General features: G+C 64.4%; 101 protein-coding genes, 2 tRNA genes, 2 pseudogenes and 1 riboswitch. Of the genes and pseudogenes, 34 read left to right on the top strand and 71 right to left on the bottom strand.

Going from position 1 to position 106,235, the window contains the following annotated elements:
* Positions 1-559: 559 nt before the first annotated feature.
* From truB to rimP, 6 genes and pseudogenes are all read right to left on the bottom strand, one after another.
* On the bottom strand, positions 560-1,498 hold the full coding sequence (gene truB / locus N5A92_RS26750) for a tRNA pseudouridine(55) synthase TruB (protein ID WP_260907635.1): 939 nt from the start codon (positions 1,496-1,498) through the stop codon (positions 560-562).
* 27 nt (positions 1,499-1,525) lie between these two features.
* Positions 1,526-1,933: pseudogene (gene rbfA / locus N5A92_RS26745) on the bottom strand (30S ribosome-binding factor RbfA); the annotation flags it as partial.
* Positions 1,934-2,147: 214 nt separating this feature from the next.
* Complete coding sequence (infB, locus tag N5A92_RS26740; protein WP_260907633.1) at positions 2,148-4,712, bottom strand: translation initiation factor IF-2; 2,565 nt, start codon at positions 4,710-4,712, stop codon at positions 2,148-2,150.
* Positions 4,709-5,344, bottom strand: coding sequence for an RNA-binding protein (locus N5A92_RS26735; protein ID WP_260907631.1), 636 nt, complete (start codon positions 5,342-5,344; stop codon positions 4,709-4,711). The genes infB and N5A92_RS26735 overlap by 4 nt, the downstream gene beginning before the upstream one ends.
* Positions 5,345-5,383: 39 nt before the next feature.
* Entirely contained in the window at positions 5,384-6,997 is a 1,614-nt protein-coding gene (gene nusA / locus N5A92_RS26730; protein ID WP_260907630.1) for a transcription termination factor NusA, read from the bottom strand.
* Between the two features lie 54 nt (positions 6,998-7,051).
* Positions 7,052-7,642, bottom strand: coding sequence for a ribosome maturation factor RimP (gene rimP, locus N5A92_RS26725; RefSeq protein WP_260907647.1), 591 nt, complete (start codon positions 7,640-7,642; stop codon positions 7,052-7,054).
* A gap of 336 nt (positions 7,643-7,978) precedes the next feature.
* On the opposite strand from rimP, the gene N5A92_RS26720 reads away from it, so the two are divergent.
* Positions 7,979-10,069: a sensor domain-containing protein gene (locus N5A92_RS26720; RefSeq protein WP_260907628.1), complete on the top strand. Its 2,091-nt coding sequence runs from the start codon at positions 7,979-7,981 to the stop codon at positions 10,067-10,069.
* Positions 10,070-10,222: 153 nt separating this feature from the next.
* Positions 10,223-10,384, top strand: coding sequence for a hypothetical protein (locus N5A92_RS26715; RefSeq protein WP_260907649.1), 162 nt, complete (start codon positions 10,223-10,225; stop codon positions 10,382-10,384).
* Here N5A92_RS26715 and trmB read toward each other — a convergent pair.
* The 5 genes from trmB to N5A92_RS26690 form a co-directional block, all read right to left on the bottom strand.
* Entirely contained in the window at positions 10,381-11,088 is a 708-nt protein-coding gene (trmB, locus tag N5A92_RS26710) for a tRNA (guanine(46)-N(7))-methyltransferase TrmB (protein ID WP_260907627.1), read from the bottom strand. The genes N5A92_RS26715 and trmB overlap by 4 nt on opposite strands.
* Positions 11,089-11,288: 200 nt before the next feature.
* Positions 11,289-12,566: a methionine adenosyltransferase gene (metK, locus tag N5A92_RS26705; RefSeq protein ID WP_260907625.1), complete on the bottom strand. Its 1,278-nt coding sequence runs from the start codon at positions 12,564-12,566 to the stop codon at positions 11,289-11,291.
* Between the two features lie 155 nt (positions 12,567-12,721).
* Complete coding sequence (locus tag N5A92_RS26700) at positions 12,722-13,141, bottom strand: helix-turn-helix domain-containing protein (protein ID WP_260907622.1); 420 nt, start codon at positions 13,139-13,141, stop codon at positions 12,722-12,724.
* Between the two features lie 121 nt (positions 13,142-13,262).
* Positions 13,263-14,810, bottom strand: coding sequence for an apolipoprotein N-acyltransferase (gene lnt / locus N5A92_RS26695; protein ID WP_260907620.1), 1,548 nt, complete (start codon positions 14,808-14,810; stop codon positions 13,263-13,265).
* A 285-nt stretch (positions 14,811-15,095) separates the two neighbouring features.
* On the bottom strand, positions 15,096-16,283 hold the full coding sequence (locus tag N5A92_RS26690) for an O-succinylhomoserine sulfhydrylase (RefSeq protein ID WP_260907619.1): 1,188 nt from the start codon (positions 16,281-16,283) through the stop codon (positions 15,096-15,098).
* Positions 16,284-16,321: 38 nt separating this feature from the next.
* Positions 16,322-16,399, bottom strand: a riboswitch (SAM riboswitch).
* A gap of 78 nt (positions 16,400-16,477) precedes the next feature.
* Between N5A92_RS26690 and N5A92_RS26685 the strand changes: the two genes are divergently transcribed.
* Positions 16,478-17,569 (top strand): 2'-deoxycytidine 5'-triphosphate deaminase, encoded by a 1,092-nt coding sequence (locus N5A92_RS26685; protein WP_260907617.1) that lies wholly within the window; start codon positions 16,478-16,480, stop codon positions 17,567-17,569.
* 3 nt (positions 17,570-17,572) lie between these two features.
* Here N5A92_RS26685 and N5A92_RS26680 read toward each other — a convergent pair whose 3' ends face one another.
* Positions 17,573-18,370 carry an ion transporter gene (locus N5A92_RS26680; RefSeq protein ID WP_425248655.1) on the bottom strand — a complete coding sequence of 266 codons (798 nt, stop codon included), beginning with the start codon at positions 18,368-18,370 and terminating at the stop codon, positions 17,573-17,575.
* A 126-nt stretch (positions 18,371-18,496) separates the two neighbouring features.
* Between N5A92_RS26680 and N5A92_RS26675 the strand changes: the two genes are divergently transcribed.
* The 5 genes from N5A92_RS26675 (at position 18,497) to N5A92_RS26655 (ending at position 24,810) form a co-directional block, all read left to right on the top strand.
* Positions 18,497-18,571 (top strand) — tRNA-Gly (locus tag N5A92_RS26675).
* A gap of 201 nt (positions 18,572-18,772) precedes the next feature.
* The gene (locus tag N5A92_RS26670; protein WP_260907615.1) at positions 18,773-19,912 is read left to right on the top strand and encodes an efflux RND transporter periplasmic adaptor subunit; all 1,140 of its coding nucleotides are present in this window, start codon (positions 18,773-18,775) and stop codon (positions 19,910-19,912) included.
* On the top strand, positions 19,909-22,995 hold the full coding sequence (locus tag N5A92_RS26665; protein ID WP_260907614.1) for an efflux RND transporter permease subunit: 3,087 nt from the start codon (positions 19,909-19,911) through the stop codon (positions 22,993-22,995). The genes N5A92_RS26670 and N5A92_RS26665 overlap by 4 nt, the downstream gene beginning before the upstream one ends.
* A gap of 67 nt (positions 22,996-23,062) precedes the next feature.
* Complete coding sequence (locus N5A92_RS26660; protein WP_260907612.1) at positions 23,063-23,362, top strand: DUF6460 domain-containing protein; 300 nt, start codon at positions 23,063-23,065, stop codon at positions 23,360-23,362.
* A 104-nt stretch (positions 23,363-23,466) separates the two neighbouring features.
* Complete coding sequence (locus tag N5A92_RS26655) at positions 23,467-24,810, top strand: MATE family efflux transporter (RefSeq protein ID WP_425248654.1); 1,344 nt, start codon at positions 23,467-23,469, stop codon at positions 24,808-24,810.
* Positions 24,811-24,816: 6 nt separating this feature from the next.
* Here N5A92_RS26655 and N5A92_RS26650 read toward each other — a convergent pair whose 3' ends face one another.
* Both N5A92_RS26650 and N5A92_RS26645 read right to left on the bottom strand, forming a co-directional pair.
* Positions 24,817-25,908 (bottom strand): quinone-dependent dihydroorotate dehydrogenase, encoded by a 1,092-nt coding sequence (locus tag N5A92_RS26650; protein ID WP_260907610.1) that lies wholly within the window; start codon positions 25,906-25,908, stop codon positions 24,817-24,819.
* Positions 25,905-26,252, bottom strand: coding sequence for a DUF952 domain-containing protein (locus tag N5A92_RS26645; protein ID WP_260907609.1), 348 nt, complete (start codon positions 26,250-26,252; stop codon positions 25,905-25,907). The genes N5A92_RS26650 and N5A92_RS26645 overlap by 4 nt, the downstream gene beginning before the upstream one ends.
* A gap of 134 nt (positions 26,253-26,386) precedes the next feature.
* On the opposite strand from N5A92_RS26645, the gene N5A92_RS26640 reads away from it, so the two are divergent.
* Entirely contained in the window at positions 26,387-26,827 is a 441-nt protein-coding gene (locus N5A92_RS26640) for a hypothetical protein (RefSeq protein ID WP_260907608.1), read from the top strand.
* A 16-nt stretch (positions 26,828-26,843) separates the two neighbouring features.
* On the opposite strand, the gene N5A92_RS26635 is transcribed toward N5A92_RS26640, so the two are convergent.
* Complete coding sequence (locus N5A92_RS26635) at positions 26,844-27,218, bottom strand: hypothetical protein (RefSeq protein ID WP_260907607.1); 375 nt, start codon at positions 27,216-27,218, stop codon at positions 26,844-26,846.
* A gap of 195 nt (positions 27,219-27,413) precedes the next feature.
* On the opposite strand from N5A92_RS26635, the gene N5A92_RS26630 reads away from it, so the two are divergent.
* Positions 27,414-28,070, top strand: coding sequence for a response regulator transcription factor (locus tag N5A92_RS26630; RefSeq protein ID WP_260907606.1), 657 nt, complete (start codon positions 27,414-27,416; stop codon positions 28,068-28,070).
* Positions 28,071-28,072: 2 nt separating this feature from the next.
* On the opposite strand, the gene N5A92_RS26625 is transcribed toward N5A92_RS26630, so the two are convergent.
* On the bottom strand, positions 28,073-31,561 hold the full coding sequence (locus N5A92_RS26625; protein WP_260907605.1) for a PAS domain-containing hybrid sensor histidine kinase/response regulator: 3,489 nt from the start codon (positions 31,559-31,561) through the stop codon (positions 28,073-28,075).
* Between the two features lie 205 nt (positions 31,562-31,766).
* Here N5A92_RS26625 and mscL point away from each other — a divergent pair, with 205 nt between their 5' ends.
* On the top strand, positions 31,767-32,186 hold the full coding sequence (gene mscL, locus N5A92_RS26620) for a large conductance mechanosensitive channel protein MscL (protein ID WP_260907604.1): 420 nt from the start codon (positions 31,767-31,769) through the stop codon (positions 32,184-32,186).
* A gap of 15 nt (positions 32,187-32,201) precedes the next feature.
* Complete coding sequence (locus tag N5A92_RS26615; protein WP_260907603.1) at positions 32,202-33,365, top strand: pyridoxal phosphate-dependent aminotransferase; 1,164 nt, start codon at positions 32,202-32,204, stop codon at positions 33,363-33,365.
* A gap of 2 nt (positions 33,366-33,367) precedes the next feature.
* On the opposite strand, the gene hemA is transcribed toward N5A92_RS26615, so the two are convergent.
* Together hemA and N5A92_RS26605 are read right to left on the bottom strand one after the other, a co-directional pair.
* A complete protein-coding gene (gene hemA / locus N5A92_RS26610) occupies positions 33,368-34,645 on the bottom strand; it encodes a 5-aminolevulinate synthase (RefSeq protein ID WP_260907602.1) in 1,278 nt (425 codons plus the stop codon).
* A 153-nt stretch (positions 34,646-34,798) separates the two neighbouring features.
* On the bottom strand, positions 34,799-35,791 hold the full coding sequence (locus tag N5A92_RS26605) for a hypothetical protein (RefSeq protein WP_260907601.1): 993 nt from the start codon (positions 35,789-35,791) through the stop codon (positions 34,799-34,801).
* Positions 35,792-35,992: 201 nt separating this feature from the next.
* Between N5A92_RS26605 and dgcN the strand changes: the two genes are divergently transcribed.
* Positions 35,993-36,985 carry an N-acetyltransferase DgcN gene (gene dgcN, locus N5A92_RS26600; RefSeq protein ID WP_260907600.1) on the top strand — a complete coding sequence of 331 codons (993 nt, stop codon included), beginning with the start codon at positions 35,993-35,995 and terminating at the stop codon, positions 36,983-36,985.
* Positions 36,986-36,998: 13 nt separating this feature from the next.
* Here the strand turns inward: dgcN and olsB are convergent, their stop codons facing one another.
* The 10 genes from olsB to sppA all read right to left on the bottom strand — a co-directional run bounded on the left by olsB (position 36,999) and on the right by sppA (position 46,525).
* Positions 36,999-37,799 (bottom strand): l-ornithine N(alpha)-acyltransferase, encoded by an 801-nt coding sequence (olsB, locus tag N5A92_RS26595; protein ID WP_260907643.1) that lies wholly within the window; start codon positions 37,797-37,799, stop codon positions 36,999-37,001.
* Positions 37,800-37,985: 186 nt separating this feature from the next.
* Complete coding sequence (locus N5A92_RS26590; protein WP_260907599.1) at positions 37,986-40,214, bottom strand: PAS domain-containing hybrid sensor histidine kinase/response regulator; 2,229 nt, start codon at positions 40,212-40,214, stop codon at positions 37,986-37,988.
* 96 nt (positions 40,215-40,310) lie between these two features.
* Complete coding sequence (gene acuI / locus N5A92_RS26585; protein ID WP_260907598.1) at positions 40,311-41,300, bottom strand: acrylyl-CoA reductase (NADPH); 990 nt, start codon at positions 41,298-41,300, stop codon at positions 40,311-40,313.
* A gap of 88 nt (positions 41,301-41,388) precedes the next feature.
* On the bottom strand, positions 41,389-41,871 hold the full coding sequence (gene lspA, locus N5A92_RS26580) for a signal peptidase II (RefSeq protein WP_260907597.1): 483 nt from the start codon (positions 41,869-41,871) through the stop codon (positions 41,389-41,391).
* Positions 41,868-42,722, bottom strand: a complete 855-nt coding sequence (locus N5A92_RS26575) for a TrmH family RNA methyltransferase (protein WP_260907596.1) — start codon at positions 42,720-42,722, stop codon at positions 41,868-41,870. Before N5A92_RS26575 ends, lspA begins: the two co-directional genes overlap by 4 nt.
* Positions 42,719-43,720 carry an RsmD family RNA methyltransferase gene (locus N5A92_RS26570; protein ID WP_260907595.1) on the bottom strand — a complete coding sequence of 334 codons (1,002 nt, stop codon included), beginning with the start codon at positions 43,718-43,720 and terminating at the stop codon, positions 42,719-42,721. Before N5A92_RS26570 ends, N5A92_RS26575 begins: the two co-directional genes overlap by 4 nt.
* A 162-nt stretch (positions 43,721-43,882) precedes the next feature.
* Complete coding sequence (lhpI, locus tag N5A92_RS26565) at positions 43,883-44,842, bottom strand: bifunctional Delta(1)-pyrroline-2-carboxylate/Delta(1)-piperideine-2-carboxylate reductase (RefSeq protein WP_260907593.1); 960 nt, start codon at positions 44,840-44,842, stop codon at positions 43,883-43,885.
* Positions 44,843-44,850: 8 nt separating this feature from the next.
* Positions 44,851-45,168 carry a LapA family protein gene (locus N5A92_RS26560; protein WP_260907591.1) on the bottom strand — a complete coding sequence of 106 codons (318 nt, stop codon included), beginning with the start codon at positions 45,166-45,168 and terminating at the stop codon, positions 44,851-44,853.
* A gap of 44 nt (positions 45,169-45,212) precedes the next feature.
* Positions 45,213-45,497 (bottom strand): integration host factor subunit beta, encoded by a 285-nt coding sequence (locus tag N5A92_RS26555; RefSeq protein ID WP_260907590.1) that lies wholly within the window; start codon positions 45,495-45,497, stop codon positions 45,213-45,215.
* Positions 45,498-45,553: 56 nt separating this feature from the next.
* Positions 45,554-46,525, bottom strand: coding sequence for a signal peptide peptidase SppA (gene sppA / locus N5A92_RS26550; protein ID WP_260907588.1), 972 nt, complete (start codon positions 46,523-46,525; stop codon positions 45,554-45,556).
* Between the two features lie 211 nt (positions 46,526-46,736).
* On the opposite strand from sppA, the gene lptC reads away from it, so the two are divergent.
* From lptC to rpoN, 4 genes are all read left to right on the top strand, one after another.
* Positions 46,737-47,567, top strand: coding sequence for an LPS export ABC transporter periplasmic protein LptC (gene lptC / locus N5A92_RS26545; protein ID WP_260907586.1), 831 nt, complete (start codon positions 46,737-46,739; stop codon positions 47,565-47,567).
* Complete coding sequence (locus N5A92_RS26540; RefSeq protein ID WP_260907583.1) at positions 47,560-48,114, top strand: LptA/OstA family protein; 555 nt, start codon at positions 47,560-47,562, stop codon at positions 48,112-48,114. Before lptC ends, N5A92_RS26540 begins: the two co-directional genes overlap by 8 nt.
* 76 nt (positions 48,115-48,190) lie before the next feature.
* Positions 48,191-48,925 carry an LPS export ABC transporter ATP-binding protein gene (lptB, locus tag N5A92_RS26535; RefSeq protein ID WP_260907642.1) on the top strand — a complete coding sequence of 245 codons (735 nt, stop codon included), beginning with the start codon at positions 48,191-48,193 and terminating at the stop codon, positions 48,923-48,925.
* A gap of 144 nt (positions 48,926-49,069) precedes the next feature.
* On the top strand, positions 49,070-50,542 hold the full coding sequence (gene rpoN / locus N5A92_RS26530; protein WP_260907581.1) for an RNA polymerase factor sigma-54: 1,473 nt from the start codon (positions 49,070-49,072) through the stop codon (positions 50,540-50,542).
* Positions 50,543-50,625: 83 nt separating this feature from the next.
* On the opposite strand, the gene N5A92_RS26525 is transcribed toward rpoN, so the two are convergent.
* Positions 50,626-51,852 (bottom strand): methyltransferase, encoded by a 1,227-nt coding sequence (locus N5A92_RS26525; protein WP_260907579.1) that lies wholly within the window; start codon positions 51,850-51,852, stop codon positions 50,626-50,628.
* Positions 51,853-52,244: 392 nt separating this feature from the next.
* Here N5A92_RS26525 and N5A92_RS26520 point away from each other — a divergent pair, with 392 nt between their 5' ends.
* From N5A92_RS26520 to ptsN, 3 genes are all read left to right on the top strand, one after another.
* Positions 52,245-52,916 (top strand): glutathione S-transferase family protein, encoded by a 672-nt coding sequence (locus tag N5A92_RS26520; RefSeq protein ID WP_260907577.1) that lies wholly within the window; start codon positions 52,245-52,247, stop codon positions 52,914-52,916.
* 227 nt (positions 52,917-53,143) lie between these two features.
* Complete coding sequence (gene hpf / locus N5A92_RS26515; protein ID WP_260907575.1) at positions 53,144-53,722, top strand: ribosome hibernation-promoting factor, HPF/YfiA family; 579 nt, start codon at positions 53,144-53,146, stop codon at positions 53,720-53,722.
* 54 nt (positions 53,723-53,776) lie between these two features.
* The gene (gene ptsN, locus N5A92_RS26510; RefSeq protein WP_260907573.1) at positions 53,777-54,241 is read left to right on the top strand and encodes a PTS IIA-like nitrogen regulatory protein PtsN; all 465 of its coding nucleotides are present in this window, start codon (positions 53,777-53,779) and stop codon (positions 54,239-54,241) included.
* A 21-nt stretch (positions 54,242-54,262) separates the two neighbouring features.
* Here the strand turns inward: ptsN and hemW are convergent, their stop codons facing one another.
* The 4 genes from hemW to rph are packed head-to-tail and all read right to left on the bottom strand — an operon-like array spanning position 54,263 to position 57,196.
* Positions 54,263-55,414, bottom strand: a complete 1,152-nt coding sequence (hemW, locus tag N5A92_RS26505; protein WP_260907571.1) for a radical SAM family heme chaperone HemW — start codon at positions 55,412-55,414, stop codon at positions 54,263-54,265.
* Positions 55,411-56,058 carry an RdgB/HAM1 family non-canonical purine NTP pyrophosphatase gene (gene rdgB, locus N5A92_RS26500; protein ID WP_260907569.1) on the bottom strand — a complete coding sequence of 216 codons (648 nt, stop codon included), beginning with the start codon at positions 56,056-56,058 and terminating at the stop codon, positions 55,411-55,413. The genes hemW and rdgB overlap by 4 nt, the downstream gene beginning before the upstream one ends.
* Positions 56,055-56,468 carry a VOC family protein gene (locus N5A92_RS26495; protein ID WP_260907567.1) on the bottom strand — a complete coding sequence of 138 codons (414 nt, stop codon included), beginning with the start codon at positions 56,466-56,468 and terminating at the stop codon, positions 56,055-56,057. The genes rdgB and N5A92_RS26495 overlap by 4 nt, the downstream gene beginning before the upstream one ends.
* 11 nt (positions 56,469-56,479) lie before the next feature.
* On the bottom strand, positions 56,480-57,196 hold the full coding sequence (rph, locus tag N5A92_RS26490; protein ID WP_260907566.1) for a ribonuclease PH: 717 nt from the start codon (positions 57,194-57,196) through the stop codon (positions 56,480-56,482).
* 156 nt (positions 57,197-57,352) lie between these two features.
* Here rph and hrcA point away from each other — a divergent pair, with 156 nt between their 5' ends.
* The 5 genes from hrcA (at position 57,353) to N5A92_RS26465 (ending at position 61,232) form a co-directional block, all read left to right on the top strand.
* Complete coding sequence (hrcA, locus tag N5A92_RS26485) at positions 57,353-58,423, top strand: heat-inducible transcriptional repressor HrcA (RefSeq protein ID WP_260907565.1); 1,071 nt, start codon at positions 57,353-57,355, stop codon at positions 58,421-58,423.
* Positions 58,424-58,442: 19 nt separating this feature from the next.
* Positions 58,443-58,739, top strand: a complete 297-nt coding sequence (locus tag N5A92_RS26480) for a putative quinol monooxygenase (RefSeq protein WP_260907563.1) — start codon at positions 58,443-58,445, stop codon at positions 58,737-58,739.
* A gap of 85 nt (positions 58,740-58,824) precedes the next feature.
* Positions 58,825-59,496, top strand: a complete 672-nt coding sequence (gene grpE / locus N5A92_RS26475; RefSeq protein ID WP_260907561.1) for a nucleotide exchange factor GrpE — start codon at positions 58,825-58,827, stop codon at positions 59,494-59,496.
* A 93-nt stretch (positions 59,497-59,589) separates the two neighbouring features.
* Positions 59,590-60,357 carry an SDR family NAD(P)-dependent oxidoreductase gene (locus N5A92_RS26470; RefSeq protein WP_260907560.1) on the top strand — a complete coding sequence of 256 codons (768 nt, stop codon included), beginning with the start codon at positions 59,590-59,592 and terminating at the stop codon, positions 60,355-60,357.
* Positions 60,354-61,232: an SMP-30/gluconolactonase/LRE family protein gene (locus tag N5A92_RS26465; protein WP_260907558.1), complete on the top strand. Its 879-nt coding sequence runs from the start codon at positions 60,354-60,356 to the stop codon at positions 61,230-61,232. The genes N5A92_RS26470 and N5A92_RS26465 overlap by 4 nt, the downstream gene beginning before the upstream one ends.
* Positions 61,233-61,235: 3 nt before the next feature.
* Here N5A92_RS26465 and N5A92_RS26460 read toward each other — a convergent pair whose 3' ends face one another.
* The 18 genes from N5A92_RS26460 to N5A92_RS26380 all read right to left on the bottom strand — a co-directional run bounded on the left by N5A92_RS26460 (position 61,236) and on the right by N5A92_RS26380 (position 78,896).
* Positions 61,236-61,595, bottom strand: coding sequence for a septal ring lytic transglycosylase RlpA family protein (locus N5A92_RS26460; RefSeq protein ID WP_260907557.1), 360 nt, complete (start codon positions 61,593-61,595; stop codon positions 61,236-61,238).
* A gap of 190 nt (positions 61,596-61,785) precedes the next feature.
* A complete protein-coding gene (locus tag N5A92_RS27365) occupies positions 61,786-61,974 on the bottom strand; it encodes a GIY-YIG nuclease family protein (RefSeq protein WP_341850075.1) in 189 nt (62 codons plus the stop codon).
* 110 nt (positions 61,975-62,084) lie between these two features.
* Positions 62,085-62,169: transfer RNA gene (locus N5A92_RS26455), tRNA-Leu, on the bottom strand.
* 83 nt (positions 62,170-62,252) lie between these two features.
* Positions 62,253-62,873 carry a 2,3-bisphosphoglycerate-dependent phosphoglycerate mutase gene (locus tag N5A92_RS26450; protein ID WP_260907555.1) on the bottom strand — a complete coding sequence of 207 codons (621 nt, stop codon included), beginning with the start codon at positions 62,871-62,873 and terminating at the stop codon, positions 62,253-62,255.
* A 40-nt stretch (positions 62,874-62,913) separates the two neighbouring features.
* Positions 62,914-63,726, bottom strand: a complete 813-nt coding sequence (dapB, locus tag N5A92_RS26445) for a 4-hydroxy-tetrahydrodipicolinate reductase (protein WP_260907553.1) — start codon at positions 63,724-63,726, stop codon at positions 62,914-62,916.
* On the bottom strand, positions 63,726-65,477 hold the full coding sequence (locus N5A92_RS26440) for an ABC transporter ATP-binding protein (protein ID WP_260907641.1): 1,752 nt from the start codon (positions 65,475-65,477) through the stop codon (positions 63,726-63,728). The genes dapB and N5A92_RS26440 overlap by 1 nt, the downstream gene beginning before the upstream one ends.
* A 223-nt stretch (positions 65,478-65,700) precedes the next feature.
* On the bottom strand, positions 65,701-66,726 hold the full coding sequence (locus tag N5A92_RS26435; RefSeq protein WP_260907552.1) for a glucokinase: 1,026 nt from the start codon (positions 66,724-66,726) through the stop codon (positions 65,701-65,703).
* Between the two features lie 12 nt (positions 66,727-66,738).
* A complete protein-coding gene (locus N5A92_RS26430; protein WP_260907550.1) occupies positions 66,739-67,137 on the bottom strand; it encodes a methylglyoxal synthase in 399 nt (132 codons plus the stop codon).
* A gap of 89 nt (positions 67,138-67,226) precedes the next feature.
* A complete protein-coding gene (gene mepA / locus N5A92_RS26425; protein WP_425248653.1) occupies positions 67,227-68,264 on the bottom strand; it encodes a penicillin-insensitive murein endopeptidase in 1,038 nt (345 codons plus the stop codon).
* Positions 68,265-68,299: 35 nt separating this feature from the next.
* A complete protein-coding gene (locus N5A92_RS26420; RefSeq protein ID WP_260907549.1) occupies positions 68,300-69,199 on the bottom strand; it encodes an SDR family oxidoreductase in 900 nt (299 codons plus the stop codon).
* A complete protein-coding gene (tsaE, locus tag N5A92_RS26415; protein ID WP_260907547.1) occupies positions 69,196-70,704 on the bottom strand; it encodes a tRNA (adenosine(37)-N6)-threonylcarbamoyltransferase complex ATPase subunit type 1 TsaE in 1,509 nt (502 codons plus the stop codon). Before tsaE ends, N5A92_RS26420 begins: the two co-directional genes overlap by 4 nt.
* Positions 70,705-70,713: 9 nt before the next feature.
* A complete protein-coding gene (locus N5A92_RS26410) occupies positions 70,714-73,245 on the bottom strand; it encodes an ATP-binding protein (RefSeq protein WP_425248652.1) in 2,532 nt (843 codons plus the stop codon).
* A gap of 193 nt (positions 73,246-73,438) precedes the next feature.
* Positions 73,439-74,836, bottom strand: a complete 1,398-nt coding sequence (ahcY, locus tag N5A92_RS26405; RefSeq protein ID WP_260907546.1) for an adenosylhomocysteinase — start codon at positions 74,834-74,836, stop codon at positions 73,439-73,441.
* A 142-nt stretch (positions 74,837-74,978) separates the two neighbouring features.
* Positions 74,979-75,281 (bottom strand): HPr family phosphocarrier protein, encoded by a 303-nt coding sequence (locus N5A92_RS26400; protein WP_260907545.1) that lies wholly within the window; start codon positions 75,279-75,281, stop codon positions 74,979-74,981.
* On the bottom strand, positions 75,278-75,679 hold the full coding sequence (locus N5A92_RS26395; RefSeq protein ID WP_260907543.1) for a PTS sugar transporter subunit IIA: 402 nt from the start codon (positions 75,677-75,679) through the stop codon (positions 75,278-75,280). The genes N5A92_RS26400 and N5A92_RS26395 overlap by 4 nt, the downstream gene beginning before the upstream one ends.
* Before the next feature lie 269 nt (positions 75,680-75,948).
* On the bottom strand, positions 75,949-76,395 hold the full coding sequence (locus N5A92_RS26390) for an HPr kinase/phosphorylase (protein WP_260907542.1): 447 nt from the start codon (positions 76,393-76,395) through the stop codon (positions 75,949-75,951).
* 3 nt (positions 76,396-76,398) lie between these two features.
* The gene (locus N5A92_RS26385) at positions 76,399-78,177 is read right to left on the bottom strand and encodes a stimulus-sensing domain-containing protein (RefSeq protein WP_425248651.1); all 1,779 of its coding nucleotides are present in this window, start codon (positions 78,175-78,177) and stop codon (positions 76,399-76,401) included.
* 17 nt (positions 78,178-78,194) lie between these two features.
* On the bottom strand, positions 78,195-78,896 hold the full coding sequence (locus tag N5A92_RS26380; RefSeq protein WP_260907540.1) for a response regulator transcription factor: 702 nt from the start codon (positions 78,894-78,896) through the stop codon (positions 78,195-78,197).
* Between the two features lie 351 nt (positions 78,897-79,247).
* On the opposite strand from N5A92_RS26380, the gene N5A92_RS26375 reads away from it, so the two are divergent.
* Positions 79,248-80,858, top strand: coding sequence for a phosphoenolpyruvate carboxykinase (locus N5A92_RS26375; protein WP_260907538.1), 1,611 nt, complete (start codon positions 79,248-79,250; stop codon positions 80,856-80,858).
* A 15-nt stretch (positions 80,859-80,873) separates the two neighbouring features.
* Here the strand turns inward: N5A92_RS26375 and N5A92_RS26370 are convergent, their stop codons facing one another.
* Positions 80,874-82,223, bottom strand: coding sequence for a putative bifunctional diguanylate cyclase/phosphodiesterase (locus tag N5A92_RS26370; RefSeq protein ID WP_260907537.1), 1,350 nt, complete (start codon positions 82,221-82,223; stop codon positions 80,874-80,876).
* A gap of 192 nt (positions 82,224-82,415) precedes the next feature.
* Here N5A92_RS26370 and gshB point away from each other — a divergent pair, with 192 nt between their 5' ends.
* Together gshB and N5A92_RS26360 are read left to right on the top strand one after the other, a co-directional pair.
* The gene (gene gshB, locus N5A92_RS26365) at positions 82,416-83,354 is read left to right on the top strand and encodes a glutathione synthase (RefSeq protein WP_260907536.1); all 939 of its coding nucleotides are present in this window, start codon (positions 82,416-82,418) and stop codon (positions 83,352-83,354) included.
* Positions 83,355-83,513: 159 nt separating this feature from the next.
* Complete coding sequence (locus N5A92_RS26360; protein ID WP_260907535.1) at positions 83,514-85,046, top strand: YifB family Mg chelatase-like AAA ATPase; 1,533 nt, start codon at positions 83,514-83,516, stop codon at positions 85,044-85,046.
* Positions 85,047-85,258: 212 nt separating this feature from the next.
* On the opposite strand, the gene N5A92_RS26355 is transcribed toward N5A92_RS26360, so the two are convergent.
* From N5A92_RS26355 to N5A92_RS26305, 11 genes are all read right to left on the bottom strand, one after another.
* A complete protein-coding gene (locus tag N5A92_RS26355) occupies positions 85,259-85,828 on the bottom strand; it encodes a transglutaminase-like cysteine peptidase (RefSeq protein ID WP_260907534.1) in 570 nt (189 codons plus the stop codon).
* A 185-nt stretch (positions 85,829-86,013) separates the two neighbouring features.
* Positions 86,014-87,279 carry a polyhydroxyalkanoate depolymerase gene (locus N5A92_RS26350; protein ID WP_260907533.1) on the bottom strand — a complete coding sequence of 422 codons (1,266 nt, stop codon included), beginning with the start codon at positions 87,277-87,279 and terminating at the stop codon, positions 86,014-86,016.
* A 174-nt stretch (positions 87,280-87,453) separates the two neighbouring features.
* Positions 87,454-87,993: a GNAT family N-acetyltransferase gene (locus N5A92_RS26345; protein WP_260907532.1), complete on the bottom strand. Its 540-nt coding sequence runs from the start codon at positions 87,991-87,993 to the stop codon at positions 87,454-87,456.
* A 12-nt stretch (positions 87,994-88,005) separates the two neighbouring features.
* On the bottom strand, positions 88,006-88,299 hold the full coding sequence (locus tag N5A92_RS26340) for a DUF1330 domain-containing protein (RefSeq protein WP_163264962.1): 294 nt from the start codon (positions 88,297-88,299) through the stop codon (positions 88,006-88,008).
* Between the two features lie 27 nt (positions 88,300-88,326).
* Positions 88,327-89,028, bottom strand: a complete 702-nt coding sequence (gene pyrF, locus N5A92_RS26335) for an orotidine-5'-phosphate decarboxylase (RefSeq protein WP_260907531.1) — start codon at positions 89,026-89,028, stop codon at positions 88,327-88,329.
* Entirely contained in the window at positions 89,018-89,611 is a 594-nt protein-coding gene (locus N5A92_RS26330; protein WP_260907530.1) for a histidine phosphatase family protein, read from the bottom strand. Before N5A92_RS26330 ends, pyrF begins: the two co-directional genes overlap by 11 nt.
* A complete protein-coding gene (locus N5A92_RS26325; RefSeq protein WP_260907529.1) occupies positions 89,608-90,201 on the bottom strand; it encodes an NADPH-dependent FMN reductase in 594 nt (197 codons plus the stop codon). Before N5A92_RS26325 ends, N5A92_RS26330 begins: the two co-directional genes overlap by 4 nt.
* A gap of 95 nt (positions 90,202-90,296) precedes the next feature.
* Complete coding sequence (gene pmtA / locus N5A92_RS26320) at positions 90,297-90,905, bottom strand: phospholipid N-methyltransferase PmtA (RefSeq protein ID WP_260907528.1); 609 nt, start codon at positions 90,903-90,905, stop codon at positions 90,297-90,299.
* Between the two features lie 162 nt (positions 90,906-91,067).
* The gene (dnaJ, locus tag N5A92_RS26315; protein ID WP_260907527.1) at positions 91,068-92,192 is read right to left on the bottom strand and encodes a molecular chaperone DnaJ; all 1,125 of its coding nucleotides are present in this window, start codon (positions 92,190-92,192) and stop codon (positions 91,068-91,070) included.
* Positions 92,193-92,382: 190 nt separating this feature from the next.
* On the bottom strand, positions 92,383-94,296 hold the full coding sequence (dnaK, locus tag N5A92_RS26310; protein WP_260907526.1) for a molecular chaperone DnaK: 1,914 nt from the start codon (positions 94,294-94,296) through the stop codon (positions 92,383-92,385).
* Positions 94,297-94,510: 214 nt separating this feature from the next.
* Complete coding sequence (locus N5A92_RS26305; protein ID WP_260907525.1) at positions 94,511-95,497, bottom strand: Gfo/Idh/MocA family protein; 987 nt, start codon at positions 95,495-95,497, stop codon at positions 94,511-94,513.
* A 224-nt stretch (positions 95,498-95,721) separates the two neighbouring features.
* Here N5A92_RS26305 and N5A92_RS26300 point away from each other — a divergent pair, with 224 nt between their 5' ends.
* Positions 95,722-95,904, top strand: a complete 183-nt coding sequence (locus N5A92_RS26300; protein ID WP_260907523.1) for a hypothetical protein — start codon at positions 95,722-95,724, stop codon at positions 95,902-95,904.
* Positions 95,905-95,992: 88 nt separating this feature from the next.
* On the opposite strand, the gene N5A92_RS26295 is transcribed toward N5A92_RS26300, so the two are convergent.
* The 8 genes from N5A92_RS26295 to infC all read right to left on the bottom strand — a co-directional run bounded on the left by N5A92_RS26295 (position 95,993) and on the right by infC (position 102,764).
* A complete protein-coding gene (locus N5A92_RS26295; protein WP_260907521.1) occupies positions 95,993-96,595 on the bottom strand; it encodes a nucleotidyltransferase family protein in 603 nt (200 codons plus the stop codon).
* A 23-nt stretch (positions 96,596-96,618) separates the two neighbouring features.
* Positions 96,619-99,024 (bottom strand): phenylalanine--tRNA ligase subunit beta, encoded by a 2,406-nt coding sequence (pheT, locus tag N5A92_RS26290; RefSeq protein ID WP_260907518.1) that lies wholly within the window; start codon positions 99,022-99,024, stop codon positions 96,619-96,621.
* A gap of 25 nt (positions 99,025-99,049) precedes the next feature.
* A complete protein-coding gene (locus N5A92_RS26285; protein WP_260907517.1) occupies positions 99,050-99,454 on the bottom strand; it encodes a GFA family protein in 405 nt (134 codons plus the stop codon).
* A complete protein-coding gene (gene pheS, locus N5A92_RS26280) occupies positions 99,451-100,536 on the bottom strand; it encodes a phenylalanine--tRNA ligase subunit alpha (RefSeq protein ID WP_260907515.1) in 1,086 nt (361 codons plus the stop codon). Before pheS ends, N5A92_RS26285 begins: the two co-directional genes overlap by 4 nt.
* 204 nt (positions 100,537-100,740) lie before the next feature.
* Positions 100,741-101,142 (bottom strand): 50S ribosomal protein L20, encoded by a 402-nt coding sequence (gene rplT / locus N5A92_RS26275; RefSeq protein ID WP_163264938.1) that lies wholly within the window; start codon positions 101,140-101,142, stop codon positions 100,741-100,743.
* A 27-nt stretch (positions 101,143-101,169) separates the two neighbouring features.
* Entirely contained in the window at positions 101,170-101,370 is a 201-nt protein-coding gene (gene rpmI, locus N5A92_RS26270; protein WP_260907513.1) for a 50S ribosomal protein L35, read from the bottom strand.
* Positions 101,371-101,532: 162 nt separating this feature from the next.
* Complete coding sequence (locus N5A92_RS26265) at positions 101,533-102,153, bottom strand: methyltransferase family protein (RefSeq protein WP_260907512.1); 621 nt, start codon at positions 102,151-102,153, stop codon at positions 101,533-101,535.
* A 74-nt stretch (positions 102,154-102,227) separates the two neighbouring features.
* Entirely contained in the window at positions 102,228-102,764 is a 537-nt protein-coding gene (gene infC, locus N5A92_RS26260; RefSeq protein WP_260907637.1) for a translation initiation factor IF-3, read from the bottom strand.
* Positions 102,765-102,965: 201 nt separating this feature from the next.
* Here infC and N5A92_RS26255 point away from each other — a divergent pair, with 201 nt between their 5' ends.
* The 5 genes and pseudogenes from N5A92_RS26255 to N5A92_RS26235 form a co-directional block, all read left to right on the top strand.
* Positions 102,966-103,739 (top strand): alpha/beta hydrolase, encoded by a 774-nt coding sequence (locus N5A92_RS26255; RefSeq protein ID WP_260907509.1) that lies wholly within the window; start codon positions 102,966-102,968, stop codon positions 103,737-103,739.
* 140 nt (positions 103,740-103,879) lie between these two features.
* Entirely contained in the window at positions 103,880-104,299 is a 420-nt protein-coding gene (locus N5A92_RS26250; protein WP_260907508.1) for a DUF2852 domain-containing protein, read from the top strand.
* Between the two features lie 125 nt (positions 104,300-104,424).
* Positions 104,425-105,186 carry a M48 family metallopeptidase gene (locus N5A92_RS26245; RefSeq protein WP_260907506.1) on the top strand — a complete coding sequence of 254 codons (762 nt, stop codon included), beginning with the start codon at positions 104,425-104,427 and terminating at the stop codon, positions 105,184-105,186.
* 123 nt (positions 105,187-105,309) lie between these two features.
* Positions 105,310-105,978 carry a phosphoribosylanthranilate isomerase gene (locus N5A92_RS26240; protein WP_260907505.1) on the top strand — a complete coding sequence of 223 codons (669 nt, stop codon included), beginning with the start codon at positions 105,310-105,312 and terminating at the stop codon, positions 105,976-105,978.
* A pseudogene (locus N5A92_RS26235) lies at positions 105,975-106,235 on the top strand (tryptophan synthase subunit beta); the annotation flags it as partial. The gene N5A92_RS26240 and the pseudogene N5A92_RS26235, both read left to right, overlap by 4 nt.

Genomic DNA, 106,235 nt, shown 5'->3' with positions numbered 1-106,235 from the left:
GCGGGCCCTCACATGCCTCCGGAACCGACCCGGAGGGGGAGGCTGCCGCCGCCCTCCCTGATCTCCGGTCCGGACCCGGTTCCCGCGAGAGCGATGGGGCTATGATAGGGGCGGCTTGGGCAGGGGGGCGAAAATTCCTGCGAGAAAAGTTTGCATGTTGTGGGGGATCAATGGGTTGGCGGGAGATCGGGTCGAAATTTATCCCCGCTTGAAGGTTTGGCCCCACTCCGCTTCGCTTCTCTCGGCACCTCTCCCCCGTCTTGGTGGGGGAGAGGTGGATCGGGCGAAGCCCGAGACGGAGTGGAGGAACGGCGCCCGCTTGGGTGACAGGCGCGGCGCCGGGAGGAAGGGATGTGCAGACCCTCCAAGCGCGTGTCATCCCGGCCAAGGGAGCGTAAGCTCCCGAAGAGCCGGATCCATTCCGTAACACCTCCGGAATGGATTCCGGACACACCTCCGGCTTTCCGGGATGGCGCGCGCGTTGGGGAGGCTCGGCCCTTCCGCGAGACTCGGGGGATACTGTCATGCTTGGCCGCCCCCCGTGTGGCGGCCCGTTGGCTTATTGGCCGAAGACGCGTTTGGGCTTGAACATGCCTGCTTCGACTGTGCCGATGGCGACCAGGCGGCCGCGGGCGCTGGCCCAGGCTTCGGGCGCTTCGACCGGGGCGTCGCGGCCGCGCACGATGACCGGGTTGCCGAGGCGGATGCGGGTGGCAGCGTCGTCGCTGAGCGGGACTTCCGGCAGGCCGTCGAGGGCGGCGGCGATGTCCATGAGATGCGGATCGAGGGCGGCGAAGCGTTCTTCCTCGCTCGCCGCATCCGCAGCTGTCTCCTCGAGCGCCTGCATGGTCACGAGTTGCGCCGGCTCGAAGGGAAAGACCTCCGTGCGGCGCAGATCGGCCACGTAGCCGAAACAGCCGAGGTCGCGACCCAAGTCGCGGGCTATGCTGCGCACGTAGGTGCCCTTGCCGCACTCGACTTCCAGAACGGCCTTGCCGGGTTCGGGGATCGAGACCAGGTCGAGCCGACCAACCTCCACTTCGCGGGCAGCGATCTCGACCGTCTCGCCCTCGCGCGCCAGGTCGTAGGCGCGCTCGCCGCCCACCTTGATGGCGGAGAACTGCGGCGGCGTCTGCATGATGAGGCCGGTATAGCGCGGCAGGAGGGCGCGGATTTCAGCTTCCGTCGGCCGATTGTCGGAGGATTTGACGACGGGGCCTTCCAGATCGTCGGTCGAGCGTTCCTCGCCCCAGGCGATGGTGAAACGATAGACCTTGGCGCCTTCCATCACGTAGGGCACGGTCTTCGTCGCCTCGCCCAACGCGATGGGCAGCATGCCCGAGGCCAGTGGGTCGAGCGTGCCGGCGTGTCCCGCCTTCTGCGCGCCGAACAGCCATTTCACCTTGGATACGGCGTCCGTGGATCCCATGCCCGCTGGCTTGTCGAGCACCAGCCAGCCAGAGAGAGGCCGGCCTTTCTTCTTTCCGCGGCGCGCCATCAGGCGATACCCCTCATGCGCCGATCGTCAGCGTTCATCATCTTCGTCTTCATTGTCCAGGTCCCGTGCCACCTCGGGCGATTTCAAAAGCTTGTCGATCTTCTCGAAATTGTCGAAGCTGGTGTCCAGGCGGAAGCGGAACTCCGGCATGTATTTCATCTGCCTGAGCGCCGGCGCGGCGCGGCCACGGATGAAGCGCGCGTTGCGATTGAGCGCTGCCACCACCTTCTCCTTGTCCTCCACGCCGAGCGGAGAGACGAAGGCGGTGGCGATCTTCAAATCCGGCGACATGCGCACCTCGGCGACCGAGATGACGGCGCCCTCGACCTCGGGGTCGCGCACCTCGCCGCGCTGCAGGATGTCCGAAAGCGCATGACGCGCCTGCTCGCCGACACGAAGCTGGCGTTGGGATGGGGCTGAAGAAGGCATGGTCGACGTCTCTTGAAACGTGGTTGTGCCGAGAAAGGGTTCGGCGGCTTTGGAGTATTTAGGTTAGGATGTGTCCGGCATCCCGCCCTCGTGGTTCGACAGGCTCACCATGAGGGCTGTGTTTGCGCCTACCGTCTACGCCAAAGCTTGCGGTGAAGTGGCCGTCGCCTTCATCCTCATGGTTCGACAGGTTCACCATGAGGATGAAGACATTGAAGGCTTACAGCGTCCGCGTCACCATCTCTACGCGATAGGCCTCGATGACGTCGCCAACGCGGATGTCCTCGTAGTTCTCGAAGGCCATGCCGCATTCCTGGCCGCCAGGCACCTCGGCCACCTCGTCCTTGAAGCGCTTCAGCGTCTTCAGCTTGCCCTCGTGGATAACCACGTTGTCGCGGATGAGGCGGACGCCCGCGCCGCGCTCGACCTTGCCTTCGGTGACACGGCAGCCGGCGACCTTGCCGACCTTGGTGATGTTGAAGACCTCGAGGATCTCGGCATTGCCGAGGAAGGTCTCGCGACGCTCGGGCGACAAGAGGCCGGACATGGCCGCTTTGATGTCATCCACGAGATCGTAGATGATGTTGTAGTAGCGGATCTCGATACCTGCCTGCTCGGCCGCGTCGCGCGCCTGCTTGTTGGCGCGCACGTTGAAGCCGATGATGGCGGCCTCGGAGGTCTCGGCCAGCGAGACGTCGCTCTCGGTGATGGCGCCGGCGCCCGAATGGACGATGTTGGCGCGCACCTCGTCGGTGCCCAGCTTGTCCAGCGCGTTGACGATGGCCTCGATGGAGCCCTGCACGTCGCCCTTGATGATAAGCGGGAACTCCTGGAGTCCGCTCGTCTGCAGCTGCGACATCATCTGCTCCAGCGAACCGCGCTGGCCGGCCTGGCGAGCCACGGACTTCTCGCGCGCCACGCGCTGGCGGTACTCGGAGATCTCGCGCGCCCGGCCTTCCGAATCGACGACGGCGATGCGGTCGCCGGCCTGCGGCGTGCCCTGGAGACCCAGAATCTCGACCGGCGTCGAAGGCGGAGCCTCCTTCACCTGCTCGCCGCGATCGTTGACCAGCGCACGCACGCGGCCCCACTCGTTGCCGGCGACGACGATGTCGCCGGGCTTAAGCGTGCCGGCCTGCACCAGTACCGTGGCCACGGAACCGCGGCCGCGGTCGAGCTTGGCCTCGATGACGACGCCCTCCGCCGTACGGTTGGGGTTGGCCTTGATCTCCAGGAGCTCGGCCTGCAGCAGGATGGCCTCGAGAAGCTTGTCCAGGTTGGTCTGCTTGACCGCCGACACCTCGACATCGAGCACTTCGCCGCCCATGGATTCCACGAACACCTCGTGCTGGAGGAGCTCCGTGCGTACCTTCTGCGCGTCGGCGTCCGGCTTGTCGATCTTGTTGATCGCCACGATGATCGGCACACCCGCCGCCTTGGCATGGTTGATGGACTCGATCGTCTGCGGCATCACGCTGTCGTCGGCCGCCACCACCAAGATGGCGATGTCGGTGGCCTGCGCGCCGCGGGCACGCATGGCGGTAAACGCCGCGTGGCCGGGCGTGTCGATGAAGGTGATCGTCTGACCGTCCTGCTCAACCTGGTAGGCGCCGATGTGCTGGGTGATGCCGCCGGCCTCGCCCGACACGACATTGGCCTTGCGGATGGCGTCGAGCAGCGACGTCTTGCCGTGGTCGACGTGGCCCATGATGGTGACCACCGGCGGCCGCGATACCAAGTCTTCCGGCTTGTCCTCGATGTTGAACAGTCCTTCCTCGACGTCGGATTCGGCGACGCGCTTGACCGTATGGCCAAATTCCTCGGCCACCAGCTCGGCGGTGTCGGCGTCGATCACATCGCCGGGCTTCATGATCTGGCCCTGCTTCATGAAATACTTGACCACGTCCACAGCGCGCTCGGCCATGCGGCCGGCGAGCTCCTGGATGGTGATGGTCTCGGGAAGCACCACTTCGCGGGCAATCTTCTCGCGCGGCTCCTGCTGCTGGGTGCGCTTGAACTTCTCCTGCCGGCGACGCATCGAGGAAAGCGAGCGCGCGCGCGTCTCCTCGTCCGAAAGCGCGGAGTTGAGTGTCAGCTTGCCGCGGCGGCGCTGTTCCTCAGCGCGCGGTTTGGTCGGGCGGGGGGCCGGCGTCTCGGGCTTGGGTGCGCCACGCTTGACGCCCGCACCAGGGCGAGCCCGCTCCTCTTCCTCGACGACCGGCTGCTGGGGCGCGGCTTCGGCCGGGGCGCGACGGCGCGCCTCTTCCTCGGCGCGCTTGCGCGCGTCGGCTTCCGCCTTCAGACGCTCTTCCTCTTCCGCCTGCCTGCGGGCGGATTCCTCACGCTCGATGCGCCGGCGCTCTTCTTCCTCGGCGCGGCGCTTGGCCTCCTCGACCGCGCGCGCGCGCTCTTCGGTCTCGCGTACCTTGGAATCCTGCAGGGCCCGGCGGCGGGCTTCCATCTCCTGGGTGGAGAGCTCGTTCAGGACGACGCCGGAGCGGCCACCCGAAGGCTGCGGACGCGGCGCTTCGCGGGCGGGCGGCGGGGTAGGCGCCGGAGCTGCGGGCTTCGCCTGAGCGGGCGCTGCCGGCGGCGGCGCCTGCTCGGGGCGCTCGTCCGGCCGCGCGAATTTCCGCTTCTTGGTTTCGACCACGACAGCTTTCGTGCGCCCATGCGAAAAGTTCTGGCGCACCGTGCCCTGCTCCACGCCCGGGCGTTTCAGCGTCAGCGTCTTCTTCGTATTGACGCTCAGCGTCTTGTCGTCACCGGTCTTCGTATCAGTCATTCCATATCCTCTGCGGCGTCTGCCGCACCCGACGCCGGGGCTTCCGGGGCAACACCCCGAAAAACGGCGAGCGTCTTCACGCGTTTCAGCGCTGCCACGCCCGGCCCTCGGTCGAGCACGGCAGCATGTATCACATTTGTCGCCCCCAATGCCAAACTCATTTCGGCTTCCGAAAAGAGCTTGAATGCCGGCGTTTGCCTGCCGCCAACATGGGCCACCGCCTTCCGTGCGGCCATAATCTTGCGGATGCCGTCTTCCGACGCCTCCGCCGCATGCAGCACCGCGGCAGCATCACCACCGCGCACCGCCATTTCAACTTTGGTCGCCCCCAATGCCACGGCTCCGGCCTTGCGCGCAAGACCGAGCGCGCCCAAAGCGGATGCCGCGAGCAGCGAATCGACCATTTCGGCCAAATCCGGAGGCACCGTCACCGGCGCTTTCAGGGCCCGGGAGAACAGGTTCTTCGCCGCTGCCTTCTCGACAAGGCCTTTCTCAGCGCCGACCCAGCAGCCGCGCCCTGGCAGATTGCGCTTCAGGTCGGGCACGACCGCACCGTCGGGACCCACGACGAACCGAAGGAGTTCCTCCGGCTGTCGCGCCTGGCGCGTCACGATACATGTGCGGTCGTTCATCGCGTTCCACAAGACCTATCTTCACGCAGCGGGGCATTTTCAGCCTTCCGCCCGCTCGCTGGCTTCTTCCTCCGGCTCCTCTTCGCCGGCGCGCAGATCCTCCTCGGTGATCCAGCCCGCCTTCAGCCGGGCGGCGACGACCATCTGCTCGGCCTCGGCGCGAGAGACGTCGAAGTTGGAGAAAACGCCGGGCATGAACTTGGTCTCGCCGTCCTTGCGCTCGCGCCAGCCGACGAGATCGTCAGCGGCGTAGCCGGCGAAATCCTCGATGGTCTTCACGCCATCCTCGCTCTCGCCCAGCGCCACCATCATCGAGGTGGTGATGCCGGGGATCTCGCGCAGCTCGTCGGCGACGCCCAACTCTTTGCGCCTGGCGTCATTCTCGGCCTCGATACGCTCCAGATATTCGCGCGCGCGCGTTTGGATCTCCGTCGCCGTATCCTCATCGAAGCCATCGATGGAGGCGATCTCGTCGGACTCGACGTAGGCCAGCTCCTCGACACTGGTGAAGCCTTCGGAGGCCAGCACCTGGCCGACCATCTCGTCGACGTTGAGGGCGTCCATGAAGAGCGTCGAGCGCTCCGTGAACTCCTTCTGGCGCCGGCTCGACTCCTCCTCTTCGGTGAGGATATCGATGTCCCAGCCGGTGAGCTGCGAGGCGAGGCGCACATTCTGGCCGCGGCGGCCGATGGCGAGCGAAAGCTGGTCGTCGGGGACGACCACCTCGATGCGCTCGGCATCTTCGTCGAGCACCACCTTGGCGACCTCGGCCGGCTGCAGAGCATTGACGATGAAGCTCGCCGCGTTGTCGTTCCAGGGGATGATGTCGATCTTCTCGCCCTGAAGCTCGCCGACGACGGCCTGCACGCGGGAGCCGCGCATGCCGACGCAGGCACCGACGGGGTCGATGGAGGAATCGTGGCTGATGACGGCGATCTTGGCGCGGGATCCCGGGTCACGGGCCACCGACTTGATCTCGATGATGCCGTCATAGATCTCCGGCACTTCCATCGTGAAGAGCTTGGCCATGAACTGCGGGTGCGTGCGCGACAGGAAGATCTGCGGGCCGCGCTGCTCACGCCTGACGTCGTACACATAGGCACGCACGCGGTCGCCATATTTGAAGATCTCGCGCGGGATCAGCTCGTCGCGGCGGATGATGGCCTCGCCGCGGCCGAGATCGACGATCACGTTGCCGTATTCGACGCGCTTCACAGTGCCGTTAACGATCTCGCCGATACGGTCCTTGTACTCGTCGTACTGACGGTCGCGCTCGGCCTCGCGCACCTTCTGCACGATCACCTGCTTTGCGGACTGGGCGGCGATGCGGCCGAAATCCATGGGCGGAAGCTGCTCGGCGATGAAATCGCCCACCTGGGCGTCGGGGTTGCGGCCGCGCGCCAGGGAGATGGGAATCTCGCGTGCCGGCTCCTCGACCTCCTCGACCACTTCCATCAGCCGCTGCAGCTTCATCTCGCCGGTCTGCGGGTTGATGTCGGCGCGGATGTTGGTCTCCTGGCCGTAGCGCGAGCGCGCCGCCTTCTGGATCGCATCGGCCATCGCCGCGATCACGATTTCCTTGTCGATGGATTTCTCGCGCGCCACAGCGTCGGCGATCTGCAAGAGCTCCAGCCTGTTTGCACTGACTGCCATTTTGGTCTCCCCTGGGGATGGGCCGCGCTCCGGCGCCGGCCGTATGATCTGCTTCTATTCCTCGGTTTCGGCGTCATCGCCGCGGCGACGCGCTTTCTTGCGCTCCCGCCGTTCTTCCTTGTCCTTCTTCAGCGCCTCGCGGACGAGCGCGTCCGTCAGCACCAGCTTTGCCTCGTCGATGGCCTCCAGCGGGATATCCACCAGCGGCTCCTCGCCTTCGGCCGTCTTGTCGCGCTCGATGGTCACCGCGCCGTCCGTGCAGGCGGCAATCCGGCCGCGAAAGCGCTTGCGCCCGCTGACCATCACCGAGGTCTCGATCTTCGCCAGATGGCCGACCGCGGCCTCGAAATCGGTGCGGCGCACCAGCGGGCGGTCGATACCGGGCGAGGATATCTCCAGGTGATAGGCGCTGTCGATCGGATCTTCGACATCGAGCGCCGGCGAGATGGCGCGGCTGGCCTCCTCGCAGTCCTCGACCGTCATCGAACCGTCCGGCCGCTCCGCCATGATCTGCAGCGTCAGCCCGTCCTGCGCCGAAAACTTGACGCGTACGAGCCGATAGCCCAGCGCACCGAGCACGGGCATGACGATACCGGCCACACGCGCCTCGGCGCCGTTCTCGCGGATGATGCGGTCGTCCTGCATCAGGTGTTTCACGCCTCCAACGCGGCCCCGCGGCTAACAAAAAAGAGCGGGACCGGTCGGACCCACTCTTCGCCTTAGAGACCAAGAATTTGCACCGCATATAGCCCACATGGGCGGCGGTTTCAAGCGCGGCGGCACAGGGTGGTGTCTCAGTTTGAATTTCGGGTTCCAGCCCGTTTCTGATACTCTGCTTTGCGCGAGATGGCGGATATAGACTAGGAAGCAGCCTCTCGCGCAAGAAATTCTTAGTTTCGTGAAAATAAAAACGGGATTATTAACGGAACCTTATACCGCGGCTACTAAGATAACCGATACGATAGATTACGGTACGCTGATATGGCAGTCTTGCGCTCCAGTATAGGCCGTAAAGGGCGGTCGGCCCCTGCCTCTTCAGAAGACCTGGAGAGACTGCAGGGGTTGCTTGATGCCATTCCTCTTCCTGTTTTCGTCAAAGATGCGCAATCCCATTTTCTTGTGCTTAATCAGAAGATGTGCGACTTCATGGGCGCGCCCCACGAGCAGCTTGTTGGCCGGACCGACTACGACTTCGTGCCAAAAGAGCAAGCAGATCTCTTTCAGCGCATCGACCGCCAGGTGCTTGAAACCGGCGAAATCAATGAAAACGAAGAGCCGTTGCAGCGCGACGGAGAAGTCCGAACTATTCTCACACGAAAGAAGCGCGCCTATCTGCCGGACGGCTCTCCCGCCATCGTTGCCTGCATCTCCGATATCACTGAATTGAAGCAACGGGAACTGTCGTGGAAGCTTCTCTTCGATCAAAACCCCGTCCCCATGTGGGTCTATGACAGGAGCACCCTGCGGTTCCTTGCGGTAAACCAAGCTGCAATCGATCTCTACGGCTATAGCCGCGAGCAGTTCCTGTCGATGACAGCTCTCGACATAAGGCCAAAGGAGGATACCGATGCCTTTCGCAAGGTTGCGAGGAGGACCGGTGGCTCCTCGTACCGGGCAAGCGGCGTTTGGCGCCATATAAAGGCTGACGGGACCCTGATCGAGGTTATCCCCTCCTCCCGGGCCTTCAAATACGACGGGCGCGCAGCTGAACTCGCGGCAATACATGACATTACAGACCTGAAACGCGCCGAGGCCCGCATTGCACATCTAGCAACCCATGACCCGCTGACCGATCTGCCGAACCGCGTCGGTTTCACCGAGCACATTGAAGCCTTGCTCCAGCAGGCAACGATGACCCAAAAGCCCTTCGCGGTGCTGTGCCTCGATCTCAACCGATTCAAGAACATCAACGATCTCTACGGGCACTCTGCAGGCGACGTGTTGCTCAAGGAAACAGGCCGCCGGCTCAGTGTCGCCGCAGAGGGCGCCTTTCTCGCGCGGGTCGGTGGTGACGAGTTCACGGTGCTTGTCAGCGACGGCGAACTGCCCGGAGCGGCGGTCAACACCGCCGATCGCTTGTTGGCGGCGATGGCAGAAGAAGTCGATGTTGGCGGCTACAAGCTCCGCGTCGAAATGAGCATCGGTATGGCGCTCTTTCCGAACGACGGAACCGACGCGGCCACGCTGCTCGCAAACGCCGACGCTGCTCTTCATCGCGCAAAGACAGGTGGCCGCGGGATGTTCCGCGCATTCGAACCGGAGATGGATAAACGCCTGAGGGAGCGCCGTGCTCTTGAACGCGACCTGAGTGCAGCCATCAGCCGAAACGAGTTGCAGCTATCGTATCAGCCGCAGGCGCTCGCCAGCGGTGAAATCACAGGTTTCGAAGCGCTGCTTCGGTGGCACAACCCCGAGCGTGGCCAAGTCTCGCCTGCTGTCTTCATCCCGGTTGCCGAGGAGAGTGGGCTGATCAACCCGATCGGGGAATGGGTACTGCGCCAGGCCTGTCGAGAAGCAGCGTCCTGGGCAAGGCCTCTGCAAATCGCCGTCAATCTCTCACCAATCCAGTTCCACGACGACCACCTTCCCGTCCTCGTGGCACAGGTGCTCCAGGAGACGGGACTTGCGCCAGAACGCCTTGAACTGGAAGTCACGGAAAGCGTGCTGTTTGATGATCTCGCGCGCACGACTTCGACGCTGCAGCGCCTGAAGGCGCTGGGTGTCAAGGTGGCAATGGACGACTTCGGGACCGGCTACTCCTCCCTTTCCTATCTCCAGGCGTTTCCCTTCGACAAAATCAAGATCGACAAGTCGTTCATTTCCCAGTTGGACGAGAACGTCAATTCCGCCGCGATCATACGCGCGGTCATCGGCCTTGGCGCGGGGCTTTCAATGGATGTCATAGCTGAGGGCGTGGAGACGGCCGATCAACTCGTTTTCCTTCGCAAGGAAGGTTGCCACAGCTTGCAAGGCTATCTCATTGGCAGACCGCAGCCGATCGAAGCGTATGCGGATCAGGTGGGCCGCTTCGAGAAACGAGTCAGGGGTGCGCGGGTGAAGACGCATCGTTGAACTCCGATTCCCGACTTCATGCCTGCTTCGTCGGTGTAGAGCTTCCTGCCGCATTGCACGGCGTAAATGCATGGCAGGAGTGCCGTATTAGCGCTACTTCCGGGGCAGCCGGGCACCTATCTTTGCTGCAATGCACAACCATTGGAGAGCAAGATGCGCGCGCGACGTTTCATGGTCGGAATTGGAGAGTTCTTCGACACCGTGGGCAGTGCGATGGCGGTTTCGGCTGCCGTGCGCGACCGCCGGCCGGCGCGCGCCGACGACCTCGCGCGCCTCGGCATCGACCCCGAGCAGTTTCGCCAGATCAGCCGCTAGTCCGCTTTCACCCGTATGAAGGTGAGGTAGGCAGGGGTCCGCCCCTCGCGCATGGCCTTTGCTTCATAGCGGGTGCTCGGCCAGCCCTCGTAGGGCTGGCGCCAGTCTTCGGCGCTTTCCGCCTCCCAGGCGAAGGCGGGATGGGCGCGGCAGTGCAGCAGCGTCCAGTTCACATAAGTGTCGATGTCGGAGGCGAAGCGGAAGACTGCGCCCGGCTTCATGACGCGGGCCAAGCGGTCGAGATTGGCGGGACCGACGAAGCGCCTCTTCCAGTGTTTTTTCTTCGGCCACGGGTCCGGGTAGAGCAGGTCGACACCCGACAGGGAAGCTGCCGGGAGCCAGTCTAGAAGCGCGGTGGCGTCGTCGTCGTATAGCCTCAGATTGACCGGCGCCGTTCCCTCGAGCGCCGAAAGCAGCTTGGCCATGCCGTTGACGAACGGCTCCACGCCGATGAAACCCCTATCCGGATATCGTTCCAGTTCGGCCAGCAGATGCTCGCCGCCGCCGAAGCCAATCTCCAGCCGCACGTCCGTGACGGGGTGAGCGAAGAGCGTGCGGATGTCTGTCGGCGCGGGAGAATCGAGGTCGAGCTTGAGGCGCGGTAAAAGCGCCTCAAGTGTTGCGCGCTGATGCGGGCGCAGCCGCTTGCCGCGGCGGCGGCCGAAGAAGGCTTCCGTCGATCGCTCGGGATGGTCGGCTGTCATCGGGTTCGTGTCGTTCTGTCGAGTTCAATGAGGACCGTAAGCAGTGCCCCTCGCTTGCGACTTCTAAGAGCTTAGCCTTCGGCTAAACCCAAGAAATCGCTTTCTCTCTCGCAAGGGAGAGAAAGGGCGCTGCACATCTGCCTCAGCCAATCACCAGCACCGCGGCGGTTGGCCGGGGGCCACCCGCTTCAGCCTTTATCCTAGGCAGCCGCCGCCAATGCCTGCTTCAGCGCCTTCACCAGGTCCATACGCTCCCAGGAGAAGGAGCCATCACGCCCGGGCTTGCGGCCGAAATGACCGTAGGCGGCGGTCTTGGCGTAGATCGGTCGGTTGAGATCGAGATGGCGGCGGATGCCGGAGGGCGACAGGTCCATGACCTCGCGGATCGCGAGTTCCACCTCCTCCTCGCTCACGCGGCCGGTGCCGTAGAGGTCCACATAGACCGAAAGCGGCTGAGCGACACCGATGGCATAGGAAAGCTGGATAGAGCAGCGGTCGGCTAGGCCTGCCGCCACCACGTTCTTTGCCAGATAGCGCGCGGCGTAGGCGGCCGAGCGGTCGACCTTGGTGGTGTCCTTGCCGGAGAAGGCGCCGCCGCCATGGGCAGCCGCGCCGCCATAGGTGTCGACGATGATCTTGCGGCCGGTGAGACCGGCGTCGCCGTCGGGCCCGCCGATGACGAACTTGCCGGTCGGGTTGATGTACCAGTTGCAGTCGTCGTCGATGGCCAGTCCGCCGGCGGAAAGCGCCTCGTGGATATAGGGCTCGACCACCTCGCGCACCTTTTTCGAGTCCCAGGTCGGGTCGAGATGCTGGGTGGAAAGCACGATCTCCGTGGCCGCTACCGGCTTGCCGTCGACGTAGCGTACGGTCACCTGGCTCTTGGCGTCGGGGCCGAGCTTGGCGGCATCTCCCTCGCCCGCCTTGCGGGCCTCGGCCAGGGCCTGGAGGATGCGGTGGGCGTAGTAGATCGGCGCCGGCATGAGGTCGGGCGTCTCGCGGCAGGCGTAGCCGAACATGATACCCTGGTCGCCAGCCCCTTCCTCGCCCTGCCGGTCGGCGGCGCTGTCGACGCCCTGGCCGATGTCCGGCGACTGGCCGTGGAGGAGCACGTCGATCTTCGCCGTCTTCCAGTGGAAACCGCCCTGCTCGTAGCCGATGGAGCGGATGGCGCGGCGCGCGGCGGAACGGAACTTCGAGGGGTTGATTGCGGGGTTGCCGCTCTTGTCCATCACGATTTCGCCGGCCTTGTCGCGTTTGAGCAGGCTCTCGGGCACACGGACTTCTCCGGCGATGATCACACGGTTGGTGGTCGCCAGCGTCTCACAGGCGACGCGGACCTTCCACAGGTCCATGCCTTCTTTCTTCGCCTCGCGGTAGACCAAGTCGACGATCTCGTCTGAGATGCGGTCGCAGACCTTGTCAGGATGGCCTTCGGAGACGGATTCACTTGTGAAGAGATAGTTTTTGCGCGCCACGGGTAACCCCTCTGAGAAAAAAACCGGCTCCACGCCGGCATTTGGCGGCACCTTGTTAGCCAATCGCCAGCGAACTGGTCAAGAAATTATGGATTCTGGCGCACCGCAAAGCAATAAACCGTTTGGTTATGCCCTACCGTGGAAGCCCAGTCGGCTCAGTCGTTGTGGGTAGATTCGGCTGCGAGAGCCTTAACCAGGTCGAGTACTTTGCGCCGCACTTTCGCGTCGGTGATCTTCACAAAGGCGCGGTTGAGCTGGATGCCTTCGGAGCTGTTGAGGAAGTCTGTGACGAAAGCGGTCCCTTCCTCGGCAAGGCCCGAGGCCGGTGTGCCGTCCTCGCCCGGAGCGCCTTCGAAGAAGAAGGAGACCGGCGCGCTCAAGATGGAGGCGATGGCTTGCAGGCGGCTGGCACCGACACGGTTGGTGCCCTTTTCGTATTTCTGGATCTGCTGGAATGTGATGCCTAGGCTTTCCCCCAGCTTTTCCTGGCTGATGCCCAACATGTTTCGGCGAAGTCTGATCCGGCTTCCGACATGGACGTCGATCGGGTTCGGCTTCTTTTTGTTGTTATTCATATATCCCTCGGCATCGGCTCAAAGACAGCCAACGAACTCGCGCCTCACCTGCGGGAATGCCCCCCGGTTGCAAACGCGTACAATGACTACCTGCGCATATGTGGAGCGCTCACACCCAATGTCAATTCGAGCGACCTCGTATGCTTAACAGTAATGAGAGAATGCCAAAAAACGTGACAAATGTCAGCCCGCGCGCCCGGATATGCCCAGTATTTAGGAATTTTGGTCTTGGCGCCGGCAGGCTCACGTCCAGTGCGCCGTGGGCTTGCGGGGCGAGGGCATCGATGATCCGACCACTGGAATCGATGGCCGCCGAAATGCCGCCGGCCGTCGCAGAAAGCAGCGGCAGACCAGCCTCGACGGCGCGGAGCTGGGCTTGGCGCAGGTGCTGATAGGGGGCGGGCGTGCCGGCGTAGCCGACATAGGCGGCTGGATTGACGATGATGCGGGCATCGCCCGCCTGGCGCGCCGCGATATCGGGAATGGCGGCCTCGCTGCCGATGAGGGGCAGCGCCCTTATCCCTTCGGCCACCGGTAGTAGCCGGCGCCTGGTGCCGGGTGCATATTCAGTTGCGTTAAAAGGCATTTCGATCCCGGCCAACAGGCGCGCGAAGGGTAGGTAGTCGGCAAACGGCAGGAGATGCAGCTTATCGGCGGCGTCGACGATCTCGCCGGTTCCATCGATGGCGATGATGGAGTCGTAGAGGCGCCGCGTGCCGGCGCTGGAGTCGGATTCGTCGCGCATGGCGCCAACGAGCAACACCTGCTCTTCATCGACGGCCTGCCCCAGCGCATCGAGCAGGTCCGGCCGCTCGGCCAGCACGAAGGGAACGGCCACCTGCGGCCACAGGATGAGCCGGGGGGTGGTAGCCGCGTCCGTGCCGGGGCCGCCGGAAAGCCTCAGATAGGAGTCGAAAGCCGCCTCGAACGGTCCTCTCGCCTGCCCGTCACCGATCTGGACGATGCGGACCTGCAGCAACGGGTCGGCCGGCGGCAGCGTGACGAGCCGTAGATAGCCGTAGCCGACGAATGCAGCTGCCAAAAGGGCGGCGAGGGCAAGCCCCGCGCGGGCGTGGCGCCCCGTCGCCAGAAGTGCGGGGGCGGAGAAGACGAATACGGCAAGCGCGCTAACGCCGAAGACGCCGATGACCTCGGCGGCCTGCATGAGAGGCGGCACCGGCATCGCCGCGTAGCCGACGGCGTTCCACGCAAAGCCCGATGTGAGGATAGAGCGAAGCCATTCGGCGACGCCGAAGCCGAAGGCGAGTGCAGCGATGCGGCCAAGCCCGTCACTCCACAAGAGGCGGGCGAGGAGTGTGGCGAAGCCGTAGAAGAGTGCCAGCAACGCCGGCAGGCCGAGAACAGCGAAGGGAATCGCCCAGGCGAGGCCGCCACCGGCAAAGCCGGCGCCAACCCACCACATGCCGGCCAGGAAATAGCCGAAGCCGAACCACCACCCGGTGGTGAAGGCCGGCAGAAACTGCCGCAGGCGGCCGCCCGTACCGACGGCGCCATCCAACAACCAGACGAGGATGGGAAAGGCGATAAAGCAGGCGGCCTGAAAGTCGACCGGCGCCAGCGCTAGCGATGCCACGGCGCCGGCGAGGAGAGCGACGAGCCGGCGTCGCCACCCCCACGACAGAATCACTCCTCCGGCAAGGCGCTTCATCGAGGTATCCGCCAACACGAATCGGGAAGATAGACTTACCAGCAGGCGGGGCGGCTTCCAATCGTGGGTGCTTTTGCTGCCGGCCTCGGGCTCAGGTTAGCGAAAGGGGGTCGACCCCCACTCCGCCTCGCTTCGCTCGGCACCTCTCCCCCGCTCGACGGGGGAGAGGAAGCGCCGGCCGTCCACTTTTGCGCCCTTCCTCTCCCCCATTTGGTGGGGAGAGGTGGATCGGCCAAAAGCCGAGACGGAGTGGGGGTAGGCAACGGTCGAAAGAGCAAACGACCGCTATGCCCGCTGCAGCGCCTGGTCGAGATCCTTGATCAGGTCTTCGGCGTCCTCCAGGCCCAGCGAGAGGCGCAAGGTTCCCGGGCCGATGCCGGCTTGCGCGCGGGCGTCGTCGTCGAGGTTCTTGTGCGTGGTCGTCGCGGGGTGGGTGACGAGGCTCTTGGCATCGCCGAGGTTGTTGGAGATGCCGATGATCTTGAGCGCGTTCTCGAAGGCGAAGGCGGCTTCCTTGCCGTCCTTGAGGTCGAAGCAGACCAGAGTCGAGCCACCCTTCATCTGGCGTGCCACGATCTCGGCCTGCGGATGGTCCTTGCGGCCGGGATAGACGACGCGGGAAACTTTCGGGTGTTCGGCCAGATAATCGGCGGCGCGCGCGGCGTTTTCCATCTGCTGGCGCACGCGCAGGGGCAGCGTCTCCAGGCCCTTCAGGAGCGTCCAGGCGTTGAAGGGCGAGAGGCTGGGGCCGGTGTGGCGGAAATAGTCGTGCAGGTGCTCGTCGATCCATTCCTTGTCAGAGAGGATGACGCCGCCGAGGCAGCGGCCCTGGCCGTCGATATGCTTTGTGGCCGAATAGACGACCACATGCGCACCGAGTTCCAGCGGCTTCTGCAGGAGCGGCGTGGCGAAGACGTTGTCGACGACGAGGCGCGCGCCGATGCCGTTGGTAAGCCTTGCGATGGCGGCGATGTCGCAGACTTCGAGTGTCGGGTTGGTGGGGCTTTCCAGGAAGAAGAGCTTCGTATTGGGACGCACCGCACCTTCCCATGCCTCGAGCGAGGCACCGTCGACCAGCGTCGTCTCGATGCCGTAGCGCGGCATCAGGGTCTCCACCACCCAGCGGCACGAGCCGAAGAGGGCGCGGGCGGCGACCACGTGGTCACCCGCCTTGAGCGAACACAAAAGTGCTGCCGAGACGGCGGCCATGCCGGAGGCGGTGGCGCGGGCATCCTCCGCGCCTTCGAGCGCGCAAACGCGCTTTTCGAACATGTCGACGGTGGGGTTGGCGTAGCGCGAATAGATGAAGCCGGGCTCTTCGCCCTTGAAGCGGGCCTCGGCGGCTTGCGCGCTTTCGTAGAGAAAGCCTTGGGTGAGGTAGATCGCCTCGGAGGTCTCGCCGAATTGCGAACGCAGCGTGCCCCCATGCACAAGGGCGGTCTGCGGCTTCCAGTCGTCGGAGTTATCTGTCATCGTCCCTGCTCACAAAAAAACCGGCCGCGAAAGCCGGTCGAGCAACGAGCGCGGCCTTTTAGCGACTTGTTTAACGTGGCTGCAAGCCGACCGGCCAAATCACCACGGGATAAATTCTCTTTAGACGCGGGAACGCCTTGCGTCAATCGCCGGGGGCGGTAAACGTCCCGGATCAGCCTTCCGACGGAGGATCGATGGCCATTGCGGGCATTTTGCCGGACACCGAGATCGCCACGCTGTTCGATAACGGCGCGCTTGCCGCGCCGCGCCCGCTCGACGCCGACCAGATCCAGCCGGCAAGCCTCGACCTCAGGCTTGGCGAGATCGCCTACCGCGTGCGCGCCAGCTTCCTGCCCGGCCCCGGTCATTCGGTGGCGGAGAAGCTGGGGCGGCTGAAGCTGCACGAATTCCGCCTCGACGAAGGGGCCGTGCTGGAGGTGGGGTGCGTCTATATCGTGCCCCTGATGGAGGGCCTCGCCCTGCCGAAGGACGTCTCGGCTTCCGCCAATCCGAAAAGCTCCACCGGCCGCCTCGACATCTTCACACGCGTGCTCACCGATAATGGCCACGAGTTCGACAAGATCGCCGCCGGCTATGCGGGTCCGCTCTATCTGGAGGTGAGCCCGCGCACCTTTCCGATTGTCGTGCGCCCCGGCTCGCGGCTCTCGCAGATCCGCTTCCGCCGCGGCAATGCGCTGCTCACCGAAGCCGATCTTGCCACGCTGCACGAGCGCGAGACGCTGGTGGCATCCGAGAAGCCCAATATCTCTGGCGGCGGCATTGCGCTTTCCATCGATCTCGGCGGCGGACGTGGCGACCTTATCGGGTACCGCGCCAAGCACCACACGGGGCTGGTCGACGTTGACCGCAAAGCCGCCTACGACGTGCCGGAATTCTGGGAGCCGCTCTACCACCACGGCTCCGCGGACCTCGTGCTCGACCCGGATGAGTTCTACATCCTCGTCTCGCGCGAGGCGGTGCACGTGCCGCCGGCCTATGCCGCCGAGATGACGCCCTTCGATCCGCTGGTGGGCGAGTTCCGCGTACATTATGCCGGCTTCTTCGACCCCGGTTTCGGCCACTCCGCCGCCGGTGGCACGGGCAGCCGCGCTGTGCTGGAAGTGCGCAGCCACGAGGTGCCGTTCATCCTCGAGCACGGGCAGATCGTCGGCCGCCTCGTCTACGAGAAGATGAGCGCGCTACCGAAGACACTCTACGGAACGGACCTGAAGTCGCACTATCAGGGGCAGGCGCTCAAGCTGTCGAAGCATTTTCGGCCCGCCTGATTCCTAAGGCTGCTTCGCCCCGCGCAGCGCCCTCACCTCTTCCCTGAGCGCCTTGATCTCGGCCAGAATCGCCTCTTGCTCGTGCTGCAGCGCGCTGCGCTCGGCAGTGGCTTCCGCATCGTGCTCGGCCTGCATAGCCGAGACGATGATGCCGATGAACAGGTTGAGCACGGTAAAGGTGGTGCAGACGATGAAGGGGATGAAGAACAGCCACGCCCAGGGAAATACCTCCATGACCGGCCGCACGATGCCCATGGACCAGCTTTCAAGCGTCATGATCTGGAACAGCGAATAGGCCGAGGCTCCGATAGTGCCGAACCAATCGGGGAAGGCGGCGCCGAAGAGCTTCGTCGCCATCACGGAGAACACGTAGTAAACGAGCGACAGGAGCAGCATGATCGAGCCCATGCCTGGAAGCGCGGCGACAAGCCCGCCGACCACCCGCTTGAGCGACGGCACGACGCTGACCAGCCTGAGCACCCGCAGGATGCGCAGCGCCCTGAGCACCGACAGATTGCCCGTCGCCGGCACCAGCGCGATGCCCACCACGGCAAGGTCGAAGATGCGCCAGGGATCGCGGAAGAAATGGACTCGGTAGATGGCGAGCTTTGCCAGCAGCTCGACGACGAAGACACCGAGGATAAAGCGGTCCATTGCCAGCAGGAGCGGGCCTGCCGCCTCGACCGCACGCTGCGAGGTCTCCAGACCCAACGTGATTGCGTTGACGATGATGAGGACGGTGATGGCCGTCTCGAAACGGCGGGATTCGATGAATTGCTTGAGCGCGTACACGGGCGGCATCGTCGGTTGATGAAGAATTGCGCAGAAGTGGTACTAAGGCGGCCTCGCGTCAAGCCGGGGCGACCGCCCATTCGCGAAAAGCCGCTTGACAGCTCGCACCGGCATGGCGATTTAATGGGCGCGCACGCGGGTGTAGTTCAGTGGTAGAACGCAAGCTTCCCAAGCTTGATGTCGTGGGTTCGATCCCCATCGCCCGCTCCACGATCTCAATTGTTTAGGCACCAACACCTTCGCTCCGCTCGCTTCGGCGGCGGCTTGGCTGCCGGCGTTGCTGCTTCTCTTGATGGTTATGCGATTATTATGCGGATTGATTATTCAGACTAGAGCGTATAGTTCCCTCTTCTGCTGCTGCATGGGGGGCGCCGGAGCTTGGCGGGCAGTGTCCAGCAAGGGGCCTTCCGCATGTTCAAGCGCTTTCTCATCGCATTCATACTTCTTGTTATCGTTGTTGGTGGCCTGGTCGGCTACAACCTTTTTCGCGACAGGATGATCCAGGACTTCTTCGCCAACATGCCGGTGCAGCCGGTCGCGGTGTCGACTGTCAAGCTGGAACCCACTGACTGGACCCCTTCCATCGAGGCGATCGGCACGATGAGCGCCATCAACGGCGTCGACCTCACGGTCGAGGTGGCGGGGATCGTTGACGAGATCCACTTTCAGGCCAACGATCGCGTCGAGAAGGGCGACGTCCTGGTGCAGCTCGACGATGCCACACAGCGTGCCGATCTTGCCGCCGCGCAGGCCCAGGCCGATCTGGACAAGACCAACCTGCAGCGTGCGCTCGAACTGCAGCGCCGACAGGTGGGAACGGAAGTGAACGTCGAATCGGCGCGTGCGGCGGCGGATGCGTCGGCCGCCGAGGTCGAGAAGGCGCAGGCTTCCCTCGACCAGAAGCAGCTCAAGGCACCCTTCGCCGGCGTTGCCGGTATCCCGCGGGTAGTACTCGGCCAGTACATCACGCCGGGAACGACCGTCGCCACCCTGCAGGACGTCGACACGATGCGTGTGGACTTCACGGTGCCGGAACAGGAATTCGGGCTGTTGAAGATCGGGCAGCCCGTGCGACTCGGCTCCGACGAGCAGAACCTGTCCTATACCGGCGCCATTCGCGGCATCGACCCAAAGATCGACCCGAGTTCCCGCCTGGCCAATGTACGGGCCGAGGTCGCCAATCCCGACGGCAGGCTGGTGCCGGGCCAGTTTGTAGAGGTGGAGGTCGTCCAGCCGGAGGAAAGCGACGTGCTGGCGCTGCCGCAGACGGCCGTGGTGACGAGCCTTTACGGCGACTACGCCTATGTGGTGCGGCCGGCCGAAAACGGCGAGGACGGGGCCGAACAGCCTTCGCTGGTCGTTAAGCAGGTGTTCGTGAAGACGGGCCGCCGCAGCGGCGCTGAGGTCGAGATCGTGGAGGGCCTTTCGGCCGGCGACCAGGTGGTGACGGCGGGGCAAAACAGGCTGAGCAACGGAGCGTCAGTTACTGTCGCCGATGGCGAGGGGAGAGGCGCCAAGACGCAGGAAAGTGCGAAGGTGACGAGAAAATGAGTTTCTCCGATATCTTCATCCGGCGCCCGGTTCTGTCCACGGTCCTGGGGGCGCTGATCCTCCTTCTTGGCCTCCAGAGCCTCGTCAATCTGCAGGTACGGCAGTATCCGGAGGTCGAGGAGACGGTGGTGACGATCACCACGACCTATCCGGGCGCCAGCGCGGACCTGATCCAGGGCTTCATCAGTGCGCCGATCGCCCGCGCCGTCTCGACCACCGAGAACATCGACTACGTCACCTCCCAGAGCCGGCCATCGGTCAGCGCCGTGACGGTGCAGATGCAGCTCGGCTCCAATCCCGATGTCGCGCTCACCGAGGTGATGTCTAAGGTCCAGGGAGTGCGCGGCGAACTGCCGGAGGACGCCGAGGACCCGGTCATCGTCAAGGGCACGGGCGAGCAGTTCGCGATCATGTATCTGGCGCTGCAGAACCCGAACATGACGCCCGAGCAGCTCACCGAATATATCGAGCGTGTCATCCGGCCGCGTGTCTCTACGATCCAGGGCGTGGCCGAGGTGCAGATACTGGGCGCTGCCGAATATTCGATGCGCGTGTGGATCGACCCGGTGAAGCTTGCCGCGCGCGGCATGACGGCGAGCGAGGTGCTCGATGCCATCAACGCCTCCAACTTCCTCTCCTCGCCGGGAAAGACCGAAAACACGGACGTCGCCTATTCCATCACCGTCCAGTCGACGCTGCAGTCTGCGGACGCATTCGGCGCCCTGCCCTTGAAGTCGGACGACAACGGCGGGGTGGTGAGATTGCGCGACGTGGCGCGTGTCGAGCTTGCCGCAGAGAGCACCGACACCATAGTCAACTTCAACGGCGAGCCCGGCACCTTCATCGGCATCTTCCCGACGCCGGCGGCGAACCCGCTCGACACGGCAGGTGCGGTCATCGAAGAATTACCGGCCATTCAGGCGAGCCTGCCGGAAGGCATGACCATCACCATGGTCTACGATGCGACGGAGCAGATCGGCGCCTCCATCGAGGAGGTGTTCAAAACCATCGCCGAAGCGGTGGCGATCGTCATCCTGGTTATCCTGCTCTTCCTCGGTTCGTTCCGCTCGGTGCTGATGCCGATCGTCACCATTCCGCTGTCGCTGATCGGCGTGTGCTTCGTCCTTTTCGCCTTCGGCTACTCGATCAACCTCCTGTCGCTGCTTGCCATGGTGCTGGCGATCGGCCTGGTGGTCGACGACGCCATTGTCGTGGTGGAGAACATCCACCGCCACATGGAGGAGGAGGGGATGTCGGCGATCCAGGCGGCCTTCAACGGCATGCGCGAGATCTCCTCCGCCGTCATCGCGATGACGATCACGCTTGCCGCCGTCTTTGCGCCGCTCGCCTTTACCGGAGGCCTGACAGGCGCGCTCTTCCGCGAATTCGCGGTGACGCTCGCCGGCTCCGTCATCATCTCCGGTATTGTGGCGCTTACCATCACGCCGATGATGGCGGCGCGCATCCTGAGGTCGGGCCAGCAAAGCCGCTTCCAGGCCTTCGTCGACCGGACCTTCGAGCGTGTCGAAAACCGCTACGAGCGGCTGGTCGCGGGCTCGCTGAAGTACCGGCCGGTGACGCTGATGATCGTCGTAGCGCTGGTGGCGGTGACGGGCTTCATGTTCCTCAATACCTCCAGCGAGCTTGCGCCGGAAGAGGACCAGGGCGCGCTTTTCTCGCTGGTGACCGCGCCGCGCTACGCGACGTCCGAATACACCTCCCAATACGTCGACAAGATGATGGATGCGACCGCGGACCTGCCGGAACTGAGGGCCAGCTTCTCGGCTGTCGCCTTCGGCGGCGGCACCAACCAGGCCTTCGCCGTCTGGGCCTTTAAGGACTGGGCCGACCGCGACCGCTCGCAGGCTGAAATCCAGCAGGATATCCAGGCCCGCATCTCCAAGATCACCGGCGTCGAGGCGCTGGTCTTCGCGCCGCCGACGCTGCCGGGCACCGGCGGCGGGCTGCCGATATCGCTGGTGATCCAGGCCATCGGCGACCCGAGCCAGGTCTATGAAGTGGCCGAGACCATCAAGCAGGAAGCCGAAGCTTCCGGCCGCTTCATCGTCGTGCAGAACTCGCTTTCATTCGATGCGCCGCAGGTGACGGTCTCCATCGACCGCGACCGCGCAGCGGCCTTGAACCTGCCGATCCGCGACATCGCCAGCACCCTGAGCCTGCTCGTCGGCGGCGGCTCCATCGCGCAGTTCGACCGCGACTCGCAAAGCTACGACATTATCATGCAGGTGCCGCAGGAATATCGGAACAATCCGGAGCGGCTGGGCAACCTTTTCGTGCGCAGCGTGACGGGCGAGATGGTGCCGCTTTCGGCGGTGGTGAACATCTCCACCAATGCCTCGCCCGCCTCCATCGAGCAGTTCAACCAGCTGAATGCGGCGACGATCTCCGCCCTTCCGCGCCCCGGCGTGACCACCGGCACGGGCTTGCAGACGATCGAGGACATCGCCAGGCGGAACCTGCCGGCCGGGTTCTTCATCGACTATTCGGGGCAGTCGCGGCTCGAGAGGGAGCAGGGCAACACGATCCTGATCGCCTTCGCGCTGGCCGTCGTGGTGATCTATCTCGTGCTTGCCGCGCAGTTCGAAAGTTTCCGCGATCCGCTCATCATCCTGATGTCGGTGCCGCTGTCGATCTTTGGCGCGATCATCCCGCTGAACCTGGGCCTGGGCACGCTGAACATCTATACGCAGGTGGGGCTGATCACGCTGATCGGGCTGATCACCAAGCACGGCATCCTGCTCGTCGAGTTCGCCAATCAGCAGCGCGAGCTGCATGGGATGCGGCGGCGCGATGCGATCGTCGCTTCGGCACGAGTGCGGCTTCGGCCGATTCTGATGACGACGGGTGCCATGTCCCTGGGCGTGGTGCCGCTGATCATCGCCTCGGGCGCGGGCGCGGCGGCGCGGTTCTCCATAGGTCTCGTGATCTTCACCGGCATCCTGGTCGGAACGATGTTCACCCTCTTCGTCGTGCCGATGTTCTACACCTTCCTTTCGGGCAAGGACTTGCCGGAACACGCGGAGAAGCCGGATCCCAAGCTGATGCCGGCGTTGCCGGATTGAGGCGCCCAGCGGGCTCCGCTGCATTTTGCCGCCATGCTTGCGCCGGCCATGCACAAGCAATATGTGCATGGCCGGCATTCAACGTCTTGAACAGGGTGAAGCCGTGTCGGCATTGACGAGATTCCTGGGCGACAGCCCGTTGCGCGTGATCGTGAAACTGCTGGTGATCTCCCTGATCGTCGGCTTTGTCATGAGCGCGTTCCATTGGTCGCCGTGGGATATCTTCGATGCGCTGCGCGACACGGTGGTGCACATCTGGGACATGGGCTTTGCCGCGCTCGGCAATTTCTTCCGCTATATCGTGCTCGGGGCGGTGATCGTTGTGCCTGTGTTCTTCATCCTGCGGCTTCTGAGCTATCGGCGATAGAGCGCCGGCTGGTCCAGCACAAATCTGCCGGAGAGCCTTGCGCCTCGACGCCCGGAAAGGGCATCGATGCGGCAATGCTTCCGCAAAACCATCCGGAGCTGCCCGTGGATCAAATCCCGTCCGAAACCCGCAGCACGCTTGCCTTCGAGGTGACGAACCGGCGCGTCCTGACGATCGCCGTGCCGATGACGCTTGCCTATCTCACGACGCCGCTGCTTGGCATCATTGATACGGCGGTAGTGGGGCAGTTGGGCAATGCGGCGCTGCTGGGCGGGCTGGCGGCGGGCGCCATCGTCTTCGACGTCGTCTTCAACACATTCAACTCCCTACGCTCGAGCACCACCGGGCTGGTGGCGCAGGCGCATGGGCGGGACGATGCGCAGGAGGAGCGGTCAATCCTCATACGCTCGCTGGCGGTTTCGGCGGGCGTGGGTGGGGTGCTTATCCTGCTTGCCGCAGGCATTGCAGCGCTGGGCGTGTGGTTCATCAATCCGGAGCCTGCCGTGGCCGAGGCCATGCGGGTTTACATTGGCATCCGCATGCTGGCAGCGCCACTGACGCTGATGAATTTCTCCATCCTCGGCTATGTGCTGGGGCGCGGGGAAGGCAGGCTTGGGCTCTGCCTCCAGGTGGTCTTGAACGGTTCCAATATTGCCTTGTCCATCCTGCTTGGCCTGGTGCTCGGATGGGGGCTGGAAGGCGTGGCGTGGGGCACGGTGGGCGGTGAGCTTGTCGGGATCCTTGCCGGCGGCGCCATCCTGGCCCGACGCTTTGGCAAGACGCCACGGCCCGCCCTCTCCCGCATATTCGACATGGCGGCCATGCTACGCATGCTGGCGCTAAACCGCGATATCATGGTGCGCTCCTTCGCCCTTCTGGCGGCCTTCGCGCTCTTTACGCGGCAGGGGGCGCAACTCGGCACGCTGACGCTCGCCGCCAATGCGGTGCTTCTGAACTTCTTGCTAGTGGCCGGCTATTTCCTCGATGGCTTCGCCACAGCGGCCGAGCAGCTCGCCGGGCGGGCGATCGGCGCGCGCTACGCCCCGGCCTTCCGTAAAGCAGTATGGCTCACCGCTCTTTGGGGCTTTGCGCTTGCTGCCGGCGCTACGGCCATCTTCCTCGTTTTCGGGGAGACCTTCGTCGCGTTCGTCACCACCGCGCCCGGCGTGCGCGAGGTGGCATCCGCCTATCTGCCTTGGGCCGCCTTCATCGCCATCAGCGGGGTGCTTGCCTTCGAGATGGACGGCATCTTCATCGGCGCAACTTGGTCGCGCGACATGCGCAACATGATGCTTCTGTCCTTCGCCGCCTATATCGCATGTCTCTTCTGGCTCGGCGCCGCCTTCGGCAATCACGGCTTGTGGGCGGCGTTGCATATCTTCCTCATCGTGCGGGGCCTGAGCCTTGCCGCCATCCTGCCGAAACGGGCGCGGGCGGCATTCGCCTGACAACGCTCAGTCGAGGGGCCGTGCTGCCCAGTCGTCGGCATGGCTGTCGCGTATTTCGGCGATGGAAGCGAGGCCTTGGGCTTCCAGATAGGCGTCCATGTCCCGGACAATTCGTGCGGCAAGGCTAGGGCCTTCGAAGATCATGCCGGTGTAGAGCTGCACGAGGTCGGCGCCGGCGCGGATCTTCTCCAGTGCCGTCTCCGCCGAATGAACGCCGCCGACACCGATAATCGGCAGCCACGGCCCGATGAGCCGACGCATCTTGGCCAGCACGGTGGTCGAGCGCGGGAAAAGCGGTGCGCCGGAAAGGCCGCCGGTCTCGTTGGCGGCGATATCCGTTACGCCGTTGCGCGAAAGCGTCGTGTTGGAGACGATGAGCCCGTCCACCCGCTTGTCCAGCACTTCCGCCGCGATATCGGCCAGCGCTTCCTCGGAAAGGTCCGGCGCGATCTTCAGGAATACCGGCGTGCTCGACCCCAGCCCGGTGTTCCGGCTGTCGCGCGCGGCCATGACGCGGGCCAGCAGCTCGGAAAGCTGCTCCCTGCCCTGCAGTGCGCGCAGGCCGGCGGTGTTGGGCGAGGAGATGTTGACCGTCAGATAGGAGGCCACCCCGGCGAAGAGGCGCACACCCTCCTCGTAGTCCGCCACGCGATCGGGACTGTCGCGGTTGGCGCCGATATTGACGCCGACAATGCCGCCGCGGGGCGCACGGGCGACGAGCCGGGCAAGGACGCTTTGATGGCCTTCGTTGTTGAAGCCGAGCCGGTTGATGACCGCGCGATCCTCGATGAGCCGGAATAAGCGCGGCTTCGGATTGCCCTCCTGGGCGCGCGGTGTGATGGTGCCGCATTCGGTGAAGCCGAAGCCGAGCCTGAGGAGCGCATCCGGCACCTCGGCATTCTTGTCGTAGCCGGCGGCCATGCCGAGCGGATTGGGGAAGGAGAGCCCCGCCAGCGTAAGGGAAAGCCTGTCGGAAAGGGGCGGTGGACTGCACAGGGGAACACCGCTCTTCAACGCGGCAATGGAAAGCCCGTGCGCCCGCTCCGGATCGAGCGCGAAGAGCAGCGGCCGGCTGGCGAGGTCGAGCAGGCGCTTCATGCGGCGAGCGGCGGGAACTGGTGCCGGCCGTCATCCCCGAGCGGCATCGGCCTGACCCAGCGCACGTCTGAAAGCGCCAACGACGCGTAAAGATGCGGGAAGGGCTGTCCGCCGCGCGAAATCTCGTATCTAAGCGCTTCGCCGAGCGCTGTCTCATCCACCGCGATGAGGACGAGATCGTCTTGCCCGGTGAAGTGCTTTTCGGCGGTCTCGCGCAGTTGGCTGTCGGTGGAGAAGTGGATGAAGCCGTCGGCGTGGTCGATCGGCGCGCCGGTAAAAACGCCGTCCCGCTCGGCCTGGCGCCACAGCGCTGCGGGACAGATCTTGTAGATCAGCTTTGCCATGAGGGCGCTATAATGCCTATGAAGGTGGAGCGAAAGTGACAGGCGGTCGCGGAAAGCGCTTTTGCACGAACCTATTTGCGGCGCATTCGCCGCCTATGCGAAAAAGAAGCAATCGAGCTTCTGGGAGTAAAACAATGCGAGTTCCGGTCGCCGCCGCAACAGCGCTTCTTCTGCTGGCCCCCGCCGGCTTTGGCGCACAGGCATACGCGCAAGGAGCGGAGCGTTTCCGCCTGGAAAAGACGGAAAGCGGTTATATGCGCATGGACACCCAAACCGGCGCCATGTCGCTCTGCCGCGAACGCTCTGGCCAGCTTGTCTGCAATGTCGCCGCCGACGAGCGCGAGGCGTATGAAACGGAGATCGAGGCCCTACGCGAGAGGGTTTCCGCGCTCGAAGCCCGTGTCGAGGCCCTTGAGGAGCGTGCCGGGGAGGTGACGTCCACGCTGCCGAGCGAAGAGGAGTTCGAGCAGACGCTCGGCCTGATGGAGCGTTTCTTCCGCCGCTTCATGGATATCGTGAAGGGACTTGAAGAAGACAGGGGCCAGGAACAGGGCGCCACGCCCAACCGCACCTGATTGCGGCTTTCAGGCGTCAGACGGCGCCGCGGGCGATACGCACGAAGAGCGAGGCGGCGAAAAACGAGCAGGCAATGGCGTAGCTGTTGCGGGCGAAGAACACATAGACGTCGCGCAGCACCGCCGTGAAAACCGCCTTGCCCTCGGCGCCCGCCGGGCGGGCAGCCTTGTCCAGGCAGGTCCACACCTCGGTGCGCTTGGGGTTCTGCCGGGGTGCGATCTGCGCCTTGATGATGAGAATCTCGGCCATGGCCAAGGTCAGGGCCGCACCTGCGAAAAGGGCAAGCTCCAGATCGAACGACAGGCTCACCATGATAAGGACGATGGCCAGTGCGCCAAACATGACGGCGCGGCCGATGCAGACAATCGCGGTATTGCGTATCTTTTCCATCGTTAAATGCATTGCCTTTGCGTGCCGATCTCTTTGCCGGTGCAATGTGGCGTCCGCCATTTTGTTCCACGCAATTGGGCGGGACAATGGGCGATCGCGCAAGCCGCTTGAAAACTGCAGCCATCCTCGCATAATCAGCCGCTATCCCGCTGCGTGAAAAAAACGATAACTTGGCGGGAAAACGGGGAGGGTTTCTTGCCGGGTTACCGTTTCGTGGTCGCCGACGACCATCCGCTTTTCAGGGGAGCGTTACAGCAGGCGCTCGCCGGCTTCGGCGCCGATTGCGCCATTTTGGAAGCCGGCGATTTCGACAGCGTCAAGGAGCTGATCGCCGAGGACGCGGAGATAGACCTGGTGCTTCTGGACCTGGCGATGCCCGGCGCCAGCGGGCTTTCCGGACTGATTGCCCTGCGTGGATTCAGCCCGGCCATGCCCATCGTCGTTGTCTCGGCCTATGACGATCCGCAGACAATACGCCGCGCGCTGGAACTCGGCGCCTCAGGCTTCATTTCCAAATCCGCGCGCATGGAGGAGATGCGTCGCGCCGTCCAAACGGTGCTCGATGGCGGCATTTACACACCCGAGGAGATCGAGCTCGGCGAGGAGGGCGATCCTGAAATCTCCGACCTCATCAGACGCCTGCATACGCTTACGCCGCAGCAGACGCGGGTGCTCGCCATGCTTGCCGAGGGGCTGTTGAACAAGCAGATCGCCTATGAGCTTTCCGTCTCCGAGGCCACCATCAAGGCACATGTCTCCGCCATCCTGCAAAAGCTGGGCGTCGACAGCCGCACCCAGGCGGTGATCCTGCTCTCGCGCATCGGCACCGATCCGCTTTCGGAGGGGGTGTAGCCTTACTCCGCCGCCTGCACCTGGCGGTAGCGCGTCAGCAATGCGCGGAGGGCGGCTGGCTTCACGGGTTTGTTCAGAACGGCGATGTCCATCGCCTCGGCCGCTGTGCGCACCTCGCTCGTGCGGTCGGCGGTGACGAGCACGGCCTGGATATCCGCGCCCCACACACGGCGCAGGCGGCGGACGGCCGAAAGCCCGTCTTCGCCGTCGAGATGATAGTCGGCCAGAATGATGTCCGGCCGCATCTCCAGCGGACGGCGCGCGTCCAGTTCGGGCGTCCCGGTGACTGTCCTGACGCGGCAGCCCCACCCTTCCAGGAGAAGCCGCATGCCGTCCAGGATGCGGTCGTCATTGTCGATGCATAGAACGTCGAGCCCCGCCAGGATCACGTTCGGGCGGATTTGCGGCACGGCGGGCTCCAACTGCGCATCGGCCAATGCTGCGCTTGCCGGCAGGATGACAGAGAAGCGGGTGCCTTTTCCGCGCTCGGACTGGAGCTGTATCTCCAGCCTGAGGACGCGGGCGATGCGATCGACGATGGACAGGCCGAGGCCCAGCCCCCGCGCCTCGCGCATGCCCTCGTCGAGCCGCGTGAACTCACGGAAGACGGCGTTGAGCTCACCGTCGGCGATGCCGATGCCGGTGTCGAAGACCTGCAGCTCGACCAGTTCCCCACGCCGCCGCGCGCCCACCAGGACGCGGCCTTTGCGCGTGTATTTGACGGCATTGGAGACCAGGTTCTGCACCAGTCGGCGGAAGAGGTTGCGGTCCGTCTTCACGGCAAGTGACGAGGGCACGATGGTGAGTTGCAGGCCTTTCTCTGCGGCGAGCGGCTGGAAGTCAGTGGCGATCTGGCGCAACAGCCCGTCCAGCTGGAAGACCGTCTCGGCGGGCTTGAGCGCGCCAGTGTCGAGACGCGATATATCGAGCACCGCGCCCAGGATGGCCTCGACCGAATCGAGCGACGAATCGATATTGTCGACCACGGAGCGCAGGTCTTCCCTGTCCAGCTTCTCCCTGAGAGGTGCGCAGTAAAGACGCGCGGCGTTCAGCGGCTGCAGGATGTCGTGGCCGGCGCCGGCCAGGAAGCGTGTCTTCGACAGATTGGCTTCCTCCGCCAGCATCTGCGCCTGCGCCAGCTCCTCGTTGACGCGCACCAGTTCGGCCGTGCGGCTTGCAACACGCTGCTCCAACGTCTCGTTGGCGCGCTTCAGAGCCATGTCGGCCTCGACGCGCGCGGTGATGTCGGTATAGGTGGCGACGATACCGCCGCCGGGCATGAGGTTGGAGCGGATCTCCATGATGCGGCCGCTGTTCTGCAGCCTGAGTTCCCAGGGTAAGCCGAAGGCGGTCAGCCGGTCGAGGACCGTCTTTTCTGCATCGTGGGCAAGGTCTCCGCGGGCGATCAGGTGGTTGACGATCCGGCTCAAGGACACACCCACCTGCCCCATGGCGTCGGGCAGGTCGAGCAGCGTGCGGAACTGGCGGTTCCAGCAGGTGAGCCGGAAGTCCTGATCGAAGACGGTGATCCCCTCCTCCATCTGGTCTAGCGCAGTCTGCAAGAGGTCGCGGTTGTGCTGCAGGGCCATTGATGCGTCGTCGAGCAGCCGCATGGCGTCTCGCGGCGAGCTGTCGTTGCGCTGGAACAGGAGTGACAGGATAAGCCTGGCAGAGGAGGAGCCGACGGCGCTGGCGAGCAATTGCTCAGAAAAGCGGATGACGGCCATGCTGGCCTGCTCGTGGCCGTTGAGCGGCGTCCCCTGCTCGGCCTCGAAGGTGAGGAAGGAGCGCTCCGTGCGCTCCACGCCCAGATAGCGCGAGATGGTGTCCTTCAGGTCATTGATGGTGACAGCCGTGCGGAAGCGGCGCAGGCTGGGCATCGGTGTGGCGTCGCGCGGCACGAAGATCGCCGCCTGGATGCGCTCCTGCGGCTTGGCGGCGCGCGACAGCGAGCCAAGGATGAAGAACAGCATGTTGACCGACAGGCTCCACAGCACGCCGTGATTCAGCGGCTCGCCGACCGTGCCGAAGAGCGCCTGCGGGCGCAGCGCCTCGATGCCGAAGGGGCCGTGGGTGATGATCTCGGTTCCCGCCGGCGCCAGAGAGGGGAAGAGCAGCGTGTAGGCCCAGACGGCAAAGCCGGCGCCCATACCGAGAAGCGCGCCGCGGCTGTTGGCCCCGCGCCAGATGAGACCGCCGAAGAAGGCGGGGGCGAACTGGGCGATGGCGGCGAAGGAGATCAGGCCGATGGCCGCCAGGCGGATGTTGGTGGTGATCTCGCGATAATAGAGGAAGGCGGTGAACAGGATGATGAAGATCGCCGCGCGGCGGATGTTGAGGATGACGGCGGACCAGTCCTCCTTCTCCCGGCTTTCGGACCTCAAAAGCCGCCGCACGAAAAGCGGGATGACGAGATCGTTGGAGATCATGATCGACAGCGCCACGCTGGCGACGATCACCATGGCGGTCGCCGCCGACAGGCCGCCGATGAAGGCGAACATCGCCAGGAAGTCGTGCCCGGACAGGAGCGGCAGGGCGAGGACGTAAAGGTCGGCGTTGGTGCGCGCGCCCACGACATGCAGGCCGGCGAAGGCGATGGGGATCACGAACAGGTTGATGAGCACGAGATAGAGCGGGAAGAGCCAGACGGCGGTCTTCAACTCGTCCTGGCTCTTGTTCTCGACGATGGTGACGTAGAACTGGCGTGGCAGCATGACGATGGCGCAGGCCGACAGCGTGGTCATGACAATCCAGGTGGCGAGCGAGGTGGGGTGGGCGAAGGCGCTGGCCACCTGCGGCTCTGACGCCACGCGGCTCGCCAGTTCCGCCGGACCGTCGAACAGCACGAAGGTCACCGCCACGCCGACGGCGAGGAAGGCCGCGAGCTTGACGATCGATTCCACCGCCACGGCGAGCACCAGCCCGTTCTGGTGCTCGGTGGCGTCGGCATGACGGGTGCCGAACAGGACGGCGAACAGTGCCAGGAGCATTGCCACGATCAGCGAGATGTCACCGATGACGAGGTCGATGTTGGGCGGCGCGCCGGTGTAGTGCTCCACCATCAAGTTCACGGAATCGGAGATCGCCTTCAGCTGCAGTGCGATATAGGGGATGGTGCCCGAGGTGGCGATGAGGGTGGCGACCAGGGCGACGGCGAAGCTCTTACCGTAGCGCGCGGCCAGGAAATCGGCGATGGAAGTGATCTTCTCGCTCTTGGCCAGCCGTATGATGCGGGCGATGAGGCGGTTGGCGAAGAGGAAGACGAGCACCGGGCCGATGTAGATGGCCAGGAACTCGAAGGCGCGCTCCGAGGCGAGCCCGACCGAGCCGAAGAAGGTCCACGAGGTACAGTAGATGGCAAGGCTGAGCGCATAGATGAACGGCCGCGACCCGGCGTTGCGGATCGCTGCCCGTCTGTCGCCATGGCTCGCTATCACGAAAAGCAGCGTGACATAGGCGATGGCGATGATGCCGATGACCCACCCCTGCACGGCGGACCCTTATCCTCCCAAGATGACGGAGCCAAGCACAGCCGGGCCGGGCTGCGCAATGCTTCTTTCGCTGGGGCTGCAGGTGCAAGTGTATAAAGCGCAGAGCGGACGCTTACCAAGCTCCGCGCTTTTGCTATTCTCGCGGCGCATATGCGGCGGAGCATGTTGTTGTCCGGCTGTTTCACGGAACGTGAGGGAAACGGAAATGTTCAACGAGTTCAAGGAATTCATTGCCCGGGGCAACGTGATGGACCTTGCCGTGGGCGTCATCATCGGCGGCGCCTTCGCCCTTATCGTCAGCTCGCTGACCGAGGACATCATCATGCCGATCGTCGGGGCCATCTTTGGCGGCATCGATTTCTCGAACTATTTCATTCCGCTCACCTCCGGCATCACGGCGGACACGCTGGAGGCGGCGCGCGAGCAGGGGGCGGTCTTTGCCTACGGCAATTTCATCACCGTCCTCATCAATTTCCTCATCCTCGCCTGGATCATCTTTCTGATGGTGAGGAGCGTGAACAACCTGCGTCGCAAGCAGGCCGAGGCGCCGGCGGCACCGGCAGCGCCCCCGCAAGACATTCAGCTGTTGACGGAAATCCGCGATCTGCTGGCAACCAAGAAGTAACAAAAGGAACAGGGCATGAGCCTGAAGGAGATGCTGCGCGGCGAGGCGCGTGCAGCGCCAGCGAGCGGCATTGTGTCCGTGGTCGACCATGCGCGCGGGCGCGAGGGGCTTATTCCCCTGTGGGTGGGCGAAGGCGACCTGCCAACGCCGGATTTCATCCGCGACGCGGCGATGGGAAGCCTTGCCGCAGGCCACACCTTCTACACCTGGCAAGGGGGCGTCCCGGAGCTTCGTGCAGCGCTTGCGCGCTATCACAGCCGCGTCTTCGGGCGAGGCTTTGCGCCGGACGAGTTCGTCGTCACCGGCGGCGGCATGCAGGCGATCCAGCTTGCGCTGCAGGCTGTGGCCGGCGCCGGTGACGAGGTGATCTACTTCAGCCCGGCATGGCCCAACTTTCCCGCCGCACTCGGCATCGCCGGCGGCAAGCCGGTGCCGGTGTTGCTCGATTTTTCGGAGAACGGCTGGAGCCTCGACATCAACCGTGTCGAAGCGGCGATCACGCCGCGCACGCGCGCGCTCTTCGTCAACACCCCGTCGAACCCAACGGGCTGGACGGCCGACCGTGCAACGCTGGAGGCGCTGCTCGATCTGGCGCGGCGGCACGGGCTGTGGATCATCGCCGACGAGATCTACACGAAGTTCTTCTATTCGGGTCGGCACGCGCCGTCCCTGATCGACATCGCATCCGACGACGACCGCATTCTCTTCGTCAACTCGTTTTCGAAGAACTGGGCCATGACCGGCTGGCGCATCGGATGGGTGCGGGCGCACGCGTCACTCGGCCAGGTGTTCGAGAACCTGGTGCAGTATTCCACTTCGGGCGTCGCAGAGTTTATGCAGCGCGGGGCGGTGGCTGCGCTCGATGAGGGCGATTCCTTCATCGACGAGCAGGTCGAGCGGGCGCGCCACAATCGCGACCGGCTGTGCGCGGCCTTGCGGGCAACGGGGCGGGTGCAACTGGCGGTGCCCGACGGCGCCTTTTATCTCTTCTTCGCCATTGATGGCCTGGAGGATACGCGCAGCGCGGCCATCCGGATCGTCGACGAGACAGGCGTTGGACTGGCGCCGGGAACGGCTTTCGGCGCCGGCGGGGAACGTTTCTTCCGCCTCTGCTTCAACCGCAGCACGGATCAGATCGAAGAAGCAGCCGAGAAGCTGGCGAGGTGGGCGGCGGAGTAGGTTTACCCGCCGGCTTTCGACACCACGAGCGGGATAACGCGATCCGAGCGCGCGGCGGGCGCCTGCCCGGTCTCCTGGAAGGGGATGCCGAGTGCCTCCCACGTCTCCATGAGCGCACCCTTCAGCGCATCGATGAGGTCGTCCGAATGGAAGGGCGACGGTGTGATCCGCAGGCGCTCCGTGCCGCGTGGCACGGTGGGATAGTTGATCGGCTGGATGTAGATGCCATGCTTTTCCAGAAGCCGGTCGCTGGCCATCTTGCACAGCTCCGGATCGGCGACCAGCAGCGGCACGATATGCGTTTCCGACGGCATCACCGGCAGGCCGGCGGTGTTGAGCACGTCCTTGGTGCGCTGCGCCTGGCGCTGGTGCGCCGCGCGCTCGGCGGTCGAGTTCTTCAGATGCCGGATGGAGGCCGTGGCGGCATTGGCGATGGCTGGCGGAAGGGCCGTTGTAAAGATGAAGCCGGGTGCGTAGGAGCGCACCGCATCGATGATCGCCGCCGAGCCGGCGATATAGCCCCCGATGACGCCGAAGGCCTTGGCCAGCGTGCCCTCGATGACGTCCATGCGGTGGGCGAGGCCGTCACGCTCGGTGATACCGCCGCCGCGGGCGCCATACATGCCGACCGCGTGCACCTCGTCGATATAGGTCATCGCGTTATATTTTTCGGCGAGGTCGGCGATCTCGGCGATGGGCGCGATGTCGCCGTCCATGGAATAGACCGATTCGAAGACGATCAGTTTCGCCCGCTCGCGGCCCGTGGCGGCGAGCAGGCTTTCCAGATGTGCCAGATCGTTGTGGCGGAAGATCTTCTTTTCGGCGCCCGAACGGCGCACGCCCTCGATCATCGAGGCATGGTTCAACTCGTCTGAGAGCACCAGGCAGTCGGGCAAAAGCCGGGCGATGGTGGAGATCGAGGCTTCGTTGGAGACGAAGCCGGAGGTGAAGACGAGGGCCGCATCCTTGCCGTGCAGATCGGCAAGTTCCGCTTCCAGCTCGACCAGCGGGTGATTCGTGCCGGAGATGTTGCGCGTGCCGCCGGCGCCCGAGCCCATACGGCTGGCCGCCTCGTGCATGGCGGCGATCACATCCGGGTGCTGGCCCATGCCCAGATAGTCGTTTGAGCACCAGACGGTGATTTCCCGGGCCTTGCCGTCAGCACGGCAGATGGCCCGCGGAAAGGCGCCTGCAATACGCTCCAGATCCGCGAATACGCGGTAGCGCCGCTCGGCATGCAACTGGTCGATTGCCTCGGAAAAAAACCGTGCGTAATCCATACTGCTATTCCCAGGTTACATGGGGATCATAATCGCCCACCCCCGCCGCGTCCATTACCCCCGTCAGGGCAAAATGCCACGCCGCAGCGGCAATTCTTTGCGCTGGATCAATTAGGCTATGACAGGGGCTCAGCACGCAATCGGACGAAAGAACTAGTTGGCGGTCGCCACACGCACGGAGAAGATATCGAGCGTCCGGCCCTCGCCTTCGACATCGGGTACAATGGAGATCGTGCCGCCGGCGCCCGGCTCGCCAGCGGACAGCTCCGTCTCCAGCAGATATTCGGTGGGCGACGGGCTAACAAGGTAACGCGAGCGACCGCAACCGCCCAGCGCCCCGAAATCGCATGACACGGAGATCTGCGTTTCTTGCCCTTCCTGAGCACTGGCGGTGATATTGAAGATGACGCGCTGGCCGGCCAGCCGTTCCAGAACGCCCTGGCCGACATCGAAGGAAACGGCTGCCCCCGATGCGCCGGTGATCCGCAGGAAATCCTCCTCCTCGTCCATCACCTCAGCGCTTGCGCCGCCCTGTGTCTGTATGGTGGTGGGATCATCTGGGGAGAAGATGGTGATCCAGTCGCCTCCCACCTGGATGGCACTGGCCGCCGGCCGGGGTGCGCCGTTGCCGGGGTCGAAATCCTCCTCCTCGGCAAGCGGCGGAGCGGGTAGGCCGGCGCCGCGCTCTTCGGCCGGCTGCAGGATGCCGCTTTGCAGCGTCCACCATGCGCCGATGCCGACGGCGGCGATCAGCGTGGCGAACACGAAAAGCATAGCGAAGGGCCGGCGCCGCCCCTCCGTTTCGTCCTCTGGTGGGAGGGGGCCGATATCTTCCGCCGGCTCTTCGGCGGCCGACAGCCGGTCCCGGCGCTCGACGCGCGGCACGAAATCCGCCTCGGGCCCCGGCTCCGCGAATCCAGGTGAAGGAGTGGGAGCGGGACCAGATGTGGGGGTGGGAGCGGGGGCTACGGCCGGCTGGAACTCGTTCTCGATCTCGACTATGACAGCTTTCACGCTATCGCGACGCTGGCGCACGTCTTCGATGGAGAGTTCGGGCCGCGACTGCAAGGAACGCTCCAGCGCAGCAAAGGCTTGCCGGTAGACCTTTTCCCGAAAGGCCCTGTCCTGCGCGTCCCCCTTTTCCAACGCGCTCCTAATCGCCCGCTTGACCGCCTCCAACCGTGCTCCCCTTTTCGTTCCCCAACCATCGTTACCTGTGCAAGCGGGCGCAATCAACGCCCTTCGCATATGTGATCACGAAAAGCTTCACCGGCCTCACCGGCTTCCTTGACAGCCGCACGCCCTGCCGTCAGCTATCTGCTGTCCATTTTTTCGGGGAGCGAAGCCATGCTGAAGACGCCCTATCTGCTTTTTCTCGGCGATGCGCCGGACCAACTGGCGGCCAAGGTGGCGCAGGGCATCAAGGACTGGCGCCCGCAATTCTGCCTCGGGCAGTTGCGGCTCGAAGGCTGCAAAGCCGATCTCGGCCTACCCGATATGAGCCTGGAGGAGGCTCGGGCGGCAGGTGCGCAAACACTCGTGGTCGGCGCGGCCAACCGTGGCGGCATCATCGCGCCCAGTTGGATCGAAACGCTGGTCGCTGCCACCCGTGCCGGCATGGATATCGCCTCCGGGCTGCACAACCGGCTGAGCGACCTGCCCGAACTGGTGGAAGCGGCACGGCAGGCAGGCACGGAGCTTTTCGACGTGCGCGTGCCGCAGCAGGCCTATCCTATTGCCGACGGCAAGCCGCGTACGGGCAAGCGCTGCCTCGCCGTCGGCACGGACTGCTCCATCGGCAAGATGTACACCGCGCTCGCCATGGAGCGCGAGATGCTGGCGCGCGGCATGCAGGCGACGTTCCGCGCCACGGGACAGACCGGCATCCTGATCACCGGCTCGGGCGTGCCGCTGGACGCGGTGGTGGCGGATTTCATGGCTGGCGCGGTGGAATGGCTGACGCCTGACAACGATCCCAACCATTGGGACCTGATCGAGGGCCAGGGAGGTCTCTTCCATCCGTCGTTTTCGGGCGTGACGCTGGCGCTCATCCACGGTGGACAGCCGGATGCGCTGGTGCTGTGCCACGAGCCGACGCGCACGCATTTGCGTGGGCTGCCGCACTACGCCCTGCCCTCGCTGGAGGCGTTGCGCGACCTGGCGCTCGGCGTGGCGCGCATCGTCAATCCGGCGGTTGAGGTGATCGGCGTTTCGGTCAACACGGCGGCACTTTCGGCTGAGGAAGCGCGGAAGTGTTTGGAGGACATCGAGGTGCGCATGGGCCTGCCCACGGTCGACCCGTTCCGCGATGGCGCAGGGCGGCTGGTGGACGCGCTGTAGCGGGGTGTGCCGCCTATACTGCGAAACGCTCGGCTTCGGCGCCGTAGTAAGCGATATAGCGCTCCGAGATCGCCTCGATGGGCAGGACAACCAGCACATCTGTCGTTGAAAAGTCATGGTCGATGACGCAGCCGTCGCCGAATTTGGCGCCGAGGCGGAGATAGCCTTTGATGAGGGGCGGCATGGCGGCAAGAGCAGCCTTGGCATTCACCGCCTCGCGCGGCATCAGGTCCATGGCAGCATAGCGGCCGGCGCGGGCACGCACATGCCAGGGCGCTTCAGCGCGGCAGAAATGGGCGAGGAAAGAGAGTGGCTCGGCATGGGCGGCTGGAATCGTGCCGGGGAAGGAGGCACAGCCGGTCATCACGTCGATGCGCCTCTGCCGGCAATAGGCCCAGATGCCCTGCCACAGGAGCTCGATGGTGCGCTTGGAACGATAAGCCGGCAAAACGCAAGAGCGGCCAAGCTCCAGAAAACGACGTTTCGGATGGCGGGCGACGAGGGTCTTCAGATCGAACTCGCTCTCTGAATAGAAGCCGCCGGCGGCAATCGCGTTTTCCTGGGTGAGGAGCCGGTAGGTGCCGACGATGCGGTCGCATCCCGCGCCGGGAAGGGAGGTATCGACCACCAGCAGGTGATCGCAGATGGCGTCGAAGCGGTCGGCGTCGCGCTCTTCCAGCGAACCCGGCTTTGCGCCCATTTCTTGGTAGAAGACGCGGAAACGAATGGATTGGGCGGCGGCGATCTCGTCAGGGTCCTGCGCCAACCGCACTTCGAGCGGGCCGATCCGGCCGAGAACGGCGTCCGCGGCCATTCGGGCGGCGAGATCTTCGAGAAGCGCCAGCTTTTCGGCACCTTCGGGAGAGGCGGTCGGTTTCAGTATCAAGCCCCGCACCACTGATTCTCCTCCACGTCTCGTTGAAGCGGACATAGAAGCAAGCTGCGACAGGACGATGACAGGAAAGTGGCCGGCTTACAATCGCCCGGGTGGACGGGCAGATCACGCTGCCGCATGCGTCTCCAGCTCCGCGAGCAGCTTGTCGGGGTCGAGAGGTTTCGTGACGAAACCGCTGGCGCCATGGGCCAGAACACGATGGCGCGTCTTTTCCTGGCTGTCGGCTGAAAGCACGAGGATGGGTATCGGGGGAAGGCCCGTTTCTTCTTCGTAGCGGCGGATGTCGGAGATGGCGTCGAGACCGCCCAGAACTGGCATATGCAGGTCCATGAGCACGATGTCGTACTCTCGGGCGGGATGGGTGAGGGCGTCGACCGCGGCGCGGCCGTTTGAAACGAGCGTGACGCTGTGGCCGGCGCGGGTGAGCGTGGCACGCGCAAGCATGGCGTTGATCTCGTTATCCTCGGCCACCAGAACTTGGAGCGCCGCACCAGTGCGCGGCGGTGGGCCACGGCCGGGGGCGTCGGGTTCCGCCGCGGAGTTTTCCGCAGTGCTCGGGCGGCCGTTCAAGAGCAGTCGAAGGACGGTACGTCCGCGCACTGGGCGGGCGAGGAAAACACCGTAGCCATTGGCGCGGAAGGCGGAGAGCCGGCCACGATCAGTGGGCGCGATGAGCGTCAGGGCCTGCTCGGCGTGGAGGCCCCGACGGCGCAGCCTGGCGAGCAGATCGACATTTCGGCTCTCCAGCGAGGCGTCGACGAGAACCGCGTCGAAGCTGGCCTGACGCCGGCGCAGGAGCGCCGCAGCGCTCTTTTCGCCGTCGAAGACGCGTACCTTGCCGCCATAGGCGCGCACGGTCATCGCAAGTGCCTCGCCCTCCACCGCGTGCGGCGTGATGATGGCGATGTTCCAGCTCTTGAGGGCGAGGGTGGCGCCGGCAGGCTCGTCAGCATCCTCGAGGAGGGGCAGGGCGACGGTGAAGGCCGCCCCCTCGCCTGGCGCGCTCTCGACGGCGATGCTGCCATCCATCACCTCGACCAGACGGCTGGTGATGGCAAGGCCCAGCCCGGCGCCGCCGTGGCGACGGGTCGGACCGCTGTCGGCTTGCTCAAACTCGTGAAAGATGCGCTCGATGGCCGCTTCGTCGAGGCCCGGCCCGGTATCATCTACCTTGAAGGTGAGCACCGGCTTCTCGTCGTGCGTGGCGGTTGTCACGGTGACGAGCACACCGCCCTCTTCGGTGAATTTGACGGCGTTGCCCAGCAAGTTGAGCAGGATCTGACGCAGGCGGCCGGGATCGGCAGTGATGGTCTCCGGCACCTCCGGGGCGATGTGGCAGCCAAGGCCGATGTTCTTTTCGAAGGCGCGCGAAGCCATGAGCTCGACGATATTCTCCACCAGCTCGCGCACGTTCACGCGCTGCGGCTCCAGCTCCAGCCGGCCGGCCTCGATCTTGGAATAGTCGAGCAGGTCCTCGATGAGCGCCAGGAGCGCGCTGGCGGAGGTGGAGATGGCGCTGAGATAGGTGCGCTGCTCGGGCGAAAGGCGCGTATCGGTAAGCAGGGTGGCCATGCCCATTATGCCGTTCATCGGCGTTCGGATCTCATGGCTGACGGTGGCCAGAAAGCGCGACTTGGCAACGCTTGCCTGCTCGGCGCGCTCGCGGGCGTTGACCAGCGCGCCCTCGGTGCGCTTGCGGGCGGTTATGTCGCGGGCGATCGCCCAGTGGGAGATGGTGTCGCTGTCCCGGTCGCGCAGCGAAAGCTCGGTCCACGAGAACCAGCGCAGGCCGCCCTTGGCGTGAATGGGAACGTCGGTCGAGCTCAGGCTTTCACCGTCGGAGAAAGCGGCATCGGGCACCAGGCCGATATCGACGCCGAGTTCGGGCAGCGTCTTGCCTCTCAGCGCCGACGGCTCAGCCTCCATGAGCTCGGCGAATACGTGGTTGGCATAGAGAATGCGGCCATTGCGGTCGCGGTGCACGACGAGGTCGCCCAGCGCTTCGAGAAGACCATGGAGACGCTGCTCGCTTTCCTGCATCTCCCACATGCGGTCGGCGAGCGCCTCCATCTCCGCTGCGCTGTCCGTCTTCTGCGCATCCGCCTGCGGATCGGCTGCGGGCTCGGTGGGAGGCTGCAGCGCCAGCGCACACCCCGCCAGCCCAAGAAGGGCGAGCGCAAGGACCACAAGGGCGGCAGCGCCGGTGAGATAAGCCAGGAAGCAGACGAGCAGCGCCGCCAGGCCGAACCACAAAAGAGCGCCGCTGTCGGCGCGACGCGTGCTGCCGCCGCGCCACAATCGTGCAAATATCCGCCGGATGCCCGCCATCATCATGGGACCGACCATACATAGCGGGACTTACGGAAGATTTTGGCCGGCCGCTCAAGTCTTAGTGATTACCGCAGGGCTTTGTTTACATCTCCAGGACGTTTACATCTCCACCACCAGCCGGCCGCGCACTCGGCCGGCGACGATATTTTCGGCCGCATCCAAGACGTCGCGGAAAACGATCGTGCTGGAGAGCGCGGCAAGCTTGGCGTGGTCGAGCTCCCCGGCGATGCGGCGCCAGGCCTCCAGCCGCAACGCCTTCGGCGCCATGACCGAATCGATGCCGAGGAGGGACACGCCGCGCAGGATGAAAGGAGCCACGCTTGCCGGCAGGTCCATGCCCTGCGCCAGACCGCAGGCAGCGACCGCGCCGCCGTAGCAGGTCATGGACAAGACGTTGGCCAGTGTGTGGCTGCCGACGGCGTCGATGCCGCCAGCCCAGCGCTCTTTGCCGACAGGACGGGCGGGGCCGGAAAGCTCCTCACGGGGGATGATCTCACTGGCGCCGAGATCCTTCAGATAGGCTTCCTCCGACGGGCGGCCGGTGGAGGCGGCAACCTCGTATCCGAGACCGGCAAGCAGCGCGATGGCGACCGAGCCGACGCCGCCGGCAGCGCCTGTAACGATCACCGAGCCGCGGTCGGGGGTGATGCCGTGACGTTCCAGCGCCATGACGCAGAGCATGGCGGTGTAGCCGGCCGTGCCGACGGCCATGGCCTGGAGGGGGCTCATGCCCTCGGGCAGCGGCACCAGCCAGTCACCGCTGACGCGGGCCTTGGCGGCGTAGGCGCCGTAGTGGGTCTCGCCGACACCCCAGCCATTGAGGATGACCTTGTCGCCTTCCTTCCAATCAGCATGGGTGGAGCGGGTGACTGTGCCCGCGAAATCGATGCCGGGGATCATGGGGAAGCGGCGCACGACGGGGGCTTTGCCGGTGATGGCGAGGCCGTCCTTGTAGTTCACCGTGGTGGCCTCGACGGCAACGGTGACATCGCCTTCCATCAGCTCGTCCTCGGTCATCTCGACGAAGGCCGCCGATTGGTTCTTCTCCTCGTCACGGGTGATGAGAACGGCCTCGAAACGGTCGGTCATGGGGCTCCTCCGGGCGTGCTGATTGAACTGTGCGGCGGGACGGACGGGAGGTCAACGGCGAACTCCGCTCCCCCGTCGCGGTAGGAAATCAGCCAGCCTTCCTGCCGCGGCGCCAAGCGAGCACCTCTTCGAGGATGACGAGGCCGGCACCGATGGTGATGAAGGCGTCCGCCAGGTTGAAGATGGCGAAGGACCAGACGGGAGTGTGGAAATAGACGTAGTCGACGACATAGCCGCGCACCGCCCGGTCGATGAGGTTTCCCACGGCGCCGCCGATGATGAGAGCGAAGCCGAGGCGGGCAAACATCTGTGTCGCCTCGGTGCGAACGGCCAGCACGACGATGAAGACGATGACGCCAAGCACGGCCAAGCTGAGCCAGAGGCTGTCGACACTGGAGAACATGGAGAAGGCGACACCCGTGTTGCGCGAATGCAGAAAGGCCAGGAAGGGCAGGACATCCAGCCTTTCGTGCAGCTGCAGGCGCGCCTCGACCAGTATCTTGATCGCCTGGTCCAGCACGATGGCGACGAGCAGGATGGCGCCGTAGAGAGCGATCTGGCGCTGCTTCATGGGGCGGCCTCCGGCGTGGCCGGGAGGGCGGCGCGGCGGATCTCGTAGAGCATGACGCCGGTGGCAACGGCGAGATTGAGCGAGTCGGCGCGGCCGGCCTGGGGGATGCGCACGAGCCGGTCGCAGGTCTCCGCCAGCCGGCCCGGCAGGCCCTGCTGCTCGTTGCCCATGAGAAGCAGAACCGGGCCGGTGGTGTAATCGAGGGTGCGGTAGTCGACGGAGCCCTTGAGATGGGTGCCGATTGCGAGACCGGGGAAGGACTTGCGCCAGACGAGGAAGGCATCCTCATCGGCACGGGAAAGCGGCACGGAGAAGAGCGAGCCCATGGTGGCACGGACGGTCTCGAGCGAGAAGGGGTCGGTGCATTCGCCGACGAGGATGACGCCCGCCGCACCCACGGCGTCGACGGTGCGGACGATGGTGCCGAGATTGCCCGGGTCGCGCACACGGTCGAGCGCTACCCAGACGTCGCCCTCGGCCGGGCGGATGTCGGCGAGCGGGCGGTAGCGCTGCTGAAAGACGCCGACAACCATCTGCGGGTTGTCGCGGCGGGTGATGGCGGCAAGCACCTTTTCCGAGACCTCCAGCACAAGGCCGCCGGCGGCCACGGTGCGGGCGGCCGCCTTTTCCACGGCGGCGTTGCCGCGGCCAGCCTTGGCGTAGACGAGGGTGCGGATGGTCCATCCGGCGTCGAGCGCGTCGAGGACAAGCTTCAGGCCTTCGGCCATGAAGGCATGCTCGCGGTCGCGGTACTTCTTCATGGCCAGCGCCTTGATGTCCTTGACCAGCGGATTTGAGAGGCTCGTGACCTCCTTTACCTGGCCCGGAGCGCGGCTCTGCCTGTCGGTCATCGGGCCACCCAGCGCGAGAAGAGCGAGGTGGAGAGCGCGCGGCCGGCCGATTTCTCGCGGATGACCAGTTCGCCCGATTCGACACGGCCGCCCATGCCGGCGAAGGAATCGCGCATCAATGTGTGGATGGCGAAGAAGGAGGCGCGGATGGAATAGGCCGTGAGCACCACGGCAAGCGGCTTTTGCGAAAGGATCGCACGGCAGGTCTCCACCAGGCCCGGCAGATGCTCGAAAAGCTGCCAGACCTCCCCCTTGGGACCACGGCCATAGGCGGGTGGGTCGAGAAGTACTATGTCGTACGCATTTCCGCGGCGTGCCTCGCGCTCGGCGAACTTCATCGCGTCCTCGCAGATCCAGCGGATCGGGCGATCGGAAAGCCCCGCCATCTCCTGGTTCTCGCGCGCCCAGCCGATGGCCTTCTTTGAGGCATCGACATGGGTGACTTGGGCGCCGGCGCGGGCGGCGACCAGCGAGGCAAGGCCGGTGTAGCCGAAGAGGTTGAGCACCTTGACCGGGCGGCGCGCCTCCTCGATGAGCCCTGCCATGTGTGACCAGTGAGAGGCCTGCTCCGGGAACACGCCGACATGGCGGAAGGAGGTGAAGCGGCCGAGATAGGCGATGCCGTCATGGCGCATGGGCCAGGTTTCGCCGAGTGGCGTTTTCGGAAAGCGCCAGCGGCCTATGCCCTCTTCGTCCACATCGCCGGTGAAGACGGCATCGGCCTTTTCCCACTCTGCCTCATCCCAGGCCGGCTGCCAGAACGCCTGCCCCTCGGGGCGGACGATGCGGTAGGGCCCATATTGCTCCAGCTTACGGCCGGCGCCTGAATCGAGGAGCGTGTAGTTCTCGTCGGGCGTCACCTCCAGGATGAGCGGAAGGCGCTCGTCGGGGAGCGGGCCGGCGCGGCGACCGGGCGTGCGCGCGACGGCAGAGGGCTGCCTGTCGCGGCTTTCGGTGCGCTGGCGGTGGTGACGGTTCTTGTCCCGCGACGGCTTCAACAAGGGCTCCGGAGCTTGAGGGATTAAGCCTGCGCCGCTTCTGCCATAGCGGTTCGGGGGGCGCAATAAGCGGGTGGTCGGCAGACGTGGCATTGCCACGACGACCCCACCCGCCATTCGCCTGGGAGCGGCCGTCCACCCTCCCTTCGAGGAGGAGGGGCGTCAGCTCTTGAAGGCGCGGTAGACGGCGATGCCGGCGGCGAAGTCCTCGATGGCGGCGCCGACGGACTTGAAGAGAGTGATTTCGTCGTCGCTTTGTCGGCCGGGTTTTTCACCGCGCGTCAGCTCGAAGAGGTCGGCTTTGATGTCGGCGGGCGCCAGCGCGCCGGACTTGATGCCCTGGACGATGTCGCCGGCTTCCTTGGTAGCGCCGGCGTGCGTGTCAACATAAACGGAGGCGCGGTAAAGCGCCTCGTCGTCGCTTTCGCGCATAGTGGGCGAGAAGGCGCCGACGAGATCAACATGTGTGCCGGGCGAAAGCACGGCACCGCGAACCAGCGGCACGGTGGAGAGCGTGGCGCAGGTGACGATGTGCGCCCAGCCGACGGCCACGTCGAGGTCATCGACAACGTTTGCGTCCATTCCCTCGGCGCGCAGCGTCTCGGCCACCTTCTCGGCGTTTGCGGGGGTGCGGTTCCAGATCCTCACCTCGCGGATGGACCGCTGGCTTGCATGGGCGCGGGCGAGGTGTGAGGCGAGCGCGCCGGCGCCGACAACGAGAAGGCGCTCGGCATCGGGGCGGGCGAGATAGGAGGTGGCGAGGGCGGAGGCGCAGGCGGTGCGCCACAGAGTGAGGCGCTGGCCGTCTATAAGGGCCTGCGGCTCGCCCGTCTTCCCGTCCATCAGCAGATAGACGCCCATGACGGCGGGTTTGCCGATGGCGTTGTTGTCCGGCGAGACGGCGGCGATCTTAACGCCGATATGGCCGTCGCCTTCCTCGGCAGCGAAATCGCTCCAGGCGGGCATGAGGAGCAGCGTGCTGTCGCTGCCTCGGGGGCGCTCGATGGTATGATGGTGGCGAACCGGCTGCACGGCGCCGGCGCGGAAGGCTTCGCGTAGCGTTTCCACGAGACCTTCATAGGTGAGGCTTTTATCGACGTCGGCGGCGGAGATTGTGAGCATGAAAGGTATCAGACGTCCGTGGGGGCAAGGGCGGAGCTTTTCTGGTGCTCGGCCGTGCGCAACTGCTCGACCTCTTGCGTCCGCTCTCGGGCTATGCGGCGATAGCGGCCCTGGCGGAACCATGTGGCAATGCTGCCGATGAACATGCCGAGAAGGAGCGCGGCAAAGAGATAGACGAACAGCGGCATTTCCACCGTCAGGCCAGGATTGCCGGGGTTGAAGGGATCGACCGTGAAGGCGGTGCTTGCGCGGTTGGCCACGGCGAGAGCGATGAGGATGATCGCCAGCGGCACAAATACCAGCACGATCACGATACGATTGAACATACGGACTCCCGCCTTTTCATGGAAATGGGCACCAGGGAAAGGAGCTACTCTTCCGCGTTCAGCCGCTCGCGCAGTTCCTTGCCCGTCTTGAAGAAGGGAACCCACTTCTCCTCGACATAGACCGATTCGCCGGTGCGCGGGTTGCGGCCCGTGCGCGCAGGGCGGTTTTTCACCGAGAAGGCGCCAAAACCGCGCAGTTCGACACGGTTGCCCTCCGCTAGGGCGTCGGTGATCTCCTCAAAGATCGCATTCACGATGTTTTCCACGTCGCGCAGAAACAGATGCGGGTTGCGGTTGGCGATGGTCTGCACGAGCTCAGACTTGATCATGATTTCGTTTCCGCCGCTTTGATTGCCTGGGGATTGTTGCAATTTTTGCTGTAATATCAATCCGGCAAGTGGGTCATTTCAGGTTGCCAGACCGACAGCAGACCGTCAAGAAAGATGCGTTCAGCACCCAGGAAGGACAAGATGCCACGCTCGTGCGGAAGGCCGAGCACCCGGGCCAGCCACGCGGCGGTAACCTCGGGCAGGAACAGCGATCCGCCGGAAGAGTCCGCCTTCCACTCAACGATGCTCAGATTCTCGTCGACACCCCTTTCGACAAGCCATTCCCTGGCCTCGCGCACGCCGCCGAGCGCATCGACCAGCTTGCGCTCGAGTGCCTGGCGCCCAGTGAACACCGAGCCGTCGGCAAGCGCTTTCACCTCGCTGCGCGAGAGCGGCCGACGATCCGTGACGAGCCCGATGAACCAGTCGTAGCTGTCGAGCACCATGGCACGCAGCATCGCGCGCTCCTCCTCCGTCGTCTGGTTGAAGGGCGAGGGCTCGGCCTTGAGCGGCGACGACTTCACCTCTTCCACCGTGACGCCGACATTGTCCATCAGCCCGGTAACATTGGGGATCTGCACGATGACGCCGATGGAGCCGACGATGGAGGACTGGCGTACGACGATATGATCCGCCGCGCTGGCGATCATGTATCCTGCGGAAGCGGCCAGGGTGCCCACCTGCGCGACCACCGGCTTCTCCTCGGCCAGGCGGCGAATCTCTTCGAAGATAGCCTCGCCGCCGGCGGTCGTGCCGCCGGGCGAATCGATGGTGAGGATGACCCCCTTCGCGGTTGTGGACTCGCGGATGCGGTCGAGCCGATCGAGAAGCTCGTCGTCCTCGGTGATGGTGCCCTCGATGCGCACCTGAGCGATGTGGGCGGTCGCCGTGCCGATATGCTCGCCGAACATCCATTGTACGGAGGCGGCAAGCGCCAGGGCGATGATCAGAAAGGCGATCACGCGCCAGAAGGTGAGCTTGCGCCGGAGGCGGCGGCGGTCGATCAGATCGTCGGCTCGGGTGGACATAGGGGCCTCGCTGGATGGGTGAGAGGGTCTCTGGGCTTGCCTTTTAGACGAAGCCGCGCTTATGAGCTACATAGTTTCACCGTCCCGCGATCAAGGTTAAGCTTGCATAGCAGCGGGTTAAGTACCTGACGTTAACCCAAGAATAGCCATATTGCGGTGTAACGCCGTAGTGGGCGAGCGGGCAAGGGACCCTATGTGGAGACTGCAGCGCGTGACGAAGGACGGTGCCGTGGCACGGCCGGTCACGCAGCGCGCGGCCGAGATGAGGGTGCCTCCCCTTTCTCCCGTCAGGAGCGATCAGATGGACAACGCCCGCAAGGCGGGGGCCAATACGGACAGCGCGCGCGCCGGCCTGCATACGCGGGATTCGGATGTCGTGGCGCGCGCGGAGCGCGGGGCGGACGTCTTCGCCAGTGCCGCGCGCCACTCGCGCCGTGTGCGGGTGCTGAAGTTCGCACTTCCGGTCGTTGCGGTGTTGGTGTCGGTGCTGTTCCTGGGCTATTCTTTCTTCCCCTCGGTCGGCGGAAGCACGATCGGCCTCGGCTCCACGGCGATCGAAGACGGCAATCTCGTGATCGAAAACCCGACGCTCGACGGCTTTACCAGCGACCGCCGCCCCTACACGGTGACGGCTGCGAAGGCGCTGCAGGCGATCGGAACCTCTGACGCTCCTATCAAGATGGAAGAGATCAAGGCCACGCTGCCGATCGACGCCGACGACGAGGCGACGATCAGCGCGGCGCGTGGCACGTTCGACCGCGCGAACGACCGCCTGACGCTCGATACAGAGATTACGTTCAGGACGACCTCCGGGTTCGTTGCACGGCTGCAGTCGGCAGAAATAGATATCGCCTCCAACGATCTCACCACGGACAAGCCGGTGGAGATCGAGATGGACGGGATGCGCATCAACGCCGATTCGCTGCACGCTTCGAACGGCGGCAAGAAGCTGGTATTCGAGAATCGCGTGCGCGTGGAGATTGATCCGGAGACGATGCGGCCGGCACAGGAACGGGACGGAGAGGGCAGCGGCAATGAATAGGATTTCCAATTTGCTTGTGGCCGGGAGCCTGGCGCTCGCGGCGGCGAACACGGCCCTGGCGCAGGACAACAGGCAGGGCCAGCTTACCGGGCTGAAGCTCTCCGGCGACGAGCCGATCCAGATCGAAAGCGACCGCTTCGAAGTGGACGAGAGCGAGAGCAAGGGAGTCTTTATCGGCAACGTCTCAGTCGTGCAGGGGCCCACGCTCCTCAAGTCGGCTCGGATGACGGTCTATTACGACCGCCAGGGCGGCTCGGCGACCACCGGCAGCGCGCAGATCGATCGGTTGGAGGTGGAAGGCGGGGTCTACGTCAAATCCGAGAACCAGGTGGCGACGGGCGAACGCGGCACCTTCGACATGAAGACCGAGGTGCTGGTGCTTTCGGGCAAGGAGGTGGTGCTGTCGGAGGGAGAGAACGTCATCGTCGGCTGCAAGCTGACGGTGCAGATGGCAACGGGGCAGGCGACGTTGGAAAGCTGCAAGGAAGAAGGCTCGACCGGACGCGTGCGGATGCTGCTCACTCCCGACTCGCAGAACCGGCAATAGGTATTTCGTGGCTGCCTCCTCACTTTCCAAGCGCCAAAGCGCCAAGCTTTCCCTTGAACCGCAGCAGGATAGCGGCCTGGAGCGCTACAAAGGCACACTGATCGCGCGCGGCCTGACCAAGGCCTATAAGAACCGGCAGGTGGTCAGCGGCGTATCGCTGGGCGTGCGCGCAGGCGAGGCCGTAGGCCTTCTGGGGCCGAACGGTGCCGGCAAGACCACCTGCTTCTACATGGTGACGGGGCTGGTGCCGGTCGACCAGGGCACCATCCACATCGACGGTTACGACGTGACCTCCATGCCCATGTACCGGCGGGCAAGGCTGGGCATCGGCTATCTGCCGCAGGAGGCTTCGATCTTCCGCGGACTGACGGTGGAGAAGAACATCCGTGCCATCCTGGAAGTGGTGGAGAAAAGCCGCAAGGAACGCGAGAGGACGCTGGACGCGCTTCTCGAGGAGTTCCGCATCAGCCACCTGCGCAAGGCGCCCTCCGTCTCCCTTTCGGGCGGCGAGCGGCGGCGGCTGGAAATCGCCCGGGCGCTGGCCAGCAAGCCGAACTTCATGCTGCTTGACGAACCCTTCGCCGGCATCGACCCCATCGCCGTGACCGACATCCAGGAGTTGGTGCGGCACCTGACGGGACGCGGCATCGGCGTGCTTATCACCGACCATAACGTGCGCGAGACTCTGGGGCTCATCGACCGCGCCTATATCATCCACGCCGGCCAGGTGCTCACCCACGGGCGGCCGCAGGATATTGTCGGCAATGCCGATGTGCGGCGGCTCTATCTCGGTGAGAGCTTTACCTTTTGAATCCTGCTAAATGGGGCGCCGCGGGCGCATTTACCGCATCGCGCGCCACCGTCTTTTCTTGACAAGCAAATCCCGGGCCAGTTTTATCGCATTCAGCTGCGGGAAGGGCCCGCGATTGTCGGAAGACCGGGCAGGTAGAGTAAAATGGCCCTTTCGCCCAGTTTGAATCTACGGCAGAGCCAGTCGCTGGTGATGACACCGCAACTGCTGCAGTCGATCCGGCTGCTGCAGTTGACGCATGTCGAGCTGGAGCAATTCATCGCCGGTGAGATCGAGCGCAATCCTCTGCTCGCGCGCGAGGATGGAGAGGGGTCGGAGACGCCGGCGCGGGAGGACGCGGCCGCGCCGAACACGGCCGAAGCCATGGCCGAGCGGCTGGACAGCTCGCTGGAGAACGTGTTTCCCGACGATCCCGGCACGCGCGAAACAATCGGCCCAGACCTTTCAGCCCAGTGGCGCTCTGCCAGCGGCAACGGGCTCGCCAGCGGTGGTGACTGGAACCTGGAGGCGGTGGCGGCCGCACCGGTGACGTTGCGCGAGCACGTGCGCGAGCAAATCGCCTTTTCCTTTGAAGCGCCGGCGGAGCTGCTCCTCGCGCTGGAACTGGCCGAGGGGTTGGACGAGGCGGGCTACCTGACGGCGGACATGGGCGAGATTGCCACCCGCACCGGTGCGGACCTTGAGCTTCTGGAGCGTGTTCTGCTGACCTGCCAGACCTTCGATCCCGCGGGTCTTTTCGCCCGCAGCCTTGCCGAGTGCCTGGCGCTGCAGCTCAAGGCGCGCAATCGGCTGGATCCGGCGATGGAAGTCCTGGTCGCCAATCTGGATCTGCTTGCCAAGCGCGACTTCCATGCGCTGAAGCAGCTGTGCGGCGTGGATGAGGAGGACCTCATCGAGATGCTCGGAGAAATCCGTGCGCTCGACCCGAAGCCAGGTACCGCATTCACGACAGAGCCGGCGGACCCGGTGGTGCCGGACGTGACCGTGCGACCGGCGGCCGACGGCGGCTGGGCGGTGGAGCTGAACCAGGATGCGCTGCCGCGGGTGCTGGTCGACCAGACCTATTTCGCCACTGTCTCGGCGCGCGCCGGGAAGGAGGACAAGGCCTTCCTCACCGATTGCCTGCAAAGCGCCAACTGGCTGGCGCGAAGTCTCGACCAGCGAGCTAAGACCATCCTGAAGGTGGCAAGCGAGATCGTGCGCCAACAGGATGCCTTCCTGTTGCACGGGGTGCGGCATCTGCGGCCCCTGAAACTGCGTACGGTGGCCGAGGCCATCGGCATGCACGAATCGACGGTGAGCCGCGTGGCCGCCAACAAATACATGATGACGCCGCGCGGCCTGTTCGAACTGCGCTATTTCTTTACCGCCGCGCTTGCTGCCGCCGATGGGGGCGAGGCGCACTCGGCCGAAGCGGTGCGCGAGCGCATCCGCCGGCTGATAGAGGCGGAGGACGCCGGGAACGTGCTTTCCGACGATGCCATCATGGACATTCTGCACGAGGACGGCATCGACGTGGCCCGCAGGACGGTGGCGAAGTATCGGGAGGGGATGAATATTCCTTCATCGGTGCAGCGGCGGCGGGAGAAGAAGGCGCTGGCGGGGATCGGGGCGTGATGAGCCAAACCGGCCCTTGCGGGTCGATTGGGCAGCTCGCAAGCGGACAGCCGCAGGACTAACCACTGTATTGCTTTTGCTCGCTACGGCATGAAATCCGCCTGTGTAGACTGGTTTTGGCTTGGTCGTCGGAAGGTCGGCGCAAATGGCTCGCCTCCACGTGCTTCTTCAAGGAAGGCTTTGAAGAGACCGCCTGCCTGCGGCCACCTTTCCTCGTCGACCCGTTCAATGGCGGTCGCTGGCAAGGCGACGGATGGGCCTGCTGTTAGCGCTTCCGAATCCATGGCCCATCGTATGAAGTATTCGCCGAATTCCGGCCCCATCACAGGAGCCCATTCATTGTATCGCGTTGCAAAGTCCCGGAAGCCCGGCCGGTTGTTGCGTTGCAGAAAAAGTTGGCCTCGTTTTATTGCGAGCAACTTTCCGCGATTTCCGTTGAAGACAAAGGGCGAAAGGAGCCGCCGGACCTGGAACTTCAGGCCACGTTCCACGCGCCAAAGCTCAAGAAACAGACCTTGATATTCGTCGGCATTCTCTCCCAACCAAAGCCGCAAGTTCGTGAAGAAACTCGCCCTGCTCCAGTCCTTCACGCAAAGGTTCATCTGTACGACGCCGTCGGGACTCAGATGGGCGCTGAGCTCGTGAAAGAACCGCAACAGGATCTGTTCGCCGGATTCGAGGGCGTTCCGCGGGAGCAACTCCATGCCGACCGGCGCATTGAAAACGACTCGATCAAAGACGGCGTTCGGCACGGCCGAGAACAGATCCGATTCGAGAACCTCGACATTCTCGACGCCGTTCAGAGCGACGTTGAAACGCGCAAGCATAAGAGCACGGGGATTGATATCGAGGGCTGTTACGCGCCGGCAGTAGGAGGACATGGCGAGCGCTATGATGCCGCACCCGCAACCCATGTCGAGACCGTCGCCGGCCTCGCCGCGGATGAGGAGGTTGGACATGACCGGTCCCTCCCACATCGGGTCGACATAGGTGTTTTGGTCTTGCGAGGCGCGGACAACGCGCATGGACTGGCGCAGGTCCGAGAAGACCAGATGCGGGCCGATCATCCTCCCCTGGAATCGTGGCGCTAACTGGTCTCCCTCGTGCTCGATCAGCTTGAACAATTTCATCGTTTCGATGACGGCGGCAGGCAGTGCTGGCTCGACTTGGCCGCGCGGTACGATATTGCCTTCGATCATCGTCGCAACCGGCGACTGCGGCTGCTTGAGCAAGGCTGATTTGATGGCCTCGCCAAGCTCGGCCGTCTGTCGGCTCTCCGCGGCGGACCATCGGAGCATAGGCAGCGGCATTGGGACTCCCTCCGGCGCATTGTTCTCGTCGCGACAAAACGCGGTGAAACCGGAGGTGCGGGGCTATGGCGATCCCGATGCCGCGCCACAAGCCCAACGCCAGCGTTTCATGGCTCTATTTCACGAAAACCTCAGCGGAAGTACACGCATCCCTTCGTCGCCAACGCCTAGCTCAAGATGAGATGCGCAGTTCCCCGAAAGCGGTAGCAACCCGATGCAGCCACCGCCGCAATGGAGATGCGCATCGAATGTAGGCAAATGGTGCGCTGCCGGCATCAAAGGGACCGGCGGTAGCATCCGAAGTGGGGCGGCAGCTTTATCTACAAAAACGCGTTGCCTCGCATCAGATGTTCCCATAATGTTCTCTCCTAGAACCATTCCGGGAGAAACGCATGCGGCTTTATTCGGGGCCTCTCAGCCTCTTTTCGCGCAAGGTCGAAATTGCGCTTTATGAGAAGGGTGTCGAGTTCGAGCGTGTGGAGGTGGCGTTTACGCAGACGGAGGGCTATCGGCCGAAGCGTCCGGAGGTCCTCGCCGCGAACCCCAAGGGGCAGGTGCCGGTGCTCGTCGACGGGGATCTGACAATCTTCGATTCGACCGTCATTCTCGAATATCTCGAGGATGCGTACCCCGAGCCGCCGCTTTATCCCGCAGAGCCGAAGGAAAAGGCGCGCTGCCGGCTGATCGAACTGGATGCCGACGAAATCCTGTTTGCCGACGTGCGGCGGCTGCTTTACCGGACGGAACCCCCGTTGGCCGACGCGGAACACCAGAAGGCGCGACAGGAGGAGGGGCAGCGGGGCGAGAAGGGCATTCTCGGTCACTATAGGCGGCTGGCGGAGCAGCTTGGGGGCCGAAACTATTTCTGCGGCGCCTTTACCGCGGCGGATATCGGCATCTTCACGACCGTGCATTATGCGGTCCGGACCAACGGGCCGCGTCTCGATGGTTTTCCCGCGCTTGCGGACTGGTATCGGCGTGTTGGCCAGCGACCGAGTGTCGCGCGGGTTGTCGCAGAGATTGCGGAAGCCGACGGCAGGTTGTCCTGGCCGCTGAGCGCCTGAGATGCCCAGGCATCCCCATCAATTGACAAGGTCCGGCGAAGTCACTAGAAGCCCGCCCGCATGAGATAGCGGGGCGATGGAAGCGAGTTCCTCCCCTCTGGCGGCTGAAAAACGACGGGGCGCGGTCGCGTGGGTTACACTTTACCGTCGCGAAACCTTGTATGCGCAGGCCACAGGTATAAACTCTCGATCGTTGGAATTCTGACCAGGGGAAGGTCCCTTCTCACATGAGCCTCCGTATTTCCGGCAAAAACATGGACATCGGCGACGCCTTTCACAGCCGTATCGACGAGCGGATTGGCGAGGCGGTGGATAAATATTTCGACGGCGGTTTCTCGGGCCGCGTGACCATCGAGAAATCGGGTGCTGGCTTCTCGGCCGACTGCACCATCCATCTCGACACCGGCACTGTGCTGCAGGCCACGGGCGAGGCGAAGGATCCGCAACTTGCGTTTGACGGCGCGGCCGAGCGCATCGAAAAGAGGCTGCGCCGCTATAAGCGCAAGTTAAAATCCCACAGCACAGCCCAGAGCGGCAACGGCGCAGCCGACATGGCCTACCGCGTGGTAGCGGCGGTCGGCGAGGACGAGGACGAACTGCCCGAGGACTATGCGCCCACAGTGGTGGCCGAATCGCGGCTGCCACTTAAATCCATGACCGTCGCTTCGGCCGTTGTCGAGCTCGATATGAAGGACAGCCCCGTCTTCGTTTTCCGCAATGCGGGAAGCAACGAAGTGAATATCGTCTATCGCCGGGCGGACGGCAATATCGGCTGGATCGACCCTTCGGCGGTCTCGAGCGCTTAGCCATTCCGACGGCCATCGGCCGAAGGCGCGTGAGCGAAGCAGAGGATGCAAAAAATGGATCTCAGCGATCTGATCGAGGTTTCGGCGGTTATGCCGGCCTTGAAGGCGAATTCCAAGAAGCAGGTCTTGCAGCTCCTCGCCGAAAAGGCGGCCGCGGTGACCGGTCTTGCGGAGCGCGAGATCTTCGACACCATTTTGCAGCGCGAGCGGCTAGGCTCCACCGGCGTGGGCAACGGCATCGCCATCCCGCACGGCAAGCTGCCGGGCATCAAGGAAATCACCGGCGTGTTCGCCAGGCTGGAGAGCCCGGTGGATTTCGACGCGCTGGACGACCTGCCGGTCGATCTGGTGTTCCTGCTTCTGGCGCCGGAAGGGGCCGGCGCCGACCACCTGAAGGCGCTGTCGCGGATTGCACGCGTCCTGCGCGACGTGGAGACGACCGCAAAAATCCGTGGCACCAAGGACGCCGCGGCTATTCACACGTTCCTCGCAGAGGCGCCGGCTTCGAACGCGGCTTAAGGGCGGGAAAATCTACTGTAGCTACCGGGCCAGATCGGCCACCAGTGCGTCGAGCACCACCATGCCGGCCGGCGTGGCGCGCAGGCGGGAATTGCCGAGCGGCGTCACCAAGCCTTCCTCGCGCAGGATCGTCACCCTCTCCGGCGCCAATGCACGGCCCGAAAGCTCTTCATAGCGCTGGAGATCGATGCCTTCTGCGAGCCGCAACCCCATCAGGAGGAACTCGTCTGCTTCTTCCTCGCGCGTCAGCGTCTCACCGCCGCAGACGCCCGTCCCCTTCGCCTCTGCAAGTTTTAGCCAGGCCTCCGGCACCCTCTCCGTGAAGGTGACGACACGCCGTCTCCCCTCAATGAAGCGTCCATGGGCGCCCGGCCCCACGCCGACATACTCGCCGTAACGCCAGTAGATGAGGTTGTGCCGGCTTTCCGCACCCGGCTTTGCGTGATTGGATATCTCGTAGGCCGGCAAGCCCCGCGCCGCCGTCACCTCCTGTGTCGCCTCGTAAAGGTCGGCCGCTCTGTCCGCGTCAGGGACGGGAAGCTTGCCTGCCTTGTGCAGGGAGAAGAAGGGCGTGCCTTCCTCGATGGTCAACTGGTAGAGTGACAGGTGGTCTGCGGCGTGGCCGATTGCCTCTTCCAGCTCCGCCGTCCAGGCCTCCACCGTCTGCCCCGGCCGGGCGTAGATCAGGTCGAAGGAAAGGCGCGGGAAGGTCTCGCGGGCGAGCCGGATTGCATGAAGGGCATCGTCGGCTGTGTGCAGCCGCCCGAGAAAGCGCAAGTCCCTGTCGTTCAGCGCCTGCACGCCGAGCGAAACGCGGTTGACGCCCGCCTCGCGGTAGCCGCGGAAGCGCTCCGCCTCCACGGAAGAGGGGTTGGCTTCAAGTGTGATCTCGACATCGGGCGCGACGGTCCATTCGGCGGCGATCCTGTCGAGAATGGTGCCGACAGTCTTGGGCTCCATCAGCGACGGGGTACCGCCGCCCAGGAAAATACTGGAGACCGCACGCTGGCCGGTGCGCTGGCGCATCGTCGCTAGCTCGCGCGCGAAGGCGTCGGCGAAGCGCGCCTGGTCCACCGGCTGATGGCGCACATGGCTGTTGAAGTCGCAATAGGGGCATTTGGCCGCGCAGAAGGGCCAATGCACATAGACCCCAAAGCCTGGACCTTCGTTCATGAGACACCCAGACGCGCTTGCGCGAACTTCTGAAAGGCACGCGCCCGGTGCGATAGCGCATGCGCGTCGCCGGGCTTCCAGCCGTGCTTCTCCTCCGCCGTCATCTCGCCGAAGGTGGTCTCAAAACCGTCCGGCTGGAAGACGGGATCGTAGCCGAAGCCGAGCTCTCCGCGCGGCGGCCACACCAGATGGCCTTCCACCTCGCCGCGATAATATTCCGCCTCGCCATCGGGAAAACACAGGCACAGCACGGCGACGAAGCGCGCGCGCCGCTGATCCGGCGTGACGGCGCCCTTCTCACGCAGGAGCTTCTCGACCTTGTCCATGGCGATGCGAAAGTCGCGGCCACCATCCGGCAGGGTCGCCCAGTCGGCGGTGTAGACGCCGGGAACCCCGTCGAGCGCGTCGGCGCACATGCCCGAATCGTCGGAAAGGGCGGGCAGGCCGGTCGCCCTGGCCGCCGCATAGGCCTTGATATAGGCGTTCTCCTCGAAGGCCGTTCCCGTCTCCTCCGGCTCCGGCAGGCCGAGCTCGGCGGCCGAGCGCACACGATATCCAAACGGCTCCAGAAGGCCTGCGAACTCGTTCAATTTTCCCTTGTTATGGCTGGCGAGGACGAATTGCCTGTCTTCGATGTTCCTCAAGAAAACCCCCAAATGCGCGGTTCGGCGAACTCCAGCGAATTACCGAACGGGTCACGAAAATAGATCGACCGCCCCCCGTTCGGCCACTCGAAATCCGCCTCGATGGCGATGCCCGCGGCATCGAGATGTGTTTTCCACGCCTCGATCTCCTCGGCGCTGGCGGCGAAGCAGAGGTGCCCCTCGCCGCGGGCGCCGTGCGGCGGCACCGGCAGCCGCGCATCGGGCGCCGGTGGCACCTCGGTGGCGTCGGGATTGAACAGAAGCACCACGGCGTTGCCGCAACGGAAAAAGACGTGCCGCCCTTCGGCCTTGGCGATGCGCCCCAGGCCCAGCACCTCTCCATAGAAGCGCTCGGCCTCCTTGAGGTCGCTCACATAGAGTGCTGCTTCGAGTATGGCCGCTGGTTGCATGGCAAATGCCCTCAGGAAACTGCCATCTTCTGCAACTCCACCAGCCGCGCTATGCCCGTCTTGGCGAGCGCCAGCAGCGCCTGGAATTGCTCTTCGGAAAAAGGTTCGCCTTCCGCCGTGCCCTGAACCTCGACGATGCCGCACTTGCCCGTCATGACGAAATTGGCGTCCGTCGCGGCCGCCGAATCCTCGGCATAGTCTAGATCGAGCACCGGCGTGTCCTCGTAGATGCCGCAGGAGATGGCGGCCACGTGGTCCTTCAGCACCCGCTCGACGGAAATCATGTGCCGCGCCTGCATCCAGGAAAGGCAGTCATGCAGCGCCACGAAGCCGCCGGTGATCGCCGCCGTGCGCGTGCCGCCGTCGGCCTGCAGCACGTCGCAGTCCACGGTAATCTGCATCTCGCCCAGCGCCTTCAGGTCGACCACCGAGCGCAGGCTGCGGCCGATGAGGCGCTGGATCTCCAGCGTGCGCCCGCCTTGCTTGCCCGAGGACGCCTCGCGGCGCATGCGGTCGCCCGTGGAACGCGGCAGCATACCGTATTCGGCGGTCACCCAGCCCTTGCCGGAGTTGCGCAGCCAGGACGGCACCTTCTCCTCCAGACTCGCCGTGCACAGAACCTGCGTATCGCCGAACTTGACGAGGCAGGAGCCTTCGGCGTGCTTGGAGATGCCGCGCTCGAAGCTGACGGCGCGCATTTCTTCCGGTTGCCGTTTCGATGGTCGCATGGTGTCCCGTCTCTGGCTGTTTTCTGGGTTCAGATCGTGCGCGGCTTGTAGCTTTTGAGGCCGGCGGACGCAAAGGAAAACCGTGTCGAGGCTCCTTCAAGAAGCATTGTGTTCCCCTCCCGTCCCCTTATATTCCGGCAAGGAGGCAGACGACGCATGACCAAGCCTGTCGTGGACCAAACACTGCAAACGCTCGATGCGCGCTCGCGCGACATCTTCCGCCTTATCGTCGAATCCTATCTGCGCGAGGGCGAGCCCCTGGGCTCGCGCAATCTTTCGCGCCTTTTGCCCAGTCAGCTCTCCCCGGCCACCGTGCGCAACGTGATGAGCGACCTGGAGCATCTCGGCCTCATCTACGCCCCGCACGTCTCCGCCGGGCGGCTGCCCACCCAGCAAGGCCTGCGTTTCTTCGTCGACGCTTTCATGGAGATCGGCGACCTTTCGGAAGATGAGCGAAAGGTCATCGAGGCGCAGGTAAGGACAGCGGGCAAGAGCCAGTCGCTGGAGCATATGCTGACCGAGGCGAGCCAGATGCTCTCCGGCCTGTCGCGCGGCGCCGGGCTGGTGCTGGCGGCCAAGGCCGAGACGCCGCTGAAGCATATCGAGTTCATCCAGCTCGAACCGCGCAAGGCGCTTGCCGTGCTCGTCTCGCAGAACGGCGACGTGGAAAACCGCGTCATCGACCTGCCGCCGGGCGTGACCGCCTCGCAACTCACCGAGGCCTCCAACTTCCTGAACGCCCACATCCGTGGCCGGACGCTGGCCGAGGCGCGGGCCGAGATGGAGCGGCTGAAGGAGGAGACACGCGCCGCGCTCGATACGCTGTCCCAGTCGCTGGTCGAGCAGGGGCTGGCCGTGTGGGCCGGGCAGGACAGCGACGTGCCGGCCAGGCTCATCGTGCGCGGCCGCGCGAACCTTCTGGAAAACGTGACGGCCCAGGCCGACATCGAGCTTCTGCGCCACCTCTTCCAGGACCTGGAGACCAAGGAAGGGCTGATTCAGCTTCTGGAGCTCGCCGAGGAAGGCCCGGGCGTGCGTATTTTCATCGGCTCCGAGAACAAGCTTTTCTCGCTCTCCGGCTCTTCGCTGGTGGTGGCGCCTTACCATGACCAGGAGTCGCGCATAATCGGCGCGCTCGGCATCATCGGCCCGACACGACTCAACTATGCCCGCATCGTGCCGATGGTGGACTATACGGCGCAGCTCGTCGGGCGGATGCTGCGGTAGAGATAGTACGGGAGGGATGATGTTCGGTCTGATCGGCAAAATGCGCTCGCAGCCCGGAAAGCGGGACGCGCTTATCGACATCCTTCTGGCCTCGAGTGCCGAAATACCCGGTTGTCTCAGCTATGTGATCGCCCGGGACGAGACCGACGAGGATGCGATCTGGATCACGGAAGTCTGGGACGGCGAAGAAAGCCACCAGGCGTCGCTCTTGCTGCCTGAAGTGCAGGAGGCGATCGGCAAGGCACGCCCGCTGATCGCCGGTTTCGATTCGCATGTCCGGACGCTTCCTGTCGGCGGCACCGGCCTTCCTGGCTGAACGGAAACCGTTCCCCCTTGATTTTGCGGCTCCAAAGCTCGATATCCGGCCCGATTTCCGAGAAAGAGACGGACAGGCAATGAATATGCATCCAAAAGACGACAACAACGCACCGGAAAACGCCAAGCCCAGGGACCAGGCAAGCGAGGCCGAAACAGCCCGTGAAGAGCCAGCCGAAGGCGAGAACAACGATGCGGGAGTGTCCGAAGCGGATGTGCTGGTGCGCCTGGCCGAGGAGAACGAGGAATTGAAGGAACGCGCGCTGCGGCTGGCCGCCGAGATGGACAATCTGCGCAAGCGCACCCAGCGCGACGTGGCCGAGGCACGCAGCTTCGGCATCGCCAATTTCGCGCGCGACATGCTCACCGTGTCGGACAATCTCCAGCGAGCGCTGGAAGCCGTGCCGGCGGAGGCGCGCGAAAAGGCCGAGCCCGGCCTCAAGGCGCTGGTCGAAGGCGTCGAGATGACCGAGCGCGCCATGCTCTCGGCGCTGGAGCGCCACGGGGTCAAGCGCATCGAGCCCAACGGCGAGAAGTTCGATCCGCATTTCCACCAGGCTATGTTCGAGGTGCAGAATCCGGAGGTGCCGGCCAATACGGTCGTCCAGGTGGTGCAGACGGGCTACGTCATCGGCGAGCGCGTGCTGAGGCCGGCCATGGTCGGCGTCGCCAAAGGGGGACCCAAGGGCAGCGAGACGACCGCAGACGCGAAGGAAGCCAGCGAGGCCGGCACTGGTCCGCAGGATTCCGCGTCCTGAGGCGGAGGCCATTCGGTATAAGAATGGCCGTTGGAGTTGGCCGGGGCGTACTGTGCGGCTAAGCTGGCGCTAACCAAAGGGGCCGCTTCATCCATGATGCCGACAGAACGATTTCCCGATCTCGAAAACGCCTCGGTGCTGATCACCGGCGGCGGCTCGGGCATCGGCGCCGCACTCACGGAAGGCTTCCTGCGCCAGGGTGCGCGGGTGGCGTTCATCGATATCGCCGAGAAGGACAGCCGCGCGCTTTGCGACCGGCTGGACAAGGACCTGGGACGCAGACCGCTTTTCCTCCACGCCGACCTGCGCGACATCGAAGCGCTGCGCAAGGCGGTCGCCGAGGCGGCCGACGCGCATGGGCCGGTCACGGTCCTCGTCAACAATGCTGCCTGGGACGACCGTCACGAGGTGGAAGAGGTCACGCCCGATTACTGGGACAACAACCAGGCGATCAACCTGCGCCCGCAATTCTTCGCCGTGCAGGCGGTGGTGCCGGGCATGAAGGCGGCCGGCGGCGGCGCCATCGTCAACTTCACCTCTATCTCCTATATGATCAACCAGGGTGAGATGCCGGCTTATTCGGCCGCCAAGGGCGGCATCGTCGGCCTCACCAAGGGACTTGCCGGCGCGCTCGGCCCGCATGGCATCCGCGTCAATGCGATTGCGCCTGGCTGGGTTATCACGGGGCGGCAAAAGGAGTTGTGGGTGACGGAGGAAGGACTTCAGCGCCACATCGCGCGGCAATGCCTGAAGGATACCCTGCAGCCGGAGGACATGGTGGGACCATGCCTCTTCCTCTCTTCAGGACTTTCGCGCGCCGTCACCGCGCAGACCCTTATCGTCGATGGAGGAGTGCTATGAGCGACGCCGCGGTTTCGGTTCTTTCGGACACTGCCTGCCGACTCGGGGAGGGGCCGGCCTATGACGCCCATACCGACACGCTCTTCTGGTTCGACATCCTCGAACGCAAGCTTCTCGAACTGCCGCTCTCGGGCGGGAAAGAACAGGTGCACGACCTGCCGGTGATGGCGAGCGCGCTGGCACGCGTCGACGAGGCGCGCCAGCTTCTGGTGACGGAGACTGGCCTGCAGCTTCGCGACAGGGCATCCGGGGCGCTGGAGATGCTGGCCGAGGTGGAGGCGGACCGTCCGGACACGCGCTCCAACGATGCCCGTCCGCACCCTGCCGGCGCGCTGTGGTTCGGCACCATGGGCAAGAGCGGGCAGGAACAGACCGGCGCTATATACTGGTTCTTCAAGGGCGAGGTGCGGCGGCTTTTCTCGCATATCACGATCCCCAATTCGATCTGCTTCTCCCCCGACGGCGCCATCGGCTATTTCGCCGATACCCGCGAGAACCGGCTCTACCGCGTCGCCTGCGACCCAGAGACCGGCCTACCCGTGGACGACCCGGTGCTGACGGTGGAAGGCAACGAGATGCCGGGCGGCATCGACGGCTCGGTGATGGATGCCGACGGCACGTTGTGGAACGCGCGCTGGGGCGCCGGGCGGCTCGACGCCTGGACGGCACGCGGCGAGCTTATCCGCTCGATCCAGCTGCCGGCGCGGCAGGTCACATGCCCGGTCTTCATCGGCCGCAATGCCGACCGCCTCGCCGTCACCTCGGCTTTCGAGGACATGGACGAGGCAGCGCGCAAGGCCGATCCGCAAGCCGGCAAGACCTTCGTGCTCGACCTGGCGGTCAACGGCCGGCTCGACCCGCCGGTGCTTTTGTAAACCTTACTTCGCCGCCTCCAGGCAGACCTGCGTGTGCCCGGCGCTGATGAAGCCGAGTTTGCCGGCGGCGGCCTTCGACAGATCCAGGATGCGCCCACCCACGAACGGCCCGCGGTCGTTGATGCGTACAGTGACGGCCTTGCCGTTGTTCTGATTCACCACCTTGACCTTCGTGCCGAAAGGCAACTTGCGGTGGGCGGCGGTCATAGCTGCCGGATTCATGCGCTCGCCGGAAGCGGTCTTCGACGTCAGCGCGTACCAGGACGCACTGCCGCATTGCGCATGAGCCGCGGCCGGGAGCAAGGCGAAAGGTGCCGCGGCGGCAAGCGCAAGCGCGCCGTCTCGGCCGGGAAAGCTTCTCATTGATGTCCCCAATGCTGTGCTGCTACCGGACCGGACTAGGGACGGAATCGGGCAAGGAAGCGACTGGGGAAGCATTCGGCGCGCGTGCGCCGGTCACGTTTTGTCTCGCCGTGACTCGGGAGGTGTATAATGCGGCAGTGAGAAGGAGAGGAAAGTTATATTGGCAGGCTCGAGATGGTGGTGATCAGGTTTATTCCTTTATCAGCCTTTTGTTGGCAAATGCCCGACCTGAATGCGACTTGAGATCTTTTCCAAGTTCAAGCGCCACAACTTTGTCAGAGAAAGCGCAATACCATAAACGCTGCTTCAGATTAGCAGTTGCGCCGGTATATTCTTGTTCTGGCGAGGTTACGCTGCGGACTATGTAGACGCACCACATGTGCGTGTTCGGTCCGTCTTCGCTTCCGCTTTGCTCCAGCTACGCCGGACACTGCTTCGCTCTAACGGCCGACGCATGGCTGCGCCACGCGTAGCCCGAAGGGCGAAGCGTGGTGCCCAGGAGAGGACTCGAACCTCCACGCCTCGCGGCACACGGACCTGAACCGTGCGCGTCTACCAATTCCGCCACCTGGGCTAGGTGCGCTGCCGATGTAAGCGGCGGCGCTTTGTGTGTCAACGCGGATTCTGTGATTTTCTCCGACTGTCGGCCGCCTGTGCTCAATCTTCCAGAATTTCCTTTGAGGCGACGGTGGAATCGGCGTTGAGGCGGTAGACGATGGGAACGCCGGTGGCGATCTCCATCTTGACGACCTCCTCGCCGGTCAGCCCGTCGAGTGCCATGACGAGCGCGCGCAGTGAGTTGCCGTGGGCGCTCACCAGGACTGTTTCGCCGCGCAGAACATGAGGCTGAATGTCGTGCAGATAGTAAGGCCACACACGGGCGCCGGTGTCCCTCAGGCTTTCGCCGCCGGGCGGCTGCACGTCGTAGGAGCGGCGCCAGATATGCACCTGCTCCTCGCCCCATCTATTGCGCGCGTCGTCCTTGTTGAGGCCGGAGAGGTCGCCGTAGTCGCGCTCGTTCAGCGCCTGGTCGCAGATGGTCTCAAGCCCCTCCTGGCCGAGCTCGGCGAGGATGTGGTCGTTCGTCACCTGTGCCCGCGACAGCACCGAGGTGAAGGCGATATCGGGCTTGAGCCCGTGCGCCTTGATCCTGCGGCCGGCATCCTTCGCTTCCTCGTGGCCTTTCTCCGAAAGGCCGGGATCGCGCCAGCCGGTGAACAGGTTTTTCAGGTTCCATTCGCTCTGGCCGTGTCGGACGAGGACGAGGATTCCGGACATTGTAGCTCCCTTGCAGTGCGTGGAAGGATAAAGGCGTGGATCAGGCGAGACCCAGGACATCGAGCATGGAGTAAAGCCCCGGCTTCTTCTCGCGCGCCCACAGGGCCGCTTTCACGGCGCCACGTGCGAAGATAGTGCGATCCTCGGCGTGATGGGAGAGCACGATGCGCTCCCCAGTGCCGGCGAGGATGACGGAGTGCTCGCCCACCACAGAGCCGCCGCGCAGCGTTGCGAAGCCGATCGTGCCGGCCTCGCGCGCGCCGGTGTGGCCGTCGCGCACGCGGATGCTCTTCTCGGCGAGGTTTTCGTCCCGGCCTTCGGCTGCCGCCGCTCCCAGAAGTAGTGCCGTGCCCGATGGCGCGTCCACCTTGTGGCGGTGGTGCATCTCCAGAATCTCAATATCGAAATCGGCGGCGTCCAAGGCCTTTGCCGCCTGACGCACCAGCACCGAGAGCAGGTTGACGCCGAGGCTCATATTGCCGGACTTGACGATGGTGGCGTGGCGGGCTGCCGCTGCGACCGCCGCTTCGTCCTCGTCCGAAAGCCCGGTGGTGCCGACGACGTGGACGATGCGCGCCTGCGCCGCATAGCCGGCAAACTCCACCGTCGCCCGCGGCGTCGTGAAGTCGAGCACGCCGTCGGCCTTGGCGAAGGCGGCCAGCGGATCGTCGCCGATCTCGACATTGACGATGCCGATGCCGGCAAGCTCGCCGGCGTCCTTGCCGAGATGCGGAGAGCCGGGGCGCTCGACAGCACCCACGAGGCGGGCGCCCTCCATCGTGTGCACGGCGCGGATTAGCGTTTGGCCCATGCGGCCACCGGCACCCACCACCACCAGACCCATGTCACCCATCAGCGTCGCTCCTCCGTCTCCTTCGTTCGAGGTGCCCTTTTCGCCCCACCGCTGTCAACCGGCGCCGCTTCGAGAAGGTCATCGGTCTTTTCGGTCTGCATGCGGTAGAAGCGGGCATAGATGCCGTGCGGCTTTCGGACCAGGGTGCGGTGCGTACCCTGCTCCACCAGCCGCCCCTCTTCCAGAACAATGATCTGGTCGGCGTTGATGACCGTGGAGAGCCGGTGCGCGATCACCAGCGTGGTGCGCGTCTTCATCACCCGGTCGAGCGCCTGCTGCACCTTGGCCTCCGATTCGTTGTCGAGCGCCGAGGTGGCCTCGTCGAGGAGCAGGATAGGCGCGTTGCGGACGATGGCGCGGGCGATCGACAGGCGCTGCCGCTGGCCGCCCGAAAGGGTGGCGCCGCTTTCCCCCACCAAGGTCTCGTAGCCCTGGGGTTGCCGCAGGATGAATTCTTCCGCGTTGGCGAGCCTTGCCGCTTCGTCGATCTCGGCGTCGGTGGCGTCGGGCCGGCCGTAGCGGATGTTGTCGCGGATCGTCCCCTCGAAGAGATAGGGGTGCTGCGAGACGTAGGCGATGGCGGAGCGCAGCGAGTGCTTCGTGACCAGCGAAATGTCCTGCACGTCGATAGTGATCTTTCCGTCGTCGAGGTCGTGGAAGCGCTGCAGGAGCGCGAAGAGCGTCGACTTGCCGGCACCGGAGGGGCCGACGATGGCGGTCGTCCTGCCGGCCTTCGCCTCTAAGGTCACACCGTGGAGCACGGGCATGTGCTCGGCGTAGGCGAAGCTCACCCGGTCAAAGAGGACGTTGCCCTCCTTGACCTGAAGCGCTTCCGCGACCGGCGCGTCGCCCTGCTGCGGCTCGGCATCGAGGATGTCATATATCATGCGGGCATTGACGAGCGCCCGCTCCAAATCCACCGGCACGCGCGCAAGCTTGCGCACCGGCTCATAAGCGAAGAGCATCGCCCCGATGAAGGCGATGACGGAACCGGGCGGAACTCCCTGAGTTGACGCGCGCCAGCCTGCATAGACGAGAACGGCCGCGACGGAAACGCCGACGAGAATCTCGGTTATCGGCGTCATCCGCTCCGACACGCGGGCTATCTTGTTAGAGCGGTTCTCGGCACGGCCGATGAGCCCCGACATTTTGCCGGATAGCGCATCCTCCATCGTGAAGGCTTTGACGATGGCTATTCCCTGAATGGATTCCTGCATAGCGCCGAGGTACCGCGAATTGATCTCCACTGCCTCGCGCGCAAGTCCGCGCACACGTCTGGTCAGATAATTGATCGCGTAGATCATCGGCGGGCCGATGATGAAAACGGCAAGCGACAGCACCGGGTCCATGAACACCATCATCCCGCCCAGGCCTACGAGCGTGGGAATCTGGCGGGCGGTGGCAGCAACCGTCGTGTTGAGCAGATTGCGAATGCCTGTGACGTTCTGAGCTATCTGCGCTGTAAGCTGGCCCGACCGGCTCGCGGTGAAATAGCCGATGTCGAGTCGCATCAGATGATCGAAAAGGCGGCGCTGATAGCGGGCGACAACATTATTGCCGATCTTGGCGAGCAACACCGTTTGCCCGTACATCGCAAAACCGCGGATGATGTAGACGGCGACAAGGATCGCGCAGTACCAGTAGAGCGTCGACCACTCCCCCTCAACAAACCCGTCATCGACAATGGGTTTCAACAGGTAGGCGCTAAAAGTAGTGGTGGCGGAGATCACCAACATGCACGCTATGGCCATGCCATAGGTCGGGACATACTCTCGGCCATTCTCGCGGAAAACACGGCGGATGATCGCGATCAAATCGCTCGGTTCACGCGCTTTCCATTGTTGCTTGCCGAACAAGGGGGCCTCCGTTGCTCATTTCGCAGCCGCGTTGCGGCCCCTCCGGTTGTTGCAGCCTATGCCTCATCGGAGCCGCACATGCAATTGCAATAGGGCGGAAAATGGACGTGATAGCTCGTCACGCTTTCCAGCGCCGCCCCGCCGTTTCCACCCCGAAGCGTGCCGGCGTGCGCGCGTAGGCCGCAAGGCCCGTGAGTGCGGCCATTGGGTGGGTGATGACATAGACCGGCATGGCGGCCAGGAGCTGGCTGTGCGGCGCCTTGTCCTCGAAGGCGGTGCGGAATGTGCCGTTCTTCAGCGCCGGCACGATCTTTTGGGCGATGCCTCCGGTCAGAAAGACGCCGCCGCGGCTCATGAAGATAAGGCCGAGGTCGCCGGCGAGACGGCCAAGATAGGTGACGAAAAGATCGAGCGCCTCGACCGCCAGGTTATCGCTGTGGTCGAGTGCAGCGCTGGTGATCTCGGCCGGCGTTGAGAAGCGCGCCTCCCTGCTGTCCGCGGCGGCGATGGCGCGGTAGAGATTGACCAGCCCGCGCCCGCACAAAATCTGCTCTGCGGATATGCGCCCCTTGATGGCCTCCAGATGCGGGAAGATTTCGTGGTCTCGGGCCGTGCGCGGGCCAAGGTCGACGTGCCCGCCCTCGCCGGGAACGGGTATCCAGGTGCGGTGCCCGTGCACGAGCCCAGCCACGCCAAGGCCTGTGCCCGGCCCCAGCACGACACGGCTGCCGGCCGTCTCGGCCTCGCCGCCGCCGATCTTTTCCAGATGCTCTTCGCCAAGCGCCACAACAGCCAGCGCCTGCGCCTCGAAATCGTTGAGCACGACGACATCGCCGAAGCCCATGGTCTCCATCATCTGGCGCGGCCGCACCACCCAATCGCAATTCGTGAGGTCGATCTCGTCGCCGTCCACCGGGCCGGCCACGGCCAGCACGGCCGAGCGCGGCAGGAGATGGGTCTGGTCGAGAATGGCGCTCTGGATCGCCTCGTCCAACGTGGCATAATCGGCCGTCTGCACGACGGGGAATTCCTTCGGTTCGGCATAGGAGTCGACGACGATGGCGAAACGGGCATTGGTTCCGCCGATGTCGCCGATGAGAATGGGGAAGTCGAGCACCCTGTCGGAATCGCTTGAATAAGGCATCGTTTCTACTGGCTATCTTCCTGGTGCGGGCGTGCCCGCGCCTTCCTGTTCCAAAATGGCCTCCGCGGTGGCGCGATTGAGCGCCATGGGAATATCATACACGATCGCCAGCCGCGTGAGCGCCTTGACGTCGACATCGTGCGGCATCGGTGTCAGCGGGTCGACGAAGAATATTACCAGGTCGACGCCGCGCTCGGCGATCAATGCGCCGATCTGCTGGTCGCCACCCAGCGGCCCGCTCTTCAGGCGCCTGATCTTCAGATCCGGACAGGCCTTGGCGACGCGCCCGCCGGTGGTGCCAGTGGCGACGAGTTCGCAGGCGGCCAGATAGGCCCGATGATCGCGGGCGAATGCCACCATGTCGTCTTTCTTCTGGTCGTGCGCAATGAGCGCGACGCGTCGCCGGTTCAAGTCTCTCACCAAGCCGGGAATCTAATCGGTTGAAGCTCTATAAGCGAGCGAGGCGGCCATGAAAAGCCGCCTTCCGGCATTTAGGGAGATCAGCGGTAAGGCCGCGGCGAAGGCAGGGGGATGTCGGCCGGCTGCAGCGAAAGGAGCAGCGAGGCCGGGTCGGCGGCGCCGGCAAGGGCCGGAGCGCTCCGTGTGGCTTGCGCCGGCAGTCCCTCCGGTCCGGCCAGCGTCACCGCCGCCTCGGACGGCGGCGCCGGCGCTTCGAGCACCGCGCGGCAGGCGTTGGGCAAGGCTGCCATGGTCATGACGTCGCGAGCCTTCGGCTTCTCAGGTCCTTCGGACGGCCGCCATGGCTCCTCGGTGAACCACCAGGCGAGGCTGTCGTCGCAGCCCTCGCTTCTGGGCGTGGGGTCCTGCGGTTTGCAACCCGTAGAGCCCTTGGGGCAGGCGATGCGCACGTGGAAATGATAGTGATGGCCCCAGAAGGGGCGGATCTTGTGCAGCCACGAACGGTCGCCCCGAACCGTGTCACACAGCTTTTTCTTGATGCCCGGATGCACGAGAATGCGCTCGACCTCCGGATATTTCGCCGCCCTTCTCAGCACTGCCTCGTGCGCCCGCGTCCATTTGCGGTCGTCGACGTAGAGCGTGTTGCCCTTGAGCATGGAGACTGCGCTGACCTGCTCGCGCTCGGCAACGCTCATGCGCTTGTTCGGCATGGGCGTGAACCAGATGTCGGCATCGAGGCCGATCTGGTGCGAAGCGTGGCCGGAGAGCATCGGCCCGCCGCGCGGCTGCGAGATGTCGCCCACCAGGAGCCCCGGCCAGCCGTCCTGCGCGGCCTCGCGCGACAGGCGCTCGATCAGGCGGATGAGGTCAGGATGGCCCCAGCGCCGGTTGCGGGAAAGGCGCATGGCCTGCCAGTGGGCACCGTCGGGGGCAATGGCGATGCCGCCGGCAAGACAGCCCTTTGAGTAGAAGCCGTAAGCGGCCGGCGCGGCGGCCGCCGGCAGCTTCCTGGCGCCGAAAAGCTCCTTCGCCAACGGTTCGGCCTTGGCCGGAACCATCGTCGTCATCGCCAGCGCCAGACAAGCACCGGCGAGCCGGATAAGGTAAGATTGCCGCATCAATCCCCTCCTGATGCAATCAGGTTGGCCACGAATCATAGCATATTTGCGGCAGATTCGCCCTTCCAGGCTTTCGCCCGCCACATCGCTTCCAGCGCCTTGCGGTAGTTCGGGTAGCGCAGACGGTAGCCTTTTTCCTTCAGTTTCCGGTTCGAGGCTCGCTTGCACTCCCCGTAAAAAGAGCGGGCCATCGGGCTCATATCCGCGTCCTCGAAGGCGATTTCCGGCGGCGGCTCGACGCCCATCAGCCGCGCAGCGTAGGCAACGACGTCCTGCGGCGGGGCGGGCAAGTCGTCGGTGACGTTGTAGATGCCGTCGGCGCGCTCGTGCATCAGGTGGCGCAGGGCCCCGGCGATGTCAGCCACATGGACGCGGTTGAACACCTGGCCGGGCTTGACGATGCGCCGGGCGGTGCCGGCGGCGAAGTTGACGAAAGCGTTGCGGCCGGGGCCGTGGATGCCGGAAAGCCGCAGGATGGCGACCGGTGTCTTTGTCTCCTGCGAGAAAGCTGCCCATGCCCTTTCTGCATCGAGACGCCACTTGGACCGCCGCGAGGTTGGCCGGCATTGGCTTTCCTCATCCACCCAGGCGCCATCGTGATCGCCGTAGACGCCGACGGTGGAGAGGTAGGCTGCCCACTGAAGCGTCGGCATGACCTTGCTGCCTGCTGCCTGCAGGTCGGTGAGAACCGGGTCACCACTTGCGCCCGGAGCGATGGAGACGAGGAGGTGGGTCGTCGCGCGCAAGGCTTCGAGAATGTCTTCGCTCAGACCGTCACCAGTATAGACGAAGGGCTGGATGCCCTTTCCGATAAGTGTGCCGGCTTTCTCCTCGCTGCGCGTGGTCCCGCCGATGAAACCCACCTCACCGGCGATTTCCCCCGCGAAGGCTTGTGCCGAATAGCCGGCGCCGAAGATGAAGACGCGTGCACTCATCCCGCCTCGTCCTCCAGAAAACCGTGCTCGCCGTAGAAGGCCCGCAGCTCTTCCAGCGCGGGATGGGCGAGTACCCTTCTTAGATAGGCGCGAATGCGCGGCAGGTGGTGCAGATAGCCGGGCTTGCCGTCGCGCCGGGCAAGCCGCACGAAGATGCCGAGCAGCTTTGTGTTCCGCTGCGCGGCGGTGATGGCGTAGGCCTCCTCGAAGGCGGTGCGGTCGAAGCTTGGGGCGCGGCGGGCGTCGCAATAAGCATCCACCACCGCGCGCTCCAGTGCCTCGGGGATGTCCGCCCGCGCATCGAGCGCGAGCGAGGCGAGGTCATAGGCGCCGGGGCCGAAGACGGCGTCTTGCACGTCGACGAGGCCGAGACGCGCCAAGCCCCTCTCCTCCTCACGCCAGATGATGTTGGGCGAGTGAAAGTCACGCAGCACCAGGCTTTGCTCGCTCGCCTCGAGACGCGCAAACAGCGCCGCCCATAGACGGCCGAAGACCTGCCGCTCCGCCTGGTTCGCCGCACGCCCCTTCACATGAGGCAGATACCAGTCGAGCAGAAGCTCGGTCTCGATGCCGAGCGCGGCGCGGTCGTAGGGCGGCGGAGAGTAGTCGATACCCTCGGCCACCGGGAAATGGTCGGGCCACGTGCGCTCGTGCAGCGCCGCAAGCAGACGGGCGGCCGCCAGATACCGCTCGGGGATCGGCGCGCCGCCGGTGGCGACGAAATGTTCTTCGCCCAGATGCTCGATCAGGAGCAGGCCTCGATCGAGGTCCAGCGCGTGGATGTGCGGCGCGGCGAAGCCGGCGGCGCGCAGGCCCTTCGCTACACCGACAAAGGCCGCCACCGACTGGGCGAGACGGGCGATGCGGCTATAGGGCAGGCCGTCGTGGACGATCGGCTCGTCGTGCCGCTCAGGCGCATCCATGAGGATGAGCCGCTCTCCGTGCGTGGTGGTGATCGTCTCGTAGGCGCGCACGGAGGCGTCGCCAAGCAGGAAGGTCCGCTTCGCGCCGGCATGGCCGGAGGCATCGAGGAATTCCCGTATTGCCAAGGAGCGGGCGATGCGCGCGTGGGCTTCGTCGGGCGCGGCGATCTCGACCTCACGCCCCTCGCCGCGCTCGCGCAGCGTGACACGGATGGCGGTCTTGAAGGCGTCGAGCGCGCGCTCGGGCCATTCCACAAATGCTATGCCCTCTACGATGGCCTCGGCTAGCCCCAATTCCTCCAGCTCCTCTGCGCCGGAGAGGCGGTAGAGGTCGAAATGATGGGCGGGGATGCGCAGGGCATAGGTTTGCGCGAGTGTGAAAGTGGGGCTCGGCACGTCGAGGGTGGGATCGTCGGCAAGCGCGCGGATGATGGCGCGGGCGAGCGTTGTCTTGCCCGTGCCGAGGTCGCCGTGAAGGGCCACCACATCGCCGGGCCTGAGAGCGATCGCCAGATCTTCGCCCAGACGGTTTGTCGCCTGCTCGTCCGGCAGAAAACGTGCGAGGGGCTTGGGCGCCGTCATAAAGGCCGTTTATTCCGCCGCGGCGCGCACGCCTGAAGGCGCCCGGGGAAAACGGCAGATGACCGCCGTGCCGCGGCCCTTGCCGGTATCGATCTCTACCTCGCCGCCATGCAGCTCGACGAAGCTCTTGACGATGGAGAGCCCGAGGCCGGCGCCGCGCCGGCGCCCGCCCTTGCTGCTCGGCTCGAAGCGCCGGAAGATGGTGGCGAGCACCTCCGGCGATATGCCCGGGCCGTCATCATGGACGCGGAATTCCACGCCATTGCCGCTCTGCCGCGCGGTCAAGGTGATCTTGCCCTTCTCGGGCGCGTAGTTCGCGGCGTTGCTCAACAGGTTGTAGAGAATCTGGCGGATGCGGTTCTCGTCGGCGTGGAAGGCGATCGGTGCCTCGTCCACGTCCACATTCAGGGTGATGTCGTGCTCGCGCAGGCGCTCGGCAACGAGATCCGCAGCCGCCTTCACGGTCGGGCGGATTTCCACCTCGCCGATCTCCAGCTCCATGATACCGGCGTCTACCGTGGCGAGATCGAGGATGTCGTTGACGACGGTGAGAAGCAGCGATGACGACGACCCGATATGGTCGACATATTCACGCTGGCGCTGACTGAGCGGTCCTGTCGTCTCCAGAGCCAGGAGTTCGGTGAAGCCGATGATATTGGTAAGCGGCGAACGCAGCTCGTAGGAAACGTGCTGCACGAAATCGTTCTTCAGCTTGTCAGCCTTTTCCAGCGCCTCGTTCTTCTCCTTCAGCGCACGCTCAACGTTCACACTGTCGGTCACGTCGACGAAGGTCATCATCACCTGGCCGTTGGGCAGATGGACGATGGCATAGTGGAGGATGGTGCCGGTGGTCAGCTCGATGCGACCATTGCTGTCGCGCCGCTCGTCGTCGAAGCCGGTCGCCGCGGCGACGAAGGTATCCCACGGGCTCTGCCTGGCCACCGCATCGCAGGCCGCCTTGAGAACCGAGATATGGGTGTCGCTTTCTATCAATTCCTTAGGGATGCCCCAAAGGGTGCGGAAGGCAGGGTTCGACAGGCGCAGACGGCCGTCCGCCCCGAAGACCGCAACCCCTTCGGCCAGATTGTCCAGCGTCTCGCTCTGCACCTGGACGGCGGCGTTGTAGCGGCTTTCCAGGTCGATCTTTTCCGTCAGGTTCTCGAACACCCAGGTGACGCCACCCTTAGGCTGCGGATTGGCAATGACGCGGATCGTGCGGCCGTCGGGCAGATGCCACCAGTGCTCTTGCGGTTCCACTGCCCGATAGGCCGAAAGAAGCTGCTCCTTCCAGCGCCGCCATTCCGGCTGCTCGGCCAGCTTGCCTTCGCTGCGCAGGCGATCGAGCAGGAGCGCGTTCTCCGGCCCGCCGTCGAGGAAGGCGGCATCGAGGCCCCACAATTTCTGGAAAGCCTGGTTGTGGAACTTCAGCTTCTGCTCGGCGTCGAAAATGGCGACCGCCGTGGTGAGTTGGTCCAGCGTGTCGGCGTGGCTCTGCACAGTGCTCTCGTATTCGCGGCGCAGCCCGTCAAGCTCGCTGGTGTCGAGGGCAAGGCCGGCACTGCCGTTGCGGCCGGCGACGTCGGTGACCATGAACAGGCGCCGGTCGCCGCCGACCACGGTGGAGAGTGCCTCTCTGAACACCGGCTCCTGCTGGTGGTGCTGAATGAGCGTCGCGCGGGCCGGTGTCGGCAAGAGCTCGTGTCCCTCGCGCACCGCCGCATCCGCTCCCTCGGCCTCGACCGACCGCGCATAGGCGGCGTTGACCCACTTCAACTTTCCCGCCTCGTCGCGCAGCCAGAAGGGCATGTTGAGCGCGTTGACAAGGCCGAGAATGTTCTCGTGGTCGGCGTGCAGGCGCTCGTGCTTGAGCTTCAGCCTGGCGTGCTCGGCCTGCGCCGCGGAGAGCGAGGAGAAACGGATGACTGCGTGGAGGGCGGACTTGCGTCCCTGCACTTCGATAAGCACGCCGGCGCGAGTCTCGGCCACGAGATCGAAACCGGTCCCCTTTTCACGCAGGGCCTCCGCAGCGCGGTCGAGCGCGGAGGCTGATTTCGGCATGAGCCAGCGGCCGAAGGCGAGAAACGTGCTGCGCTCGCGCGGGGCGCCGGTTTCGCCCGGCAATTCCCCGGCGACGGAGGGGCGGCCACCATCCCCCGGCCAGACGACGACCCGCTGATCCTTCAGGTTGAGAAGGGCTTCGGAGCGCGACAGCGCACCGGAAAGCTCGCCGACCCGTGTCCTGAGCTCGGCATTCTCGGCGGAGATGCGGGCGCGCTGGCGAATAAGCCAGATGGCCGAGAGAAGCGCCGCCCCCATAACGCCGGCAAAGATGGAAAGCTGGATGACCTGGAGCGTGTCGACCGACATGCTGCCCAACGGCAGATTGATCGTCTGCTCCGCCGCTGCTCCGCTCCCCGTCATTGCCGTATAGGCAAGAACCGGCAGCGACACGCGTGCGAACAGCCCCATCCCGCAGCCACATCCTTTCCTACGGGCCAGAGGCCCAGAAGCCCCGCCGCAAAGCGGGTCCTGCCCCGGCATGCCTTGTTCCTCTCCGCCGCATGATCTTCAAGACCGACCGATCCGCGCCGAACGCAGACACATCGGCGCCCCTCGAATCAGTGCACTGTACCCGGTGAGCGAATCCGGGTGAAGAAGGAAGGGCGACAAAAATAATGCCGGGCTCTGAGTCCAGAGCCCGGCACGCAATATATTGTGTTATTCTTAGAAACGATCAGTATCTGTAGTGGTCTGGCTTGAAAGGACCTTGGGGACTGACACCGATATAGGCGGCCTGCTCGGGTGAAAGCTCGGTCAGTTTGGCGCCCAGCTTGCCGAGATGCAGGCGCGCCACCTTCTCATCCAGATGCTTGGGCAGCACATAAACCTGGTTCTCGTACTGGCCTGGCCGCACCCACAGCTCGATCTGCGCCAGCACCTGATTGGTGAAGGAGGCAGACATGACGAAGCTGGGATGGCCGGTGGCGTTGCCGAGGTTGAGCAGACGGCCTTCCGACAGCAGGATAATGCGCTTCCCGTCGGGAAACTCGATCATGTCGACCTGCGGTTTAATGTTGGTCCATTTGAAGTTGCGGAGGGCGGAGACCTGAATCTCGTTGTCGAAATGGCCGATGTTGCCGAGGATCGTCATATCTTTCATCTGGCGCATCTGGTCCAGAGAGATGACATCCTTGTTGCCGGTGGCTGTGATGATGATGTCGGCGGTGGGAATGGCCTCCTCCAGCGTCACCACCTCGAAGCCGTCCATCGCCGCCTGCAGGGCACAGATGGGGTCGGCCTCCGTGACCTTGACGCGGGCGCCGGCACCGATCAGCGACTGGGCGCAACCCTTGCCGACGTCGCCATAGCCGCAGACGACGGCCACCTTGCCGGCCATCATCACGTCGGTGGCGCGGCGGATGCCGTCGACCAGCGATTCCTTGCAGCCGTACTTGTTGTCGAATTTCGACTTGGTGACGGAATCGTTCACGTTGATGGCTGGGAAGGGCAGGAGCCCCTTCTTCTGCAACTGGTAGAGCCGGTTGACGCCGGTGGTCGTCTCCTCCGTTACACCGCGAATGGCGTCCCGCTGGCGTGTGAAGAAGCCGGGGGGTTCTGCCATCCGCTTCTTGATCTGCGCGAAGAGGATTTCCTCCTCCTCGTTGCCTGGATTGGACAAGACGTCCTCTCCGGCCTCGGCGCGGGCGCCGAGAAGGATGTACATGGTGGCGTCGCCGCCATCATCGAGGATCATGTTGGAAGGCTCGCCGTCCGGCCACTGGAAGATGCGGTCGGTATAGGTCCAGTAGTCCTCCAGCGTCTCGCCCTTGACGGCAAAGACCGGCGTGCCGGACTCGGCGATGGCGGCAGCCGCATGGTCCTGTGTAGAGAAGATGTTGCAGGAGGCCCAGCGGACCTCAGCCCCCAGCGCCTTCAGCGTCTCGATGAGGACCGCCGTCTGGATGGTCATGTGGAGCGAGCCGGTGATGCGGGCGCCTTTCAGCGGCTGCTTGTCGCCGAATTCCTCGCGGCAGGCCATCAGGCCGGGCATTTCTGTCTCGGCGATCTCGATCTCCTTGCGACCCCACGGGGCAAGGGAGATATCGGCAACGATATAATCGGTGGCTGCCATAGGCTTCAGCTCCAGCTTGAAACGATCTTCACGCCGCGGAAAACAACGGACGCAGGTTTCGGACCTGATTAACAGATCGTGCGGCGGGCGACAATGGTATATAAAGAAATCTATATGTGTGCATGTCACACAATGGTGTGACCTAGCTCCCCTCCCCGAAGCGGCTGGCGATCAATTCACCCAAGGCATGCATGACGGCGGTCGCCTCGGGACCGCGCGCGCTCACTTTTATGCAGCAGCCCGGCGTGGCAGCCAGCATCATCAAACCCATGATCGAGGTACCGCCGACGGCGATGCCATCCTTCTCCACGATCACCTCGGCATCGTAGCTGCCGACAAGCTGGACGAACTTTGCCGAGGCGCGAGCGTGCAGGCCCCGCTGATTGACGATGGCGAAGTCGCGCGTGAGGCCATCGTCGGTGGGTTTGGTCGGTGCAATGCTCATTTGCCGTTGAGCACCTGGCTCGCCACGTTGATGTATTTGCGACCGGCCGTCTGCGCTTCCTCGAGCGCCAGTGCCATGTCATTGCCGGCGCGCACGCTGGACAGCTTGATGAGCATCGGCAGGTTCATGCCCGCGACGACCTCGACGCGGCCGGCATCCATGACCGAGATAGCGAGGTTCGATGGCGTACCGCCGAACATGTCGGTGAGGATGATGACGCCGGCGCCAGTGTCGGCGCGGCTCACGGCGTCGACGATATCACGGCGGCGCTGCTCCATGTCGTCCTCGGCGCCGATGGAGACGGTTTCGAGATTTTCCTGAGGGCCGACGACATGTTCAACCGCATGGCGGAACTCCTCCGCAAGCCGGCCATGCGTGACAAGGACGATGCCGATCATCGGGCCCCCGCCTTATATCGGCACCGCGCCGCGTCATTGCGCCGGGCGGTCCGCCCCCTGTTTGCACGCTTCGAGGCTGTCACACTGTCACTCCGTCCAAATGGCTTACCCGATGCGCAATGTCCGCTATCATCCCAGCGGTTAATGGTCGACCGGGTTTCCGTTGCCCGACTGCCTCACGATACGAGCGCTATCTTGTCAACGCACAAAGCGTTGACAAGCCCAAAACTGCCACGATTTGAAGGATTTTTGACGCTGACAGCACGTTCTCAGCCGAACGGTGACAAGGAAAGGCGCGCCGCGATAGCGAAAACAGCACCTTCGACATCGCGCTCGGCAAGCTCCAGGCATGGCAGCACGATGCCTTGGAGTGACACCTGTTCTTCCCCATGAACGCGCGGGGCTTCCTTGGCCGCCACCAGCTGCACCACCAGATCGATGACCGCGCGTGGCTCGTGCGCCGTGCGGGCGGGGCCGAAACCGCGCGCCTCCACCAAACCGCCGATCGTCTCCGGCGCATGGCCAATCACACGCCCTGCCGCGACGGAGAGAAACACCTGATCATCCGCGACCAGCCTGGAGAAGCGCCCATGGGCGGCACAATGGGCCATGAGCGCCAACGCCAGCCTGGTCTTTCCGGAGCCGGATGGGCCGGTGACGAGGACGCCGCTTTCGCCGGCGATAACCAGGCTGCCGTGGCGGTTGGCCGGAGCCATTGGTCAGCTCTCGGCCGGCAGCGTAATGACGAAGCGGGCGCCGCGTATCTCGCCGGGCTTGGTGCCGGGGATGTTCTCGGCGCTTAGCGTGCCGCCGTGGGCCTCGATGATCTGACGGCTGATGGACAGGCCGAGACCGGAATTCTGTCCGAAGGCCTCGCTCGAAGGACGATCCGTATAGAAGCGATCGAAGATGCGCTCGATGTCGTCGGCGCGGATGCCGGGGCCGTTGTCGTCCACGGTCAACACGATGCGGCGGCCGCTGCGCGACAGCGTAAGCGTGATGCGCCCCTCCTCCTCGGGCACGAAGGACCGCGCGTTCTCGATCAGGTTGGTGATGACCTGGCCAAGACGCAGATCATGGCCCGGCACGACAAAGCGCTGGCCCGGCTTGCCTTCGACCTTGAACTGGAGGTTCACAGGCTTTTGCCGGCCGCCGGCATCGCGGATGCCGGCAACGAGATCGCCGACGAAGCGCTGGAGATCGACCGGCTCGGCGTCTTCGCGCACCATCTCCGCATCCAAGCGCGACGCATCGGAGATATCGGTGATCAGCCGGTCGAGCCGGCGCACGTCGTGCTGGATGATCTCCATCAGCCGGTCACGCGAGTTCTGGTCCTTGGCCAGCGGCAGCGTCTCCACGGCACTGCCGAGCGAGGTGAGCGGGTTCTTGAGCTCGTGCGCCACATCGGCGGCGAAGCTCTCGATGGCGTCGAGGCGGGCGTAAAGTGCCTTGGTCATGTCGCGCAGCGCTACCGAAAGATTGCCGATCTCGTCCTGGCGGTGCGAGAAATCCGGTATTTCCTCGCGGTTGCGGACACCCCGGCGCACGCGGATGGCGGCGGCGGAAAGGCGGCGCAGTGGATTGGCGATGGTGGAGGCCAAGAGCAGCGACAGCACCGCCGTCACGAGAGCGGCGACGCCGAAGACGCGCAGGATCGCCAGCCGCTCCTCGGCGATGATGCGATCGACATCTCCCTGGGTCGAAAGCTGGAGAACGCCGACGACGGCACGGAAGCGCTGAATGGGCACCGCCACCGAAATGATACGCTCACCCGTCTCGCTACGGCGCACGAACGCTTTCGGCTCTCCGCCCGTCAAGGCAGCCATCACCTCCTCGTAGGCGACACCGCTGCCGCCAGGCTGCTCGCGGTCGAGAGGCAGATCGCCGTCCTGGAAGATCGCTGCAAGACGCTTCTGGAACCAGTCGAGAAGGCCTTCCTCCTCCTCGTCCATCGCCGGCAGGTCGTAGCGCAGGATCTGGCCGCGCGAATAAAGATGGCGCGAATCGAGCAGCAGGTTGGCATCACGGTCGTAGATACGCGCGCGGGTCTTGTCGGGCGATATCAGCCGCGGGAGAAGCGGCGCGACGAGTTCCGGGTTGATCGGGAAATCAAGGCTCTCAAATCGGTCGGGCCGCGGCGACATGCTTTCGCCTGCCTGAAGCTCCAGAAGCTTCTCCGGATCGATTAGGATCGAATCCGTCTCCACCGTGGCGGACGCGGCGATGGCGCCGGCGATGATGCCGCCCTGGGTTCTGAGGCTCTCGATCTGGGCGTCGATGAGCGCGTCGCGGAACTGGTTGATGTACAAAATGCCGATGACGAGCACCGTCATGGCACCGAAATTGAGGATGAGAATACGTCGCGTGAGGCTGGAGAACATGTAGTGGCCCAGCATGCGGCGGACCGGCACCGCGAGCCGACCCAGCAGCCAGGGAGTTGTCCGTTCCACCCTGCCCTGCGTTGCGCCGGTTCTCCTGTTTTCTGCCTCTATGGCCATTCAGTAATTGTCGCCCGTCACGCCTCGCGGAAGCGGTAGCCGACGCCGTAGAGCGTCTCGATCATGTCAAACTCGCCGTCGACCGACTTGAACTTCTTGCGCAGCCGCTTGATGTGGCTGTCGATGGTTCGGTCGTCCACATAGACCTGCTCGTCATAGGCCGAATCCATCAGCGCGTCACGGCTTTTTACAACACCTGGACGCTGCGCCAGCGAATGCAGGATGAGGAACTCGGTTACCGTCAGCGTCACCGGCTCGCCTTTCCAGGTGCAGGTGTGGCGCTCCTGGTCCATGACGAGATGGCCGCGCTCCAGCGAGCGGCTCTGCTTGTCGGGCGCTTTGGCGGCGGCCTCGCGGGCGCTCGCCCGGCGCAGCACCGCCCGCACCCGCTCGACCAGGAGCCGCTGCGAGAAGGGTTTTCGGACGAAATCGTCGGCGCCCATCTTGAGGCCGAACAACTCATCGATCTCGTCGTCCTTCGAGGTCAGGAAGATCACCGGCACATCGCTCTTCTGGCGTAGGCGGCGCAGAAGCTCCATGCCATCCATGCGCGGCATCTTGATGTCGAGGATGGCGAGCGACGGCGGACGCGCGCTCAGACCTTCCAGCGCCGAGGCGCCATCCGTGTAGGTCTCGACGCGGTAGCCCTCCGATTCCAGCGCGATCGAGACGGACGTGAGAATGTTGCGGTCGTCATCAACGAGCGCGATCGTTGCCATGTCCTGCGGCTCCCTCATCATGCAATGTGTCCCTTCCAGCTGCATCCGCGCGCAGTTGCAGGACAAATTGGGTACAAAATGTGGCACATTCTCCGGGCGGAGTCACTTTACGCGCCTGCCGTGCGACGGTTTCACGCGCCGCCGCCGCAGGGCTTCGGCGAAAGCTGGGGGCTCTCTGCCGGAGTTCAAGGAACATATAACCGATTTAACTCGTTCTAAAAATGCTTAAATCGATTAATGATTTGATATTGCTGAATTTTTCTGTTTCTGACGATCCGTGGCTGCTGACAAGGGCTCTCCGCCCCGTTTTGCTGGCCGGCCCTTCGATCAAAACAGATTTGGTAGCGAAACATGCACGAAACCGGCCACCGCAATCCCGCGAGCGGGATCGAAACCAGCAGCCTGAAGACGACAGGCACCGTCCATTACAACCTTCCCGAGGCACGTCTCTACGAGGAAGCAATCCGCCGCGGCGAAGCCAGGCTTTCGGCCCATGGCGCACTCGTGGCCAAGACCGGTCAGCACACGGGCCGCTCTCCGAAGGACAAGTTCATCGTCCGCGATGCCGACACGGAAGATGCCGTCTGGTGGGACAACAACGGCGCCATCTCGCGCGCGCAGTTCGAAACGCTCCACGAGGATTTCCGGCGGCACGCAGACGGCTGCGACCTCTTCGTGCAGGATCTGGTTGGCGGCGCGGACCCCGAGAACGCGCTGCCGACGCGCGTCGTCACCGAATATGCCTGGCATTCGCTGTTCATCCGCAACCTGCTCATCCGCCCGGCACATGATGCGCTCTCGCGCTTCGTGCCGAAGATGACGGTGATTGATCTTCCTTCCTTCCACGCCGACCCCGCCCGGCACGGCTGCCGTGGCGAAACCGTCATCGCCATGGACCTCAGCCGCATGATCGTTCTCATCGGCGGCACTTCCTACGCCGGTGAGATGAAGAAGTCGGTCTTCACCGCCCTCAATCACATCCTGCCGCCGCGCGGCGTCATGCCGATGCACTGCTCGGCCAATATGGGGCCGGAAGGCGATGTCGCCGTCTTCTTCGGCCTGTCCGGCACGGGCAAGACCACCCTTTCAGCCGATTCAGCGCGCACCTTGATCGGCGACGACGAGCACGGCTGGGGGCGAGAGGGCATCTTCAACTTCGAGGGCGGGTGCTACGCCAAGACGATCCGCCTGTCGGCAGAGGCCGAGCCGGAAATCTTTTCCACCACAAGGCGCTTCGGCACGGTGCTGGAGAATGTCGTGCTTGACGAGGCCCGCGTGCCGGACTTCGACGACGACAGCCTGACAGAGAACGCGCGCGCCGCCTATCCGCTGCACTTCATCCCCAACGCGAGCGGCACGGGGCGCGCCGGACAGCCGAAGAACGTCATCATGCTGACGGCCGATGCCTTCGGCGTCATGCCGCCGATTGCGCGGCTGACGCCGGCGCAGGCGATGTATCACTTCCTGTCCGGCTACACGGCCAAGGTGGCGGGCACGGAAAAAGGCGTGAAGGAGCCGGAGGCCACGTTCTCCACCTGCTTCGGAGCACCGTTCATGCCGCGCCATCCTTCGGCCTATGGCAACCTCCTGCGCGACCTGATCGCCGAGCACGGCGTCGACTGCTGGCTGGTGAACACCGGCTGGACGGGCGGCGCCTACGGTACGGGCAAGCGCATGCCCATCCAGGTCACGCGGACACTGCTTGCCGCGGCACTCGACGGCTCGCTCGGCGAGGCTGAGTTCCGCACCGATGCGACCTTCGGCTTTGCCGTTCCGGTGGCCGTGCCAGGCGTAGACAGCGCCATCCTAGACCCGCGCACCACCTGGAGCGACAAGGCGGCCTATGACGACCAGGCCAGGCGCCTGGTCGGCATGTTCATCGACAACTTTGAGAAATTCGAACCCCATGTCGATGCGGATGTGTTGAACGCCTCTCCGCTCGCCCGGCAGGCGGCCGAATAGGTCTGCCGGCGGATCTCAGCCTGCGGCCCGGCGCCGATTTTCGCCGGTGCCGCGCAGGAGGGCCCGCGTCTCGTCCGCGTCGCACGGCTTGCCGAAGAGATAGCCCTGGCCGCCCGCGCAGCCGAACTCCACCAGCCGCTCCGCCTGCGCTTCCTCCTCGATGCCTTCCGCCACCACGTCCATGCCGAGGCCCTGGCACATGGCCAGGATAGCACGGATGATGTGCTCCGACGGGCGGTCGGTAAGGATCGATGAGACGAAAGCGCGGTCGATCTTCAATTTGTCGAACTGGAAGTCGCGCAGCCGCCCCAGACTCGACTGACCGGTGCCGAAATCGTCAAGCGAGACGCGGATGCCCATTCGCCTGAGATCGTTGACGATCTTCTCGGCCGACGCCGGATCGCTCATCAGACCGGTTTCGGTGATCTCAATCTCCAGGCGGCGGGGGTTGAAGCCCGTCCGCTCCAGGATCGCCAGGATCTGCAGGCCGGTGTTGTGATCGACCAACTGCGAGGGCGACAGGTTGAACGACAGGAACAGGTCTTCCGGCCAGTCGCGCGCCGCCTCCACCGCCTTGCGCAGTACCAATTGCGAAAGCTGGCCGATGATGCCGCGCTCCTCGGCGATGGGGATAAAGGTCGCCGGCGAGACGACGCCGAGATCGCGGTCGGTCCAGCGCGCCAGCGTCTCGAAACCGACGGTCCGCCTGGTGGTGAGGTCGATGATGGGCTGGAAGTGCGGTTCCACCTCGCCCGCCGCCACGGCGCGGCGCAGGGCCTGCTCGATGCGTGTGAGGCGCTTGGCTGCTTCTTCCATCTCGCGCGTGTAGACCACCACGATGCCGCGGCCTGAGCGCTTCGCCTGGTAAAGGGCCGTCTCCGCCTTACTGAGGAGGAGGTCGGTCGTGTCCTCCTCCGAATAGAAAAGCGAGCAGCCGGCCGATGCCGAAAGGCGTGCCGTGCGGTGGCCGACGTCGTAGGGTGCCGAGAGGATCTCGATCAGCATCCGGGCCTTTTCGGCAATCGTGTCCTCGCTGAAGACCATTGGACAAAGGAAGGCGAACTCGTCGGCGCCGATGCGGGTGACGGTGGAATGCTCGTCCATCGCCGCGCGCAGGCGCATGGCCACCTGATGCAGGATTTCGTCGCCGGCGGCGCGGCCGAACAGATCATTGATTGGCTTAAAACCGTCGAGATCGAGGACGCCGATGGCGAACGGCGCCGGGTCGTCCGCGCGCTCGGCGATGAGCCGGTTCACCTTGTCGTAGAAGCGGTGCGTGTTGCCGAGCCCCGTCAACGGGTCGGTGAGGACGAGATCCTCTCCGTATTCCCTCGTTGCTTGTCCGATAGACAGAGCGGACGGCATGCTTTTTTCCTATTTCAGAGCGTGTTTTGAGGGAGCATGCATGCGAAATTCTTTAAGAAACGTATCATGCTATAACAATTCGGAGTTCGGCTTCCCCGGCGCCATCCTCCGACGCCGGCAGGCAATGCTTGACAGGGTGCCGCCTGCGCCGTCATCTGCCGCCGACAGCAGCCCCTAACGGAGATTCCGCACATGCCGCTCAGCGTCGCTTTCCAGATGGATCACATCTCCACCGTCTCGATCGCCGGCGATACCACCTTCGCTCTGGCGCTGGAGGCGCAGCGGCGCGGGCACAAGCTTTGGCATTACACGCCCAACCGGCTTTCGCAACTCGGCGAGAAGGTTTTCGCCAAGGTGGAAGCGATGACGGTGCGCGACGAGGTGGGCAACCATTTCAGCCTGGGCGAGCCGCTGCGCACGGACCTTGCCGAGATGGATGTGGTGCTTTTGCGCCAGGACCCGCCCTTCGACATGCACTACATCACCACCACGCATTTCCTCGAGCGCATCCACCCGAAGACGCTGGTCGTCAACGATCCCGCCTGGGTGCGCAACAGCCCGGAAAAAATCTTCGTCACCGAGTTCGCCGACCTGATGCCGGACACACTGATCACCCGCGACCCGGCGGAGGTGGACGCCTTCCGCGCCGAGCATGGCGACATCATCGTCAAGCCGCTCTACGGCAATGGCGGCGCCGGTATCTTCCACCTGCTGGAGGCCGACCGCAATCTCGCCTCGCTGCTCGAGTTGTTCACCCAGACCTTCCGCGAACCGTTCATCGTGCAGCGCTATCTGAAGGAGGTGCGCGGCGGCGACAAGCGCATCATCCTGATTGAGGGCGAGCCCGTGGGCGCCATCAACCGGGTGCCGGCCGCGCACGATTCGCGCTCCAACATGCATGTGGGCGGCCGTGCCGAGCCGACCGAGATCACCGAGCGCGAGCGCGAGATCTGCGCGCGCATCGGGCCGGCCTTACGCGAGCGCGGCTTCGTGCTGGTGGGCATCGACGTGATCGGCGGGTTGCTTACCGAGATCAATGTCACCTCGCCGACCGGCGTGCGCGAAGTGCAGAGGTTCGGCGGCGCCGACGTCGCCGCCCTTTTCTGGGACGCTGTGGAGGCGCGGCGATAGGTCCCGCGTTCTGCCGCTGCAACCGCCCGCTACCCGCCTGCAACCAGGACGCTTTGTTTGTTCGCGTAATGTTCTTGATCCGACCTGCAATCCATGCTTGAGTAAGGCAACTGATCATTCGACCGGGGCATAGGGGCGCCACAGGGCGGGGGAGGTTGCATGGTTTCGCGTGTGCGTACGATTGCGTTCGAGGGGATCGAGGCTGTTCCCGTCGACGTGCAGGTGATGGTTGCGCCCGGCAAGATGGGCATGCAGATTGTCGGGCTGGGCGACAAGGCGGTGGCGGAGAGCCGCGAGCGGGTGCAGGCGGCGCTCCACGCCTCGGGCCTCTCCATGCCGCCCAAGCGGGTGACGATCAATCTCGCGCCTGCCGATCTTCCCAAGGAGGGCAGCCATTACGACCTGCCGATAGCTCTCGGCTTGATGGCCGCGCTCGGCGCCGTGCCGGCGGATGCGCTTTCCGACTATGTGGTGCTCGGCGAACTGGCGCTCGACGGCACGGTGGCGCGGGTGGCCGGCGTGCTGCCAGCGGCGATCGGCGCCAATGCCATGGGCAAGGGCCTCATCTGCCCGCATGACTGCGGACCGGAGGCCGCGTGGGCAGGCACGGATGTCGATATTCTGGCGCCGCGCAGCCTGATCGCGCTGGCCAATCATTTCCGCGGCACGCAGGTGATGAGCCGGCCGGAGCCGGCTCTGGGGCCATCGCCCGGCGTGTTGCCCGACTTGTCCGACATCAAGGGTCAGGAGAGTGCCAAGCGGGCGTTGGAGGTCGCGGCGGCCGGCGGCCACAATCTCCTGATGGTCGGCCCGCCGGGTGCCGGCAAGTCGATGCTGGCGCAGCGTTTGCCGTCCATCCTGCCGCCGCTGTCGCCGAAGGAGCTTCTGGAGGTCTCCATGGTCGCCTCCATCGCCGGTGAGCTTGCCGACGGGCGCCTGTCCGACCGGCGCCCCTTCCGCGCGCCGCACCATTCGGCGTCCATGGCGGCGATGGTCGGTGGGGGTCTGCGTGCGCGGCCGGGTGAGGTGTCGCTGGCCCATCACGGCGTGCTCTTCCTCGATGAACTGCCGGAGTTCACAGCGCAGGTGCTCGACTCGCTGCGGCAGCCGCTGGAAAGCGGCGCATGCGTCATCGCGCGGGCCAACCACCGGGTGAGCTATCCGGCACAGATCCAGCTCGTCGCGGCGATGAATCCCTGCCGTTGCGGAATGGCGGGCGGGCCAGGGCACCGGTGCGCGCGTGGCCCGCGTTGTCAGACGGAGTATCAGGCGCGCATATCCGGCCCGCTGCTCGACCGCATCGACCTGCGCGTCGACGTGCCGGCCGTCTCGGCCGGCGACCTCATCCAACCCGGCAAGGCGGAGGACAGCGCAACCGTCGCTGCACGCGTCGCCCGCGCCCGCGAAATCCAGCGGGAGCGTTTTGCCCATCTCGGCCTGCCCGGATGGACGACAAATGCGCGCTGCTCACCCGCCCTGGTCGAAGACATCGCCGCGCCTGATGCTGCCGGCCTCTCGCTGCTCCGGGATGCGAGCGAGAAAATGGGTCTGTCGGCCCGCGCCTATCACCGGGTGCTCAAGGTCGCGCGCACACTGGCCGATCTCGACGGAGCGCGGCAAGTCGGCCGCATCCATCTTGCCGAGGCCATCTCCTACCGCGTTGCCGGCGAGCGCCTGGCGCAGGCGGCGTGAGCATGGCGCGATAACTCACCTCTGCGGTGGGGTTAGCTGAATCTGAGGTCGATGACCTCAGGCGAAAGGACATCCGCGTCTCGCTCGACGATTTCGGCACCAGCCGGTCCAGCATAGAGCGGCTGCGCAACTTCCAGTTCGACCATCGGAGAGGGCGCGGCACTGTATGCCCGCGCGGATGAAAAGTGGCGGTTCCGACTAGGCGCGTGACGCTATTTGCCGACGGCGCCGACAAGCAGGTTGTTCCCCGAGCGCAGGCTCACCCAGCGGCCGGTGTGGTCATTCGCCTGACGCTTGAGATACCGATAGCCCGTATGGCTCCACAACTTCACCTCGTCCTTGAGATTGTCGAGGATGAAGTCACCCTGATCCGTCCGCACGGTCAGCACCGCATGGCCCTCGCCGTCGCGCTTGCGCACGACGGTAATTAGGAGGTTGGATAGAGGCACACCTGCTCGCTGTAGCCGCCGGCGTTTCTCCAGCACATAGTCTTCACAGTCGCCGATACCCTTGTCCGGATAAGTCCAGACTTCCTCCCTGCCGTAGATGTCGCGGTCATTCATCGCCTTCACGGACCTGTTGACCGCGAGATTGATGCTGGAAATCTTCCGTTGCAGTGCTCCGGTCATGCGGACCGGCCCGTTGTCACGCAGCCGGATGGCGCACTCGCGCGGCCTCTTCTTGCAGAACTCGTAATGACCGACGGGCTGGGATGTTGCCTCACCCGTCACCATCGAACCGGACGCTGCCGCCACCCCGGTGCCGAGCCCACTCAAAGCCATACAAATCCCTATTGCGGTGCTGATGCCCGCCCGCCTAGCTGCCATTTTTGGCGCTCCCCGGTATTTTCTTAATGAAGAGTTAAGAGGCTAGGAGCGGGTGCTGTCAATTATAAAATCGGGGAAGTGCACCTTATGGTTTACATCGGCTGTCGGCCCCCGCGCGGCTTCGGCAAGGGTACAGGCTGTCAGCGTGCGCCGTTCGCCCGTTTCGCCTTTGCGGCGGAAGTGCTGTGGGCATCGATGAAATCGATGATGCGCGGGGCGATCTCGGCCCTGAACCGCGACCCATTGAAGACGCCGTAATGGCCGACTACGGGTTGCAGGTAGTGGCTACGCATAGTGTTGGGGATATTGACGCAGAGGTCCTGCGCGGCCTCGGTCTGTCCGACGCCGGAAATATCGTCGTTCTCGCCCTCGACCGTCAAAAGCGCGACCGAGCGTATGGCGGCGGGGTCCACCGGCTCGCCACGATGCGTCATCTCGCCCTTCGGCAGCGAATGGCGGATGAAGACGGTGTCGACGGTCTGCAGGTAGAACTCCGCCGTCAGATCCATAACTGCCAGATATTCGTCGTAGAAGTCGCGGTGCATTTCCGCCGAATCACCATCGCCATCCACAAGGTGCATGAAGAATTCCTTGTGGGCCGTGATGTGCCGGTCGAGATTCATGCTCATGAAGCCGGAGAGTTGCAGGAAGCCCGGATAGACATGGCGCAGGAAGCCCGGGTTCGGCCACGGCACCTGCATGATAACGTTGTCGCGGAACCAATCGATACCGCGCTCCTCGGCCAGTTGGTTGACGGCGGTGGGATTGCGTCGCGTGTCGATGGGCCCGCCCATCAGCGTCATGGTGGCCGGCAGGTTTCTGTCGCCGCGCGCCTCCATCAGCGCCACCGCCGCAAGCACCGGCACGGAAGGCTGGCACACGCCCATGACATGGGCGCCGGGCCCGAGCACGCGGAACATCTCGATGAGATAGTCGACGTAGTCGTCGAGGTCGAAACGGCCGTCCGACAGGGGCACCATGCGCGCGTCCGTCCAGTCGGTGACATAGACATCGGCGTGCGGCAGCATCGCTTCCACCGTGCCGCGCAGCAGCGTTGCGTAATGGCCGGACATGGGCGCCACCATCAGGAGCCTGGCATCCGGCTCGCGGCCGGCCGGCAGGTCACGCACGAAGCGGATCAGCCGGCAAAAGGGCCGCGACCAGACCACCTGCTCGGAGACGGCGACCGTCTTGCCGTCCACCACGGTCGATTCGATGCCGAATTCCGGCTTGCCGTAGCGGCGGGTGGTGCGCTCGAACATCTCTGCGGCCGCGGCGATGGTGCGGCCCCAGGGTGTGCTTGCGGCTGGATTGAAAGGATTGGCGTAGAGGAGCCGTACTGCTTGGGCATAAGCCCGTGCTGGTTGCAGGGCCGCGTGGTTGAATTCGTAAAGCTGGTAATACAAGAGAGACCTTTCCGACGCGGGACCCTTATTGCCGGTCGCGTGTCCGGCAAAGCGGCTTGCGCTGCGGCAATGGACGACGGTTCAAACTAACGCAGGTTTGGTGCATTGCAATAGAGGCAACTGCTATCCTAGTTAACTTACTGAAACTTATGCACTCCCCAGGCCGCTTTCAAGTCAGGGGATGTTGCGTCGCAGCATCAAAAGCCGCCTTTCGGCTGCGATTCCCGGTGGCACTTCCGTCAGAAATTGCCTGGCGAGGGGGGCGGGAGCGGCATTAAGGGCGCATTCAACGAAGCCCTCTCCGGCATAGAAACGCTCATTGAAGGGAAGGTCGCGAAAGGTCGTCAGCGAAACACCTTCGTGGCCTTCCTCGCGGCTTCTGTCGATCGCAGCATTAAGCAACGCCGTGCCGATGCCGCGGCGCCCATGGTCGGGATCGACGGCGAGCTCCCGCAAATGCAGGAAACCGGCGAGTGGATGGAGAACCGCATAGCCCACCGCCTCGCCACCATGATGAACGGCGACCAGGGTCTCATTCTTTCCAGCAAAGGCGTCGAATTCCGCCGGTGTCATCCGCGGATTGTCAGCCAGCGAGGGATACCCGAACGCTGCAAAAAGTGCGGAAGCGCGGACGTCCACTCCTGCCAGCACGGCTGCATCGTCCGAGCGGTAGGCGCGGATGGCGTAGCCTGCCGGCAGTCCATGTTCCGTCATCGTGCGCGCGGTTCAGCCCTCATAGCCTTCGACGATGATCATTTCGGCGTCGGCCACCTCTTGGCGGATGGCCTTGGCGGCCTGGTAATCGGGGGAATTATAGCAGTCCGTGGCCGCCTGCATGGACGGGAACTCGATCACCACATTGCGCCCGCGCCCCTTGCCTTCCATGGCTTCATAGGCTCCGCCGCGCGCCAGAAACCGGGCGCCGAAGCGCTCGAAGGCGGGCTTTGCCGTCGCCACATAGTCCTTGTAGCGCTCCGGGTCGCGCACATCCACGTGGGCAATCCAATAGGCCTTGGGCATTTTTCCCCTCCCCTCGGTTGTCAGTCTTCAGGCGGCAGTGAGCATTTCCGCCAGGATCGTTTCGGCGGCGGCCCTGCGGTCGGCTGCGGCAACCACGGGGCGGGCGACGACCAGATGGCTGGCGCCGGCGCGGATGGCGCCGGCGGGCGTCATCACGCGCTTCTGGTCGCCAAGGGCAGCACCCGCGGGGCGTATACCCGGCGTGACGACCGCCAGATCCGGCCCGACGATGGCGCGAACGGCTTCGGCTTCGGCCGCCGAGCAGACGACGCCGCCCATGCCGGCGTCACGCACCTGCTCGGCGCGGCGTAGCACCAGCGTGTGTGGGTCGTATTCATAGCCGGCGTCGATCAGGTCTTGCTCGTCCATGGAAGTGAGCACTGTGACGCCAAGCAGGCACAGGCCGGAGCCTTCGGCCGCGGCAACGGCAGCGCGCATGGCCTTGGGGTAAGCGTGCAACGTCAGCATGGTGACGCCCATGCGGGCGATATTCTCGACGCCTTTGGCGACGGTATTGTCGATGTCGAGCAGCTTCATGTCGAGGAAGACCTTCTTGCCCGACTGCACTAGCTCCTGCGCAAAGCCTAAACCACCGGCGAAGGCGAGCTGATAGCCGATCTTGTAGAAGCCCACGGTGTCGCCCAGTTCGGCCACCGCCTTCTCGGCCTCGGCGAGCGTGGGCACGTCTAGCCCGACGATCAGGCGGTCGCGCATCTCGTCAGCCGGCATGGTCCACCCCCTCGAATGTTTCCATCGGCGTCCAGTCGCATAAGAGTTCGAAGCTGGCAATCCCGAAGGCGAAGAGGTTTCCGCCTCCCGCGGGCTGATCTTCCCGTCTGGAAATGGGGCGGCCGCCAATCCGGCATTTGAGTAAGGTGCCGACACCGCCATGCCCGACCAGGAGCGTGGGCACGGGCTGCGGACGATCCAGCACGCGGCGCACTGCGGTTTCGATGCGATCGGCAGCGTCCACCGCCCTTTCCCAGCCTTGCCAGCTTTTATCCGGTTCGGCAAAGAACCGGTCGGCGGCGGCCTCGAATTCGTCGGGCTGCAGAAAGCCCGTCGCCGAGCGGTCGTTCTCTCCCATCTCCGGATCGATCTCGACCGCGACACGCAGGTAAGCTGCGATCAACGCCGCCGTCTCGACGGCCTTCAACTCTGCGCTGGAGACGATGCACCCGACGGACCGCAACCATGTCTTCCCGAGCATGGCGTCGACCCGTTGCCTCCCCCCGTCGGAAAGGCGCCATTCGGGAACGGGGCGCTCCGGTTCTATCTCGACCTGCGGGTGCGTGAGATAGAAGGCCTTCACGCCTCCACCCGCGTCGACAGCATGCGTGAGCGCTCGATCAGCGTGCGGCAGACCTTGGCCATCGCCTTCTGCAGTCGCTCCTCCACGAAATCGCCACTCTCATCGAAGGCCTCCGCACCGCGCGCCACGGAGCATTGCGGTGTGACCACCTCCGCCTGGCAGTGCACGAGCACGCCGCGCAGGTGGATGATGGCACGCGCGCCGGCATAGGCGCCGCTCGAGGAGGAGCAGAGCCCTACCGGCTTTCCGCTGAAGGCGCGAAGGGAGCGACCTTTGGCGTCTGCTTTGACGCGACTGATCCAATCGATGGTGTTCTTCAACAAAGGCGGCAGGGAGGAGTTGTATTCTGGCGTGGCGATCAGGAGACCGTCGTGGGCGGCGATCATTTGCGCCAGCTTCACGGCGTTTTCCGGCACACCCCTCTCCTGCTCCAGGTCCTGGTTGAGGATGGGCAGGGGGTAGTCAGCGAGCGAGATGCGCGTGACTTCGGCACCCTGCAGCGCCAGCTCCTTCACGGCCGCGTCGGCGGTCTTGCCGCTGAAGGCGCCGCTGCGGATCGAGCCGGCGAAAACCAGGATTCGCACCGTCATGAGCCTCTCCAGATTGCCGCCCTTCTAAAAGCCATCGATGCCGTGGTGCAACAGCCGGCAGCGATCAGTGCGCGGAACGATAAATGAACGGCCGTTCACGCCTGTGCGGCGCGGCGGTAGATCCACAGATGCGCCGGCGGAATGTTGCGCATGACGAAGTCGAAACGCTCGACGGAATAGCTGCCGCGGCCCGCGGGCACCGGCGAAAGCGCACCATAGGTTATCTGCACGACGGGCCGCCCAACCGGCAGCAGGTCCAGGATCTGCTCGATCAGAGCAATGCGCTCCGGCATCGGGAAGTTGAGCAGCGGAATGGCGGAGATTACGCTGTCGAAGGTGCGGTCCGTCCAGGGAGCGAGCACCGCGTCGAGCTCGAAAGCGCTGCCATGGACGATATTCACGCCCGGGAAATCGTCCCGCAGCCGCCTGACGAAATCACTCGAATACTCGATGGAAACGAGGTTCTCCGGCTTTATGCCGCACTCGAGGATTGCGCGGGTGATGACGCCAGTGCCGGGGCCCAGCTCCAACACCATGTCGTCCCGCTCGGGACGCACGATCGAGGCCATGCGGCGGGCGGTCACACCGCTTGTCGGAACGATGGAGCCGACCGCCTTCGGCTTGTCTATCCAGCCGCGGAAGAAGCGCAGCTCTTCATCGAACCGTTCAGCGAGCGCCTTACCCAGATGTAAATTTTTTCCCATTTCACTCACTCCCCCACAGGCCAGGGTTGCTCGCCCACACTTCCCGCCCTTGGCACCGGATCGGGTTCGCCGGCAGGAAGACGGGCAATCGGGCCCTGAGGGGCCTTTTTCATGCCGGTTATACCATCAATACCATTCTTATAGCATTGTTCCTGAACAGGCCTAGTCGCCGAAAGACTCTAGGAAATCTTTCATGCGAGCAAAGAAGCCCGTCGACTGCGGGCTGTTCTCGCTGGAGGAGATTTTCTCGAACTCTTCTAACAGTTCACGCTGTTTGCGCGTCAGGTTCTGCGGTGTCTCCACCGCCACCTGGATATAAAGATCGCCCACCTGCGGTTGCCTGAGAATTGGCATGCCCTTGCCGCGCATGCGGAACTGGCGGCCATTCTGCGTGCCCTCGGGCACTTTCACGCGGGTCTGGGTGCCGTCGAGGGTGGCGACCTCGAAAGAGCCGCCGAGGGCGGCGGTCGTCATGGAGATGGGGACCTTGCAATAGAGATCGGCGCCGTCGCGCTGGAAGAACTCGTGCGGCTTGACGGACAGGAAGATGTAGAGATCGCCCGCCGGGCCGCCGCGCAGTCCGGCCTCGCCCTCGCCGGCGAGGCGAATGCGCGTGCCGTCCTCGATGCCGGCCGGGATGTTGACGGAAAGCGAGCGCTCCTCGACGACGCGCCCTTGCCCGGAGCATTTCGTGCAGGGATCCTTGATGATCTCGCCGCGGCCCTGGCACTGCGGGCAGGTGCGCTCGATCGAAAAGAAGCCCTGCGCGGCGCGCACGCGGCCGGCGCCGTGGCACATGGAACACTGTGCCGGGGAGGAGCCGGGCTTGGCGCCCGAGCCGGAGCATTCATCGCAGCTCACCGACGTGGGCACGTGGATCTGCGCCGTCTTGCCGGTATAGCCCTCCTCGAGCGTGATTTCCATGTTGTAGCGAAGGTCCGCGCCCCGGTCGCGGCCGCCGGAGCGACGGCGCCCGCCGCCCATGATGTCCCCGAAAATGTCCTCGAAAATATCGGCGAAGCCGCTACCGCCAAAGCCGGCGCCGCGCCCGCCCATGCCGCCATTCTCGAAGGCGGCGTGGCCGAAGCGGTCGTAGGCTGCGCGCTTCTGCGGGTCGCGCAGCGTCTCGTAGGCGAGGTTGATTTCCTTGAACTTCTGCTCCGCCTCGGTATCGCCTGGGTTGCGGTCCGGGTGATACTTCATGGCGAGCTTGCGGAATGCGCTCTTTAGTTCCTTCTCGTCGGCGTTTCTCGACACGCTGAGCGTCTCGTAAAAATCTGCCTTCATGAATTAAAGATCCCGCATGTTCTTCTGGACCCGGCACCACTGTCCCCGGCCGGTGCCCGCTATTTAGGTGTTCCGCAGTGCGAATGCCATAGTCTGCGGGATTTTGAAAGCCGTCAGCCGCTGACAGTCCCGAAAAGAAGAAGGCCCGGGCAACGACGCCCGGGCCTTCCTGTTATTCCGCAAACGCCGGTCAGGCCGACTTCTTGTCGTCCTCGTCGATCTCCTCGAAGTCGGCGTCGACGACATCGTCGCTGGACTTGGCCTCGCCCTCGGCGGAGGCCTCCTCCGAACCCTCGGCCTGATTTGCCTCGTACATGGCCTGTCCGAGCTTCATGGAAGCCTCGGCGAGCGCGGTGGTCTTGGCCTTGATGGCCTCCACGTCGTCGCCCTCGGTGGCCGTTTTCAACTCGGCAATCGCGTTCTCGATGGCCTTGCGATCGTCCTCGGAAACCTTGTCGCCATAGTCGGCAAGCGACTTCTCCGAGGAGTGGATAAGCGCTTCGGCCTGGTTCTTCACCTCGACCGTCTCGCGGCGCTTCTTGTCGGCCTCGGCGTTGGCCTCGGCGTCCTTTACCATATTCTCGATCTCGTCGTCAGAGAGGCCGCCGGAGGCCTGGATGCGAATCTGCTGCTCCTTGCCGGTGCCCTTGTCCTTGGCCGAAACGTTGACGATGCCGTTGGCGTCGATGTCGAAGGTCACCTCCACCTGCGGCACGCCGCGCGGTGCGGGCGGGATGCCGACGAGGTCGAACTGGCCAAGCATCTTGTTGTCCGCCGCCATCTCGCGCTCGCCCTGGAAGACACGGATCGTCACCGCCGATTGGTTGTCCTCGGCGGTCGAAAAGACCTGGCTCTTCTTGGTCGGGATGGTCGTGTTGCGGTCGATGAGCCGCGTGAAGACACCGCCCAGCGTCTCAATGCCGAGCGACAGCGGCGTCACGTCGAGCAGCAGCACGTCCTTGACGTCGCCCTGCAGCACGCCGGCCTGGATGGCGGCGCCCATGGCGACAACCTCGTCCGGATTCACGCCCTTGTGCGGCTCCTTGCCGAAGAAGGACTTCACCGTCTCCTGCACCTTGGGCATGCGCGTCATGCCGCCAACGAGCACCACCTCGTCGATCTCGCCCGCGTTAAGGCCGGCGTCTTTGAGAGCAGCCTTGCAGGGATCGACGGTGCGCTTGATGAGATCTTCGACCAGGTTCTCGAACTTGGCGCGCGTCAGCTTGATGGCCAGGTGCTTCGGCCCGGTCTGATCGGCGGTGATGAAGGGCAGGTTGATTTCGGTCTGGGAAGCGGACGACAGCTCGATCTTGGCTTTCTCCGCAGCCTCTTTCAGGCGCTGGAGGGCGAGCTTGTCGTTCTTCAGATCGATGCCCTGCTCCTTCTTGAACTCGTCGGCAAGGTAATTGACGAGCCGCATGTCGAAATCTTCACCGCCGAGGAAGGTGTCGCCATTGGTCGACTTCACCTCGAACACGCCGTCGCCGATCTCGAGAATGGAGATGTCGAAGGTGCCGCCGCCAAGGTCATAGACGGCGATGGTCTTGCCTTCTTTCTTATCGAGGCCATAGGCGAGCGCGGCCGCGGTCGGCTCGTTGATGATGCGCAGCACTTCCAGACCGGCAATCTTGCCGGCGTCCTTCGTGGCCTGGCGCTGGGCGTCGTTGAAATAAGCGGGAACGGTGATGACCGCCTTCTCGACCTTCTCGCCGAGATAGGATTCGGCCGTCTCCTTCATCTTCTGCAGGATCATCGCCGAGATTTGGCTGGGCGACTGCTTCTTGCCGCCGGCCTCGACCCAGGCATCGCCATTGTCGCCCTTGACGATCTTGTAGGGAACGAGCTTCTTGTCCTTTTCCGTGACCGGGTCATCGTAGCGGCGGCCGATGAGGCGCTTGATCGCGAAAAGCGTGTTTTCGGGATTGGTCACAGCCTGACGCTTGGCCGGCTGGCCGACCAGACGCTCGTCCGAATCGGTAAAGGCGACGATGGAGGGCGTGGTGCGCGCGCCTTCCGCGTTCTCGATGACCTTCGCGTCCTTGCCGTCCATGACGGCGACGCAGGAATTGGTTGTTCCGAGGTCGATACCGATTACTTTTGCCATCTATTCTCTCCGCTTAGCAGACTGTCAGGACCCATTCAGGCGTTCCAGGCAACAGCCCCTGTTCATACCGAAATGCCGCGATGCTTCGGTCGGTGAGACGCACAAGCCGCGACTTCGCCGCGTATATAAGAACAGCATTTTTATCACGCAAGGCGGCATGTGCCTGATCCGGCACAAGATAGCGGCAGGAAACGGCCGATCCTGAAGCGGGTTGCTAGACCTGTTCCCAGCCGTCATGGGCAGCTGCGCGGTAGATGGCGTCAATCACCTTCTGATTCTTCACCGACTCCTCCAGCGTGAAGACCGACGCGTCCTCGCCACCGGCCGCACGGGCGAAGGCTTCCGCCTGGCGGCGGTACTGGCGGATGTCGCCGTAGCGGTAGACGGTCGAGGTTCCGTGGTCGGCGCTGTGCAGGATGACGCGGTCGTCGCCGTAGACGCGCGAATTGAACGGCGTCTCCACCTCGATGAAGCCCTTGTCGCCGTGAAACACCATCACCTGCCGCGCCGCCATCTGCGTGGACACGTAGAAGCTCATCTCGAAGCCACCGCAGTCCGCCTTGACGCTGGCATAGGTATCCGTGCCGAATTTGGCGTCGCGCTCGACGACCGCCTGAAGGCGCTCCGGCTCGCAGCCGGTGACGAAGCGCGTGGCGACGGTCGGATAGACGCCGATGTCGGGCAGGCCGCCGCCGCCGAGCTCCGGCCGGTTGCGCATGTTGCCGGGGTCGACATTGTGATAGGTGAAGGCACCCTGCACATGGCGCAGGCGGCCGATGGCACCCTCGGCGATCAATTCCCGCGCCTTGTGCCATTGCGGATGGTACGTGACCATGAAGGCCTCGCAGACGAGCACTCGGTTGCGGTCGCGCGCCTCGATCACCTGACGGATATCGTCGGCGTTGAGCGCCAGCGGCTTTTCCACCAGCACGTGCTTGCCGGCGTCCGCCGCCTTCACCGCCCATTCCACATGCTGCGAGGTGGGGAGCGGAATGTAGACGCCGTCCACCTCCGGCGAGGCGAGCAGCGCTTCGTAGGAGGAAAAAGCATGCGGGATGCCGAAGCGCTCGGCAACGGCTTTCGCCCGCGCCTCGTCGCGGCTGGCGATGGCGGTGACCACTCCGTTCTCCGCGTCCAGAAGCTGCGGAATGACGAACTCGCGGCCGATCTTGGCCGTCGACAGAATACCCCAACGGAACATGACACCTCCTGAAACAAGCGCGGCGAGACTATCGGCGCACGGAGGCGAGGTCCATATCGAAGTACGACGTTGGAGAAGGGCGGCGTCCCGACATCCATGCCATAGCGGGAGCGGAAGACCTTGCCGCGGACATGAAAGCGCAGGCTCCCTTGTTGCGCCGCCTCGCAAGCCTGACGTGAAACGTCTCTTGGAAGATCCGGCCGCGAGCCGTGAGGTTGCCTTCGATGGTCGCCATGTCCTCGCCGGTGCGGCGGACTGGCGAGGCGCTGGTCGGCCACCCGAAGCATGAGGAGGCCGAGGCCGATCTGGCCGACGATCCGGGCCATCCAATGAAAAGCGATCGCGACAAGGCGGTAGCCGTCTCTCCTGTTGCGAAACATGAGACGTGGCTTATGCCAGCAGATTAACGCGGCGCGTTGCGGTCGTCATGTTCGGCTGGCAAAGCAGCCGGCAAAGCCGTTGCGGGCACCCTTCGTGCTGAGGGGGTACGGAACTTCACCACGGTATCACGGTCAGCTCCGGCCAAGTCGCTTTGGCACGGGCGGCCTTGGTCTCATGGATGGCACGATTATCGACGATGCGGTTCGGCACGACGCGGAATGCGAAGATGTCTTCGAGACCGTAAGGGGCACACAGCTCAAGTCCACCGCCATGTTCAAGGCGCACGCCGACGGCATGGGTGCGGGTGGCGAAACGGGCGATCGAATCGCGACACGAGGAAAGCGGTGGGCATTTCCTGCCGAAGCGTTGCTCGTACCATAGATGGACGCGCGCCTGGTTGCGGATCTCTACGGGCTTGGGAAGTCCCGCGAAGACTTCCTCGCCCCGCCGGATGATGACATCCTCCGCCCCCCAGGAGAGATCGCTGTCGTCGAAGTAGAAAAAGTCGATGTCCTTGATGCCGTAGCCACTCGGGCGACGGGTGAGGTTGTTCCAGATCGTGTTGTAGAGCGTGCCCGAGACGATCCACCAGTGCGGCAGATCGAGGTTGCGCGCGCGCTGGAGCGCCTCGCGCACCAGCGGGTCGCGCCAGACGATGTCGAGGAAGGCCGCTCGCTGCGCCTTGGAAGAAGCGCCGGCGTATCTCAAGTGATCCATCGGCGCCCCTCCTCCCCATTCGCTCAGCTTCTCAACACGCCGCCTGTCTGCTTGCCGACATTCTCCACGATTCTTCCCGCGACCGCCTCGAAATCCTCATCCGTCAGCGTTCTTTCCACCGGTTGGATCGTCACCTCGATGGCGATGGACTTCTTGTCCGGCCCAAGAGCAGCGCCCGCAAAGACGTCGAAAACGCTGACGTCCGAGATCAGCTTCTTGTCGGCGCTTGCCGCGGCGCGGGTCAGCGTGCCGGCCTCGACGGCCCTGTCGACCACGAAGGCGAAGTCCCGCTTAACCGCCTGGAAGGGCGAAAGGTCGAGGCGCGGCTTCGTGCGCGTCGCCCTGGCCTTCGGCTCGGGGATCGCGTCGATGAAGACCTCGAAACCGCACAGCGGGCCGGAAACATCCAGCGCCTCCAACGTCTTCGGGTGGAACTCGCCGAAGGTGCCGAGCACTATCTTCGGGCCTAGCTTGATCGTGCCCGAACGACCGGGGTGATACCAGTCCGGCCCGCCAGCCTCGATCTGCAGCTTGTCCACCGGAGCGCCGCCGGTTTCGAGCACGGCGAGCGCGTCGGCCTTGGCCTCGAAGACGCCGACGGGCGCGGCGTTGCCGGCCCAGTGGCGGCCCTCGCCCTCCAGCCGTGCAGTGCCGCGGCGGATGCCGGCCGCCACGCGGCGCTGGCCCTCCGGGCTGTCGCCCTCATAGGCGCCCGAGACCTCGAACAGCGCCACGTCGGCGAAGCCGCGGTCGGCGTTGCGTTGCGCGGCGGTGACCAGACCGGGCAGAAGCGACGGGCGCATGGTCGACATATCGGCGGCGATGGGGTTGGCGAGCGTTAATGCCCTTTGCCCGCCGCCGAAGAGCTTTGCATGATCGGCGGGGATGAACGACCAGGTGACGGCCTCCATCATGCCGCGCGCGGCAAGTGCGCGCTTGGCCTGGCGCGTGCGCACCTGCAGGGTGGTGAGTATGCGACCGCTGACGGCGTCGTGCGAGATCATCGGCCCGGGTGCGATCTCGCTGACGCCGTGAATGCGCATCACCTCTTCCACAAGGTCGGCCTTTCCATCGACGTCTGGCCGCCAGGAGGGGACGGCGACCTCCACCGTCTCGCCCGCGCCTTGCGGTGCGAAGCCGAGGCGCGAGAGGATGGCGAGGCTTTCCTCGGGCGGCACGTCGAGCCCGGTAAGCCGCTTCACCTCGGCAGGCGGGAAGGAGACCGTTTTCGGCGTGTGCCCCTGATAACCGACAACACGCGCCTCAGTGGCCTCGCCGCCGCAAATCTCCAGGACGAGTCGGGTGGCCAGTTCCATGCCGCCGACCATGAACTCAGGGTCCACCCCGCGCTCGAAGCGGTAGCGCGCGTCGGTGATAATGCCGAGATCACGGCCGGTGCGGGCGATGTTTGTCGGCTCCCACAGGGCCGATTCGATGAGCACATCCGTCGTCTCCGCGCTGCAGCCGGAATGCTCGCCGCCCATAATGCCGGCGATCGATTCGACGCTGTTCTCGTCGGCAATGACGCAGACCTCCGGCGAAAGCCGGTATTCGCGCTCGTCGAGCGCCAGCACCGTCTCGTCCTCTTTGGCGCGGCGGACGGTCAGGTCGCCTGTCACCTTGGCGGCGTCGAAGACGTGCAAGGGGCGGCCACGGTCGAAGGTGACATAGTTGGTGATATCGACCAGCGCATTGATCGGGCGCAGGCCGATGGCGATCAGCCGTTGCTGCATCCATTTGGGCGAGGGACCATTCCTGACCCCGCGCACGGCGCGCAGCGCGAAACCGTGACAGAGATCCGGCGCCTCGATCCGCACATCCACCGGACAGGCGCCGCTGCCGGAGACCGGCTCGACCGTCCCGTCCTTCAGGCGCCCCAGCCCCGCGGCGGCCAGATCGCGAGCGATGCCGTAGACGCCGGTGCAGTCCGGCCGGTTCGGCGTCAGCCCGATCTCGATGATTGGGTCATCGAGTTTCGCCCATTCGGCGAAGGAGGTGCCCACCGGAGCGTCCTCGGCCAGATCGATGATGCCCGTATGTTCGTCGGAAAGCTGCAGCTCACGCTCTGAGCACATCATGCCGTGACTTTCCACGCCGCGGATTTTGCCAACTGAGAGCGTGGTGTCGATGCCGGGGATGTAGGTGCCGGGTGCGGCGAAGGCGCCGATGAGCCCGGCGCGCGCGTTGGGGGCGCCGCACACGACCTGCACGGGCTTGCCGTCGCCGGCATCGACCGTCAGCACCTTCAGCTTGTCCGCATCAGGATGCTTTTCCGCCGTCAGCACCTTCGCGATAACGAACGGCTTCAGGGCAGACTTATCGTCGACGGATTCGACCTCGAGGCCGATCATGGTGAGCGTGTCGACGATCTCGCCAAGCGTGGCCTCGGTTTCGAGGTGATCCTTGAGCCAGGAGAGTGTGAACTTCATCGCAAATGATCCTCAGGAATTACTGTCAGCGCTCGACGCTGAAGCGGTCGAACCGCGGCAGCTCATCATCCACCTTCAGGAAGGACAGGCGCTCGCTTTCAAAGGCGTGCAGCGTCGGCGCGAAGCGCTCGGGCTCGTTCATCACGCCTAGATAGACGTAAATATTCCCCGGCAGTCCATCGTCGCGATAGTCCAGCGGACTTCCGCACACTCCGCAGAAGCTCCGCTCCATTCGACCGTTGCGGAAGCTGCGGCGTGCTTCGCCTTCGAAGACGACCGCATCCTGCTCAAAACCCACAAAAGCTGTAACAGGGGCGCCCGTCGCCTTACGGCAGTCGCTGCAGTGGCAATAGGAACTCCGGATCGGTTCGGCATCCGCCATGAACCGGACGGCACCGCAACGACAGCCGCCTGTATGAAGTGCCGTCATGAACTCAACCCCGCAAACAGCGTCGGCATGTCGAGCGGGCGGAAGCCGTAGTGCTGGAGCCAGCGGACGTCGGCGTCGAAGAAGGCGCGCAGGTCCGGCATGCCGTATTTCAGCATAGCGATGCGGTCGATGCCCATGCCCCAGGCAAAGCCTTGGTATTCGTCCGGGTCGAGCCCGCCATAGCGCAGCACGTTCGGGTGCACCATGCCGCAGCCCAGGATCTCCATCCAGTCGCTGCCCTCGCCGAAACGCACCTCGCCGGGCTTCGAGCGGTCGCATTGGATGTCGACCTCCAGGCTCGGCTCCGTGAAGGGGAAATAGCTCGGCCGGAAGCGCATATTGAGCGACGGCACCTCGAAATAGGCCTTGCAGAACTCGGTCAAAACCCACTTCATGTTGGCGACATTCGCCGTACGGTCAATCACCAGCCCTTCGAGCTGGTGGAACATCGGCGTGTGCGTGGCGTCCGAATCCGCCCGGTAGGTCTTGCCGGGGATGACAATGCGGATCGGCGGCTTTTGCGCCTCCATGGTGCGGATCTGCACAGGCGAGGTGTGCGTGCGCAGCAGCTTGCGCTCGCCGTTCTCATCCGGCTCAAGGAAGAAGGTATCGTGCATCTCGCGTGCCGGATGGCCTTCGGGGAAGTTGAGCGCGGTGAAATTGTAGTAGTCCGTCTCGATGTCCGGGCCCTCGGCGATGGCGAAACCGAGATCGCCGAAGATGGCGGTGATTTCGTCGACCACCTGCGTGATGGGGTGGATGCGGCCGCGCTCTGCCGGCGGGCGGGAGAGGGGCAGCGTCACGTCCACCTTCTCGCGCTCCAGCCGCTCGGCGATCGCCGCATCGCGCAGCTCGGCGCGGCGGGCGGTCAACGCCTCGGCGACTCGGTTCTTCAGGCCGTTGATGGCCGGCCCCATCACCTGGCGCTCCTCCGGCGACATGGCGCCGAGCGTCTTCAGCTTCTCAGAAATCGATCCCTTCTTGCCGAGAGCCGAAACACGCACGCTCTCGAGTGCCTGCTCGTCGCCGGTCGCGGCGATCTCGTTCAGGATCGTTCGTTCGAGTTGCTCCAGATCGCTCATCGTCCTTCCTTCGACTCCTGTCTTGGCCATTGCCGGCGATGCGCCGTCCCGTGCGGCGGAATCCGGGACTTTGCCGGGCGTCGGAAGCGCATCGTCGCTTGCGTTCTTATCTTCCATCGTCCTTGCCTTCACGAAAAAACCCGCGCCAGCCTGCCAGCGCGGGTTTCCCGAAAAAATCCGTTCCTGCTTCGGGAAGCGCTGACCTTAGGCGACAGCGCTTTCAAAAGCGTTCGGCGTGGTGTTCTTGAGATACTCAAGCGCCGTCTTGGCCTTGGCAACGAGCGCGGCGAAAGCCTGCGGCTCGTGCACGGCCATGTCGGCCAGCACCTTGCGGTCGATCTCGATCCCGGCCTTGTTGAGGCCATCGATGAAGCGGCCATAGGTCAGGCCGTGCTCGCGGGCGGCGGCGTTGATGCGCTGCACCCACAGGGCGCGGAAATTGCGCTTGCGGTTCTTGCGGTCGCGATAGGCATACTGCAGCGACTTCTCGACCGCCTGCTTGGCGGTGCGGATGGTGTTCTTGCGGCGGCCGTAGAAGCCCTTGGCGGACTTCAAGACCTTCTTGTGCTTGGCGTGGGCGGTAACGCCCCTTTTTACGCGGGCCATGACATGATCTCCTTAAAACCGGTTCACTCAGAAGCTGTAGGGCATGAACTTCTTCACGATCTTCGTATCGGGATCGGAAAGAACCATCGTGCCCCGCGCATCGCGGATGAACTTGTTGGAACGCTTGATCATGCCGTGGCGCTTGCCAGCGGCCGCAACCTTTACCTTGCCGGTGGCGGTTACCTTGAACCGCTTTTTGGCAGAAGACTTAGTCTTCATCTTGGGCATTTTGCTTCTCCGATTATCGGCGCGAATGCGCCCTTATAGTTCTGCCCGGACCAAGAGTCCGGAAGCATTAAGAGCCGCCACGGCATGCCCTGCCGGCCGGCTCGCACGAGGCGTGCCTCATATCAGCAAGTTTCAGCTCACGCAATAGCCGCGCGGATTCCGTCAGTACAGCCGGAAAAGGACGGAGATCAGCCCCATTTCCTGCCCGCGCTCGATCAGCTCGAAAAACGGAAGTGCGGCAAAAAACGCAAGTCCGTCGACCAGCGTTCGATTGAATATGCGCGGCCGAAAGGTCACCTCGTCCCGATCCTTGAAAAGCCTCGGATCGGGAAAGAAGCGAGGCACCCTTTCCAGATAGGCCCGATAGGGCTCACCGAGCACGGCCTTCAGGTGGCGCTCCTCGCGCAGGGCCACGACGTAAAAGGCAATCATGCAGAAGGCGGCTGCAAGCGCCGTTATCGCAAAGCTGCCAGTCTGCGCCCCGACCCCCGCCGCCGCAAGGGTCGAGAAGAAGTAGAGCGGGTTGCGCACGACGGAATAGGGGCCGGTGGAGACCACCTCCGCCGACTTGCGCCCGCCTATATAGAGGGTGGACCACAGCCGGCCGCCGATGCCGACAAGGATCAGGGCGAGGCCATATGCTTCCAGCAACTCGTGCATCATTTCGCTCTGCAGCGAGCTGCTGAATATCAGCAGAAAGCAGATCACGCCGATAAGGAACGCCAAAACATAGCGCCGCATGGCCTGATAGGCGGCCATCGCCTTTGCCGTTTCACCACTCATTTTATGATTTTGCCCTTTCGCCTTGCGCGGCAGCAATGTGCTTCAACCCGCGCAAGGCATAATCGGCATCTAGGCTATTTCGGGGCAAGCACCATCATCATCTGGCGGCCCTCGAGCTTCGGCTCAGCCTCGACCTTGGCGATCGGCTCTACCTCCTCGCGCACGCGATTCAATAGCTTCATGCCAAGCTCAAGGTGGGCCATTTCACGTCCGCGAAAGCGCAAAGTCAGCTTCACCTTGTCGCCCTCCTCGAAGAACCGGCGCACGGCCTTCATCTTCGTCTCATAGTCATGAGTGTCGATGTTGGGCCGCATCTTGATCTCTTTGATCTCGATGGTCTTCTGTTTCTTGCGGGCTTCCGCGGCCTTTTTCTGGCTCTGGTATTTCAGCTTGCCGAGATCGGTGATCTTGCACACGGGCGGATCGGCATTGGGCGATACCTCGACAAGGTCAAGCCCGGCCTCTTCGGCCGTCAGCAAGGCTTCCTCGGTCGCGACAATGCCCCGGTTGTTGCCTTCGTCATCGATAAGCTGAACCCGGGGAGCCCGGATTTCACGATTGGCGCGGGGGCCCTCCTTCACCGTAGGCGGCGCTTTGAACGGTCTGCGAATGGTCTTCGTCTCCTCAAGTCGTTGACGGAACGGTCTGGCCCGTAGCGTCGAGCCGATGGCTATGTGCGCTTGGCGAGCCATGTGTCAATAGCATAACCAAGCAAAAGAATCACGTGGAAGAGAGACGGAACGGCGGATTGCTCTATGCTCTTTCGCCGGAACGGCGCCCGTGCCAGAACACCTTGCGACAGGAGGACGCGGATGAACCAGAGCGAACCGACCCGCATAGAAGTCGACGGTACCGAGATCGCCGTGCGCCACCGGCCGGGTCGCGTGCCGGGCCTCGTATGGCTCGGCGGCTACCGTTCGGACATGAAGGGCACCAAGGCCGAAGCCCTGGACGCCTGGGCGGGCGAAAAGGGCCTCGCCGCCACCAGGCACGACTACTCCGGTCACGGCGAATCGGGCGGCGCTTTTACCGACGGCACTATCTCCCGATGGCTCACTGAGAGCCTCGCCGTCGTCCGCCGTTTCACGGAAGGTCCGCAAATCCTGGTCGGCTCCTCCATGGGCGCCTGGATCGCACTCCGGATGGTGCAGGAGTTGCAGAAGGCGGGTGAAGACGGGCGTGTCGGCGGGCTTCTGCTCCTGGCGCCGGCACCGGATTTCACGACAGAGCTGATGGAGCCGGAGTTGACGGCCGCGCAGCGGCAGGCGCTGGAAACCCAGGGCCATATCGAGGAACCCTCCGAATATTCGCCGGAGCCGAATGTCTACACCAGGGCGCTGTTCGAAGACGGGCGTAGGAACCGTGTGCTTGAAGGCATCATCGACACCCACTGCCCCGTGCACATCCTGCAGGGCATGGCTGACCCCGACGTGCCCTACAGCCACGCCATGCGGCTAGTCGAGCACCTGCCGGCCGACGACGTCACCCTGTCGCTCGTCCGCGACGGCGATCATCGCCTGTCGCGGCCGCAGGATATCGACCTGATCCTGCGTGTTGCGGCGTCGCTGGTAGAGCGGGCTAGATAGCGGTGGGCCGCTCCTCCAGGGCGCGGCACCCTCCCCTGATAACCGTTACCGTTTTGAACTATGCCTTGAAACCGGTCCTAGCTTTCCCCATTTCCATCTGTGCGGCCGCGCCTGACTGCAACCGATGAGGAACAGGTGACATGACCAACTCTGCACTGCTACGCCCGGCTTGGACGCCGGCGACGATCGCCCTGATGGTGATCGGCTTCATGGTGTTCTGGCCGCTCGGTCTCGCCATGCTCGCCTACATTCTTTGGGGCGACAGGCTTGGCGAATTCAAGCGCGACGTGAATCGCGCCACCGACGGCATGTTTGCCAACTGCCGCCGCGCCTCCCGCGCCCACGCCCGCACGGGAAATATCGCCTTCGACGACTGGCGCGAGAAGGAGCTGGAGCGCCTAGCCGAGGAGCGCCGCAAGCTCGACGCCATGCGCGAGGAGTTCGATGAGTATGTGCGCGAACTGCGCCGTGCCAAGGATCAGGAAGAGTTCGACCGCTTCATGAACGAGCGTAAGCCTGGCCGTAATTCGAGCAAGCGCAAGGCAAAGGACGAAGACTGACCAGCCTTCGAAACACTTTTCCCTGCCCCTACAGGCGGCGCCCCTCCGGGCGCCGTTTTCTGTTTCCCTGAACTTCTCTCCTTTTTACGACTCTTCTGCCGTCCCGAATCATCTATTCTGTTCGAATGCTGCCCCGCCCGTTCAAAAGAGCCCCATTGAAGGTGACAGCACCGCCCGTGGAACAGATTCATCGGGTGGCCGGCCGCGAACTGCTCCTGAAGATCGTTGAAAACGCCCGCGCGCGGCGCCTGACCTTGCGGATAGCGCCAGGCGGCGCGGGCCTACGCGTTACCATCCCGCCCGGCCTTTCGCTTCGCGAGGTGGAGCGCTTCCTGGCGCGCCACGAGGGCTGGCTGGAGGAGCGGCTGAAGAAGCTGCCCGATCGGCCCCTGGTGCGGCCAGGCATAAAGATCCCGCTGCGCGGCGTGCCGCATCTGATCGTGCACGAGCCAAGCCGGCGCGGTACGGTCGACGTGACGACGATCGACGGCCAGCCGGCGCTGGTGGTGAAAGGCGACCGCAGGCACCTGCCGCGTCGGCTGGCGGACTTCCTGAAACGGGAGGCGCGGAGAGACATCGAGATGCTGGTCGCCAGGCACACCGAAAGGGTCGGCCGGCGTGCCAGGGCGATCCGCTACCGCGACACGACCAGCCGCTGGGGCTCCTGCACGTCCGACGGCACACTCTCCTTTTCCTGGCGTATCATGATGGCTCCGCCGGGGGTCATCGACTATCTGGTGGCGCACGAGGTAGCCCATCTGAAGGAGATGAACCACGGCTCTCGCTTCTGGAAGCTGTGCAAGGAGCTGTGCCCGGATACGGAGCGCTGCAAGGCGTGGCTGAAAAGGAACGGGATGGCGCTGCAGGCAATAAGTTTTAGTGAGTAGTGAATAGCGGGAAATCGTATCGGAGAGGCAGGAAATGACCCGCGGCACCCCCAGGGAGACCACTACCACTCACTATTCGCTCCACCCTCGACTCTACCGCCATTTCATGCCACTTCCAGCCTCATGGAACTCGACATCAAAATCTGCGGCCTGAAGACCGAGGAGGCGGTGGCCGCCGCGCTTGACGGCGGGGCGAGCCATCTGGGCTTCATCTTCTTCGAAAAGAGCCCGCGCAACGTGGCGGTGAAGGCGGCCACACGCCTGCGGCAGGCGGCGCGTGGCCGGGCGAAGGCGGTGGCGGTGTCGGTGGATGCCGACGACGAGACGCTGGCGCACATCATCGAAGGCATGGAGCCGGACATGCTGCAGCTGCATGGTAAGGAAAGCCCCGAGCGGGTGGCTGCGCTAAAGGCGCGCTACGGCCTGCCGGTGATGAAGGCGGTGTCGGTGCGCGAGGCGGCGGATCTGGAAGGTATCGGCGCCTATCGCGGCATCGCCGACCGCTTCCTGCTCGACGCCAAGCCACCGGTGGGTGCGGAGCTTCCCGGCGGCAACGGCATCCCGTTCGACTGGCGGCTTCTGACTTTTCTTGACGGCGATGTGGATTACATGCTTTCGGGTGGCCTGAATGCCGCAAATATCGGCGCAGCCCTCCGGCTCTGCCGCCCGCGCGGCATCGACGTTTCGTCGGGCGTGGAGCGCGCGCCGGGCGAGAAAGACCCGGATTTGATCCGCGCCTTCTTCCACGCCGCGTGCGGCGCAGGAAGAGCGCGACCAGAGGAGACGGCATGAACAAGCCGGCTGAACCAAACTCCTTCCGCACCGGACCCGACGAGCAGGGCATGTTCGGCATTTTCGGCGGTCGTTTCGTTGCCGAAACGCTGATGCCACTGATCCTTGACCTGGAGGCACACTGGGAGGCGTCGAAGAAGGATCCGGCGTTTGCGGCCGAGCTGGAACATCTCGGCACGCACTATACTGGCCGTCCCTCGCCGCTCTATTTCGCTGAGCGGCTGACAGAGCATCTCGGCGGTGCCAAGATCTACTTC

It is taken from the genome of Chelativorans salis (assembly GCF_025336525.1).
Lineage (GTDB): Bacteria > Pseudomonadota > Alphaproteobacteria > Rhizobiales > Rhizobiaceae > Chelativorans > Chelativorans salis.
The sequence above is the reverse complement of the archived record's forward strand: the minus strand, read 5'-3'. Positions and strand labels throughout refer to the sequence as shown.

Excerpts from the sequence above, each read along its gene's own strand:
- truB (WP_260907635.1), bottom strand. The coding sequence starts at position 1,498 with ATGGCGCGCCGCGGAAAGAAGAAAGGCCGGCCTCTCTCTGGCTGGCTG.
- infB (WP_260907633.1), bottom strand. The coding sequence starts at position 4,712 with ATGACTGATACGAAGACCGGTGACGACAAGACGCTGAGCGTCAATACG.
- N5A92_RS26735 (WP_260907631.1), bottom strand. The coding sequence starts at position 5,344 with ATGAACGACCGCACATGTATCGTGACGCGCCAGGCGCGACAGCCGGAG.
- nusA (WP_260907630.1), bottom strand. The coding sequence starts at position 6,997 with ATGGCAGTCAGTGCAAACAGGCTGGAGCTCTTGCAGATCGCCGACGCT.
- rimP (WP_260907647.1), bottom strand. The coding sequence starts at position 7,642 with ATGCAGGACGACCGCATCATCCGCGAGAACGGCGCCGAGGCGCGTGTG.
- N5A92_RS26720 (WP_260907628.1), top strand. The coding sequence starts at position 7,979 with ATGGCAGTCTTGCGCTCCAGTATAGGCCGTAAAGGGCGGTCGGCCCCT.
- N5A92_RS26715 (WP_260907649.1), top strand. The coding sequence starts at position 10,223 with ATGCGCGCGCGACGTTTCATGGTCGGAATTGGAGAGTTCTTCGACACC.
- trmB (WP_260907627.1), bottom strand. The coding sequence starts at position 11,088 with ATGACAGCCGACCATCCCGAGCGATCGACGGAAGCCTTCTTCGGCCGC.
- N5A92_RS26700 (WP_260907622.1), bottom strand. The coding sequence starts at position 13,141 with ATGAATAACAACAAAAAGAAGCCGAACCCGATCGACGTCCATGTCGGA.
- lnt (WP_260907620.1), bottom strand. The coding sequence starts at position 14,810 with ATGAAGCGCCTTGCCGGAGGAGTGATTCTGTCGTGGGGGTGGCGACGC.
- N5A92_RS26690 (WP_260907619.1), bottom strand. The coding sequence starts at position 16,283 with ATGACAGATAACTCCGACGACTGGAAGCCGCAGACCGCCCTTGTGCAT.
- N5A92_RS26685 (WP_260907617.1), top strand. The coding sequence starts at position 16,478 with ATGGCCATTGCGGGCATTTTGCCGGACACCGAGATCGCCACGCTGTTC.
- N5A92_RS26680 (WP_425248655.1), bottom strand. The coding sequence starts at position 18,370 with ATGCCGCCCGTGTACGCGCTCAAGCAATTCATCGAATCCCGCCGTTTC.
- N5A92_RS26670 (WP_260907615.1), top strand. The coding sequence starts at position 18,773 with ATGTTCAAGCGCTTTCTCATCGCATTCATACTTCTTGTTATCGTTGTT.
- N5A92_RS26665 (WP_260907614.1), top strand. The coding sequence starts at position 19,909 with ATGAGTTTCTCCGATATCTTCATCCGGCGCCCGGTTCTGTCCACGGTC.
- N5A92_RS26660 (WP_260907612.1), top strand. The coding sequence starts at position 23,063 with ATGGCCGGCATTCAACGTCTTGAACAGGGTGAAGCCGTGTCGGCATTG.
- N5A92_RS26650 (WP_260907610.1), bottom strand. The coding sequence starts at position 25,908 with ATGAAGCGCCTGCTCGACCTCGCCAGCCGGCCGCTGCTCTTCGCGCTC.
- N5A92_RS26645 (WP_260907609.1), bottom strand. The coding sequence starts at position 26,252 with ATGGCAAAGCTGATCTACAAGATCTGTCCCGCAGCGCTGTGGCGCCAG.
- N5A92_RS26640 (WP_260907608.1), top strand. The coding sequence starts at position 26,387 with ATGCGAGTTCCGGTCGCCGCCGCAACAGCGCTTCTTCTGCTGGCCCCC.
- N5A92_RS26635 (WP_260907607.1), bottom strand. The coding sequence starts at position 27,218 with ATGGAAAAGATACGCAATACCGCGATTGTCTGCATCGGCCGCGCCGTC.
- mscL (WP_260907604.1), top strand. The coding sequence starts at position 31,767 with ATGTTCAACGAGTTCAAGGAATTCATTGCCCGGGGCAACGTGATGGAC.
- N5A92_RS26615 (WP_260907603.1), top strand. The coding sequence starts at position 32,202 with ATGAGCCTGAAGGAGATGCTGCGCGGCGAGGCGCGTGCAGCGCCAGCG.
- hemA (WP_260907602.1), bottom strand. The coding sequence starts at position 34,645 with ATGGATTACGCACGGTTTTTTTCCGAGGCAATCGACCAGTTGCATGCC.
- dgcN (WP_260907600.1), top strand. The coding sequence starts at position 35,993 with ATGCTGAAGACGCCCTATCTGCTTTTTCTCGGCGATGCGCCGGACCAA.
- olsB (WP_260907643.1), bottom strand. The coding sequence starts at position 37,799 with ATGGCCGCGGACGCCGTTCTCGGCCGGATCGGCCCGCTCGAAGTGCGG.
- N5A92_RS26590 (WP_260907599.1), bottom strand. The coding sequence starts at position 40,214 with ATGATGATGGCGGGCATCCGGCGGATATTTGCACGATTGTGGCGCGGC.
- acuI (WP_260907598.1), bottom strand. The coding sequence starts at position 41,300 with ATGACCGACCGTTTCGAGGCCGTTCTCATCACCCGTGACGAGGAGAAG.
- lspA (WP_260907597.1), bottom strand. The coding sequence starts at position 41,871 with ATGAAGCAGCGCCAGATCGCTCTCTACGGCGCCATCCTGCTCGTCGCC.
- N5A92_RS26575 (WP_260907596.1), bottom strand. The coding sequence starts at position 42,722 with ATGACCGACAGGCAGAGCCGCGCTCCGGGCCAGGTAAAGGAGGTCACG.
- lhpI (WP_260907593.1), bottom strand. The coding sequence starts at position 44,842 with ATGCTCACAATCTCCGCCGCCGACGTCGATAAAAGCCTCACCTATGAA.
- N5A92_RS26560 (WP_260907591.1), bottom strand. The coding sequence starts at position 45,168 with ATGTTCAATCGTATCGTGATCGTGCTGGTATTTGTGCCGCTGGCGATC.
- N5A92_RS26555 (WP_260907590.1), bottom strand. The coding sequence starts at position 45,497 with ATGATCAAGTCTGAGCTCGTGCAGACCATCGCCAACCGCAACCCGCAT.
- sppA (WP_260907588.1), bottom strand. The coding sequence starts at position 46,525 with ATGTCCACCCGAGCCGACGATCTGATCGACCGCCGCCGCCTCCGGCGC.
- N5A92_RS26540 (WP_260907583.1), top strand. The coding sequence starts at position 47,560 with ATGAATAGGATTTCCAATTTGCTTGTGGCCGGGAGCCTGGCGCTCGCG.
- rpoN (WP_260907581.1), top strand. The coding sequence starts at position 49,070 with ATGGCCCTTTCGCCCAGTTTGAATCTACGGCAGAGCCAGTCGCTGGTG.
- N5A92_RS26525 (WP_260907579.1), bottom strand. The coding sequence starts at position 51,852 with ATGCCGCTGCCTATGCTCCGATGGTCCGCCGCGGAGAGCCGACAGACG.
- N5A92_RS26520 (WP_260907577.1), top strand. The coding sequence starts at position 52,245 with ATGCGGCTTTATTCGGGGCCTCTCAGCCTCTTTTCGCGCAAGGTCGAA.
- hpf (WP_260907575.1), top strand. The coding sequence starts at position 53,144 with ATGAGCCTCCGTATTTCCGGCAAAAACATGGACATCGGCGACGCCTTT.
- ptsN (WP_260907573.1), top strand. The coding sequence starts at position 53,777 with ATGGATCTCAGCGATCTGATCGAGGTTTCGGCGGTTATGCCGGCCTTG.
- hemW (WP_260907571.1), bottom strand. The coding sequence starts at position 55,414 with ATGAACGAAGGTCCAGGCTTTGGGGTCTATGTGCATTGGCCCTTCTGC.
- N5A92_RS26495 (WP_260907567.1), bottom strand. The coding sequence starts at position 56,468 with ATGCAACCAGCGGCCATACTCGAAGCAGCACTCTATGTGAGCGACCTC.
- rph (WP_260907566.1), bottom strand. The coding sequence starts at position 57,196 with ATGCGACCATCGAAACGGCAACCGGAAGAAATGCGCGCCGTCAGCTTC.
- hrcA (WP_260907565.1), top strand. The coding sequence starts at position 57,353 with ATGACCAAGCCTGTCGTGGACCAAACACTGCAAACGCTCGATGCGCGC.
- N5A92_RS26480 (WP_260907563.1), top strand. The coding sequence starts at position 58,443 with ATGTTCGGTCTGATCGGCAAAATGCGCTCGCAGCCCGGAAAGCGGGAC.
- grpE (WP_260907561.1), top strand. The coding sequence starts at position 58,825 with ATGCATCCAAAAGACGACAACAACGCACCGGAAAACGCCAAGCCCAGG.
- N5A92_RS26470 (WP_260907560.1), top strand. The coding sequence starts at position 59,590 with ATGATGCCGACAGAACGATTTCCCGATCTCGAAAACGCCTCGGTGCTG.
- N5A92_RS26465 (WP_260907558.1), top strand. The coding sequence starts at position 60,354 with ATGAGCGACGCCGCGGTTTCGGTTCTTTCGGACACTGCCTGCCGACTC.
- N5A92_RS26460 (WP_260907557.1), bottom strand. The coding sequence starts at position 61,595 with ATGAGAAGCTTTCCCGGCCGAGACGGCGCGCTTGCGCTTGCCGCCGCG.
- N5A92_RS27365 (WP_341850075.1), bottom strand. The coding sequence starts at position 61,974 with ATGTGGTGCGTCTACATAGTCCGCAGCGTAACCTCGCCAGAACAAGAA.
- N5A92_RS26450 (WP_260907555.1), bottom strand. The coding sequence starts at position 62,873 with ATGTCCGGAATCCTCGTCCTCGTCCGACACGGCCAGAGCGAATGGAAC.
- dapB (WP_260907553.1), bottom strand. The coding sequence starts at position 63,726 with ATGGGTGACATGGGTCTGGTGGTGGTGGGTGCCGGTGGCCGCATGGGC.
- N5A92_RS26440 (WP_260907641.1), bottom strand. The coding sequence starts at position 65,477 with ATGGCCATAGCGTGCATGTTGGTGATCTCCGCCACCACTACTTTTAGC.
- N5A92_RS26435 (WP_260907552.1), bottom strand. The coding sequence starts at position 66,726 with ATGCCTTATTCAAGCGATTCCGACAGGGTGCTCGACTTCCCCATTCTC.
- mepA (WP_425248653.1), bottom strand. The coding sequence starts at position 68,264 with ATGCGGCAATCTTACCTTATCCGGCTCGCCGGTGCTTGTCTGGCGCTG.
- N5A92_RS26420 (WP_260907549.1), bottom strand. The coding sequence starts at position 69,199 with ATGAGTGCACGCGTCTTCATCTTCGGCGCCGGCTATTCGGCACAAGCC.
- tsaE (WP_260907547.1), bottom strand. The coding sequence starts at position 70,704 with ATGACGGCGCCCAAGCCCCTCGCACGTTTTCTGCCGGACGAGCAGGCG.
- N5A92_RS26410 (WP_425248652.1), bottom strand. The coding sequence starts at position 73,245 with ATGCCGGGGCAGGACCCGCTTTGCGGCGGGGCTTCTGGGCCTCTGGCC.
- ahcY (WP_260907546.1), bottom strand. The coding sequence starts at position 74,836 with ATGGCAGCCACCGATTATATCGTTGCCGATATCTCCCTTGCCCCGTGG.
- N5A92_RS26400 (WP_260907545.1), bottom strand. The coding sequence starts at position 75,281 with ATGAGCATTGCACCGACCAAACCCACCGACGATGGCCTCACGCGCGAC.
- N5A92_RS26395 (WP_260907543.1), bottom strand. The coding sequence starts at position 75,679 with ATGATCGGCATCGTCCTTGTCACGCATGGCCGGCTTGCGGAGGAGTTC.
- N5A92_RS26390 (WP_260907542.1), bottom strand. The coding sequence starts at position 76,395 with ATGGCTCCGGCCAACCGCCACGGCAGCCTGGTTATCGCCGGCGAAAGC.
- N5A92_RS26385 (WP_425248651.1), bottom strand. The coding sequence starts at position 78,177 with ATGGCCATAGAGGCAGAAAACAGGAGAACCGGCGCAACGCAGGGCAGG.
- N5A92_RS26380 (WP_260907540.1), bottom strand. The coding sequence starts at position 78,896 with ATGGCAACGATCGCGCTCGTTGATGACGACCGCAACATTCTCACGTCC.
- N5A92_RS26375 (WP_260907538.1), top strand. The coding sequence starts at position 79,248 with ATGCACGAAACCGGCCACCGCAATCCCGCGAGCGGGATCGAAACCAGC.
- N5A92_RS26370 (WP_260907537.1), bottom strand. The coding sequence starts at position 82,223 with ATGCCGTCCGCTCTGTCTATCGGACAAGCAACGAGGGAATACGGAGAG.
- gshB (WP_260907536.1), top strand. The coding sequence starts at position 82,416 with ATGCCGCTCAGCGTCGCTTTCCAGATGGATCACATCTCCACCGTCTCG.
- N5A92_RS26360 (WP_260907535.1), top strand. The coding sequence starts at position 83,514 with ATGGTTTCGCGTGTGCGTACGATTGCGTTCGAGGGGATCGAGGCTGTT.
- N5A92_RS26355 (WP_260907534.1), bottom strand. The coding sequence starts at position 85,828 with ATGGCTTTGAGTGGGCTCGGCACCGGGGTGGCGGCAGCGTCCGGTTCG.
- N5A92_RS26345 (WP_260907532.1), bottom strand. The coding sequence starts at position 87,993 with ATGACGGAACATGGACTGCCGGCAGGCTACGCCATCCGCGCCTACCGC.
- N5A92_RS26340 (WP_163264962.1), bottom strand. The coding sequence starts at position 88,299 with ATGCCCAAGGCCTATTGGATTGCCCACGTGGATGTGCGCGACCCGGAG.
- pyrF (WP_260907531.1), bottom strand. The coding sequence starts at position 89,028 with ATGCCGGCTGACGAGATGCGCGACCGCCTGATCGTCGGGCTAGACGTG.
- N5A92_RS26325 (WP_260907529.1), bottom strand. The coding sequence starts at position 90,201 with ATGACGGTGCGAATCCTGGTTTTCGCCGGCTCGATCCGCAGCGGCGCC.
- pmtA (WP_260907528.1), bottom strand. The coding sequence starts at position 90,905 with ATGGGAAAAAATTTACATCTGGGTAAGGCGCTCGCTGAACGGTTCGAT.
- dnaJ (WP_260907527.1), bottom strand. The coding sequence starts at position 92,192 with ATGAAGGCAGATTTTTACGAGACGCTCAGCGTGTCGAGAAACGCCGAC.
- dnaK (WP_260907526.1), bottom strand. The coding sequence starts at position 94,296 with ATGGCAAAAGTAATCGGTATCGACCTCGGAACAACCAATTCCTGCGTC.
- N5A92_RS26305 (WP_260907525.1), bottom strand. The coding sequence starts at position 95,497 with ATGTTCCGTTGGGGTATTCTGTCGACGGCCAAGATCGGCCGCGAGTTC.
- N5A92_RS26300 (WP_260907523.1), top strand. The coding sequence starts at position 95,722 with ATGGTCGCCATGTCCTCGCCGGTGCGGCGGACTGGCGAGGCGCTGGTC.
- N5A92_RS26295 (WP_260907521.1), bottom strand. The coding sequence starts at position 96,595 with ATGGATCACTTGAGATACGCCGGCGCTTCTTCCAAGGCGCAGCGAGCG.
- pheT (WP_260907518.1), bottom strand. The coding sequence starts at position 99,024 with ATGAAGTTCACACTCTCCTGGCTCAAGGATCACCTCGAAACCGAGGCC.
- N5A92_RS26285 (WP_260907517.1), bottom strand. The coding sequence starts at position 99,454 with ATGACGGCACTTCATACAGGCGGCTGTCGTTGCGGTGCCGTCCGGTTC.
- pheS (WP_260907515.1), bottom strand. The coding sequence starts at position 100,536 with ATGAGCGATCTGGAGCAACTCGAACGAACGATCCTGAACGAGATCGCC.
- rplT (WP_163264938.1), bottom strand. The coding sequence starts at position 101,142 with ATGGCCCGCGTAAAAAGGGGCGTTACCGCCCACGCCAAGCACAAGAAG.
- rpmI (WP_260907513.1), bottom strand. The coding sequence starts at position 101,370 with ATGCCCAAGATGAAGACTAAGTCTTCTGCCAAAAAGCGGTTCAAGGTA.
- N5A92_RS26265 (WP_260907512.1), bottom strand. The coding sequence starts at position 102,153 with ATGAGTGGTGAAACGGCAAAGGCGATGGCCGCCTATCAGGCCATGCGG.
- N5A92_RS26255 (WP_260907509.1), top strand. The coding sequence starts at position 102,966 with ATGAACCAGAGCGAACCGACCCGCATAGAAGTCGACGGTACCGAGATC.
- N5A92_RS26250 (WP_260907508.1), top strand. The coding sequence starts at position 103,880 with ATGACCAACTCTGCACTGCTACGCCCGGCTTGGACGCCGGCGACGATC.
- N5A92_RS26245 (WP_260907506.1), top strand. The coding sequence starts at position 104,425 with ATGCTGCCCCGCCCGTTCAAAAGAGCCCCATTGAAGGTGACAGCACCG.
- N5A92_RS26240 (WP_260907505.1), top strand. The coding sequence starts at position 105,310 with ATGGAACTCGACATCAAAATCTGCGGCCTGAAGACCGAGGAGGCGGTG.